General features: G+C 70.1%; 121 protein-coding genes, 5 tRNA genes and 1 pseudogene. 87 read left to right on the forward strand and 40 right to left on the reverse strand.

What is annotated here, in order from left to right:
- Nucleotides 1-355 precede the first annotated feature (355 nt).
- The 3 genes from ACFIF2_RS08670 to ACFIF2_RS08680 all read right to left on the reverse strand — a co-directional run bounded on the left by ACFIF2_RS08670 (nt 356) and on the right by ACFIF2_RS08680 (nt 4074).
- The gene (locus ACFIF2_RS08670) at nt 356-1027 is read right to left on the reverse strand and encodes a response regulator transcription factor (RefSeq protein ID WP_121748685.1); all 672 of its coding nucleotides are present in this window, start codon (nt 1025-1027) and stop codon (nt 356-358) included.
- Between the two features lie 331 nt (nt 1028-1358).
- Nucleotides 1359-2708, reverse strand: a complete 1350-nt coding sequence (locus ACFIF2_RS08675) for a sensor histidine kinase (protein ID WP_395571959.1) — start codon at nt 2706-2708, stop codon at nt 1359-1361.
- 133 nt (nt 2709-2841) lie between these two features.
- The gene (locus tag ACFIF2_RS08680) at nt 2842-4074 is read right to left on the reverse strand and encodes a sensor histidine kinase (RefSeq protein WP_395571960.1); all 1233 of its coding nucleotides are present in this window, start codon (nt 4072-4074) and stop codon (nt 2842-2844) included.
- A 242-nt stretch (nt 4075-4316) separates the two neighbouring features.
- Here ACFIF2_RS08680 and ACFIF2_RS08685 point away from each other — a divergent pair, with 242 nt between their 5' ends.
- From ACFIF2_RS08685 to ACFIF2_RS08740, 12 genes are all read left to right on the forward strand, one after another.
- Nucleotides 4317-4766: an NADH-quinone oxidoreductase subunit A gene (locus ACFIF2_RS08685; RefSeq protein WP_395571961.1), complete on the forward strand. Its 450-nt coding sequence runs from the start codon at nt 4317-4319 to the stop codon at nt 4764-4766.
- Nucleotides 4757-5398, forward strand: coding sequence for an NADH-quinone oxidoreductase subunit B (locus ACFIF2_RS08690; protein ID WP_395571962.1), 642 nt, complete (start codon nt 4757-4759; stop codon nt 5396-5398). The genes ACFIF2_RS08685 and ACFIF2_RS08690 overlap by 10 nt, the downstream gene beginning before the upstream one ends.
- Entirely contained in the window at nt 5395-6654 is a 1260-nt protein-coding gene (locus ACFIF2_RS08695) for an NADH-quinone oxidoreductase subunit C (protein ID WP_395571963.1), read from the forward strand. Before ACFIF2_RS08690 ends, ACFIF2_RS08695 begins: the two co-directional genes overlap by 4 nt.
- Nucleotides 6651-7619: an NADH-quinone oxidoreductase subunit H gene (locus ACFIF2_RS08700; RefSeq protein ID WP_395571964.1), complete on the forward strand. Its 969-nt coding sequence runs from the start codon at nt 6651-6653 to the stop codon at nt 7617-7619. The genes ACFIF2_RS08695 and ACFIF2_RS08700 overlap by 4 nt, the downstream gene beginning before the upstream one ends.
- 2 nt (nt 7620-7621) lie before the next feature.
- Nucleotides 7622-8329 (forward strand): 4Fe-4S binding protein, encoded by a 708-nt coding sequence (locus ACFIF2_RS08705; protein ID WP_395571965.1) that lies wholly within the window; start codon nt 7622-7624, stop codon nt 8327-8329.
- Complete coding sequence (locus ACFIF2_RS08710; protein WP_395571966.1) at nt 8326-8961, forward strand: NADH-quinone oxidoreductase subunit J; 636 nt, start codon at nt 8326-8328, stop codon at nt 8959-8961. Before ACFIF2_RS08705 ends, ACFIF2_RS08710 begins: the two co-directional genes overlap by 4 nt.
- On the forward strand, nt 8961-9392 hold the full coding sequence (gene nuoK / locus ACFIF2_RS08715; RefSeq protein WP_395571967.1) for an NADH-quinone oxidoreductase subunit NuoK: 432 nt from the start codon (nt 8961-8963) through the stop codon (nt 9390-9392). Before ACFIF2_RS08710 ends, nuoK begins: the two co-directional genes overlap by 1 nt.
- Entirely contained in the window at nt 9389-11383 is a 1995-nt protein-coding gene (locus ACFIF2_RS08720; protein WP_395571968.1) for an NADH-quinone oxidoreductase subunit L, read from the forward strand. Before nuoK ends, ACFIF2_RS08720 begins: the two co-directional genes overlap by 4 nt.
- 6 nt (nt 11384-11389) lie before the next feature.
- Nucleotides 11390-12964, forward strand: coding sequence for a NuoM family protein (locus tag ACFIF2_RS08725; RefSeq protein ID WP_395571969.1), 1575 nt, complete (start codon nt 11390-11392; stop codon nt 12962-12964).
- Nucleotides 12961-14511, forward strand: coding sequence for an NADH-quinone oxidoreductase subunit N (locus ACFIF2_RS08730; RefSeq protein ID WP_395571970.1), 1551 nt, complete (start codon nt 12961-12963; stop codon nt 14509-14511). Before ACFIF2_RS08725 ends, ACFIF2_RS08730 begins: the two co-directional genes overlap by 4 nt.
- A gap of 261 nt (nt 14512-14772) precedes the next feature.
- A complete protein-coding gene (htpX, locus tag ACFIF2_RS08735; protein ID WP_395571971.1) occupies nt 14773-15636 on the forward strand; it encodes a zinc metalloprotease HtpX in 864 nt (287 codons plus the stop codon).
- Nucleotides 15633-16049 carry a YccF domain-containing protein gene (locus ACFIF2_RS08740; RefSeq protein ID WP_395571972.1) on the forward strand — a complete coding sequence of 139 codons (417 nt, stop codon included), beginning with the start codon at nt 15633-15635 and terminating at the stop codon, nt 16047-16049. The genes htpX and ACFIF2_RS08740 overlap by 4 nt, the downstream gene beginning before the upstream one ends.
- A 101-nt stretch (nt 16050-16150) precedes the next feature.
- Here the strand turns inward: ACFIF2_RS08740 and ACFIF2_RS08745 are convergent, their stop codons facing one another.
- Nucleotides 16151-16639: a YajQ family cyclic di-GMP-binding protein gene (locus ACFIF2_RS08745; RefSeq protein WP_395571973.1), complete on the reverse strand. Its 489-nt coding sequence runs from the start codon at nt 16637-16639 to the stop codon at nt 16151-16153.
- A gap of 236 nt (nt 16640-16875) precedes the next feature.
- Between ACFIF2_RS08745 and ACFIF2_RS08750 the strand changes: the two genes are divergently transcribed.
- Nucleotides 16876-16957 (forward strand) — tRNA-Tyr (locus ACFIF2_RS08750).
- Nucleotides 16958-17121: 164 nt separating this feature from the next.
- Here the strand turns inward: ACFIF2_RS08750 and ACFIF2_RS08755 are convergent.
- From ACFIF2_RS08755 to ACFIF2_RS08830, 16 genes are all read right to left on the reverse strand, one after another.
- Nucleotides 17122-18489 (reverse strand): tyrosine-type recombinase/integrase, encoded by a 1368-nt coding sequence (locus ACFIF2_RS08755; protein ID WP_395571974.1) that lies wholly within the window; start codon nt 18487-18489, stop codon nt 17122-17124.
- 60 nt (nt 18490-18549) lie between these two features.
- The gene (locus ACFIF2_RS08760; RefSeq protein ID WP_308884014.1) at nt 18550-18735 is read right to left on the reverse strand and encodes a helix-turn-helix domain-containing protein; all 186 of its coding nucleotides are present in this window, start codon (nt 18733-18735) and stop codon (nt 18550-18552) included.
- Between the two features lie 436 nt (nt 18736-19171).
- Nucleotides 19172-20647: an ATP-binding protein gene (locus ACFIF2_RS08765; RefSeq protein WP_395571975.1), complete on the reverse strand. Its 1476-nt coding sequence runs from the start codon at nt 20645-20647 to the stop codon at nt 19172-19174.
- 1 nt (nt 20648) lies between these two features.
- Nucleotides 20649-21497 (reverse strand): bifunctional DNA primase/polymerase, encoded by an 849-nt coding sequence (locus ACFIF2_RS08770; protein WP_395571976.1) that lies wholly within the window; start codon nt 21495-21497, stop codon nt 20649-20651.
- A complete protein-coding gene (locus ACFIF2_RS08775; RefSeq protein WP_395571977.1) occupies nt 21494-22222 on the reverse strand; it encodes a DNA methylase in 729 nt (242 codons plus the stop codon). The genes ACFIF2_RS08770 and ACFIF2_RS08775 overlap by 4 nt, the downstream gene beginning before the upstream one ends.
- Nucleotides 22223-22241: 19 nt before the next feature.
- Nucleotides 22242-22688, reverse strand: coding sequence for a hypothetical protein (locus ACFIF2_RS08780; protein WP_395571978.1), 447 nt, complete (start codon nt 22686-22688; stop codon nt 22242-22244).
- Nucleotides 22689-22703: 15 nt separating this feature from the next.
- Nucleotides 22704-23174, reverse strand: a complete 471-nt coding sequence (locus ACFIF2_RS08785) for a hypothetical protein (RefSeq protein WP_395571979.1) — start codon at nt 23172-23174, stop codon at nt 22704-22706.
- 207 nt (nt 23175-23381) lie between these two features.
- A complete protein-coding gene (locus ACFIF2_RS08790; protein WP_395571980.1) occupies nt 23382-25496 on the reverse strand; it encodes an FtsK/SpoIIIE domain-containing protein in 2115 nt (704 codons plus the stop codon).
- Between the two features lie 131 nt (nt 25497-25627).
- Nucleotides 25628-25810 carry a pRL2-8 gene (locus tag ACFIF2_RS08795; protein ID WP_395571981.1) on the reverse strand — a complete coding sequence of 61 codons (183 nt, stop codon included), beginning with the start codon at nt 25808-25810 and terminating at the stop codon, nt 25628-25630.
- Nucleotides 25801-26118: a hypothetical protein gene (locus ACFIF2_RS08800; RefSeq protein WP_395571982.1), complete on the reverse strand. Its 318-nt coding sequence runs from the start codon at nt 26116-26118 to the stop codon at nt 25801-25803. Before ACFIF2_RS08800 ends, ACFIF2_RS08795 begins: the two co-directional genes overlap by 10 nt.
- A gap of 2 nt (nt 26119-26120) precedes the next feature.
- Nucleotides 26121-26513, reverse strand: coding sequence for an RRQRL motif-containing zinc-binding protein (locus tag ACFIF2_RS08805; RefSeq protein WP_395571983.1), 393 nt, complete (start codon nt 26511-26513; stop codon nt 26121-26123).
- Nucleotides 26513-27637 carry a conjugal transfer protein gene (locus ACFIF2_RS08810; protein ID WP_395571984.1) on the reverse strand — a complete coding sequence of 375 codons (1125 nt, stop codon included), beginning with the start codon at nt 27635-27637 and terminating at the stop codon, nt 26513-26515. Before ACFIF2_RS08810 ends, ACFIF2_RS08805 begins: the two co-directional genes overlap by 1 nt.
- A complete protein-coding gene (locus ACFIF2_RS08815) occupies nt 27634-27906 on the reverse strand; it encodes a DUF6303 family protein (protein WP_395571985.1) in 273 nt (90 codons plus the stop codon). Before ACFIF2_RS08815 ends, ACFIF2_RS08810 begins: the two co-directional genes overlap by 4 nt.
- The gene (locus tag ACFIF2_RS08820; RefSeq protein WP_395571986.1) at nt 27903-28166 is read right to left on the reverse strand and encodes a DUF6284 family protein; all 264 of its coding nucleotides are present in this window, start codon (nt 28164-28166) and stop codon (nt 27903-27905) included. Before ACFIF2_RS08820 ends, ACFIF2_RS08815 begins: the two co-directional genes overlap by 4 nt.
- Nucleotides 28167-28314: 148 nt before the next feature.
- The gene (locus ACFIF2_RS08825; protein ID WP_395571987.1) at nt 28315-28695 is read right to left on the reverse strand and encodes an ATPase; all 381 of its coding nucleotides are present in this window, start codon (nt 28693-28695) and stop codon (nt 28315-28317) included.
- 84 nt (nt 28696-28779) lie between these two features.
- Nucleotides 28780-28956 carry a hypothetical protein gene (locus ACFIF2_RS08830; protein WP_395571988.1) on the reverse strand — a complete coding sequence of 59 codons (177 nt, stop codon included), beginning with the start codon at nt 28954-28956 and terminating at the stop codon, nt 28780-28782.
- A gap of 890 nt (nt 28957-29846) precedes the next feature.
- On the opposite strand from ACFIF2_RS08830, the gene ACFIF2_RS08835 reads away from it, so the two are divergent.
- Nucleotides 29847-30854 (forward strand): XRE family transcriptional regulator, encoded by a 1008-nt coding sequence (locus tag ACFIF2_RS08835; RefSeq protein WP_395572206.1) that lies wholly within the window; start codon nt 29847-29849, stop codon nt 30852-30854.
- On the opposite strand, the gene ACFIF2_RS08840 is transcribed toward ACFIF2_RS08835, so the two are convergent.
- Entirely contained in the window at nt 30841-31626 is a 786-nt protein-coding gene (locus ACFIF2_RS08840) for an NUDIX domain-containing protein (protein WP_395571989.1), read from the reverse strand. The two genes, ACFIF2_RS08835 and ACFIF2_RS08840, sit on opposite strands and share 14 nt — an antisense overlap.
- A gap of 92 nt (nt 31627-31718) precedes the next feature.
- A complete protein-coding gene (locus tag ACFIF2_RS08845; RefSeq protein WP_395571990.1) occupies nt 31719-32672 on the reverse strand; it encodes a hypothetical protein in 954 nt (317 codons plus the stop codon).
- Between the two features lie 832 nt (nt 32673-33504).
- Here ACFIF2_RS08845 and ACFIF2_RS08850 point away from each other — a divergent pair.
- Together ACFIF2_RS08850 and ACFIF2_RS08855 are read left to right on the forward strand one after the other, a co-directional pair.
- Nucleotides 33505-33575 (forward strand) — tRNA-Tyr (locus tag ACFIF2_RS08850).
- Nucleotides 33576-33675: 100 nt separating this feature from the next.
- A complete protein-coding gene (locus ACFIF2_RS08855) occupies nt 33676-33894 on the forward strand; it encodes a hypothetical protein (protein ID WP_395571991.1) in 219 nt (72 codons plus the stop codon).
- A gap of 30 nt (nt 33895-33924) precedes the next feature.
- Here ACFIF2_RS08855 and ACFIF2_RS08860 read toward each other — a convergent pair whose 3' ends face one another.
- Both ACFIF2_RS08860 and ACFIF2_RS08865 read right to left on the reverse strand, forming a co-directional pair.
- Complete coding sequence (locus ACFIF2_RS08860) at nt 33925-34581, reverse strand: SDR family oxidoreductase (protein WP_395571992.1); 657 nt, start codon at nt 34579-34581, stop codon at nt 33925-33927.
- Nucleotides 34582-34682: 101 nt separating this feature from the next.
- Nucleotides 34683-35990 (reverse strand): hydrolase, encoded by a 1308-nt coding sequence (locus ACFIF2_RS08865; protein WP_395571993.1) that lies wholly within the window; start codon nt 35988-35990, stop codon nt 34683-34685.
- A 212-nt stretch (nt 35991-36202) separates the two neighbouring features.
- Here ACFIF2_RS08865 and ACFIF2_RS08870 point away from each other — a divergent pair.
- From ACFIF2_RS08870 to ACFIF2_RS08910, 9 genes are all read left to right on the forward strand, one after another.
- Nucleotides 36203-36275, forward strand: a tRNA-Thr gene (locus ACFIF2_RS08870).
- Between the two features lie 46 nt (nt 36276-36321).
- Nucleotides 36322-36394 (forward strand) — tRNA-Met (locus tag ACFIF2_RS08875).
- 91 nt (nt 36395-36485) lie between these two features.
- Nucleotides 36486-36650, forward strand: a complete 165-nt coding sequence (gene rpmG, locus ACFIF2_RS08880) for a 50S ribosomal protein L33 (RefSeq protein ID WP_003948671.1) — start codon at nt 36486-36488, stop codon at nt 36648-36650.
- Nucleotides 36651-36740: 90 nt separating this feature from the next.
- Entirely contained in the window at nt 36741-37193 is a 453-nt protein-coding gene (locus ACFIF2_RS08885) for a MaoC family dehydratase N-terminal domain-containing protein (RefSeq protein ID WP_395571994.1), read from the forward strand.
- 7 nt (nt 37194-37200) lie between these two features.
- Nucleotides 37201-37653, forward strand: coding sequence for a MaoC family dehydratase (locus tag ACFIF2_RS08890; RefSeq protein WP_395571995.1), 453 nt, complete (start codon nt 37201-37203; stop codon nt 37651-37653).
- 124 nt (nt 37654-37777) lie between these two features.
- The gene (locus ACFIF2_RS08895; protein WP_395571996.1) at nt 37778-38350 is read left to right on the forward strand and encodes a TetR/AcrR family transcriptional regulator; all 573 of its coding nucleotides are present in this window, start codon (nt 37778-37780) and stop codon (nt 38348-38350) included.
- Between the two features lie 145 nt (nt 38351-38495).
- Nucleotides 38496-39956, forward strand: coding sequence for an MFS transporter (locus ACFIF2_RS08900; protein WP_395571997.1), 1461 nt, complete (start codon nt 38496-38498; stop codon nt 39954-39956).
- A 29-nt stretch (nt 39957-39985) separates the two neighbouring features.
- Entirely contained in the window at nt 39986-40366 is a 381-nt protein-coding gene (locus ACFIF2_RS08905) for a DUF3291 domain-containing protein (protein WP_395571998.1), read from the forward strand.
- A gap of 92 nt (nt 40367-40458) precedes the next feature.
- Nucleotides 40459-41514 carry a UDP-N-acetylmuramate dehydrogenase gene (locus ACFIF2_RS08910; protein WP_395571999.1) on the forward strand — a complete coding sequence of 352 codons (1056 nt, stop codon included), beginning with the start codon at nt 40459-40461 and terminating at the stop codon, nt 41512-41514.
- A gap of 12 nt (nt 41515-41526) precedes the next feature.
- Here ACFIF2_RS08910 and ACFIF2_RS08915 read toward each other — a convergent pair whose 3' ends face one another.
- Entirely contained in the window at nt 41527-42564 is a 1038-nt protein-coding gene (locus tag ACFIF2_RS08915) for an adenosine deaminase (RefSeq protein ID WP_395572000.1), read from the reverse strand.
- Nucleotides 42565-42684: 120 nt separating this feature from the next.
- Nucleotides 42685-43911 (reverse strand): pyridoxal phosphate-dependent aminotransferase, encoded by a 1227-nt coding sequence (locus tag ACFIF2_RS08920; RefSeq protein WP_395572001.1) that lies wholly within the window; start codon nt 43909-43911, stop codon nt 42685-42687.
- 225 nt (nt 43912-44136) lie between these two features.
- On the opposite strand from ACFIF2_RS08920, the gene ACFIF2_RS08925 reads away from it, so the two are divergent.
- The 10 genes from ACFIF2_RS08925 to ACFIF2_RS08970 all read left to right on the forward strand — a co-directional run bounded on the left by ACFIF2_RS08925 (nt 44137) and on the right by ACFIF2_RS08970 (nt 57388).
- Nucleotides 44137-44209, forward strand: a tRNA-Trp gene (locus ACFIF2_RS08925).
- A gap of 108 nt (nt 44210-44317) precedes the next feature.
- Entirely contained in the window at nt 44318-44605 is a 288-nt protein-coding gene (secE, locus tag ACFIF2_RS08930; RefSeq protein WP_395572002.1) for a preprotein translocase subunit SecE, read from the forward strand.
- Between the two features lie 80 nt (nt 44606-44685).
- Nucleotides 44686-45570, forward strand: coding sequence for a transcription termination/antitermination protein NusG (nusG, locus tag ACFIF2_RS08935; protein ID WP_395572003.1), 885 nt, complete (start codon nt 44686-44688; stop codon nt 45568-45570).
- 183 nt (nt 45571-45753) lie between these two features.
- The gene (gene rplK / locus ACFIF2_RS08940) at nt 45754-46188 is read left to right on the forward strand and encodes a 50S ribosomal protein L11 (RefSeq protein ID WP_395572004.1); all 435 of its coding nucleotides are present in this window, start codon (nt 45754-45756) and stop codon (nt 46186-46188) included.
- Between the two features lie 85 nt (nt 46189-46273).
- Nucleotides 46274-46999 carry a 50S ribosomal protein L1 gene (rplA, locus tag ACFIF2_RS08945; protein ID WP_395572005.1) on the forward strand — a complete coding sequence of 242 codons (726 nt, stop codon included), beginning with the start codon at nt 46274-46276 and terminating at the stop codon, nt 46997-46999.
- 163 nt (nt 47000-47162) lie between these two features.
- Nucleotides 47163-47957 (forward strand): hypothetical protein, encoded by a 795-nt coding sequence (locus ACFIF2_RS08950; protein WP_395572006.1) that lies wholly within the window; start codon nt 47163-47165, stop codon nt 47955-47957.
- A 325-nt stretch (nt 47958-48282) separates the two neighbouring features.
- A complete protein-coding gene (rplJ, locus tag ACFIF2_RS08955; protein WP_073725156.1) occupies nt 48283-48813 on the forward strand; it encodes a 50S ribosomal protein L10 in 531 nt (176 codons plus the stop codon).
- A gap of 115 nt (nt 48814-48928) precedes the next feature.
- Entirely contained in the window at nt 48929-49318 is a 390-nt protein-coding gene (gene rplL / locus ACFIF2_RS08960; RefSeq protein WP_063482831.1) for a 50S ribosomal protein L7/L12, read from the forward strand.
- A 587-nt stretch (nt 49319-49905) separates the two neighbouring features.
- Nucleotides 49906-53391 carry a DNA-directed RNA polymerase subunit beta gene (rpoB, locus tag ACFIF2_RS08965; RefSeq protein WP_395572007.1) on the forward strand — a complete coding sequence of 1162 codons (3486 nt, stop codon included), beginning with the start codon at nt 49906-49908 and terminating at the stop codon, nt 53389-53391.
- A 97-nt stretch (nt 53392-53488) separates the two neighbouring features.
- Nucleotides 53489-57388 (forward strand): DNA-directed RNA polymerase subunit beta', encoded by a 3900-nt coding sequence (locus ACFIF2_RS08970; RefSeq protein ID WP_395572008.1) that lies wholly within the window; start codon nt 53489-53491, stop codon nt 57386-57388.
- 79 nt (nt 57389-57467) lie between these two features.
- Here ACFIF2_RS08970 and ACFIF2_RS08975 read toward each other — a convergent pair whose 3' ends face one another.
- Entirely contained in the window at nt 57468-58763 is a 1296-nt protein-coding gene (locus ACFIF2_RS08975; RefSeq protein ID WP_395572009.1) for a hypothetical protein, read from the reverse strand.
- 101 nt (nt 58764-58864) lie between these two features.
- Here ACFIF2_RS08975 and ACFIF2_RS08980 point away from each other — a divergent pair, with 101 nt between their 5' ends.
- From ACFIF2_RS08980 to ACFIF2_RS09015, 8 genes and pseudogenes are all read left to right on the forward strand, one after another.
- Nucleotides 58865-59893 carry a glycosyltransferase family 2 protein gene (locus ACFIF2_RS08980; RefSeq protein WP_395572010.1) on the forward strand — a complete coding sequence of 343 codons (1029 nt, stop codon included), beginning with the start codon at nt 58865-58867 and terminating at the stop codon, nt 59891-59893.
- A gap of 289 nt (nt 59894-60182) precedes the next feature.
- Nucleotides 60183-60554, forward strand: coding sequence for a 30S ribosomal protein S12 (gene rpsL / locus ACFIF2_RS08985; protein WP_003948652.1), 372 nt, complete (start codon nt 60183-60185; stop codon nt 60552-60554).
- A gap of 2 nt (nt 60555-60556) precedes the next feature.
- Nucleotides 60557-61027 carry a 30S ribosomal protein S7 gene (gene rpsG, locus ACFIF2_RS08990; RefSeq protein WP_003974303.1) on the forward strand — a complete coding sequence of 157 codons (471 nt, stop codon included), beginning with the start codon at nt 60557-60559 and terminating at the stop codon, nt 61025-61027.
- Between the two features lie 39 nt (nt 61028-61066).
- Complete coding sequence (gene fusA, locus ACFIF2_RS08995; protein ID WP_395572011.1) at nt 61067-63193, forward strand: elongation factor G; 2127 nt, start codon at nt 61067-61069, stop codon at nt 63191-63193.
- A gap of 171 nt (nt 63194-63364) precedes the next feature.
- A complete protein-coding gene (tuf, locus tag ACFIF2_RS09000; protein ID WP_053135585.1) occupies nt 63365-64558 on the forward strand; it encodes an elongation factor Tu in 1194 nt (397 codons plus the stop codon).
- A gap of 218 nt (nt 64559-64776) precedes the next feature.
- Nucleotides 64777-65673 (forward strand): hypothetical protein, encoded by an 897-nt coding sequence (locus ACFIF2_RS09005; RefSeq protein ID WP_395572012.1) that lies wholly within the window; start codon nt 64777-64779, stop codon nt 65671-65673.
- The gene (locus ACFIF2_RS09010) at nt 65670-65915 is read left to right on the forward strand and encodes a hypothetical protein (protein ID WP_395572013.1); all 246 of its coding nucleotides are present in this window, start codon (nt 65670-65672) and stop codon (nt 65913-65915) included. The genes ACFIF2_RS09005 and ACFIF2_RS09010 overlap by 4 nt, the downstream gene beginning before the upstream one ends.
- A 39-nt stretch (nt 65916-65954) precedes the next feature.
- A pseudogene (locus ACFIF2_RS09015) lies at nt 65955-66062 on the forward strand (DNA-binding response regulator); the annotation flags it as partial.
- Between the two features lie 108 nt (nt 66063-66170).
- Here the strand turns inward: ACFIF2_RS09015 and ACFIF2_RS09020 are convergent.
- The 7 genes from ACFIF2_RS09020 to ACFIF2_RS09050 form a co-directional block, all read right to left on the reverse strand.
- Complete coding sequence (locus ACFIF2_RS09020; RefSeq protein ID WP_395572014.1) at nt 66171-67544, reverse strand: carbohydrate-binding protein; 1374 nt, start codon at nt 67542-67544, stop codon at nt 66171-66173.
- Nucleotides 67545-67655: 111 nt separating this feature from the next.
- The gene (locus ACFIF2_RS09025; RefSeq protein ID WP_395572207.1) at nt 67656-68141 is read right to left on the reverse strand and encodes a DinB family protein; all 486 of its coding nucleotides are present in this window, start codon (nt 68139-68141) and stop codon (nt 67656-67658) included.
- 222 nt (nt 68142-68363) lie between these two features.
- Entirely contained in the window at nt 68364-69329 is a 966-nt protein-coding gene (locus tag ACFIF2_RS09030) for a LysR family transcriptional regulator (protein ID WP_395572015.1), read from the reverse strand.
- A 76-nt stretch (nt 69330-69405) separates the two neighbouring features.
- Nucleotides 69406-69663, reverse strand: a complete 258-nt coding sequence (locus ACFIF2_RS09035; RefSeq protein ID WP_395572016.1) for a hypothetical protein — start codon at nt 69661-69663, stop codon at nt 69406-69408.
- Complete coding sequence (locus ACFIF2_RS09040; protein ID WP_395572017.1) at nt 69660-70007, reverse strand: hypothetical protein; 348 nt, start codon at nt 70005-70007, stop codon at nt 69660-69662. The genes ACFIF2_RS09035 and ACFIF2_RS09040 overlap by 4 nt, the downstream gene beginning before the upstream one ends.
- Before the next feature lie 65 nt (nt 70008-70072).
- Complete coding sequence (locus ACFIF2_RS09045) at nt 70073-70993, reverse strand: helix-turn-helix domain-containing protein (RefSeq protein WP_395572018.1); 921 nt, start codon at nt 70991-70993, stop codon at nt 70073-70075.
- Nucleotides 70994-71237: 244 nt separating this feature from the next.
- Nucleotides 71238-71669 (reverse strand): ATP-binding protein, encoded by a 432-nt coding sequence (locus ACFIF2_RS09050; RefSeq protein ID WP_395572019.1) that lies wholly within the window; start codon nt 71667-71669, stop codon nt 71238-71240.
- 155 nt (nt 71670-71824) lie between these two features.
- On the opposite strand from ACFIF2_RS09050, the gene ACFIF2_RS09055 reads away from it, so the two are divergent.
- Together ACFIF2_RS09055 and ACFIF2_RS09060 are read left to right on the forward strand one after the other, a co-directional pair.
- The gene (locus tag ACFIF2_RS09055) at nt 71825-72673 is read left to right on the forward strand and encodes a helix-turn-helix domain-containing protein (RefSeq protein ID WP_395572020.1); all 849 of its coding nucleotides are present in this window, start codon (nt 71825-71827) and stop codon (nt 72671-72673) included.
- Nucleotides 72670-72882, forward strand: coding sequence for a DUF397 domain-containing protein (locus ACFIF2_RS09060; protein WP_395572021.1), 213 nt, complete (start codon nt 72670-72672; stop codon nt 72880-72882). Before ACFIF2_RS09055 ends, ACFIF2_RS09060 begins: the two co-directional genes overlap by 4 nt.
- On the opposite strand, the gene ACFIF2_RS09065 is transcribed toward ACFIF2_RS09060, so the two are convergent.
- Nucleotides 72833-73735: a helix-turn-helix transcriptional regulator gene (locus ACFIF2_RS09065; RefSeq protein WP_395572022.1), complete on the reverse strand. Its 903-nt coding sequence runs from the start codon at nt 73733-73735 to the stop codon at nt 72833-72835. The two genes, ACFIF2_RS09060 and ACFIF2_RS09065, sit on opposite strands and share 50 nt — an antisense overlap.
- Before the next feature lie 77 nt (nt 73736-73812).
- Between ACFIF2_RS09065 and ACFIF2_RS09070 the strand changes: the two genes are divergently transcribed.
- The 34 genes from ACFIF2_RS09070 to truA all read left to right on the forward strand — a co-directional run bounded on the left by ACFIF2_RS09070 (nt 73813) and on the right by truA (nt 94244).
- Nucleotides 73813-74574 carry an SDR family oxidoreductase gene (locus ACFIF2_RS09070; protein WP_395572023.1) on the forward strand — a complete coding sequence of 254 codons (762 nt, stop codon included), beginning with the start codon at nt 73813-73815 and terminating at the stop codon, nt 74572-74574.
- A gap of 1 nt (nt 74575) precedes the next feature.
- Entirely contained in the window at nt 74576-74785 is a 210-nt protein-coding gene (locus tag ACFIF2_RS09075) for a 4-oxalocrotonate tautomerase family protein (RefSeq protein ID WP_395572024.1), read from the forward strand.
- A 219-nt stretch (nt 74786-75004) separates the two neighbouring features.
- Nucleotides 75005-76363 carry an NADP-specific glutamate dehydrogenase gene (gdhA, locus tag ACFIF2_RS09080; protein WP_395572025.1) on the forward strand — a complete coding sequence of 453 codons (1359 nt, stop codon included), beginning with the start codon at nt 75005-75007 and terminating at the stop codon, nt 76361-76363.
- A 472-nt stretch (nt 76364-76835) separates the two neighbouring features.
- Nucleotides 76836-77144 (forward strand): 30S ribosomal protein S10, encoded by a 309-nt coding sequence (gene rpsJ / locus ACFIF2_RS09085; protein ID WP_003948644.1) that lies wholly within the window; start codon nt 76836-76838, stop codon nt 77142-77144.
- 16 nt (nt 77145-77160) lie between these two features.
- Nucleotides 77161-77805, forward strand: coding sequence for a 50S ribosomal protein L3 (rplC, locus tag ACFIF2_RS09090; RefSeq protein ID WP_395572026.1), 645 nt, complete (start codon nt 77161-77163; stop codon nt 77803-77805).
- 8 nt (nt 77806-77813) lie between these two features.
- Nucleotides 77814-78470, forward strand: a complete 657-nt coding sequence (gene rplD, locus ACFIF2_RS09095) for a 50S ribosomal protein L4 (protein WP_395572027.1) — start codon at nt 77814-77816, stop codon at nt 78468-78470.
- Nucleotides 78470-78889, forward strand: a complete 420-nt coding sequence (rplW, locus tag ACFIF2_RS09100) for a 50S ribosomal protein L23 (RefSeq protein WP_073725079.1) — start codon at nt 78470-78472, stop codon at nt 78887-78889. The genes rplD and rplW overlap by 1 nt, the downstream gene beginning before the upstream one ends.
- Before the next feature lie 40 nt (nt 78890-78929).
- Complete coding sequence (gene rplB / locus ACFIF2_RS09105; protein WP_395572028.1) at nt 78930-79766, forward strand: 50S ribosomal protein L2; 837 nt, start codon at nt 78930-78932, stop codon at nt 79764-79766.
- A 12-nt stretch (nt 79767-79778) separates the two neighbouring features.
- Nucleotides 79779-80060 carry a 30S ribosomal protein S19 gene (gene rpsS, locus ACFIF2_RS09110; RefSeq protein WP_003974263.1) on the forward strand — a complete coding sequence of 94 codons (282 nt, stop codon included), beginning with the start codon at nt 79779-79781 and terminating at the stop codon, nt 80058-80060.
- A 44-nt stretch (nt 80061-80104) separates the two neighbouring features.
- Complete coding sequence (rplV, locus tag ACFIF2_RS09115) at nt 80105-80452, forward strand: 50S ribosomal protein L22 (RefSeq protein WP_019329637.1); 348 nt, start codon at nt 80105-80107, stop codon at nt 80450-80452.
- The gene (gene rpsC, locus ACFIF2_RS09120; protein WP_395572029.1) at nt 80452-81285 is read left to right on the forward strand and encodes a 30S ribosomal protein S3; all 834 of its coding nucleotides are present in this window, start codon (nt 80452-80454) and stop codon (nt 81283-81285) included. Before rplV ends, rpsC begins: the two co-directional genes overlap by 1 nt.
- Nucleotides 81286-81290: 5 nt before the next feature.
- Nucleotides 81291-81710: a 50S ribosomal protein L16 gene (gene rplP, locus ACFIF2_RS09125; protein ID WP_003974260.1), complete on the forward strand. Its 420-nt coding sequence runs from the start codon at nt 81291-81293 to the stop codon at nt 81708-81710.
- Nucleotides 81710-81934 (forward strand): 50S ribosomal protein L29, encoded by a 225-nt coding sequence (rpmC, locus tag ACFIF2_RS09130; protein ID WP_005481220.1) that lies wholly within the window; start codon nt 81710-81712, stop codon nt 81932-81934. The genes rplP and rpmC overlap by 1 nt, the downstream gene beginning before the upstream one ends.
- Complete coding sequence (gene rpsQ / locus ACFIF2_RS09135; protein ID WP_395572030.1) at nt 81934-82221, forward strand: 30S ribosomal protein S17; 288 nt, start codon at nt 81934-81936, stop codon at nt 82219-82221. Before rpmC ends, rpsQ begins: the two co-directional genes overlap by 1 nt.
- 96 nt (nt 82222-82317) lie before the next feature.
- Nucleotides 82318-82686, forward strand: a complete 369-nt coding sequence (gene rplN / locus ACFIF2_RS09140; protein ID WP_030831680.1) for a 50S ribosomal protein L14 — start codon at nt 82318-82320, stop codon at nt 82684-82686.
- A 2-nt stretch (nt 82687-82688) separates the two neighbouring features.
- Nucleotides 82689-83012 carry a 50S ribosomal protein L24 gene (gene rplX, locus ACFIF2_RS09145; protein ID WP_003992365.1) on the forward strand — a complete coding sequence of 108 codons (324 nt, stop codon included), beginning with the start codon at nt 82689-82691 and terminating at the stop codon, nt 83010-83012.
- Nucleotides 83012-83569 carry a 50S ribosomal protein L5 gene (rplE, locus tag ACFIF2_RS09150; RefSeq protein ID WP_073725077.1) on the forward strand — a complete coding sequence of 186 codons (558 nt, stop codon included), beginning with the start codon at nt 83012-83014 and terminating at the stop codon, nt 83567-83569. Before rplX ends, rplE begins: the two co-directional genes overlap by 1 nt.
- A 5-nt stretch (nt 83570-83574) precedes the next feature.
- On the forward strand, nt 83575-83760 hold the full coding sequence (locus ACFIF2_RS09155) for a type Z 30S ribosomal protein S14 (protein ID WP_003948630.1): 186 nt from the start codon (nt 83575-83577) through the stop codon (nt 83758-83760).
- 209 nt (nt 83761-83969) lie between these two features.
- Nucleotides 83970-84368 carry a 30S ribosomal protein S8 gene (gene rpsH / locus ACFIF2_RS09160; RefSeq protein ID WP_007384075.1) on the forward strand — a complete coding sequence of 133 codons (399 nt, stop codon included), beginning with the start codon at nt 83970-83972 and terminating at the stop codon, nt 84366-84368.
- A gap of 24 nt (nt 84369-84392) precedes the next feature.
- Entirely contained in the window at nt 84393-84932 is a 540-nt protein-coding gene (gene rplF, locus ACFIF2_RS09165) for a 50S ribosomal protein L6 (RefSeq protein ID WP_395572031.1), read from the forward strand.
- A gap of 3 nt (nt 84933-84935) precedes the next feature.
- Complete coding sequence (gene rplR / locus ACFIF2_RS09170; RefSeq protein WP_003974252.1) at nt 84936-85319, forward strand: 50S ribosomal protein L18; 384 nt, start codon at nt 84936-84938, stop codon at nt 85317-85319.
- A gap of 41 nt (nt 85320-85360) precedes the next feature.
- The gene (gene rpsE, locus ACFIF2_RS09175; protein WP_004927232.1) at nt 85361-85966 is read left to right on the forward strand and encodes a 30S ribosomal protein S5; all 606 of its coding nucleotides are present in this window, start codon (nt 85361-85363) and stop codon (nt 85964-85966) included.
- 2 nt (nt 85967-85968) lie between these two features.
- Complete coding sequence (gene rpmD, locus ACFIF2_RS09180; protein ID WP_003974250.1) at nt 85969-86151, forward strand: 50S ribosomal protein L30; 183 nt, start codon at nt 85969-85971, stop codon at nt 86149-86151.
- Between the two features lie 2 nt (nt 86152-86153).
- On the forward strand, nt 86154-86609 hold the full coding sequence (rplO, locus tag ACFIF2_RS09185) for a 50S ribosomal protein L15 (RefSeq protein ID WP_043381011.1): 456 nt from the start codon (nt 86154-86156) through the stop codon (nt 86607-86609).
- Between the two features lie 242 nt (nt 86610-86851).
- On the forward strand, nt 86852-88165 hold the full coding sequence (gene secY, locus ACFIF2_RS09190; protein WP_395572032.1) for a preprotein translocase subunit SecY: 1314 nt from the start codon (nt 86852-86854) through the stop codon (nt 88163-88165).
- Nucleotides 88165-88818, forward strand: a complete 654-nt coding sequence (locus tag ACFIF2_RS09195) for an adenylate kinase (RefSeq protein WP_395572033.1) — start codon at nt 88165-88167, stop codon at nt 88816-88818. Before secY ends, ACFIF2_RS09195 begins: the two co-directional genes overlap by 1 nt.
- A 131-nt stretch (nt 88819-88949) precedes the next feature.
- A complete protein-coding gene (map, locus tag ACFIF2_RS09200; protein ID WP_395572034.1) occupies nt 88950-89786 on the forward strand; it encodes a type I methionyl aminopeptidase in 837 nt (278 codons plus the stop codon).
- Between the two features lie 160 nt (nt 89787-89946).
- On the forward strand, nt 89947-90168 hold the full coding sequence (gene infA, locus ACFIF2_RS09205) for a translation initiation factor IF-1 (protein WP_003948620.1): 222 nt from the start codon (nt 89947-89949) through the stop codon (nt 90166-90168).
- Between the two features lie 69 nt (nt 90169-90237).
- Nucleotides 90238-90351 carry a 50S ribosomal protein L36 gene (gene rpmJ, locus ACFIF2_RS09210; RefSeq protein ID WP_003974245.1) on the forward strand — a complete coding sequence of 38 codons (114 nt, stop codon included), beginning with the start codon at nt 90238-90240 and terminating at the stop codon, nt 90349-90351.
- Between the two features lie 188 nt (nt 90352-90539).
- Complete coding sequence (gene rpsM, locus ACFIF2_RS09215) at nt 90540-90920, forward strand: 30S ribosomal protein S13 (RefSeq protein ID WP_004984507.1); 381 nt, start codon at nt 90540-90542, stop codon at nt 90918-90920.
- 66 nt (nt 90921-90986) lie between these two features.
- Nucleotides 90987-91391: a 30S ribosomal protein S11 gene (gene rpsK / locus ACFIF2_RS09220; protein WP_003948617.1), complete on the forward strand. Its 405-nt coding sequence runs from the start codon at nt 90987-90989 to the stop codon at nt 91389-91391.
- A 144-nt stretch (nt 91392-91535) separates the two neighbouring features.
- Nucleotides 91536-92558, forward strand: coding sequence for a DNA-directed RNA polymerase subunit alpha (locus ACFIF2_RS09225; RefSeq protein ID WP_003966937.1), 1023 nt, complete (start codon nt 91536-91538; stop codon nt 92556-92558).
- A gap of 183 nt (nt 92559-92741) precedes the next feature.
- On the forward strand, nt 92742-93245 hold the full coding sequence (gene rplQ / locus ACFIF2_RS09230) for a 50S ribosomal protein L17 (protein WP_395572035.1): 504 nt from the start codon (nt 92742-92744) through the stop codon (nt 93243-93245).
- A gap of 141 nt (nt 93246-93386) precedes the next feature.
- Nucleotides 93387-94244, forward strand: coding sequence for a tRNA pseudouridine(38-40) synthase TruA (gene truA, locus ACFIF2_RS09235; protein WP_395572036.1), 858 nt, complete (start codon nt 93387-93389; stop codon nt 94242-94244).
- 6 nt (nt 94245-94250) lie between these two features.
- On the opposite strand, the gene ACFIF2_RS09240 is transcribed toward truA, so the two are convergent.
- On the reverse strand, nt 94251-95135 hold the full coding sequence (locus tag ACFIF2_RS09240) for a hypothetical protein (RefSeq protein WP_395572037.1): 885 nt from the start codon (nt 95133-95135) through the stop codon (nt 94251-94253).
- A 74-nt stretch (nt 95136-95209) separates the two neighbouring features.
- Between ACFIF2_RS09240 and ACFIF2_RS09245 the strand changes: the two genes are divergently transcribed.
- The 4 genes from ACFIF2_RS09245 to glmM all read left to right on the forward strand — a co-directional run bounded on the left by ACFIF2_RS09245 (nt 95210) and on the right by glmM (nt 99286).
- Nucleotides 95210-96451 (forward strand): glycosyltransferase 87 family protein, encoded by a 1242-nt coding sequence (locus ACFIF2_RS09245; RefSeq protein WP_395572038.1) that lies wholly within the window; start codon nt 95210-95212, stop codon nt 96449-96451.
- Between the two features lie 207 nt (nt 96452-96658).
- Entirely contained in the window at nt 96659-97102 is a 444-nt protein-coding gene (gene rplM / locus ACFIF2_RS09250) for a 50S ribosomal protein L13 (RefSeq protein ID WP_031041507.1), read from the forward strand.
- A gap of 42 nt (nt 97103-97144) precedes the next feature.
- Complete coding sequence (rpsI, locus tag ACFIF2_RS09255) at nt 97145-97657, forward strand: 30S ribosomal protein S9 (RefSeq protein ID WP_019329617.1); 513 nt, start codon at nt 97145-97147, stop codon at nt 97655-97657.
- A 270-nt stretch (nt 97658-97927) separates the two neighbouring features.
- Nucleotides 97928-99286 (forward strand): phosphoglucosamine mutase, encoded by a 1359-nt coding sequence (gene glmM / locus ACFIF2_RS09260; protein WP_395572039.1) that lies wholly within the window; start codon nt 97928-97930, stop codon nt 99284-99286.
- A 78-nt stretch (nt 99287-99364) separates the two neighbouring features.
- Here glmM and ACFIF2_RS09265 read toward each other — a convergent pair whose 3' ends face one another.
- On the reverse strand, nt 99365-100306 hold the full coding sequence (locus ACFIF2_RS09265) for a DUF389 domain-containing protein (protein WP_395572040.1): 942 nt from the start codon (nt 100304-100306) through the stop codon (nt 99365-99367).
- A gap of 31 nt (nt 100307-100337) precedes the next feature.
- Complete coding sequence (coaA, locus tag ACFIF2_RS09270) at nt 100338-101306, reverse strand: type I pantothenate kinase (protein WP_395572208.1); 969 nt, start codon at nt 101304-101306, stop codon at nt 100338-100340.
- A gap of 217 nt (nt 101307-101523) precedes the next feature.
- Between coaA and ACFIF2_RS09275 the strand changes: the two genes are divergently transcribed.
- Both ACFIF2_RS09275 and glmS read left to right on the forward strand, forming a co-directional pair.
- The gene (locus tag ACFIF2_RS09275; protein WP_395572041.1) at nt 101524-102303 is read left to right on the forward strand and encodes a hypothetical protein; all 780 of its coding nucleotides are present in this window, start codon (nt 101524-101526) and stop codon (nt 102301-102303) included.
- 179 nt (nt 102304-102482) lie between these two features.
- The gene (gene glmS / locus ACFIF2_RS09280; protein ID WP_395572042.1) at nt 102483-104330 is read left to right on the forward strand and encodes a glutamine--fructose-6-phosphate transaminase (isomerizing); all 1848 of its coding nucleotides are present in this window, start codon (nt 102483-102485) and stop codon (nt 104328-104330) included.
- Between the two features lie 94 nt (nt 104331-104424).
- On the opposite strand, the gene ACFIF2_RS09285 is transcribed toward glmS, so the two are convergent.
- Nucleotides 104425-105873 (reverse strand): NAD(P)H-hydrate dehydratase, encoded by a 1449-nt coding sequence (locus ACFIF2_RS09285; protein WP_395572043.1) that lies wholly within the window; start codon nt 105871-105873, stop codon nt 104425-104427.
- Between the two features lie 70 nt (nt 105874-105943).
- Between ACFIF2_RS09285 and ACFIF2_RS09290 the strand changes: the two genes are divergently transcribed.
- A complete protein-coding gene (locus ACFIF2_RS09290) occupies nt 105944-106546 on the forward strand; it encodes a helix-turn-helix domain-containing protein (protein WP_395572044.1) in 603 nt (200 codons plus the stop codon).
- Nucleotides 106547-106651: 105 nt separating this feature from the next.
- Here ACFIF2_RS09290 and ACFIF2_RS09295 read toward each other — a convergent pair whose 3' ends face one another.
- The gene (locus ACFIF2_RS09295; protein ID WP_395572045.1) at nt 106652-107023 is read right to left on the reverse strand and encodes a holo-ACP synthase; all 372 of its coding nucleotides are present in this window, start codon (nt 107021-107023) and stop codon (nt 106652-106654) included.
- A gap of 108 nt (nt 107024-107131) precedes the next feature.
- Between ACFIF2_RS09295 and alr the strand changes: the two genes are divergently transcribed.
- Nucleotides 107132-108298, forward strand: a complete 1167-nt coding sequence (gene alr, locus ACFIF2_RS09300; RefSeq protein ID WP_395572046.1) for an alanine racemase — start codon at nt 107132-107134, stop codon at nt 108296-108298.
- Nucleotides 108299-108367: the final 69 nt, after the last annotated feature.

Here is a 108367-nt window from a genome sequence, read left to right on the forward strand (position 1 = left end):
ATCCTTCGCCCCGACCGGTTTGCGCTGCTCTCCTACGACGGTTCCGTCGGCCTGCTCCGCTGGGCTGCTGACCTGGCTGGTCACTGAAGTGGACCTCCCTCGAGGCGGCTGTCCGGGGAGTGGTCTCCCACCGACCATCCCAGGATCAACCCTACGTCCGCAGGGGTTGACTTCCGGTGGACATTCGCATGATGGACACGACCTCGAGAGGGCCCGCCGACCCGGCGTTCCACGGTTTCCCCGCCCCTGGGCACTCGTGTGGGCGCACCCTGTCCGCGCTTCGGCCTCTCATTCGTTCGGATGACCGGCCGGCTCACGGGCCCGTCCCTCGCTTCCTCGGGACGGGCCGCCCGGGTCAGGAATTGAGATACGTGAGGACGGCGAGAACCCGCCGGTGGTCGCCGTCGCTCGGGGACAGCCCCAGCTTCATGAAGATGTTGCTCACGTGCTTCTCGACGGCCCCGTCGCTCACGACGAGCTGCCGCGCGATCGCGGAGTTCGTCCGCCCCTCGGCCATGAGCCCCAGCACCTCCCGCTCCCGCGGGGTGAGCCCGGCGAGCACGTCCTGCTTGCGGCTGCGCCCGAGCAACTGCGCGACCACTTCGGGGTCCAGCGCCGTCCCGCCCTCCGCGACCCGCACCACCGCGTCCACGAACTCCCGCACTTCGGCCACCCGGTCCTTGAGCAGATAGCCGACGCCGCGACTGGAACCGGCCAGCAGTTCCGTGGCGTAGCGCTCCTCCACGTACTGGGACAGCACCAGGACGCCGAGCCCCGGGTGCGCCTTGCGCAACTGCACCGAGGCCCGCACGCCCTCGTCGGTGTGCGTCGGCGGCATCCGTACGTCCGCCACCACCACGTCCGGCAGCTCGCCCTGCGCGTCCAGCTCGGTGATGGTCTTGATCAAGGCCTCGCCGTCGCCGACACCGGCCACGACCTCGTGCCCGCGGTCGGTCAGCAACCGGGTCAGCCCCTCTCTGAGCAGTACTGAATCCTCGGCGATGACCACCCGCACCCTGTCCTCCACGTTCCTCGGCCCCCCACAGCCCGTCCACCCCACGGCCCGCGCGGCCCACGCCGCGTCCACGAACCGTCCGTGCGACGTGGTCCAGCATTCCAGCATCGGCGGCCGGATGCCGAGGGGCGACGGGAAGAGAGCGGGAAGAGAGCGGGAAGAGCGGGGCGTCAGTCCGGGTCCGGCCACTCGATGGCCGGTTTTCGCGCACGTCGACGGGCCGGGGGGAAGGTGACCGGGCGACGGCTTCGGTGCAGCCGGCGTTCCGCGGCGGCGGGCGCGGCGGGTGTGGCGGGCGCAGCCGGTGCGGCGGGCGCGGTGGGGCGCGGCGGCCCCGTCCGGCTCACCTGGTCGTCGGCTCGCTCCGCCACGGCAGCTCCGCCGTCACCCGCGTCGGGCCTCCGGCCGGCGAGTCCACCACGAGGATCCCGTCCACCGCGTCGAGCCGCTCCGCCAGCCCGGCCAGGCCCGACCCGGCCGACACGTCCGCTCCGCCCACGCCGTTGTCCACGACCTGGAGCATCAGCCGGTTCTCCACCCGCCAGACCTCCACGGCGGCCGACGTGGCCCGGGCGTGCTTGCTGATGTTCTGGAGCAGCTCCGACACCGTGAAGTACGCGATGCCCTCGATCGCCGACGCCGGCCGTTCGGACAGGTCGACCTCCACCCGCACCGGCACGGTGCAGCGGGAGGCGACCGAGGAGAGCGCCGCGTCCAGGCCGCGGTCGGTCAGGACGGCGGGGTGGATGCCCCGGGCCAGGTCCCGCAGCTCCTGGAGGGCCGTCTTCACCTCGCCGTGGGCCTCGTCGACCATGACCGCCGCGGCCCGCGGGTCCTCCTTCAGCTTCTCCTTGGCCAGCCCGAGGTCCATGGCCAGGTTGACCAGGCGGGCCTGCGCCCCGTCGTGCAGGTCGCGCTCGATGCGCCGCAGGTCGGCCGCGGCGGTGTCGACCACGACCCCCCGGTCCGACTCCAGCTCCACCACCCGCGTGGCCAGCCGCGACGGCCCGAGCAGCCCGTGCACCATCACCCGGTCCACCGTCGTCAGCGCCCGGACGATCCACGGCGTCGCCAGCGTGAACAGCAGGCCGACCAGCGCGGTGACGGTGATCTCGAAGGGGTTGTCCAGGTAGATCCGGTGCGTCTCGTCGCCGTACAGCTGCAGCCCGTCCTGGCCGGCGTACATCGGGAACACCCAGAACCACAGCGGGTACGTCAGCATCGCCCATCCGACCACCCAGAAGTTCACGGCGACGACGAACGAGAACACCGCCCACGGGAACTGCAGCACCGAGTACAGCAGGCTCCGCCAGGAGGTGCCGCTCTTGAGGACGGCTCCCATCCAGCCCATCGCGCCCCGCTTCCGCAGCCGCAGCGGCTCGGGGTCGGCCACCCGCAGCCCCAGCAGGCCACGGGCCCGCGCCCGCTCCATCGCGCCGAAGCCCCGGCACCCGGCGAGGGCCGCCGCCAGCACCGGAACGCCGAGGAACGTCACCAGCAGGCCCGCCCCCAGCGACACCATCGTGACGGCGTACGTGAAGAGCAGGATGCCGATCGGCAGACCCAGCAGGACGTAGCCGAACTCCCGCCAGCTGCGCCCCTCGAACGGTGCCCGCAGCCCCGCCGGCAGCCGGTGGCGTCGCGCGGCGGTGTCGCCCCCGAACCCGTAAGTCTGTCCGTAATCCGTGGCCATCGGTGCCGTCCTTCTCCTCGTCCTACGGCTGTGCTGTCGTAACTCCACCCTCCTCGGCCGCGCCGGTACGGGCCATGCGGCCCGTCGGCGTCTCGGAAGGGGGGTTTTCCCCACCCCTCCGGCCGCTCCGTGGCTACCTCGTGCCACCGGACGCGTGGGAGGGGGCGTCGGCGGCCGTGCGGTCCCGCCACGGCAGCTCGGCCGTGACCGCCGTCGGGCCGCCTTCCGGCGAGTCGACGACGAAGAGACCGTCGACCGCGTTCAGCCGGTCGGCGAGCCCTTTCATCCCCGTACCGCCGTCGAGGCGCGCGCCCCCGCGGCCGTCGTCCTCGACCTGTATGAGCAGCCGGTCGGACGACCGCCACACCTCCACGGAGGCGGACCTCGCCCGGCTGTGCTTGCTGATGTTCTGGAGCAGCTCCGAGACGGTGAAGTACGCGATGCCCTCGATGGCCGCCGCGGGACGCTCCGTCAGGTCGACGGTCACCTTGACCGGCACGGTGCAGCGGGAGGCGACCGAGGAGAGCGCCGCGTCCAGGCCGCGGTCGGTCAGGACGGCGGGATGGATGCCCCGGGCCAGGTCCCGCAGCTCCTGGAGCGCCAGCTTCACCTCGCCGTGCGCCTCGTCGACCATGGCCGCCGCGGCGTCCGGGTCCTCCAGCAGCTTCTCCTTGGCCAGCCCCAGCCCCATCGCCAGGTTGACCAGGCGCGCCTGCGCCCCGTCGTGCAGGTCGCGCTCGATGCGCCGCAGGTCGGCCGCCGCGGTGTCGACCACGACCCCCCGGTCCGACTCCAGTTCGGCGATCCGCCGCTCCAGCTCGTCGGACGGGGACAGCAGCGCCCGCACCATCGCCCGGTCGGCGTTGGCCAGCCCGCGCGCGATGAACGGCAGCACCGGCCACAGCACGAACAACGACACCAGCGTGAGGACGAAGGTGAGGATGCCCCAGGGGAGCCGGATGAAGTCGTACAGGACCGTGCGCCAGCCCACCGGGTCCTTCAGCGCCATCCACAACTGCGCGAAGAATCCGCCACCGCCCCGCAACGGCAGCCGGCTCGGCTCGTCCACCCGCACCCCGAGCAGGGCCCGGGCCCGCGCCCGCTCCAGCTTGCCCAGTTGCCGCGCGCCCATGAGCCCGGCCGCGAGCAGCGGGAAACCGATCACCGTGACCGTCAACATGGCACCGGTGAACAGCATCGTCAGGACGTAGACGAATCCGAGCAGCGACGCCGGGAGATTCGCCAGCAGGTGGGCGATCTCCTTCCAGGTGTGCCGGTCGTAGGCGAACCGGGCCGGCGGCGGGCGGTCACCGGGCACGGTGCCGGTGGTCCCGCCGGGGAGCGGTGTCGAGAGGCGTTCGGTCATACGAGTCAGCGTGCCGTGCCGCGCCGCACCGCGCCATGAGGTGGGCCGCCGGGACGCACTGAGGAAAACCCCACCCCGCGTCCCAAGGTGCGACGGGCTGCTTACCGTCTCTTTATCAGGCCCTAGACTCCCGTGCGTACCGTGCGTACAGATCGTCGAACAGCGGCGCTCGGGACAGTGGCAGTGGCAGTGGCAGTGCGCAGTGCAGTGGCACTTGTAGTGACAGGGAGCGAGGGACGGACGTGCCGGAACCGACCGTCGGCGACGTGACCGCCGGCGATGTGCCCGTTGTCTCCGCCGCCGACGCGACCGTCGGCCTCGCGGCGGACTACTTCCAGTCCTACTCCGTCGTCGGGCTGCTCGCCGTCGTCGGCGTGCTCTTCGTCGCCGTCGCCTTCGGCGCCGGCCGCCTGCTGCGGCCCGTGGTCCCGACGCCGGAGAAACTCCTGACGTACGAGTGCGGTGTCGACCCCGTCGGCGAGGGCTGGGCCCACACCCAGGTCCGCTACTACGTCTACGCGTTCCTCTACGTCATCTTCGCGGTCGACTCGATCTTCCTCTTCCCCTGGGCGACGGTCTTCGCCGATCCTGGTTACGGAGCGACGACCCTCGTGGAGATGTTCATCTTCCTCGGCTTCCTCGCCGTGGGCCTGCTCTACGCATACAAGAAGGGCGTCCTGTCATGGACGTGAACCCTGCCGAAAGCCCCGCGGAGCCCGTGCTGCTCCCCGAGCCCAAGCGGCTCGGCGCCCTCGCACGCCTCGCCCCCGAGCCGATGAAGGTCGTCCTGAACTGGGGCCGCCGGTACTCCCTGTGGGTCTTCAACTTCGGCCTCGCCTGCTGCGCGATCGAGTTCATCGCCGCGTCGATGGCCCGCCACGACTTCATCCGGCTCGGCGTCATCCCGTTCGCGCCCGGCCCCCGCCAGGCCGACCTGATGGTCGTCTCCGGCACGGTGACCGACAAGATGGCCCCGGCCGTCAAGCGCCTGTACGAGCAGATGCCCGAGCCGAAGTACGTCATCTCCTTCGGCGCCTGCTCCAACTGCGGCGGGCCCTACTGGGACTCCTACTCCGTGACGAAGGGCGTCGACCAGATCATCCCCGTCGACGTCTACGTCCCCGGCTGCCCGCCGCGCCCCGAGGCGCTGCTCCAGGGCATCCTCAAGCTCCAGGAGAAGATCGCCCGGGAGTCGCTGGGGGAGCGGTACGGCACGTCGCCCCGGCCGTCGACGGCCGCGCTGCGGAGCGGCCTGGTGCGGCCGCCGGCCCCCGACGCGGCGCCGGACTCCGCCGGGGCCTCGGACCCGGGGGAGGCCCGATGACCGCGGTCGGCTGGCTGCCCGCCGGCGCCGGGGAACTCTTCGGTACGGACGCCACGGCCGAGGAGTCGTACGACGTCCTGACCGTGGACGTCCCGCCGGGGTCCTGGATCTCCGCCCTGGAGACCGCCCGCGACCGGCTGGGCTGCACGTACTTCGACTGGCTGAGCGCGGTCGACGAACCCGGCACGGGCTTCCGCGTCGCGGCGCACGTCGTGGCCCTCGGCCCCGTACGCCGGCTGCTGCTGCGTACGACCGTCCCGCACGAGGCCCCGGCCCTGCCCACCGCCGTCGCGGTGTACGCGGGCGCCGCCTGGCACGAGCGCGAGACCCACGAGATGTTCGGCGTCGACTTCCAGGACCACCCCGCGCTGGACCACCTGCTCCTGCCGGAAGGCTTCGAGGGCCACCCCCTGCGCAAGGACTTCGTCCTCGCCGCCCGCGTGGCCAAGGCCTGGCCCGGGGCCAAGGAGCCGGGCGAGTCCGACCACGGCGGCCCCCGGCGCCGCCAGATGCTGCCGCCGGGCGTCCCCGACCCCAACGAATGGGGCCCGCTGAAGGGCCAGCTCCCGCCCGCTCCGGCCCGCCCGGCACGCGGAGCGGGCCGCCCGGCGGGCGAACGCCCGGCCCGCCGGACCCGCACCGCGGCGGAGGGCTCCGCCGGCCAGACCCCACCCGGCGGCGACGCTCCGGTCGCTCCTCGCCGTTCGCGTACGGCGGCGGAGGGCTCGGCCAGTCAAGGGGCCCCGGCCGGTCAAGGGCCCCAGGCCGGGGAGCCTTCGGCCGCTCCGCCGGCCCGGCGTGCGCGCAGCGCGGGTGAGGGTTCGGCGTCGCAGCGGGCAGCGGAGTCCGGCAGCGCGGAACCGAGGCCCGCCCGACGTACCCGGAGCGCGTCCGAGGGCTCGGCGAGCCAGCGGCCCGCCTCCGCGCCGGACACGCCGACCGCCGCCCCCGGCACGCCCGCCGGTGGCGACGCGGGCCGGTCAGGGCGCGCCACGGAACCGGAGCCGAAACCGGCCCCCTCCGCACCGCGCAGCCCGGACGCCCCATGGCACCACGCCCGGCCTGCCTTCGACACCCCCGAGCCCGAGCCCGAACCCGACTCCGAGCCCGAGTCCCGCCGCGACACGGAACCGCGACCGGAACCGACCCCGGACGCCGAGCCGCAGCCGCGGTCTGAGCCGCAGCCGCAGCCGGAACCCGGAGACCACACCGACGACGCGGCGCCCGATACCGACACCCCAGGAGGCCGGCAGTGAACGACGCGCTCGACGTCACCCTGCGCCTCCTGATCGTCTTCGTCGTCTTCCTCACCCTCCCCCTGATCGTCGGTCAGACCGAGCACAAGGTGATGGCCCACATGCAGGGCCGCCTCGGCCCCATGTACGCCGGCGGCTTCCACGGCTGGGCCCAGCTCGTCGCGGACGGCGTGAAGTTCGCGCAGAAGGAGGACGTGGTCCCCGCCGAGGCGGACCGCCGCGTCTTCCAGCTCGCTCCCGCCGTCGCCCTGCTGCCGTACCTCCTGGTCCTGCTGGCCATCCCCATCGGCCCCGGAGAGGGCGCGGTCGGCCAGGTCGTCGACGCGGGCATCTTCTTCGTGCTCGCGGTGATGGGCGTGGGCGTCCTCGGTTCACTCATGGCCGGCTGGTCCTCCGCCAACAAGTTCTCCCTCCTCGGCGGCCTGCGTACCGCCGCCCAACTCCTCGCCTACGAACTCCCGATGCTGCTCACGGCGGCCTCGGTGGCCATGGCGGCCGGCACCGTCTCGCTCGTCGGCATCCTCGACGCCTTCGAGTGGTGGTGGCTGCCCTGGCAGATCGTGGGCGCGATCGTCTTCTTCGTGGCCGGACTGGCCGAACTGCAGCGCCCCCCGTTCGACATGCCGGTCGCCGACTCGGAGATCATCTTCGGCGCCTACACCGAGTACACCGGCCTGCGCTTCGCCCTGTTCCTCCTCGCCGAGTACGCCGGGATCGTCGTCCTGTGCGGCCTGACCACCGTCCTCTTCCTCGGCGGCTGGCACGGTCCCTGGGGCGCCGACGGGCTCGGCTGGGTGTGGACGCTGCTGAAGACGGCCGTCCTCGCCTTCGTCGTGATCTGGCTGCGCGTGACCTACCCCCGTCTGCGCGAGGACCAGCTCCAGAAGCTCTCCTGGACCCTCCTCGTCCCCCTCTCCCTCGCCCAGATCGCCCTCACCGGCGTCGTCAAGGTGGTGATCGCGTAACCATGGCCCCCATCCCCGGCAGCGGCCTGGCCAAGGGCCTGGCCGTCACCCTCCGCACGATGACGAAGAAGACGGTCACCGAGCAGTACCCGGACGCCCAGCCCGAACTCCCTCCCCGCACCCGCGGCGTGATCGGCCTGTTCGAGGAGAACTGCACGGTCTGCATGCTGTGCGCCCGCGAGTGCCCGGACTGGTGCATCTACATCGACTCCCACAAGGAGACGGTCCCGGCGGCGACCCCCGGCGGGCGCGACCGCAGCCGCAACGTCCTCGACCGCTTCGCCATCGACTTCTCCCTGTGCATGTACTGCGGTATCTGCATCGAGGTGTGTCCTTTCGACGCCCTGTTCTGGTCCCCGGAGTTCGAGTACTCCGAGACCGACATCCGCGACCTCACCCACGAACGCGACAAGCTCCGTGAGTGGATGTGGACCGTGCCGGCCCCGCCCGCCCTCGACCCCGGCGCGGAGGAACCGAAGGAACTCGCCGCCGCCCGCAAGACCGCCGACAAGCTGGCCGCCCGGCAGGAGCCGGCCCCGCCCACCGAGCCGCACGCCGACGAACAGGCCCGAGCCGCCGAACGGCCCACCCGCCCGACGGGCGCCTCCGCCCAACAGACGGACCAGCCGAGGCCGGACCGACCGAAGCCGGACCGACCGGGATCCAGCCGGCCGAAGCCGGACCAGCCGGAACAGGAGGGCCGGGAATGACCCTCGCAGCGACCGTCGCGACCGTCGGCCACCTCGCCGCGGGCACCACGACCACCGCCGCCGAATCCCACGGCTTCCTCTCCCCGACCGGCGTCGAGATCGCCTTCCTCCTAGTCGGCCTGGTCACCTTCGGCGCCGCGATCGTCACCGTCACCACCCGGCAGCTCGTCCACGCCGCCCTGTGGCTGGTGGTGGCCCTCGGCGGCCTCGCCGTCGAGTACCTCCTGCTCACCGCCGAGTTCATCGCCTGGGTGCAGGTCCTCATCTACGTGGGTGCCGTCGTCGTCCTCATCCTGTTCGGCCTGATGCTCACCAGGGCGCCGATCGGCAGGTCCGCCGACGCCGACTCCGGCAATCGCTGGGCCGCCCTCGCCGTCGCCGTGGCCTCCGCCGCGACCTTGGTCTGGGTCGTCGTCGACGCCTTCCGCACCACCTGGATCGACCTGGACGGCCCGGCCGCCGGCTCCACCGCCGTGACCGGAGCGAGCCTGTTCCAGAACTGGGTCCTCCCCTTCGAGGCCCTCTCCGTCCTCCTCCTCGCCGCCCTCGTCGGCGCCATCGTCCTGTCCCGCAAGTCCAAGCCGACCCATCCGGCCGGCGCCGACGGTCCCGGCAAGGACGGTGTCCGCTGATGCACCTCGCCTATCCCGCCGTCCTCTCCGTCCTCCTGTTCTGCACCGGCCTGTACGGCGTCCTCGCCCGCCGCAACGCGATCCTGGTCCTGATGTCGGTCGAGCTGATGCTCAACGCCGTCAACCTCAACCTGGTCGCCTTCGACGTCTGGCTCAGCAAGGCCGCCGAGGAGACGCTGCACTCCGGTCAGGCCCTCACCCTGTTCACGATCGCCATCGCGGCCGCCGAGATCGGCATCGGCCTGGCGATCGTGCTCGCCGTCCACCGCAACCGCGGCACCTCGGACATCGACAAGCTCCGCGACACCGCCGAGGGCCCCGACGACGACGGCCCCGACGACCAGGGCCCCGACGACGAGGGTGCCGACGGCCCCGACACCGATGCCCCCGCGACCGGGACGGCCGCCGAGAAGGCTGAGGCCACCGCGTGACCACGACCACCCTCGCCGTACTCGTCCCCCTCCTCCCGTTCCTCGGGGCGGCCGCCGGCCTCCTGCTGGGCCGCGGGGCGCCCGGGTTCGTCCGTCCGCTCGCCGTCCTCCCGACGCTGGCGGCACTCGTCCTCGCCGTCCTGGTCGCCGCCCGCCAGGGCGGCGGACGCGCGGTGGACGCCGTCACGGAGCTGACCCCGACCGGGTCGGTCCCCGTCGAACTGGCCCTGCACATCGACGGCTTCGCCGCCCTCGTCGCCGTCCTGGTCGGCTGCGTCGCCACCTGCGTGCAGATCTACTCGACGGGCTACCTGCGCGACGACCCGCGCTACCCCTCGTACGCCGCTCTCGTCTCCCTGTTCACCTCCGCCATGTTCCTCGTCGTCTACTCCGGCGACCTGATGGTGCTGCTGGTCGGCTGGGAGATCATGGGCATCTGCTCGTACTTCCTGGTCGGCCACTACTGGGAGACCCCTGAGGCCCGCGCGGCCTCCCTCAAGGCCTTCCTGGTGACCAAGCTCGGCGACGTCCCCTTCCTGATCGGCCTGCTCGCGCTGGCCACCGAGGCCGGCTCCTTCCGCATCACCAAGATCCTCGGCGCGGTGGCGAACGGCTCGCTCGACCACCCGACACTGATCGCCCTGCTGCTCCTGGCCGGTGTGGCCGGCAAGTCGGCGCAGTTCCCCCTGCACACCTGGCTTCCCGACGCGATGGCGGGCCCGACGCCCGTCTCCGCGCTGATCCACGCCGCGACGATGGTCGCCGCCGGTGTCTACTTCGTCGCCCGGCTCCTCCCGCTCTTCCAGGCCTCGCGCGCCGCGATGGTCGTCCTCGCCGTCATGGCCGCGATCACGATGGTCGGCTCGGCGCTCGCCGCGCTCGCCCAGGACGACATCAAGCGCGTCCTCGCCTACTCGACCATCGGACAGCTCGGCTACATGACCGGCGCCCTGGCCGCCGGCGACCGCGGTGCCGCCGTCTTCCACCTCCTCACCCACGGCGCCTTCAAGGCGCTGCTGTTCCTCGCTGCCGGCGTGATCATCCACGCGGCCGGCACCAACTCGCTGGCCGCCATGTCCCGCATGCGGGGCCTGCGCGACCGCGTGCCCGACGCGTACTGGACGATGACCGTGGCCCTGCTCGCCCTTGCCGCGATCCCTCCCTTCAGCGGTTTCTTCTCCAAGGAGTCCGTCCTCGTCGTCGCGGAGCACGTGGCCACCGGCCACACCGAGCACGCTCCCGGTGCCGCGGGCTGGACCGTCCTCGTCGCCGGGCTGGTCGCGGCCCTGCTCACCGCCGCGTACGCGACGCGCCTGTGGCTGCTCGCCTTCCGCGGACGGGGTGCCGAGGCCCCCGACCACGGCAGGCAGCCGCTGGCCATGAACGCCGTGCTCTGGGTGCTGGCGATCCCGTCACTGGCCCTCGGCGGGCTCGCCTTCCGGCTGCTGCCCGACTGGTTCGACGGCCACGACCTCACCCCGACGCTCACCACCTCCGTGCTCGGCACGGGCGTGGCCCTGGTCGGCGGCATCGTCACCTATGCGGCCTGGCGCCACACCACGGCGCTCGCGCCCCGCACCCCGCTGGGCGCGGTCGCGGCCCACCCGGAGGGCGACGCCGCCCTGGTGGAGGCCGAGGCCATCGCCAGCCACACGCCCGCCTACGGAGACATCGCGTACGCCCCCGACCCGTCGGATCCCGGACGGCTCCTGCTGGGCCCGCTGCACCGGCACGCGGCCGTCGGCTTCCACCTGGACGCGGTGTACACGACGCTCCTCGTCCGGCCGGTCCAGGCCGGCGCGAGCCTCGTCCGGTTCCTCGACCGCGAGGTCGTCGACACCTACGTACGCGCGGCGGGCACCCTGCCCCGATGGCTCGGGACCGCCGTACGCCGGGCCCAGACCGGCAATGTGCAGACCTATGTGAGCGCGCTGCTCGCCGGCACCGTCGTCCTCGCGGTCGCCGCCGTCCTCGTCGCCTCGGGAGCGTGAGCAGGCGTGATCGATATCAACGAGTCCGTGATGCAGTTCCTTCTGGCGTTCCTCGTCGTCGGCCCGCTTCTCGGCGCCGCCGCCGCTCTCCTGCCGGCCCCGCCCGGGCTGAAGGGGAAGTCACCCGACCAGGCCGTCCTGCGGCACGGCGTCACCGTCACCGGCGCCGTCCTCATCGCCGCGATCGTCCTCGTGCTCGGCTTCGACCACGACCGTCCGTCGAAGATGCAGGCCAGCACGGACATCAGCTGGATCCCCGCACTCGACGTGCGCATCCACCTCGGCATCGACGGCATCTCCCTCCCCCTGCTGGTCCTGACCGCGCTGCTGACGTTCCTCTGCGCGCTCTACTCGTACCGCAAGATGCCGACGGGCCCGAGCCCGAAGGCATTCGTCGCACTGCTGCTCGTCCTGGAGTCCGGCACCCTCGCGACCTTCGCCGTCCTCGACCTGATCCTGTTCTTCCTCGCCTTCGAGATGGTCCTCATCCCGATGTACTTCCTCATCGCCCGCTGGGGCGGCGAGGGACGGGCCGGGGCGGCCTGGAAGTTCATCCTCTACACCCTCCTCGGCTCCGTCGTCATGCTGCTCGGCCTGCTCCTGGTCGGGCTCGGCGCGGGCACATTCGACATGGTGGCACTCGCCACTGACAACGGCCGGTCGCTGACCACATCCGTGCAGGTCATCGCCGTTCTGGCGATCGGGATCGGGCTCGCGGTCAAGACCCCGATGTGGCCGCTGCACAGCTGGCTGCCCGACGCCCACACCGCCGCGCCGACCGTCGGCTCGGTCCTGCTGGCGGGTGTCCTGCTGAAGATGGGCACGTACGGCTTCGTCCGGATCCTCCTCCCGGTCGCACCGGAGGGTTTCCAGACCTTCGCGCCCTACCTCGCCGCGCTCGCCGTCGTCGGCATCGTCTACGGCTCCCTGGCCTGCCTGGCCCTCGCCAGGAAGGGCGCCAAGGGCGACCTCAAGCGCCTCATCGCCTACTCCTCCGTCGGCCACATGGGCTTCGTCCTGCTCGGCATCGCCACCATGACCCCGACCGGCGTCAACGGCGCGCTGTTCGCCAACATCGCCCACGGCCTCATCACCGGCCTGCTCTTCTTCGTCGTCGGCGCGCTCAAGGACCGCACCGGCACCACCGACCTCGACACCCTCGCCGAGGAGACCGGAGCCGCCCTGTACGGCAAGGCACCGCGCCTCGGCGGCCTGCTGGCCTTCGCCGCGGTCGCCTCGCTCGGCCTGCCGGGGCTGGCCGGGTTCTGGGGCGAGATGCTGGCCCTGTTCGGCGCCTTCGACCCCCACGAGGACCTCAGCCGTCCCGCCTTCCTCACCTTCATGGCCGTCGCCGCGTTCGGCACCCTGCTGACCGCCGCGTACATGCTGATCGTGGTCCGCCGCGTGTGCATGGGCGCCGTCCCGCGGGAAGCCCCGAAGCTCACCGACGTGCGCACGTACGAGTTCGCCGCCTGGACGCCGCTCGTCGTCCTCACCGTCGTCGCCGGACTGTGGCCCAGGACCCTCCTGGGGCTGACCGACCCGGCCGTGCAGCAGCTCCTCTCAGGAGGCACCCGATGAGCGCCCCGGCCGCCCAGTCGCTCGCCGGGTCCGCGGCGCAGCCGCTGGCCCAGAACCTCGTCCAGTCCGTCGACTGGCTCGCCATCGCGCCGCCCACCATCGCGGCGGTCGTCGGACTCGTCGTCCTCGTCGCCGACCTGTTCGTCAAGGACACCCGCAAGGCCCTGCTCGGCTGGGTGGCGGTCGCCGGACTCGCCGCCTCCGCGCTCATGCTGCTGCCCCTGGTGGGGGACGACCGCTCGACCTTCTGCCTGACCGGCGACGCCGACGTCTGCAGCTACACCGCGGACACCTTCACCCTCGCCGTCCAGTTCCTGGTCCTCGGCGGAGCCCTGCTGACCGCCCTGCTGTCGGTCACCGCGGTGAAGGACGCGAACCGCGGCCTCCCCGAGGGCGAGTTCTGGTTCCTGCTGCTCTCCTCCGCCGCCGGCGCCGCCCTCCTGCCCGCCTCCCGCGACCTCGCCACCCTCGTCGTCGCCCTGGAGGTCGCCTCCCTGCCCGCCTTCGCCCTCGTGGGCCTGCGGCAGGGCGACCGACGGTCCTCCGAGGCGGCCCTGAAGTTCTTCCTGTCCTCGGTCACCGCGACCGCGGTCAGCCTCATGGGCATCAGCTTCGTGTACGCCTCCACAGGCACCCTCTACCTCACCCAGGTGGCCGAACGCGTCCCGGACGTCGACGGGCAGCTCACCACGCTCGCCCATACCGGCGTCGTCCTCACCCTCGTCGGCTTCGCCTTCAAGACGGCCGCCGTGCCCTTCCACTTCTGGGTGCCCGACACCTACGTGGGCGCGCCGCTGCCGATCGCCGCCTACCTGTCGGTCGTCGGCAAGGCCGTCGGCTTCACGGGCCTGATCCTCGTCACGGTCATCGCCCTCCCGTCCTACGCCGACGTCTGGGGCCCCGCCCTCGCCGTCCTCGCCGCGCTCACCATGACCGTCGGCAACGTCGGCGCCCTCCGCCAGCGGCCCACGCGCGCGTACAGCGCGGTACGCCTGCTCGCCTGGTCGTCCGTGGGCCAGGCCGGTTACCTCCTGGTGCCGATCGCCGCCGCCGCGTACTCCGACGACCCCGAACGCTCCATCGGCTCCACCGTCGCCTACGCCCTGATGTACGCGGCGGTGAACCTCGGCGCCTTCGCGGTGGCCGCCCTGGTGGGCCGTACGAGGTCCCGCAACCGCGTCGCCGACTACCGGGGCCTGTACGCGTCCAACCCCCTGACGGCGCTCCTCCTGGCCTTCTTCCTGCTCTGCCTGGCCGGACTGCCGCCCGGCATCATCGGCCTGTTCGCCAAGGTCACCGTCTTCTCCGCGGCCGTCGACGCGGGACTCGGCTGGCTGGCCGTCGTCATGGCGGTCAACGTCGTCATCGCGCTGTTCTACTACCTCCAATGGACGGCCCTGCTCTTCCGGACGCCCGCGGAGGCGGCGGAGAAGCACCGCGTGCCCGCGCCCCTCACCGCCGCGATCACCGTGGCCGCGGTCCTCGCCGTGGCGCTCTCGGGAGCACCCCAGCTCATCCTGCGCTTCGCCGACACCGGACTCTTCTGAGCAGCGGCCGCCCGCGCACGCGCGCGGGCGGCGGACGACCGCCACGCGCGCGTGCCGCTCCCCCCGCCCTCACCCGTACGGAGCAGGCGCGCCGCCGAGGGCGCCGGGGAACTGGCGGCCCTCGCCTGGCGTTGACCAGTACAGAAGGGTCCACTGGACGTGACGCCACGCCACCGGTGGCGTCGGAGACCAGGAAGCAACCACAGCGAGCGACACCAGCAAGCAAAGGGTTCCCCTGCTGCACCACTTGGAGGGCGTACCGTGCACCGCCGGCACAACGGGCTCAGGACCGCAGTACTCCTCGGGGGACTGTCCGCGCTCATCATCGTCATCGGCAGCTTCTTCGGCCGAGCGGGGCTCGTCGTCGCCGTCCTCGTCGCCCTGGGCACCAACGCGTACGCGTACTGGAACAGCGACAGGCTGGCCCTGCGCGCGATGCGGGCCCGCCCGGTCAGCGAGTTCGAGGCCCCGGCGCTGTACCGCATGGTCCGCGACCTCTCCACGCAGGCCCGCCAGCCCATGCCCCGCCTGTACATCTCGCCGACGGAGGCGCCGAACGCCTTCGCGACCGGCCGCAACCCGCGCAACGCGGCCGTGTGCTGCACCGAGGGCATCCTGCGCCTGCTCGACGAGCGCGAGCTGCGCGGTGTCATCGGACACGAGCTGAGCCACGTCTACAACCGCGACATCCTCATCTCGTCCGTCGCCGGCGCCCTCGCCTCGGTGATCATGTTCCTGGTCAACTTCGCCTGGCTGATCCCCATCGGACGCTCCAACGACGATGACGGACCCGGTTTGCTGGGCATGCTCCTCATCATGATCCTCGGTCCGCTCGCCGCCACCGTCATCCAGCTGGCGATCAGCCGCTCCAGGGAGTACGAGGCGGACGCCTCCGGCGCCCAGCTCACCGGCGACCCGATCGCCCTCGCCGGCGCCCTGCGCAAGCTCGACATGGGGACGAAGCAGCTGCCGTTGCCCCCGGAGCCCCGGATCGAGACCGCCAGTCACATGATGATCGCGAACCCTTTCCGCCCCGGACAGGGTCTGTCGAAGATGTTCTCCACCCATCCGCCGATGGCGGAGCGAATCGCCCGACTCGAAAAGATGGCAGGTCATCAGCAGTGAAGACCATCCTCAACGTCATATGGCTCGTGCTCAGCGGCTTCTGGCTGTTCCTCGGCTACCTGCTCGCGGGCGTACTGCTCTGCGTCACGATCATCGGAATCCCGTTCGGCATCGCGGCCTTCCGCATCGGCGTCTACGCGCTGTGGCCCTTCGGGTACACGGCGGTCGAGCGCCGCGACGCGGGAGCGCCCTCGTGCGTCGGCAACGTGCTCTGGCTGATCCTCGCGGGCTGGTGGCTCGCCATCGGCCACATCGTCACCGGCGTCGTGCTGTGCGTCACGATCATCGGCATCCCGCTGGGCATCGCCAACTTCAAGCTGATCCCGGTCTCGCTGCTGCCGATGGGACGCGAGATCGTACGGACGGACCAGCCGTTCACCGCGACCGCCGGCACCCAGCGGACCGGCTGGTAGACCGTCTTCTCCACAGCCGCGAGGTTGCCCACAGCCGAGGGAGCCTAGGGAGGGCGGACACCGCCGGTGCCCGCCCTCCCTAGGCCCTGCCGCTCAGCGGCTCACCGGTAGTTGACGAACTGCAGGGCGAAGTCGAAGTCCTGGCCCTTCAGCAGGGAGATCACGGTCTGCAGGTCGTCCCGGCTCTTGGAGCTGACCCGCAGTTCCTCGCCCTGCACCTGCGCCTTCACGCCCTTGGGGCCCTCGTCGCGGATCAGCTTGGCCACCTTCTTCGCGTTCTCCTGGGAGATGCCCTCCTGGATCGACGCGAAGATCTTGTACTCCTTGCCGGAGAGCTGGGGCTCGCCCGCGTCCAGGGCCTTCAGCGAGATGCCACGCTTGACCAGCTTGGACTGGAAGACGTCGAGGACGGCGTTCACCCGGTCCTCGGAGTTGGCCTCCATGAGGATCTTCTCCCCGGACCAGGAGATCGAGGCACCCACGCCCTTGAAGTCGTAGCGCTGCGAGATCTCCTTGGCGGCCTGGTTGAGGGCGTTGTCGACCTCCTGCCGCTCGACCTTCGAGACGATGTCGAAACTGGAGTCGGCCATGTCCTGTGGCTCCTTGTATCTGGGTGCGTGTCGGGCCGCGTGTCGGCTCCGTACCGGCGTACAACGGCGGCCGCCGGGCCCGGCAGGGGTCCTCGGCCGCATCCGGACAAGCCTAGCCACCCGCCGCCCCCCGAGTGGCGATCAATCGGGTGGCGAAGCACCCCTCCCCATCGGGTATTGTTTACGTCGTTGCCACGGAGCACCGCCGAAAGGCGGTTCGACAGGCAGCGAACCCCGGCGGTGTGCCCGAGCGGCCAAAGGGAGCAGACTGTAAATCTGCCGGCTCAGCCTTCCCAGGTTCGAATCCTGGCGCCGCCACACGACCGAAAGGGTCTGTGACCAGCAGCAATGCTGATCGCAGACCCTTTCGTCGTTGACGGGCCCGACCTGATCGTTATGGGTGCTTTTTCCCAGTGTGTCTCACCCTGATTCGGGTGCTGACCAGTCGGTGTGGGGCAGGCGTGGGGCAGCTTCCGCTTCTCCTAGCTGCCGTTCTTCAGCGCCCGCTCGATCCGGGCGTTCGCTGTGGCGGCGCCGCCGTCCAGGCACTTGGCGTAGACCCGGAACAGCACGGCCACGCTGTGACCGGCGCGCGCGGCGACCTCCTGCGGCTCCACCCCGGAACTGAGCCACGTGGATACCGCGGCGTGGCGAAGATCATATGGACGCTTCGCCAGCAGCGACGCGCACTGAGCGGGCGTGAGAGCACGCGCACGGGCTTCCGCCCACACTTCGCCGTATCCGGTGTCCTGGATGAGCCCGCCGCGTTGCGTCCGGAACAGCCTCCCGTCGGGGGCGACGCCGTACGCGGTGACGTGCCACCGGAGCAGGTTCACGAGATCGGGCGGGATCGGAACGGTGCGGACGGCCTTCCGGGGGCGGTGCTTCAGCCCACGCCGGTCGTGAGCCTCGCCGCTGTCCGTCCAGGCCGAACCCGAGCGTGGGCGAGTCTCCCGGAGTCGCAGAGTGCCCCACCCCCGGCGGGGCAGGTCACAGTCCTGGAGGCGCAGGCCGATGACTTCCGCCGGCCGTGCCGCCGCGTAGTACATGCAGCCGAAGAACGCGACCAGGCGCCGCCCACGAGGGCTCTGCGTGCGCACAGCGTCGAGTAGCGCGAGAGCCTGCCGGGGGTCCGGCACTGAAGCGGGGTCCAGTTCCTCCGCTACCTGCTCCGGAGACTTCCACTGCACCTGTGGCAAGGGGTTTTCCGTCAAGCGTCCAGCGTCAACGGCGTAGCCGAGAGCGTTGTGAAAGATGGCCCGCTTCCGGCGGATGGTCGACGCTGCCGCCGTGGTGCCGTCCAGCTTCTTGGTCAAGGCGTTCAGGGCGGCGCGTACTTTCATCCGGTCGGCCAGCGCGGACGTGGGCAGGGACTTCCGCTCGAACCATGCCAGCACGGCGGCCACGTCGTCCGGCGGTTCCTGGTCACGGCGGCTCACGTTGAATGCCCAGCTATAGAGGGCCGTCCGTACCGTCTGAGCATCCGCCATGCCCTTGGTGTCCCTGACGAGAGCGGGTGCAATGGTGGCCATGGCTTCCGCGAGCGTCCGACGTGTGGAGCCGGGGGAGTGCTGCCACTTCATCTCGATGTACTCGCGGGCGTGCCGGTACCAACTGACGTCGTTGCGCTGCCGCAACTCGGAGAGCGGCGCCCCGGTGGTCTCATCGAAGGGCTCGCCGGCGTGAGCCGCCCGCAGCAGTTCGGCGCGGCGGCCCTGTGCCAGTGTCTTGGTGCGGAAAGTCTGAGAGTGCGGAATGTCGCCCGTCTTCCAGCGCAATTCCGCAGAGGTCTGTCCACGGTCCTTCCGTTGTCGGATGGACCAGATTCGAACGTCGTACGTCTTGCCCATCGGGGGCCTTCCTGCGAAAGGGCCCCGCCATGGCGGAGCCCTGCCGTTGCGGTCAGGGGATCAGGCTGCGATCTCGTGCGTGGCCCACCACGCGTCAAGGTCGCTGCGGCGGCACCGAATATGCCCGTTGGGGAGTTTGATGAGCTTGGGGGCCTTGCCACGGGCGCGCATGCGGTAGAAGGCGGCGCGGCTCATCTCGATCTCTTCGAGGACTTCGGGGAGCTTGAGCATTTTGGGGCGGGCCATCGTTGCTACTCCTCGGTCTGGTTGATCTCGGGGTGGTGGTGTGTCCGAGGTGCGGATTTCTGCGTCACTGCGTCAAACGCGTCATGCGAGTCTGTGACCTGGGGGTTTGTGTGACTCGGCGGCGTCGGGTGTCTGTCACGGCCGGGTGCGTGTGTCACGGGCTGTGACGCGGGTGACGTGGTGTGACGCGGGTTCGGGGTGTCTGTGTCACGCTCGTTCGAGCAGGTCAGGGGCCGTCCTCGTGGTGATGGATGACGTGGTGACGCAGGGGCTCTCTCTTAGGACAAGAGAGGGGGGTGGTCCTGTTTGTAGTGCGCTGCGGTGTTAAAGAAGGAGCCGCTTCGCGGCGCGTCCTTGGGGCGGCTGTCGCCGAACAGCAAGAGGAGCACCAGGGCGCCGGGTGCTCCTCTTGCTTGTCGTGCAGCCGAGCGTGCTGTCAGTGCAGGGCGCCCTGCTGGTGCAAGGGCTCGGGTACGGGGCGGGTCATGGAGATGTAGCGGGCGGTGCGGGTGCGTCCCCAGTCGATGACGACGCCTCGGGCGGCGAAGGTGGGCTGGAGTCGCTTGAGCCGGTCGGAGAGGACTTTGCCGGTGGTGGGCCAGCCCTTGGGCAGGGGACGGCAGTCCTCGCCGCTGTGGAGGCGGCTGAGGCAGTCCAGCCATTCGGAGGAGGTCATGCGCTGCTCTGTGCCCGGTTCGAGTCCGGCGGCGTGGTGCAGGACGGTCTGTGCGAGGAGGTCGCCCTCGATCACGTCGTCGTTCAGTTCGTCGAGGCTGGCCCGGTAGGCGGGCAGTGAGGCGAGGCCGGTGGCCGTGTCGAACTGCGCGCACAGGTGGGCGAAGTCGGCCATGCGCAGGTCGGTGGGGGTGGGGGCGGTTGCGGCGCGGACCTTGACGGTGAGGTCGAGGAGCGAGCCGAGGATGACGGGCAGGGCGATTGTGAAGTCGGCCCACAGTTCCGCTTCGGTGCGCCGCACCGTCGGGCGTTCCAGGCGCAGCGGCAGGAGGCGTTCGGCCAGGTCGGGGCGGATGACGCCGACGTCGATGCCGGTCAGGAGCAGGGGGCGGCGGTAGCGGGAGCGGTACACGTCGCCGTCGCTGAACAGGGCGCGCTTGATGGACTCGGCTCCGGTGACGATGCAGCACATGAGGTCGGACAGGTCGGGGGCCAGGTGGGAGAGGTTGTCCAGAGCGGTGATCCAGCCCGCCGCCACGGCGGTGATCAGGCTCTCCTCATCCTTGGGCGCGCGGCGCAGGTCGCCGCTCATGCCCTCGATAATGCGCACGAGCATGCGGCCCGCGGTGGACTTGCCGGCGCCCTGGGGGCCGGTGAGGAACGGCGCCGGCACGGGGACGCCCGGCTCCAGGCAGCCGACGAGCCAGGCCAGCGCCAAGCATTCGGTGTCGGGGGTGGCGAAGTTGGTCAGCCTCAGCAGAGCGTCGATGCCCTGCCCGGCGGTGTCCTTGGCGGGCAGGGGCAGTTCGCCGGTGAGCTGGGTGCGCCTCCAGCAGACCTCGGCGGGGTCGGGAATGGCGATGGTCCAGCCGGTGGGGTGGATGCGCACGGACTGGCCGTCGTCGCGGCCGAGGTCGAGCCAGGTGGCCCCGTCCGAGCCGGGTGCCACACGGATGTGGGTGGCCTGCACGTCCTGGGAGAGGGCGAGTGCTTCGATCAAGTCCAGTGCCTCCTTCAAGGCGGTGCCGTTGAATACGCCGACCCCGTCCTGGAACAGGCCCACCATGAGTTCCTGCCGGTGGCTTCCGGTGGTGCCCTGGGAGCGGATCGGGCGGGCCACGGGGTGGCCGTTGCGCTGGGCGTAGACGGTGCCGTCGACGGTGCGGAAGTAGCGGAAATGGGCCTGCGCGTACTCGGTGATGACCTCGCGGCCCGGCGTCTTCTCGTCCTCGGACATGTCACAGTCCCAACGTGGTGCGGGCGTTGGTCCACGCGTCCGCGCAGTGCCGGGCCGTCTCGCCCTTGGCCTGCGCGGCGGTGAACAGCCGGGCGACGTGGGCGTCGGTGAGGCAGCCGCACCGACCGTGCCGGGACAGCACCGCGAGGAACGCCCGGTACACGGTCGCGTGGACCGCACTAGACGCCTCCGTGATGCGCTGCTCCGCCATGGCGACGCCCCGTTCCAGGAACGCGGGCGTGCGGTGCGGGCACTCCCCCTGACCGCCGCCCACGAGCCCTGAGAGCGCCTGTGCCGCCCTGGGGGCGGGGGGCGGCTCCTTTACTGCCAGGGCGCGTACAGCGTCCGGCAGAGCGGCCATGACGCCGACACCGGGTCCGAGCCAACGGGCGTAAGCCATGGACGACTTGATGTCGACCCCGGGCCGCACCGCATTGCGGGACGCCATGGCGCCCCGGTAGATCCAGTGCTCACCGCGCGTCGTCGGCACGATCCGCGTGGCGGGCAGCGCGGTGCGGGCCCACCGGATGGCATCCGCGTCGTCCAGGTCGACCACGGTCAGGTCGGCGCCGCCGGGGTGGTAGGCGACGCACACCGCCTGCCGCCACGCCGCCGCCCACGCGGGTGAGACGATGACGGCCGGGTCGGTGGTGGCGGCGGCCCACGCGTGGCAGGGGGCCGGGCACCGGCACGGGCCCGGGACCCTCATGTTCGGCCGGCCGCCGCACGCGTTGTCCGCGCACGCCGTGCAGTTGCCGAACGGGACCTTGCCCCGGCGTAGGGGCAGTACAGGCACGCCGGATGCGGCGAGGCTCAGCGCCGCGTGCTGGGGGTGCAGCGTCGCGCTCATGCCGCCACCTCCAGCGTGGTGGTGGCGAGGAACGCGGCGCCGATGTGTTCGGTGTAGGCGGGCGGGATGGCCTCGGTCAGTTCCTCGCGGACGTCGGTCCAGTCGATGCCCATCGCCGCTTGCAGCTCGGGGATGCTGGGCTTTCCGCCGCCGTTGCCGTAGGCGGCCACGTAGGGGCCGTCGTAGAAGCGGCCGTGCCGGTAGCCGCGCACCCGGCCCCGGTGCGGCCGGTGGGCGGGCTGCGGGGCGGTCCAGCCGCCGGCCTCGAAGTTGCGGTGCCGGATCACTCCGAGACCGAACATCTCCCCGCACAGGGTGAGGTCTTTGCGGATCTTCGCGCGGCCGTTGGGCTGCTCGATCACGTACGGCAGGCCCGTGGCGTCCAGCAGCTTGCGGGTGGGGGCGACGAGGTCGACGTGCGTGCGGCCCCAGCCCTGCGAGGCGTTCGTGCCCACGGTGAGGGCGCAGCCGTGCTGGCAGGGCGGGGAGGCGTGCACGAACGCGTACCGGCGGATCTCGCCGGTGGCGATGAGGTGGGCGAGGTAGGCGAGGGCGTCGCCGTGGTGGCGGGGGAAGGGGTAGTTGGGTCGGTCGGCGTTGTCGCAGCCGTCGACCGCGAATCCGGCGCGGGCGTAGCCCACGGCGGCGCCGCCGGCGCAGCAGAACAGATCCAGTAGGCGCGGCCGTGGGGCGCGCACTCGCCGGATGGTGGTGGGTTGCGTCATGCTGGAGACCTCCAACAGGTCAGTTGATTGGCAGTTGGGCAAGGGCGGCCCCGCGACTTTGGCGAGACGGAGGGGCCGCCCTTGGTGTGTCCGTGCTGTGGGGACAGGGGATGCCGGTGCGGGGGCAGGTGATCAGGGCTCGTGCGATGTAGAGCCCGGTGGCCGACCAGTAGCCCCACACCACATCCGTGGCCCGATCGAGACAGCCACGGGCGTAGGCGAGTTGGACGCTCGCGGGCAGGTCCCGGGGGTTGCGGGGGAAGGCATCGAGTTCGGCCCGCAGCCACCCGTAGGCGTCCTGGCCGGTGTCGGGGGCGGGGTAGGTGGCGCGCAGGAGCCTGGCGGGTTTGAGCAGCCAGTGCCCGACGTGCATCGGGGGGAGGGGAAGGGCGGGCTTGCGGCGGTCGTTGTCCGGCGGCCGTTCCCTGCCGTTCCACGCGTAGGCGTGCCAGTGGAGCCCGGACATGCGTCCTGCCTCCGGTCAGTGGCGGAAGTGGTTGCGCTTGATCACGGCCTTGCGGATGTTCACCGTGGTCCCGCCCCGGTGGCCGCTCGCGCTGAAGATCTGTACGGCGATCCATCCGCCGAAGATCACGGCGGCGAGGGTGATCAGTTGGGTGATGAACGCGGTGAGTGCGGCGATGAACGAGGTGAGCAGGATCAGTCCGCCGCACACCGCGAGGAACCCGACGCCTCCCAGGGCGACGTTCACCGCCGCGCGGGAGACGGCCGGCTTGGCCGCGAGCGGCTCGGGGTGGGCGGGGCTGATGGCGTATCCGGTGACGACGCGGCCGTCCGGCAGGACGATGCTCGCCACCGCCGGACCCGTGCCCGGTTGGGCCGGTACGACCGGCGCCGACGCCGACGCCGGCACGGCGGGCGGGAGCGGGGTCGGGTGGTGGACTTCCACGGCCCGCTCGGCAGGCGGGTGCGGGGTGTGGTCGGGGTACATGTGGAATCCCTTCCGGCGCGTGGCCAGGGAGGCAGCGGCACCCCCTTCGGGGTGCCGTGTGGAGGGGTGTTTTGCGGGTCTGACCTGCGTGCCTCCCTGACTCCCTGAACGATCATTCGTGCAGGTCAGGGCCAGGGAGGTGGGGCAGGGAGGGGGTCAGGGAGTTCTCCCTGCCTCCCTGCCCTGCCGGGGGTCGGCTCCCTGCCGTCATTCGGCGGAAGCGGAACCCTCGTTGTCGCGGTCGGCGAGGGCGCCCAGGACGCGGCCACGGGCGACGCACATGACGCCGTCGGACTTGTACGGGCCGGCGCCGGCGTCGTCGAGGACGCGCTTGAGGTCGAGGAACGACCAGCCGCCGTAGGCGTCCGGGTTCCGCGCCGCGAGCCGCGCCAGCACGTCCTTCGTGCGCACCCGGAGCGCGTCGCCGACAACGGCGGCGATGTCGGCGAGCGGGTCGTGGTCCGTGCCCCGGTCGATGGCGTGCAGGGTGGTGACCCCGTCGCGCAGGGCCTTGGCCCGGTCGGTGATGGCCACGGCCGCGTCGTCGTCGATGTAGTGCGTGCGCACCGTGATGGACGACTGCCCCGCCGGGATCGTGATCCCGTCGGAGGCAACGACCAGGGTTCCCCGGTCCAGCCCGGGACGGAGCAGGTTCGGTGCCGCACCACCGTCGACGGCCTTGTCCCCGAGCGCCATGCGGGCCTGGGACTCGGTGCCGAGGGCGAGGGAGGCGCGGGTGTGAGCGCCCTCGCGCACCAGCTTGGGCAGGTTCTCGTTGGTCGGGTCCTGCGTGCCCTGCCACATCAGGACGTTGACCGCACGGCCCTGGTTGTGGATCTTCCGGACGGCCATGAAGTACCGGGAGTTGGCCTTCGAGCCGCCGTAGGGGCGCTTGTCGGCGTCCTTGGCCGGGCACATGAAGGCGACCTGCGCTTCGTCGACCAGCACGATCAGCGGCGGGAACACCGTGCCGGGCGGGGCCTGGATCCGGCGGTTCATCTCGTCGACCGCGCTCTCGACCATCTCGGTCACCTGGATCACGTGCTCATCCGTCGGACCCTGGATCAGCGTGTCGGCGAGGCCGTCGAACATGGCCCAGTCCCCGACGCCCTTGAGGTCGCCCATGAGGAACCGCACCGACTTGTCCAGCGCCAGCCACAGAGCCAGGGAGCGCAGGGCCACGGTCTTGCCCTGGTTCGACAGGCCCGTGATGAGCAGGTGGCGCTGGTAGAGGGACAGGGCGGCGGCGTCCCCGCGCAGGTCCTGACCCCACGGCGCCTTGCCCTTGGTGTAGTCGGCGGTCATCGTCTCGTCGGTGACCAGCGGGGACGGGCCGATCGGCTCATCCAGCGCGCCCGAGTCGGCGATCCACAGCCGCACCGTCCGCGCCGCCTGGGGGATGGTGATGAACACCTCGTGCTCGTGCCGGGTCAGGTTTTCGGCGAGCTTCCTGCGCTTGTTCTGGACCTCGTTCGTGGCCACCCCGGAGGGAAGCGTCACGTCGACTTCCACGCCGCATCCGGCGATGGTGATCGGCCCGAGCATCGAGGCGCCGGCGTCGCCCATCTCCTTGATGGCCCGGGCCAGGGCGGGCACTCCGAGGTCGCGCAGGGCCTTGACCACGATGGACGGGGTGATCGGCTCACCCTCACCCGACCGGACGTTCGCCGGGAGGGCCCAGGCGGGGGCGGCGTGCTGCTTGCGCCCGACCGACCACAGCGCCAGCAGCGCCAGGAACGGGCCGATCGTCAGCGCCGGTCCCCATACGATCTGCACGATCCGGATCAGCAGGGCGATGAAGTCGACCGTTGCCGCGAGCGGGGTGATGACGTCCCCGGCCTGGCCGGTGCTGATCGCCATCACGACCCCCAGGGCGACCAGGACACCGATGCTCATCCCGGCGCCGACGGCCACGCCCTTGGCCGCGTCGACCGGGGAGTGGAGCAGGTCCATGCGGCGGTGGTGGCGGGCGGCGCGGAAGCGCTGCAACCGCTCTTCCCACTCCTCGGCCGCTTCGAGGTTCCCCGCGGCTTCCGCCGCCCGGATCATCCGCTCGTACCGTGAGCCGGTACGGCCGTCCCACGCCCGGCGGGCCACGATCCGGCCCCCGTTGAGGGTGTAGAGGCCGTGCCGGGCCGTCGCACGGACAACCGTCTTCGTCCGCTCGTGCGTCACGGCCGTCTTCACCGCGCGTCCGGAGCGCACCCAGAGCGGCACGGGCCGCGCGGGCGGCGCGTCGGGCACGACCGTGAGCACGGTGGGGGCCGTGTCCGGGGTCGGGGGGTCGGTGGGCTTGTGGAGGTGGACGACGTTCTCAGACATGCTGGAAGTTCTCCTGACTGCCCCCAGCGGGGGCGGGAGTGAGGGAGAGAGCCGGGGTGGCCGGGTCCGTGGCAGGGACGGCCACCCCGGGGCAGCGCAGACGTGCGGGGAGCGTCACGCGGCGGGCGTGGTCACCACCAACGCGACTTCTTGGGCACGAGGTAGGGGTGGCCGTTGACCATGTGGTCAACGCACTGCGGGCAGTCCTCGCGCGGCTTGAGCTTGCGGTGAATGCTGCGGTCGTGGGCGTGCTGCCAGCACTGCGGGCACTCACCGGGCGGCGTCTCCAGCGGCTTGGCCACGCTCACCACCACCCCGACGACTTCTTGGCCGCCCTCGCGCGGGCCCCCTCGGTCATGAGCCTTTGCCGTTCGGCGTGCAGGGCGGTCAGTTCCGCGTTCAGCCGCGTCTCGGCCGCGTTGCCGGTGACGTCCATCCGGCGTTCCTCACGGCCGGCGCTGCGGCCCCGGGCGACCTTGTAGCCGCCGACGGCCAGTGCCCGGGCCATCGCCCGGCGCTCACTGCCGGTCAGCGGCCACCACTCACCCCGGCGGACCGCTTCCAACTTCTTCTCCGTCGACTGGATCGCGCGATCCAATCGGCGGATATCGGCGTTGCGCATGGTCAGACGCTCCTTTCCGGTCCGTACTGGTCGGGGAAGGCGCAGACGATGCACATGCCAAGGGAGGTCGGCAGGCAGTAGCCGTAGGTGACACCGCACTCCCGGCACGTGCGGCGGGCGAGCATCGCCAGCGCCAGCGCGCCCCACTTGCGCGACGTCATCGGCCGCACGGGCTTGGCCCGGTCCACGCGGTAGAGGTAGGCCACCCGGTCGGTACCGGCCCGGCGGTTGGACCGGATGACCTGTGCCACCACCTCCTGACCACCGGGCCGCAAGCCCTTGGCCCGGAGTTGCCGGCGCGTGGCCAAGCCGTCGGGGGCGTAGCGCCACGGGTAGGTCGGGATGCCGTACCGGGCGCCGTTCGGGTCGAAGCACTTGCCGAACGCGGTAGGCATCAGGCCACCGCCTCAGCCGCCGTAGCGGCGCGCTCGGCGAGCAGGGTGTCCCGCAGCGTCCGGGCGTTCGCCGGCGACGTGCGCACCGCGCGGCGGATGCCCTCGGCGGTCACCTTCGCGTCTGGCCAATCGGCCGTCACCTTGCGCGCTTCGGCGAGCAACTGATCCGGCGTGCGCTTGGGTCGAGTCGGCTTGGCCGCGTCCGGCACACGGCCGGTGGCGCGGCGCGGCCGGGTCGACTCCGCCGGCACGGTGCGCGCTTCGATCGAGGCGACCGGAGCGGGGTCGACCGGCGGGAGCGGCTTGAGGAGTGGAGTCGACTTGCCCAGGTCGACCGCGACCGGATCGGGCACGGTCAGCCGGGTCAGCGTCACCACCGGGTCCGGCGTCGATTCCGGCAGGTCAGCCATAGACCGTTTCGTATCGGTCTTGGTGGATTCCTCCGCATTCGCGACCGGGGTGGGATCGAGTCGGGTGCCGCCGAACATTGAGGCGAGGGCGGCGTCGGCGCCGGCGGTGACGCGGTCGCGCTGCACGTCCAGCAACCTCGATCCGAGCGCGGTGTCGCCGACGCCGACCTTGCGGGCCAGGCGCCACGACTTCCGCTCGGACCACTTCTTCACGCGGTCGCTGGGGTGTTGAGTGGCCCGGGCGCGGTGGTAGGCGAGGGCTTGCACCAGATCGGCGGTGCGGCGTTCGTTCTCCGCGTCGCGGCCGTCGGTGTGCACCACGATCCTGCGGGCCAGGAACGCCATGCCCTCGGCCGAGACGGACATGCCCATCGGGGTCAGGGCGTAGATCACGGTGCGGCCCGGATCGGGGGCGGCCATCGCGCCCATCACGGCGGCGGCGGCCGGCAGCGCCCACAGCCCGAGCCGGACGATGCGCGGGGACGACTGCCCGAGCATGGTCAGCCCGAGCAGGACCAGGGCGAGCACAGCGGTTGCACCCTCACCGGCGGCGAGCGCACCGAGCGCGGTGCCCTTGCCGTAGGCGTGGCCGATGTTGCTGTACGTGCCGATCCCGCCGAACACGCCCGTGGCCAGCATCGGCACGAACGCGGCGGCCAACACCCCGATCTGTACACGGGTCAGCTTCGCGCCGGTCGTCTCGGTGGCGCTCATGCCGCACCGTCCTTGCGCTGGACGTCCACGGACGCCAGCAGTTCAACGCGGTCCATGACCCCGGTGGAGCACTCCTGCCACTCCCACACGGCGCCGTCCGCGAGGACGTAACCGAGCTGAGCCAGAGCATCCACCCGTTCCTGCACGGTGGGGACCGGCCCGGTCCGCCCGAACGAGTGCTCGGGCCAGTCCAGGCTCAACCGGTCGGTGACGACGTACAGCTCCCACTCACCGTCGAAGCTGTTGGACAACCGCGCGCCGTACGTCATGCCGCACCCCCCGCCCGGCCAGCCGCGCGGTTGACCAGCGCGACGCGGGCGGCAAGGGCGCGGCGGCGGGCCCGGCGAATGCGGCGCTCGTCCAGCTCCGTCGGCGTGCGGTCGAGGGTGACGATGTGCGCGTCCAGCAGGTCGACGTCCGCGAGGATCACGGGCATCTCCTGCTCGATCGCGTCCAGCTCGGCGTTCGTCGGCTCCATGAAGTCGGCGAACGCGGTAACAGCGTCCTGAACGGTGACGATGTGGTTCATGGGTCGTGGTCTCCCTAGCAGGTGGAACGGCCCGAACAGAGCCCCCGGTGTTCGAGCACCGGGGGCTCACGCCGTTGAGAGGGGAAGGGGCCGCGCGCGGGAGCGGCGCGGCGGCGGGCCGCGTGAGTGCGGCCGGGGCGGGCAGTCGTCAGCGCTGGACGACGTCCTTGTCGATGTCGCGGTGGTGCACCTGCACGAGGTGCCCGGCGGCGCTCAGCCGCTCCGCCAGGACGCGGGCGAAGGTGGGGGCGCGGTGCCGTCCGCCAGCGCATCCGTCGGCGACGGTCACGGTTCCGGCGGACGGTCCGCAGGCGAACGCGGCGACGGCCGTCGCGGTCGCGTCCACCAGGGCCGTGATCCCGGGGGTGTTCAGCACCGCCGCCCGGACCGGGGCGTCGTCTGCGGTCATGTACCGCAGTTCCGGGGCCACGTGCGGGTCCCGGAAGTGGTGACGCAGGTCGATGGTCAGATGCGCGGTCGGCGGCGCGTCGTGCAGGTAGCCGAAGCTGACGATCTCGACAACAGCCATGAGGACTCCAGACGAAGTGACCGGTGATGCGCGCCCCGGCCGGGAGTCGAACCCGGCCTGCGACCATCGGGGCTGTGGAGCGGGTCAGCGGTTCCGGCGTTCCAGTTCACGAGCGATGTCGTTCTGCGCGTTGATCGCGCTGAGTGCGTTGTGGCCCCCGTTGCGCTCGCGAGTGATCAGGTCGTACTCACGCTGCAAGTCGTCGCTGCTGCGGTCCTGCATCTTGGACGCGGCAGGGGAAGGGCTCGTACGGAAACGCATATCGATCTCCCTTTGAGAGGTGAGTGACCCGCTGATCAGCGGGAGTGCCCCGGCCTGCTTTCGAGGCATAGGCCCGAGATCGGCCGGGCCGGGGCTGTAGCGGCTAGGCCGCTGAAGTCGGGTGCGTCATCGTCACTGCTCTGACGCCAGCAGGGCGGCCCACACCGGGCGGAACCCCAGATCAGGGGGTTTTCTCCGGAGCCGGTGGGTTTGACATTGCCGCCGACGACATCACCCGGTCGTCGCGGGGGCGGTCTCACTCTTGCCGCCACGTGCGTTGGGGCCCCGCTGTACTTCCCCACCACCCGGGACCGGGTGGCGCCTGCCAGGCGCGTAGGGGGAGAGCTTCGTCCATCGCGGTGGTTTGCCCCCGGACCCTCGCCCTAGGCACCTACCACAACCGCCGCTCTCGCGTCAGCCCCGCACGATCACTGTTCAGTTCTCAACCAATGCGCGCTCACTTCGTACTCACCCCCGCGAGAGCGGGTGCTTTCCTCCGGGCGCTGTCTTGCGCACCGTCATTCCAGGACCAGCCTGGAATCTGGTGCGCACCAACAGAGTGCATCTGGTGCGCACCAGTGTCAAGGTGGTTCGCTGAAGCGAGTGGCGATCCGGCCGCCTTGGTGCATCTCCAGAAGACCTCTAGAGGCAGGGGGTCCGGTAGCCAACAGGGCTTAACATGCGGCCTGTTAACCCCTGTTGACCTGCGGCAATGTGCGCCATGCTGGCAAGGTGGTGCGAGGGGAATCAACGCTGGGAGGTGGCCCGTGAGTACGGGACTTCGAAGCGCGCGGTCGGCGCGCGGGTGGTCGCAGGAACGCCTGATTCGCGAGATCGAGCAGTTCGCCCGGCGGAACCTCACGGATGTTGCGTCGACCGCAAGTCTCCGGGTGTACGTGTCCGAGTGGGAGAACGGCAAGCGCACCATCTCTGATCGGTACGCACGGATCCTGCGGCAGCTCCTCGGAGTCACGGACGCGGAGCTGAGGGACGCCGCGCCAGTGCCGGCGGCACCGTTTGCCGACGGTTACGACGACCTACTGAGCCGGATCGACTCGGCCAGCAGCGTCAGTGAGTCCATGGTCAAGACCTTCAACGACCAAACCGAGCTACTCCGTACCATGGACCGGCAGAGGGGCGCTGCGGCGCTGGTCGACCAGATGAGCGGTCACCTTGCCGCCCTGGAAGACGCGCTCAATTTCGCAGTACTACCCGCCACGCGTCGTCCCATCGCGCTCGCACTCGCCGGTGCGTCAACCCTCGCGGCGTGGCAGGCAATCGACTCGGGAGCCGTTGATCGGGCGTGGCGGCACTACGAACTCGCCAAGCGAGCAGCACGCGACGCTGAAGAGCCCATGTACCTAGCACACGCGATGGGCGAGCAAGCCTACGTGCTCTGTGAGGCGGGGCGGCCGGCGCTCGCTGTCGACCTCGTGCGAGACGCTCAGCGCACCGTCGGGCAATCCGGTTCCGCCCGGTTGCGGGCATGGCTCCACGCCGCCGAAGCGGAGATGTGCGCCCATGCTGGTATGCCGGACGACTGCCGGAGCGCGCTGGATGCTGCCATGGCCGTGATCCCGCCGGGCCCCGAGGACCGAGACCCGGACATGCTGAGCATCTTCCTGAATGGCGCTCATCTCACCCGGTGGCAGGGCAACGTGCTCGCCCTCCTCGGTGAAGAGTCGGCGGTCACCAGCCTCTACAGCGCGTTGGAGGTGATGGACCCCACCTTTGTGCGCGCCCGGAGCGGCCTGCATGCTGACCTGGCCCATGCGCACCTCACACGAGCTGAGTACGACGACGCCGGCAAGCACCTGCGGCAGGCGCGACTGTTGGCGAGCCGGACCGGTTCGGTCCGGCAGCGCCGCCGCGTCGACCTGCTCACTAAGCGGTTGTGAGTCCCTGAGTGCGTCGAGCCGCCAGGATGTGGAGCAGGGCGACCAGGGTTCCTGAGCCCAGCAGCTCACCGCGCGCCATGAGCCCGGGAATGTCCGTCAGCGGTACCCACTCGATGTGGCCAGCCTCTTCCAGGTCGGTCGGCTCACCAACCTTCTCAGCGCCGTTACCCACGAAGATTTCGTGAGGCGAGTCGACCATCCCGACCATGGGCTGATAGCTCACGACGTGTTTCAGAGACTTGGGACGCCACCCCGTCTCTTCGATGGTTTCCCGCAGCGCCGTGTCCGCCGGGTCCTCCCCCTGGTCGACAATGCCGCCAGGCAGCTCCCAGCCGAACTGTTTCGGGACGAAGCGGTACCGCCACATCATCAGAACCCGGTCCTGATCATCGATGACGGCCGTGACCGCCACGTGGTGGAGCCTCACGACGTGGTGTTCGAACCGCTTTACCCCCGGGGGCTCCACGTCCCAGAGCTGGAGTCTGACCCATCGGTTGTCGTACAAGTCCCGCTCGCCGTGAATACGCCAGGGTTCCAGCCCTTCCGGAGGCTGAACGCTCACCGTGCCCGGCACCCGATACGAACTCCGTCCACGCACCTCCAAGCGCCCTTCGGAGACGAGGCGGGCGAGCACCTGCCGTAGAGCTGTCCGGCCGATGCCAAGTTCTTCTACGAGCGTGCGTTCCGAGGGGAGCTTGTCCCCGGGGGCGTACCGGCCTGACGCGAGTCGCGTGCGGAGCGTCTCGTAAACCTTTGTCGTCTTCGGTCCCATCCGCGCAGCACTCTCCGTTCCGACGTGGTGCGTACCAGCGTAGCTGGGGAGGTCGCTGGGCCCACAGTCAACGTAGTCACTCAATCCCTCGGCTACCCTTCCGTAGATTTACGCTGACCGCTGATGGTGGATCCTGTAATGGAATGCTTCACGATGTCGTGCCAGACTTCTTGGATCCGAGCGGGCATCGCCTGAAGGAGAGTGCGCGTCCGTTCGACCTCTTGGCCTGACTGCAAGTCGAACGCCCGAGTCAGGATGGCGCGCATATCGTCGGGACTCACTTTGGCGGCGGCGTCGACTCTACGTAGTACCTGATCAGGTCCATATCCCAATCGGACGGCGAGGCTGCGTGAGTCGTTACTGCCTCCTCGCTCTTCAGGTGAGGTGGCCATGAGGTGATCTCGAAGAGAAGCCGCCGATTCCTGATGAAGTCGATCGCGTCTCACTTCGTCTAGTTCGCTTTGGAGAGCGGCGATTTTTGCTTGGGCTTCTGTCATCTGCTCTCGTGCAGCGGCGTGCTCCTGAGCTGCACGCTTGCGCGCCTCTTCGGCTGGGTGTGTCTCCTTCGTTGTGCTGATGTGTATTTCAGCCTTGGCTGTAGGTTCTTCCTTCTCTTCGGCGCTCTCAATCTGCCGTTCTAGCTGATCGCATCGCTCTTCTGCAAGAATGCGGGCACTCGTCGCTTCTTTTAGTTGCTTTTTGAGGACGTCTATTTCTGCCTGTAGCTGATCTCTCTCTCTGCGTAGATCTTCTGCTTCGGAGGTGAAAAGTTCGATCTCCGCCTTCGCTGCCTGTCGGTCGGCTGCCCTCACCGCGCGCAGCGCCTTTAGTTCCACATTTAGGTGGTCTACTTGCTGTTGTGACTCGTGCAGCGCCGCTCGCAATAGACGTTCCAGGGAGGCTGCTTCGCGCGCCTGTTCGTCTGCTTCTTCGAGTAGCCGTTGCAGATCTGTTGCCCTTCGGCTTCCCCCGCTGCTTCCAGCGGCACGCACATACAGTTGACGTAGAAGCGCCACTGTCTCATCGCTGGTCTGGCTCTCGCGCACCTCAGCTACGTGAGCCAGCAAGTTGACGATGAAGTTCCACGGCGGAACGCGTGTTCCTTTGAAGTACCGAGAAAGCGTTCCCGGATCCGTGTAGCAGCGAGCTGCATACCTCCGCATTGAAAGGCCCAGCGAATCGAAGAGCGTCCGCAATGCTTCAGCTAGCGCACGGTTCTCCTCGCTTGCCGACTCGCCGATCGGCTCTAGTGCCCCCACACTGCCCCTCCCCTGGTCGTTGCGTCGCTAGCAACACCCCCGTTGACGCTGGCGCAACACCGCATCCTACCTGTTCAGAGGCTCTAAAGCTCGTCTCTGCAAGTTGCTAGAACTGTGCAGTAAGGATGCCCGTTGCTGCAACGGCAACACCTGTGGACGTGTTGCCAACCGAGAGCAACACCGCTGTTGCGGCTTCTGCAACGCGCACCCCCCTAGGCAAGCTTGGGGTCGAACCTAACTCGGGTCCATGCCCGCTGAGGAAAGGCGAAAAGAGTGACTCCCCGAACGGATTCCTCGTACTCGAACATTGCTCGTCTCTTTGATTTTCTTGTATTCCTGGGGATTCTCTCCGTCATTCTCACCCTCGCCCACTGGGGAGTGGGAGTCGCCTCCATAGCTGCGATCGCTGCGCTCGCCGGTGTGTGTGGCCGCATCTGGGTGGCCATCAGCCGCCCCTCGGGAGCGTTCCGTAAGGACAAGGCACAACTTGCATGGGCTCCGGGGAAGTGGCAGGGCAGGGTTGAGACTGAGCGTCGCATGGAAGGCGATGCGGGAGAGTAGCTACCACGGTGGGGCATCTGAGGGGCAGGGAGCATGCCCTACATCGGAACCGCAGTTGAGCGCCCCGATAGCGCGCAGACTGTAAATCTGCCGGCTCAGCCTTCCCAGGTTCGAATCCTGGCGCCGCCACACGGGAACGAAAGCCCCGTGACCTGCCCGAACAGCAGGTCGCGGGGCTTTCGTCATGTCTGGCGTCCGGGGTGGTCCCGCCGCGGGGCAGACTGGTGGCATGGTCTCGTCCTCCCGCCGCAGGAACTGCCCCGAGTGCCGTCGCGAGATCGCCGTCGTAGCGGGGCGGTACGCCCGTCACGACCCGCCCGGCGCGCGGGAGAGCGGCGATCTCGTCTCCTGCCCGGGCTCACGCCGGTCGGCGCAACTGGGCGCGGCACAGCCGTCACTGGACGGCTATGTCGTCCCCGACTTCCCCGGGCAACTGCCCCTGTTCTGACCGCTCACCCCTGGCGTGCCCGCGCCGGTCTCAGTTCCCGGCCACCGACTTCACCGCCACCGACACGGGTGTCGAGCCGCCGATGAGTTCCAGGGTCAGGCCGTTCGTGGCCGGGGTGTCGACCAGTTCCGCCAGGACGGCGGCCACGTCGTCGCGCGGGACCGGGCCGCGCCCGGTGTGGGCCTCCAGGCGGACGAGGCCGGTGCCGGCGTCGTCCGTCAGCTGTCCGGGGCGCAGGATCGTCCAGTCCAGCCCGTCCAGCGTGCGCACGTAGGCGTCCGCCTCGCCCTTGGCGCGCAGGTAGACGTCGAAGATCTCGTCCCCCTGGTGTTTCGGGTCGGCTCCCATGGAGGACACGATCACGAAGCGACGCACGCCCGCCCGGACCGCCGCGTCGGCGAAGAGGGCCGCCGCCGCCTTGTCCACCGTGTCCTTGCGGGCCGCCCCGCTCCCGGGACCCGCGCCCGCCGCGAAGACCGCGGCGTCCGCGCCCCGCAGCCGCTCCGCGACCTCCTCGACGGAGGCCGACTCCAGGTCGAGCACGACCGGTTCGGCGCCGGCCGCGCGCAGATCGTCGGCCTGCTCGGCCTTGCGGATGATGCCCGCCACCTCGTCACCGCGCGCGGCGAGCAACCGCTCCAGCCGCAGCGCGATCTGACCATGACCACCAGCGATGACAATGCGCATGCTCTCGACCGTACGCCCCGACGGCCGCCCGCGCCGCACGACTTCGGCCGCGCTCCACCGGACGTCCGTACCGCCCCCCTCGGGTACGTCCTCAGCCCTGTTCAGGCATCGCCGCCGCCCCGGACACCAGCACCTCCGGCCTCCCCACGCCCCCCGGACCCGCCACGCCCCTGCCGAGGCAGCCCCAGGTCCGTCGTGGTCGTCGAGTCGCCGTACTCCCGTACCGCGCTGGTCCGCGCCACCACGCGCCCCCGGTGCACCACGATCCGGCTGTACGCCAGGGACAGCGCCCCCGCCAGCCGGTCCCCGCGCACCGCGAGCAGCTCGGCGGGAAAGCCCGCCTCCACCCGCACCCCGGGCAGACCCAGCGCCGCCCGTGCCGCCGTGCTCACCGTGTCGTACGCGTCCTCGGGACGCAGCCCGTGGCGTGAGGCGAGGAGGTACGCCGCCTCCAACGGGTCACCGCGCCCGACCGGGTTGGACACGTCCCGCAGCGCACCGCTCCCGGCGGCGACGCGTACGCCGGCCGCCCGCAGCAGTCGTACCGGAGCCGTGCCGTCGCGGTGGTCCAGGGCGCCGCAGGCGCCCTGCGGCAGGCACACCACCGTCACCCCGGCCGCCGCGAGCTGGTCCGCGGCCCGGGAGGCCACCTCGGCGGGCAGCCGGCCCAGGCCGTCACAGGGGCCGAGGGTCACCCCTGGGCGCAGCCCGCCCGCCATCGCCGCCAGCCGCGCGAGCCGCGCCGGGTCGGCCGCGTCCGTGTGCAGGTCGACCGGGCAGCCGTGCTCGGCGGCGACCTCCAGGACCGCCTCCACGTACCCCGCCGGGTCGGGGTCCAGGTCGGGGCAGCCGCCCACCACGTCCGCGCCCATCTTCACCGCGTCCCGCAGCATCGCCAGCCCGTCGGCCCCGGCCGCCCCGGTCAGCACCCTCGGCATCGCCACGGTGGTCAGCTCGGCCAGCCCGCGCAGCGAACGCCGGGCCCGGAGCACGCCGGTCAGCGCGCCCAGCCCCGGGACGTCGCCCACGCGTACGTGCGCCCGTACCGCGGTCGCCCCGTGTCCCAGCTGGAGCAGGGCGGCCTCCGTGACACGGCGCTGGACGTCGCGGGCGTCGAGGGAGACGGGACCGGGGGCGTCGGCCGTCAGCGCCGTGTCGCCGTGGACGTGGGGCTCGGCGGGGGCGGGCAGGAGGAGGTAGCCGCCGAGGTCCACGCGGGTGCCGGGGCCGGTCGTGCGGGCCGAGGCCAGGCTGCCGGCCGTGCCGACGGCCTCGATGCGCCCGCCGTGCAGCCGTACGTCCACGGTCCGGCCGTCGGTGAGGCGGGCCCCGGAGAGCAGGAGCGAGCCGCCGTCGGCGGGGCCCGAGGGGGAGGGCGAGTGGGGCGGCTGCGGCTGGCTGTCGGGCATCGCGCTCCTCTGGGCTCGGGACTGCGCAGTGGGGGACGCAAGATCACGCAGAGTGAGTCGAGCCTAGGACGGTGATCAACGCCTGGCGCGGAGGAGCGCAATAGTCGTACCGGTGCGGTCCGCCGCTCACGGCGTGGACGGACGGGCCTGGGCAGGGGCGACGAAACGGATTTGGGCGAACGGCGGGCGACCGTGTAATGTCTTCATCGCTCGCCCCAATAGCTCAGTCGGCAGAGCGTCTCCATGGTAAGGAGAAGGTCTACGGTTCGATTCCGTATTGGGGCTCTGGTGTGAGAGGTTCCCGCCGCGAGGCGGGGTCCGATCGCATCACAGCGGTGTAGCTCAGTCGGTAGAGCAAGCGGCTCATAATCGCTGTGTCACCGGTTCAAGTCCGGTCACCGCTACTTTCAGTAGCCGATTGCGGGGTCGGTCCTTCAATCGGCTACTCTTTTCTGCGTTAACACCATCAATCCGTTCGTCAAGGAGTGCACTCACGTGGCTGCCACCGACGTCCGCCCGAAGATCACGCTGGCCTGCGTGGAGTGCAAGGAGCGGAACTACATCACCAAGAAGAACCGGCGTAACAACCCGGACCGACTGGAGATGAAGAAGCACTGCCCGCGTTGCAACGCGCACACCGCGCACCGCGAAACGCGATAAACAAGGCTCGTACACGAGGCCGTCCCCGAAGTCTGGGGGCGGCCTCGTGTCGTTGTCGTCACCAGAAGAGCAGCAGGAGGTTGCCAGCCCATGGCGCTCGACCAGTCGTTCGTGGGGCGGACCTATCCGCCCACCGAGCCCTACGAGGTGGGCCGCGAGAAGATCCGCGAGTTCGCGGAAGCGGTGGGGGACGCCAACCCGGCGTACACGGACGCCGAGGCGGCGAAGGCGCTCGGTCACCCGGACGTGATCGCTCCGCCGACCTTCGTCTTCTCGATCACCTTCAAGGCGGCCGGACAGGTCGTCGCGGACCCGCAGCTCGGGCTGGACTACAGCCGGGTGGTGCACGGGGACCAGAAGTTCGCGTACGTCCGTCCGGTGCGGGCCGGGGACCGGCTCACGGTCACCTCGACCATCGAGGCGGTCAAGTCGATGGCGGGCAACGACATCCTGGACATTCGCGGTGAGGTCCACGACGAGGCCGGCGAGCACGTCGTGACCGCCTGGACCAAGCTCGTGGCCCGCGCGGCCGAGGAGGCGTGAGCATCCCATGACGGATTCCGTGACCCGCCCCACGGCGGCGAAGATCGCGTACGACGACGTCGAGGTCGGCACCGAGCTGCCCGCGCAGACCTTCCCCGTGAACCGCGCCACGCTGGTGCGGTACGCGGGTGCCTCGGGCGACTTCAACCCGATCCACTGGAACGAGAAGTTCGCCAAGGAGGTGGGCCTGCCGGACGTCATCGCGCACGGCATGTTCACCATGGCCGAGGCGATCCGCGTGGTCACCGACTGGACCGGCGACCCCGGCTCGGTCGTGGAGTACGGCGTCCGCTTCACCCGGCCCGTCGTCGTCCCGAACGACGACCAGGGCGCGGTGATCGAGGTCAGCGGCAAGGTCGCGGCCAAGCTCGACGACCACACCGTCCGCGTCGACCTCACGGCCACCAGTGGCGGACAGAAGGTGCTGGGGATGTCCCGGGCGGTCGTCCGTCTCGGCTGAGCGAACGCGATGTGGGTGAAGCACGTGTGTAAGGGGCGCCTCCACTGCGAGGCGCCCCTTACACATGTCGCCCTGCCTCGCGACCCCCTTGACCAAGTTAGTGATTGAGTACTAACTTTCTCGTATGGTCAGGATGAGCGCGGAGGAGCGACGCGAGAGCGTCATCCGGGCGGCGACGAGCGAGTTCGCCCGGGGTGGCTACTACGGCACCTCCACCGAGGCCATCGCCAAGCGGGTGGGGGTCTCCCAGCCGTACCTCTTCCGGCTCTTCCCGGGCAAGAAGGCGATCTTCCTCGCCGTGGCGGAACGCTGTCTGCGGGACATGCGCAAGGTCTTCGAGGCGGCATCCGAGGGTCTGCACGGCGAAGAGGCCCTGCAGGCCATGGCCGAGGCCTACACGCGGCTGATCTCCGAGCAGCCCGAGAAGCTCCAGATGCAGTTGCAGGTGTACGTCACGGTCGCGGCGGCGGAGGCCGCGGGGGAGCACGAGTTCGGCGAGATGGTCCGCAAGGGCTGGCTGGAGCTCTGGGACGCCGTTCACCTGCCCCTCGGCGGCGACGTCAACGAGACGACGACCTTCATGGCGTACGGCATGCTCATCAACACCCTGGCCGGGATGGGCTTCCCGCCCGAGCACCGGATCTGGGACGGGCTCCACCTCTCGGCGCGGGTCAAGCGCGCCGAGGGCGACAGCTAGACAGCGGACACCACCCAGCACACGGCACACAGCACGACGACCGGACACGGGCGGGCGCCTGTCGTGAGGTGCCGCATGCCCGCTGAAGTTAGTAATTGATCACTAACCCGTTGATCGCGACACGCGCACACCCTCTGGGGGAGAGATGTCACAGCAGATCGCACGACGCGGGGGAGCAGGCTGGGCCCTCGTCATCACCAGCGTCGCCGGATTCATGGCGGCCCTCGACAACCTCGTCGTCACCACCGCGCTGCCCTCGATCCGGGCGGACCTGGGCGGCGGACTGCACGACCTGGAATGGACGGTGAGCGCCTACACGCTCACCTTCGCCGTCCTCCTGATGTTCGGTGCCGCCCTCGGCGACCGCTTCGGCCGCCGCAGGCTCTTCCTCGTCGGCCTCACCGTCTTCACCGGCGCCTCGGCCGCCGCGGCCATGGCGCCCGGCATCGACTCGCTCATCGCCGCCCGCGCGGTGCAGGGCGTCGGCGCGGCGATCATGATGCCGTTGACGCTGACCCTGCTGACGGCCGCCGTGCCCGCCGAACGGCGCGGGATGGCGTACGGCATCTGGGGCGCCGTCAACGGGCTCGCCGTGGCGTCCGGCCCTCTGGTCGGCGGCAGCCTCACCGAGCACGTGTCCTGGCAGTGGATCTTCTGGCTGAACGTTCCGCTGGGCCTCGCCCTGCTGCCGCTCGCCCGTCTCCGCCTGCGCGAGTCGCACGGCACCGGCGCCCCGCTCGACGTACCCGGCACGCTGCTCGCCAGCGGCGGGCTCTTCGGCATCGTCTACGGCCTGGTCCGCGGGCCCGTCGACGGCTGGACCGGCGCCGTGGTGCTGACCGCCCTGTTCGCCGGGGCCGCGCTGCTGGCCGGCTTCGTCCTCTACAGCACCCGCGCCGCGAACCCCATGCTCCCCATGCGCCTGTTCCGGTCCCGCGCCTTCGCCGGCATCAACGCGGCGAGCCTGCTGATGTTCCTCGGGATGTTCGGCTCGATCTTCCTGCTCAGCCAGTACATGCAGGGCGTGCTCGGCTACTCGCCCACCGAGGCGGGCCTGCGCATGCTGCCCTGGACCGGCATGCCGATGCTGGTCGCGCCGATCGCCGGCATCCTCTCGGACCGGATCGGAGGGCGCCCGGTCGTCGCCGCCGGACTCTTCCTCCAGGCCGCCGGCCTCGGCTACCTCGCCTCCGTGATCACCGCCGACGCCACCTACGCCGTCCAGCTGCCCGGCCTGATCCTCAGCGGAATCGGCATGGCCCTGTTCTTCGCCCCCGCCTCCGCCCTGGTGATGTCCAGCGTCATCGCGAAGGAGCAGGGCATCGCCTCGGGCGCCAACAACGCGCTGCGCGAGGTGGGCGGCGCGCTCGGCATCGCGGTCATGGGGTCGATCTTCGCCGCCCAGGGCGGCTACGAGTCCGGACAGGCCTTCGTCGACGGCCTGCGGCCCGCGGTGGCGGTGGGCGCCGGGATCGTGGCCCTCGGAGGCGTCGCGACCCTGCTGATACCGCGCCGCCGCCGGGACGACCGGACGCCCCCGGACGGCCGGGCGGCGGATCGGAAGGCCGGACCCGCGCTCGCCGCCCCCGCGGCGACCCCCCGCTGAACGCCGACGAGCCCGGAAAGGAGCGCGACATGCCCACCCTCCCCTGGACCACGGCCGGGCGGCCGCCTCGCACCACCGAGGTCCACGTCTTCGCCTCCCGGTTCGAGACCCGCACCCTGTGGGGAGCGCTTGCGTTCCTGGCCCGCACGCCGGGCGTGTGGCGGCAGGTCAGGGGCGCGCCCGGAGCGTACGGGGCGTCCCTGAAGGCGGAGCCCTTCAAGCGGACCTTCTGGACGCTGTCCGCCTGGGAGTCGCCCGAGGCCCTCAGGGCCTTCGCCCGCTCCGGCGCCCACGCGCCGGCCTCCCGCAAGCTGTCCGCGCAGATGCGGGACGCGAAGTTCACCACCTGGACCGTGACGAGCGAGGAACTGCCGGTGAGCTGGGCGGAGGTACGGCGGCGCCTGGCCTGAGGACCCGCCCGAGGAAAGGAACGCCCCGGCCGACCGGCTGGGGCGTTTCCCGTCGCGCGGCACTGTCGGTGCCGTCTCGTAGTCTTGAGCCCGTGCAGGAACTCCACGACGCTCCCCTCGCCCCGCTGACCACCTTCCGACTGGGCGGACCGGCGACCCGCCTGATCACGGCCACCACCGACGCCGAGGTGATCGCCGCCGTCCGCGAGGCCGACGACAGTGGCACCCCGCTGCTGCTCATCGGCGGCGGTTCCAACCTCGTCATCGGCGACAAGGGCTTCGACGGCACCGCCCTGCACATCGCCACCCGCGGCCTCTCCCTCGATGGGACGACGCTGGAGCTGGCGGCCGGCGAGATCTGGACCGACGCCGTCGCCCGCACCGTCGAGGCCGGACTCGCCGGCGTCGAGTGCCTGGCCGGCATCCCCGGCTCGGCGGGCGCCACCCCCATCCAGAACGTGGGCGCGTACGGCCAGGAGGTCTCCGCCACGATCACCGAGGTCGTCGCGTACGACCGCAGGGCCGGCGGGACGGTGACCCTCACCAACGCCGACTGCGCGTTCTCCTACCGCCACAGCCGCTTCAAGGCCGAGCCCGAGCGCTACGTCGTCCTGCGCGTCCGCTTCGCGCTGGAGGACGCCGGCGGACTCTCCGCGCCCCTGCGCTACGCCGAGACGGCCCGCGCCCTCGGTGTGGCGGCGGGGGAGCGGGTGCCGCTGGCCCACGCCCGCGACACCGTGCTCGCGCTGCGGGCGGGCAAGGGCATGGTCCTGGACCCCGAGGACCACGACACCTGGTCGGCCGGGTCGTTCTTCACCAACCCGATCCTCACCGACGAGGAGTTCACCGCGTTCCGCGCGCGGGTGTCCGAGCGCCTGGGCGACGCCGTGGAGCCGCCCGCCTTCCCCGCCGGAGAGGGCCGTATCAAGACCTCCGCCGCCTGGCTGATCGACAAGGCGGGCTTCACCAAGGGCTACGGCACGGGACCCGCCCGCATCTCCACCAAGCACACCCTCGCCCTCACCAACCGCGGCGAGGCGACCACGGAGGACCTGCTCGCCCTCGCCCGCGAGGTCGTCGCCGGCGTCCACGAGGCCTTCGGCGTGACGCTGGTCAACGAACCGGTGACGGTGGGCGTCAGCCTCTGACAGGAGCGGGAGCTAGACGGCTGTCGTCAGCCAGTCGTCGACGCCCGTCAGCAGTCGCGCCTTCACGTCCTCCGGCGCGGCCGACCCCCGTACCGACTGGCGGGCCAGTTCCGCCAGCTCCGCGTCCGTGAACCTGTGGTGGTCCCGGGCGATCTCGTACTGAGCGGCCAGCCGCGAACCGAAGAGCAACGGGTCGTCCGCGCCCAGCGCCATCGGCACCCCCGCCTCGAACAGCGTCCGCAACGGCACGTCCTCGGGCTTCTCGTACACCCCCAGGGCGACGTTCGACGCCGGGCACACCTCGCACGTCACCTGCCGGTCGGCGAGCCGCTTCAGCAGCCGCGGATCCTCCGCCGCCCGCACCCCGTGCCCGATCCGGTCCGCGTCCAGGTCGTCCAGGCAGTCCCGCACCGACGCCGGCCCGGTCAGCTCACCCCCGTGCGGAGCCGACAGCAGCCCGCCCTCCCGCGCGATCGCGAACGCCCGGTCGAAGTCCCGCGCCATGCCCCGCCGCTCGTCGTTCGACAACCCGAACCCGACGACCCCCCGGTCCGCGTACCGCACCGCCAGCCGCGCCAGCGTCCGCGCGTCCAGCGGGTGCTTCATCCGGTTCGCGGCCACCAGTACCCGCATCCCGATCCCGGTGTCCCGCACGGTCGTCTCCACCGCGTCCAGGATGACCTCCAGTGCCGGGATCAGCCCGCCCAGCCGCGGCGCGTACGACGTCGGGTCCACCTGGATCTCCAGCCACCCCGACCCGTCCCGCACATCCTCCTCCGCGGCCTCCCGCACCAGCCGCTGGATGTCCTCCGGCTCCTGGAGGCACGACCGCGCCGCGTCGTACAGCCGCTGGAAGCGGAACCAGCCCCGCTCGTCCGTCGCCCGCAGCTTCGGCGACTCCCCGCGCTCCAGCGCCTCGGTCAGCGAATCGGGCAGCCGCACACCGTGCTTGTCGGCCAGTTCCAGCAGGGTCGCGGGCCGCATCGACCCGGTGAAGTGCAGGTGGAGATGGGCCTTCGGCAGCTCAGAGAGATCACGTACACGCTCCATTCCGTGATCCTGCCGCACGACACACCCGGCGGGACAGCACTTTCCCCGTACGTGGTCTTGCTCGCACAAACAAACAGGGCTCCCCGGAACGTTCCGGGGAGCCCTGCCGGGGAAGCGCGGTCAGCCCCGCGCCTCCGCCAGCAGCTTCTGGATCCGGCTCACGCCCTCGACGAGGTCCTCGTCCCCGAGCGCGTACGACAGCCGCAGGTAGCCGGGCGTGCCGAACGCCTCACCCGGCACCACCGCGACCTCGGCCTCCTCCAGGATCAGCGCGGCCAGCTCGACCGTGTCCTGGGGACGCTTGCCCCGGATCTCCTTGCCGAGCAGCCCCTTCACCGACGGGTAGGCGTAGAACGCGCCCTCCGGCTCCGGGCACAGCACGCCGTCGATCTCGTTGAGCATCCGCACGATCGTCCTGCGGCGCCGGTCGAACGCCTCCCGCATCTTCGCCACGGCGTCCAGGTCGCCGGAGACCGCGGCCAGCGCCGCCGCCTGGGCCACGTTGGACACGTTGGACGTGGCGTGAGACTGGAGGTTCGTCGCGGCCTTGACGACGTCCTTCGGGCCGATGACCCACCCGACCCGCCAGCCGGTCATCGCGTACGTCTTGGCGACACCGTTGACCACGATGCACTTGTCGCGCAGCTCGGGCAGCAGCGCCGGCAGCGACACCGAGAAGGCGTCGCCGTACACGAGGTGCTCGTAGATCTCGTCGGTCAGCACCCACAGGCCGTGCTCGACGGCCCACTGGCCGATCGCCTCGGTCTGGGCCTCGCTGTACACGGCGCCGGTCGGGTTCGACGGCGACACGAACAGGACGACCTTGGTCTTCTCGGTGCGCGCGGCCTCCAGCTGCTCCACGCTCACCCGGTAGCCGGTCGTCTCGTCGGCGACGACCTCGACCGGGACACCGCCGGCCAGCCGGATCGACTCGGGGTACGTCGTCCAGTACGGCGCCGGGACGATGACCTCATCGCCCGGGTCGAGGATCGCGGCGAACGCCTCGTAGATGGCCTGCTTGCCGCCGTTGGTGACCAGGATCTGCGACGGGTCGACCTCGTAGCCGGAGTCGCGCAGCGTCTTGGCGGCGATCGCGGCCTTCAGCTCCGGCAGCCCGCCGGCCGGGGTGTAGCGGTGGAACTTGGGGTTCTTGCACGCCTCGACGGCGGCCTCGACGATGTAGTCCGGCGTCGGGAAGTCGGGCTCACCGGCGCCGAAGCCGATCACCGGACGTCCGGCGGCCTTGAGGGCCTTGGCCTTGGCGTCCACGGCGAGGGTGGCGGACTCGGAGATCGCACCGATCCGGGCGGAGACCCGGCGCTCGGTGGGAGGGGTTGCAGCGCTCATGCGCCCATCGTTCCAGACCGGAAACTTCCCGGGCACAGGGGTTTCACGGACTGAACAGGACCGGCACCGGACCGGGCGCGGGCCTGAACACCAGTCCGGACGTCCTTTCTGTTCGACGCCCGGCCGTTGAGCACGTACACTCTCACCTCGTTGGCCTTCACCGGCCCGCAGTCACCCGGTGCACACCGAGCATCCGGGCGGATGCGGTACGTTGGGGACACACAAAGGGTCGTAGCTCAATTGGTAGAGCACTGGTCTCCAAAACCAGCGGTTGGGGGTTCAAGTCCCTCCGGCCCTGCTACACACACCTTCGCCAGGATGTGTGCGCATGTACGTACAGCAATGCACCGCCGTGCGGCTCAGACCGGGCGCGGCACGGCCACGACCCGGAATCAGGTGAGGACGAGTGACGGACGCCGTGGGCTCCATCGACATGCCTGATGCCGAGGACGAGGCTCCGGACTCCAAGAAGAAGTCCCGCAAGGGCGGCAAGCGCGCCAAGAAGGGCCCGCTGAAGCGCCTCGCGCTCTTCTACCGCCAGATCGTCGCGGAACTCCGCAAGGTCGTCTGGCCGAGCCGGAACCAGCTGTCGACGTACACCACCGTGGTGATCATCTTCGTGGTCATCATGATCGGCCTGGTGACTCTGATTGACTATGGCTTCTCTCACGCCGCCAAGTACGTCTTCGGCTGAGTCGAGAGCGAAGGGCGCCGAGGTACCCGGCGCCCCTTTCGCGTGTTCCACCCCTATGTATCCAGGAAGAAGCAGCCACCGTGTCTGACCCGAACGTGAACGACGCCATCGAGCCGGTCGAGTCCGTCGAGGACGAGCTCGGCACCGTCGAGGGCGCCGACAACGAGGACACCCAGGCCTCCGCCGAGGCCGAGGCTGCCGACGACGCCGTCGCCGAGGACGAGACCGTCGAAGACGAGTCCACCGAGGACGAGGTCCAGGACGACGAGTCCGCCGAGGACGGGACGGCCGAGGACGAGACCGCCGAGCAGGCGGACGAGGCCGAGGAGTCCGAGCCCGAGCCCGAGCTGGACCCGATCGAGAAGCTCCGCCAGGAGCTGCGCGTCCTCCCCGGCGAGTGGTACGTCATCCACACCTACGCCGGTTACGAGAACCGCGTGAAGACCAACCTGGAGCAGCGCGCCGTCTCGCTCAACGTCGAGGACTACATCTTCCAGGCCGAGGTGCCGCAGGAAGAGGTCGTCCAGATCAAGAACGGCGACCGCAAGACGATCCGCCAGAACAAGCTGCCGGGTTACGTGCTGGTCCGCATGGACCTGACCAACGAGTCCTGGGGCGTCGTCCGCAACACCCCCGGCGTCACCGGCTTCGTCGGCAACGCCTACGACCCGTACCCGCTGACGCTGGACGAGATCGTCAAGATGCTCGCCCCGGAGGCCGAGGAGAAGGCCGCCCGCGAGGCCGCCGAGGCCGAGGGCAAGCCGGCTCCGCAGCGCAAGGTCGAGGTCCAGGTGCTGGACTTCGAGGTCGGCGACTCGGTCACCGTCACCGACGGCCCGTTCGCCACGCTCCAGGCCACGATCAACGAGATCAACGCCGACTCGAAGAAGGTCAAGGGCCTCGTCGAGATCTTCGGCCGCGAGACCCCGGTCGAGCTGAGCTTCGACCAGATCCAGAAGAACTAGCCCCCTCAGGGCCGGTTCCCTCTGGGCCGACGCTTCCGGACAGGTCAGACAGGCGCTACGGCAGCCGGTCTGACCTGCTCGGTTTTTGGCCGCGCATCTATACCCGTTATCGTTGTGCGGTATGCCTGTGTCCGGGTCGTCCCGTGTGCAGGCAGGACCCGAATCGAAAGGACCCGGAGAGCTATGCCTCCCAAGAAGAAGAAGGTCACGGGGCTCATCAAGCTCCAGATCCAGGCCGGTGCCGCGAACCCGGCCCCGCCGGTCGGCCCCGCGCTGGGTCAGCACGGCGTGAACATCATGGAGTTCTGCAAGGCCTACAACGCCGCGACCGAGTCGCAGCGTGGCTGGGTCATCCCGGTGGAGATCACGGTCTACGAGGACCGCTCCTTCACCTTCATCACCAAGACCCCGCCGGCCGCGAAGATGATCCTCAAGGCCGCGGGCGTGGAGAAGGGCTCCGGCGAGCCGCACAAGACCAAGGTCGCCAAGATCACCCAGGCGCAGGTCCGCGAGATCGCCGAGACCAAGATGCCCGACCTCAACGCCAACGACCTGGACGCCGCGTCGAAGATCATCGCCGGCACCGCCCGTTCCATGGGCGTCACGGTCGAGGGCTGACCTCCACCCCCGTAAGCCAGCAGCAGTAGTGGCAGGGCCTGCTCGGCCCGCACCACGACTCCTCAGAAGCCAAACAGGAGCAGTAGTGAGCAAGCGCAGCAAGTCTCTCCGCGCTGCGGACGCCAAGATCGACCGGGACAAGCTCTACGCCCCGCTCGAGGCCGTCCGTCTCGCCAAGGAGACCTCCACGACCAAGTTCGACGGCACCGTCGAGGTCGCCTTCCGCCTGGGTGTCGACCCGCGCAAGGCCGACCAGATGGTCCGTGGCACCGTGAACCTCCCGCACGGCACCGGTAAGACCGCCCGGGTCCTGGTCTTCGCGACCGGTGACCGTGCCGAGGCCGCGCGTGCCGCGGGCGCCGACATCGTCGGCGCCGACGAGCTGATCGACGAGGTGGCGAAGGGCCGTCTGGACTTCGACGCCGTCGTCGCCACCCCGGACCTCATGGGCAAGGTCGGCCGCCTCGGCCGCGTGCTCGGTCCGCGTGGTCTGATGCCGAACCCGAAGACCGGCACCGTCACCCCCGATGTCACCAAGGCTGTCAACGACATCAAGGGCGGCAAGATCGAGTTCCGCGTCGACAAGCACTCGAACCTGCACTTCATCATCGGCAAGACGTCGTTCGACGACACCAAGCTGGTGGAGAACTACGGCGCGGCGCTGGAGGAGATCCTCCGTCTGAAGCCGTCCGCCGCCAAGGGCCGGTACATCCGGAAGGCCGCCATCAGCACCACGATGGGCCCCGGCATCCCGATCGACTCCAACCGCACCCGCAACCTCCTCGTCGAGGAGGACCCGGCGGCGGTCTGAGCCCACGGCTCGCCCAACCGGTTCACGGGCCCCGCACCTTCCGAGGTGCGGGGCCCGTTCCCGTTTCCCGCGGGACGTTCCCCGTACAGCTGTCCGTACCCTGCGTTAACGTGCGGGCAGGGCGGGCTCGCGGGGCGGGCACAGGGGCACAGGGGGTGGGCGGATGAGGAGCACGACGGCACGCCGTACGGTCGTCTCGGTCGCGGTGACGGTCGCGCTGGCGTGCGTCACGGCCTGCACCCCGTCCAGCGGATCCCCCGGCTCCGCGGACTCCGCCGACCCGTCCGCGGCGCCCCTGCGCTCCGTGGAACGGGCCACCGGACGGGCCGGCTCGGCACGGGTCGAGTCCACGACCGTCATGGGCACCGAACTCTCCCTGGGCGCCGTCGGCGCCCTCGGCTGGCGCGACGGCATCACCGGCACCCTGACGATCACGTACACGGGCGGCACGACCGCCGAGACCATGCGCGGGCTCGGCACCACCGCCATGGAGGCCCGGTACCTGCCCGACGCCTACTACGCCCGGATGGGCGACGCGTTCGCCGACCGGGCCGGCGGCAGGCACTGGATCAGGTACGTCTACGCCGACCTGGAGGGCCTCGGGAGCGGCGCGGCCGGCCTCGCGGAAGGGATGCGCGACACCGCGCCCCACCAGGTGGTGAAGCGGCTCCTGGCCTCCGGCGACGTGCGCAGGGTGGGGGACGAGGAGACCCGCGGCCGGCGCACCACGCACTGGAGGGGCACGCTGGACGGCGCCGCCCGGCAGACCGTCGACATCTGGGTGGACGACCGGGACCTGCTGGTCAAGAAGGTCGAGCGGGGGCGGACGGAGACCGGGGAGCTGACCCAGACCGCGTACTACAGCGACTACGGCGTCGCGGTGTCCGCGAAGCGCCCGCCGGCCGCCGACACCGCGGACTTCACCGAGCTGCTGGGGCAGGCGCGCGGCGACGGCTGACCCGCTGGAGGTCCCGGGGTCACCGCCCGGTCCGGTCGCCGTACGGGTGGATTTGCTTGACACTGCCCCGTTCACGTACGCTCTCCCAGAAGCCAAAGACCGCTGGTCGTTGCCGTGTGCTCGCGAGAGTCACGGTGGCCGAAGGATCCGCTGAACTGCGGACGACCCGCGCAGGTGACTGTGGATGAACTCCCGGAGTGCCCGCCCCGTGCGGATGCCGTCCGGTCGAGTCACGCCCCGTGCGCCTGCGCCGGGGCGTTTCGTTTTCCCCAGTCCTCCTTCGGGTCCGCGCGGTCCGAATCACCCGGAAGGAGGCCGAGGCTCTATGGCGACGCCCGAAAAGGCTGCCGCGGTTGCCGAGCTGACGGACAAGTTCCGCAGCTCCAACGCCGCCGTGCTGACCGAGTACCGCGGTCTCACCGTGGCGCAGCTCAAGACGCTGCGCCGGTCGCTCGGTGAGAACGCCCAGTACGCCGTGGTGAAGAACACGCTGACCAAGATTGCGGCCAACGAGGCCGGGATCACGCTCGACGACCAGCTCTTCGCTGGTCCGACGGCCGTCGCCTTCGTCACCGGTGACCCGGTGGAGTCGGCGAAGGGTCTGCGCGACTTCGCCAAGGACAACCCGAACCTCGTCATCAAGGGCGGTGTCCTTGACGGCAAGGCGCTGTCCGCCGACGAGATCAAGAAGCTTGCGGACCTCGAGTCCCGCGAGGTTCTGCTCTCCAAGCTGGCCGGTGCCATGAAGGGCAAGCAGTCGCAGGCTGCCTCTGTCTTCCAGGCGCTGCCGTCGAAGCTCGTCCGCACCGTGGACGCGCTCCGTGCCAAGCAGGACGAGCAGGGCGGTGCCGAGTAATTCGGCTCGCTTTCTGACCCACGCCGCCTAGCGGCAACGGTCGCAGCGGGCCCGACGTACGCCCGCCTCACCCCGTACATCCGGCACCTGCCGAATTAGTGGAAGGACCGCCATCATGGCGAAGCTCAGCCAGGACGACCTGCTCGCCCAGTTCGAGGAGATGACCCTCATCGAGCTCTCCGAGTTCGTGAAGGCCTTCGAGGAGAAGTTCGACGTCACCGCCGCCGCCGCCGCGCCGGTCGTCGTCGCGGGTGGTGCCGCTGGTGGCGCCGCCGCCGAGGCCGCCGAGGAGAAGGACGAGTTCGACGTCATCCTCACCGGCGCCGGCGACAAGAAGATCCAGGTCATCAAGGTCGTGCGTGAGCTGACCTCCCTGGGTCTGAAGGAGGCCAAGGACCTCGTGGACGGCGCCCCGAAGCCCGTCCTCGAGAAGGTCGCCAAGGACGCCGCCGAGAAGGCCGCCGAGTCCCTCAAGGGCGCCGGCGCCTCCGTCGAGGTCAAGTAAGACCGCACCGGCTCCAACGGATCCGACAGGGTCTGTAACGCCGTAGCACCGAAGAGCGATCATCCATCCGGGTGGTCGCTCTTCGGCGTTGAGGGGGTCCGGTGGCGGCTGCCTTGCACGCGTCGCGGCGAAGAGTATGGTGATCTTCGTCGTGCCGTCTCCAGGGCCCTGAGAGCCGCTGGAGACAACCGGTTCGGGCCAAGGGGGGCCTTGACGAACCGCACGCAGCGCGCAATTCTCAGGGCGTCGTCAAAGGATCCGTATCCGAGGCATGGATCGACGACGAAGAGGGCAGTATCAACGTGCGTTGAGGGCGAGGCCTTGCCGCAGGTGGTGAGAACAACGAGGAGCGAACACGGTCCCCGAGAACCGCACTGGACATCAGTGGGCCAAGTGGCTACACTGACCCTTTGCGCTGCCTGTTAGTTGCCCCCTGCCCGTCACCAGGGGTCTGCCCTCGCCCGAGCACCGACGACCAGAGCATGCCTGACCTGGCTTTTCAGCCATAAAAGGCACCCCCTGTCTTCGTGCACGGAAGAGGGGCCGGTACGCGCGTAGTGAGTCCGAGCCCTCGGAAGGACCCCCTCTTGGCCGCCTCGCGCAATGCCTCGACCGCGAATACGAACAACGCTGCCAGCACCGCCCCGCTGCGCATCTCCTTTGCAAAGATCAAGGAGCCCCTCGAGGTTCCGAACCTTCTCGCGCTGCAAACCGAGAGCTTCGACTGGCTGCTCGGCAACGACGCGTGGAAGGCTCGCGTCGAGTCGGCTCTGGAGTCCGGTCAGGACGTCCCCACCAAGTCCGGTCTGGAAGAGATCTTCGAGGAGATCTCGCCGATCGAGGACTTCTCCGGGTCGATGTCGCTGACGTTCCGCGACCACCGCTTCGAGCCCCCCAAGAACAGCATCGACGAGTGCAAGGACCGCGACTTCACGTACGCGGCCCCGCTCTTCGTCACCGCCGAGTTCACCAACAACGAGACCGGCGAGATCAAGTCCCAGACGGTCTTCATGGGCGACTTCCCGCTCATGACCAACAAGGGCACCTTCGTCATCAACGGCACCGAGCGTGTCGTCGTGTCGCAGCTGGTCCGTTCGCCGGGCGTCTACTTCGACTCCTCGATCGACAAGACGTCCGACAAGGACATCTTCTCCGCCAAGATCATCCCGTCCCGGGGTGCCTGGCTGGAGATGGAGATCGACAAGCGCGACATGGTCGGTGTCCGCATCGACCGCAAGCGCAAGCAGTCCGTGACCGTCCTGCTCAAGGCTCTCGGTTGGACCACCGAGCAGATCCTCGAGGAGTTCGGCGAGTACGAGTCCATGCGCGCCACCCTGGAGAAGGACCACACCCAGGGCCAGGACGACGCGCTGCTCGACATCTACCGCAAGCTGCGTCCGGGCGAGCCCCCCACGCGTGAGGCCGCGCAGACGCTGCTCGAGAACCTCTACTTCAACCCGAAGCGCTACGACCTCGCCAAGGTCGGCCGCTACAAGGTGAACAAGAAGCTCGGCGCCGACGAGCCGCTGGACGCCGGCGTCCTCACCACCGACGACGTCATCGCCACCATCAAGTACCTGGTGAAGCTGCACGCCGGTGAGACCGAGACGGTCGGCGAGTCGGGCCGGGAGATCGTCGTCGAGACCGACGACATCGACCACTTCGGCAACCGCCGCATCCGCAACGTCGGCGAGCTGATCCAGAACCAGGTCCGTACGGGTCTCGCCCGTATGGAGCGTGTCGTGCGCGAGCGCATGACGACCCAGGACGTCGAGGCGATCACGCCGCAGACCCTGATCAACATCCGGCCGGTCGTCGCCTCCATCAAGGAGTTCTTCGGCACCAGCCAGCTGTCCCAGTTCATGGACCAGAACAACCCGCTGTCGGGGCTGACGCACAAGCGTCGTCTGAACGCCCTCGGCCCGGGTGGTCTCTCCCGTGAGCGGGCCGGCTTCGAGGTCCGTGACGTTCACCCGTCGCACTACGGCCGCATGTGCCCGATCGAGACGCCCGAAGGCCCGAACATCGGTCTGATCGGCTCGCTCGCCTCGTACGGCCGGATCAACCCGTTCGGTTTCATCGAGACCCCGTACCGCAAGGTCGTCGAGGGCCAGGTCACCGACGAGGTCGACTACCTGACCGCCGACGAGGAGGACCGCTTCGTCATCGCGCAGGCCAACGCCACGCTCAACGACGACATGCGCTTCTCCGAGGCCCGCGTCCTGGTCCGCCGCCGTGGCGGAGAGGTCGACTACGTCCCCGGTGACGACGTCGACTACATGGACGTCTCGCCGCGCCAGATGGTGTCGGTCGCGACCGCCATGATCCCGTTCCTCGAGCACGACGACGCCAACCGTGCCCTCATGGGCGCGAACATGATGCGTCAGGCGGTGCCGCTCATCAAGAGCGAGTCCCCGCTGGTCGGCACCGGCATGGAGTACCGCTCCGCCGCCGACGCCGGCGACGTGGTCAAGGCCGAGAAGGCGGGTGTGGTCCAGGAGGTCTCCGCGGACTACATCACCACGACCAACGACGACGGCACGTACATCACGTACCGCCTGGCCAAGTTCGCCCGCTCCAACCAGGGCACCTCGGTCAACCAGAAGGTCATCGTCAACGAGGGCGACCGGGTCATCGAGGGCCAGGTCCTCGCCGACGGTCCGGCCACCGAGAACGGCGAGATGGCGCTCGGCAAGAACCTGCTGGTCGCGTTCATGCCGTGGGAGGGTCACAACTACGAGGACGCGATCATCCTGTCGCAGCGCCTCGTGCAGGACGACGTCCTCTCCTCGATCCACATCGAGGAGCACGAGGTCGACGCCCGTGACACCAAGCTCGGCCCCGAGGAGATCACCCGGGACATCCCGAACGTCTCCGAGGAGGTCCTCGCCGACCTCGACGAGCGCGGCATCATCCGCATCGGTGCCGAGGTCGTCGCCGGCGACATCCTCGTCGGCAAGGTCACGCCCAAGGGTGAGACCGAGCTGACCCCCGAGGAGCGCCTGCTCCGCGCGATCTTCGGTGAGAAGGCGCGCGAGGTGCGCGACACCTCCCTGAAGGTGCCGCACGGCGAGATCGGCAAGGTCATCGGCGTCCGCGTCTTCGACCGCGAAGAGGGCGACGAGTTGCCGCCGGGCGTGAACCAGCTGGTCCGCGTCTACGTCGCGCAGAAGCGCAAGATCACCGACGGTGACAAGCTCGCCGGCCGTCACGGCAACAAGGGCGTCATCTCCAAGATCAACCCGATCGAGGACATGCCGTTCCTGGAGGACGGCACCCCGGTCGACATCATCCTGAACCCGCTGGGTGTCCCGTCCCGAATGAACCCGGGACAGGTCCTGGAGATCCACCTCGGCTGGCTCGCCAGCCGCGGCTGGGACGTCTCCGGCCTCGCGGAGGAGTGGGCGCAGCGCCTCCAGGCCATCGGCGCCGACAAGGTCGAGCCCGGCACCAACGTCGCCACCCCGGTCTTCGACGGTGCGCGCGAGGACGAGCTGGCCGGTCTGCTCCAGCACACCATCCCGAACCGCGACGGCGAGCGCATGGTGCTCCCGTCCGGCAAGGCGCGGCTGTTCGACGGCCGCAGCGGTGAGCCGTTCCCCGAGCCGATCTCGGTCGGCTACATGTACATCCTCAAGCTCCACCACCTGGTCGACGACAAGCTGCACGCCCGGTCGACCGGCCCGTACTCGATGATCACCCAGCAGCCGCTGGGTGGTAAGGCCCAGTTCGGTGGCCAGCGCTTCGGTGAGATGGAGGTGTGGGCGCTGGAGGCTTACGGCGCCGCGTACGCCCTCCAGGAGCTGCTGACCATCAAGTCCGACGACGTGACCGGCCGCGTGAAGGTCTACGAGGCCATCGTCAAGGGCGAGAACATCCCTGAGCCCGGCATCCCCGAGTCCTTCAAGGTGCTCATCAAGGAGATGCAGTCCCTGTGCCTCAACGTGGAGGTGCTGTCCAGTGACGGTATGTCCATCGAGATGCGTGACACCGACGAGGACGTCTTCCGCGCTGCGGAGGAGCTCGGCATCGACCTGTCCCGGCGCGAGCCGAGCAGCGTCGAAGAGGTCTGACGGGAGTCCGGCGGGCCTTGAGCGATCAAGGCCCGCCGGCCCCAGGACCCCCGTATCAGACCCCAAGACTTACAACCCTGAGAGGGATTGACGCATAGTGCTCGACGTCAACTTCTTCGACGAGCTCCGGATCGGTCTGGCCACCGCTGACGACATCCGTCAGTGGAGCCACGGCGAGGTCAAGAAGCCCGAGACGATCAACTACCGCACGCTCAAGCCCGAGAAGGACGGACTCTTCTGCGAGAAGATCTTCGGTCCGACCCGGGACTGGGAGTGCTACTGCGGCAAGTACAAGCGTGTCCGCTTCAAGGGCATCATCTGTGAGCGCTGTGGCGTCGAGGTCACGCGTGCCAAGGTGCGCCGTGAGCGGATGGGCCACATCGAGCTCGCCGCTCCCGTCACCCACATCTGGTACTTCAAGGGCGTCCCGTCGCGCCTCGGCTACCTGCTCGACCTCGCCCCGAAGGACCTCGAGAAGGTCATCTACTTCGCGGCGTACATGATCACGTTCGTGGACGAGGAGCGTCGTACCCGCGACCTGCCGTCCCTGGAGGCGCACGTCTCCGTCGAGCGTCAGCAGATCGAGAACCGTCGCGACTCCGACCTGGAGGCCCGCGCCAAGAAGCTCGAGACGGACCTCGCCGAGCTGGAGGCCGAGGGCGCCAAGGCCGACGTGCGCCGCAAGGTGCGCGAGGGTGCCGAGCGTGAGATGAAGCAGCTGCGCGACCGTGCGCAGCGCGAGATCGACCGCCTCGACGAGGTGTGGAACCGGTTCAAGAACCTCAAGGTCCAGGACCTCGAGGGCGACGAGCTGCTCTACCGCGAGCTGCGTGACCGCTTCGGCACGTACTTCGACGGCTCGATGGGTGCCGCGGCGCTGCAGAAGCGCCTGGAGTCCTTCGACCTCGACGAGGAGGCCGAGCGCCTCCGCGAGATCATCCGCACCGGCAAGGGCCAGAAGAAGACCCGTGCGCTCAAGCGCCTCAAGGTCGTCTCCGCGTTCCTGCAGACCAGCAACAGCCCCAAGGGCATGGTGCTGGACTGCGTGCCGGTCATCCCGCCGGACCTGCGTCCGATGGTGCAGCTGGACGGTGGCCGCTTCGCGACCTCCGACCTGAACGACCTGTACCGCCGCGTGATCAACCGCAACAACCGCCTGAAGCGGCTTCTCGACCTCGGCGCGCCCGAGATCATCGTGAACAACGAGAAGCGCATGCTCCAGGAGGCCGTGGACGCCCTCTTCGACAACGGTCGTCGCGGTCGCCCGGTCACCGGTCCCGGCAACCGCCCGCTGAAGTCCCTGAGCGACATGCTCAAGGGCAAGCAGGGTCGTTTCCGTCAGAACCTGCTCGGCAAGCGAGTCGACTACTCGGCGCGTTCCGTCATCGTCGTCGGCCCGCAGCTGAAGCTGCACCAGTGCGGTCTGCCCAAGGCCATGGCGCTGGAGCTCTTCAAGCCGTTCGTGATGAAGCGCCTGGTCGACCTGAACCACGCGCAGAACATCAAGAGCGCCAAGCGCATGGTCGAGCGCGGCCGCACGGTCGTGTACGACGTGCTGGAAGAGGTCATCGCGGAGCACCCGGTTCTGCTGAACCGTGCGCCCACGCTGCACCGCCTCGGCATCCAGGCCTTCGAGCCGCAGCTGGTCGAGGGCAAGGCCATCCAGATCCACCCGCTCGTCTGCACCGCGTTCAACGCGGACTTCGACGGTGACCAGATGGCCGTCCACCTGCCGCTCTCCGCGGAGGCGCAGGCCGAGGCCCGCATCCTGATGCTGTCCTCGAACAACATCCTCAAGCCGGCCGACGGCCGTCCGGTGACGATGCCGACCCAGGACATGGTCCTCGGTCTGTTCTTCCTCACCACCGACGGCGAGGGCCGGGACCTCAAGGGCGAGGGCCGTGCCTTCGGGTCCGCCGCCGAGGCGATCATGGCGTTCGACGCGGGCGACCTGTCGCTCCAGTCGAAGGTCGACATCCGCTTCCCGGTGGGCACCATCCCGCCCCGCGGCTGGGAGCCCCCGGCGCGCGAGGAGGGTGAGCCGGAGTGGCAGCAGGGTGACACCTTCACCCTGAAGACCACGCTGGGCCGCGCGCTCTTCAACGAGCTGCTGCCCGAGGACTACCCCTTCGTCGACTACGAGGTCGGCAAGAAGCAGCTCTCCGAGATCGTCAACGACCTCGCCGAGCGCTACCCGAAGGTCATCGTGGCGGCGACGCTCGACAACCTGAAGGCGGCCGGCTTCTTCTGGGCGACCCGTTCCGGCGTCACCGTGGCCATCTCCGACGTCGTCGTTCCCGAGGCGAAGAAGGAGATCGTCAAGGGCTACGAGGCGCAGGACGAGAAGGTCCAGAAGCAGTACGAGCGCGGTCTGATCACCAAGGACGAGCGCACGCAGGAGCTCATCGCGATCTGGACCAAGGCGACCAACGAGGTCGCCGAGGCGATGAACGACAACTTCCCGAAGACCAACCCGATCTTCATGATGGTGAACTCGGGCGCACGAGGCAACATGATGCAGATGCGTCAGATCGCCGGTATGCGTGGTCTGGTGTCGAACGCGAAGAACGAGACGATCCCGCGTCCGATCAAGGCGTCGTTCCGTGAGGGCCTGTCCGTGCTGGAGTACTTCATCTCCACGCACGGTGCCCGTAAGGGTCTGGCGGACACCGCTCTGCGTACCGCCGACTCGGGTTACCTCACGCGTCGTCTGGTCGACGTCTCCCAGGACGTCATCATTCGCGAGGAGGACTGCGGCACCGAGCGCGGTCTGCGGCTGCGGATCGCCGAGCGCGGCGCCGACGGCGTCCTGCGCAAGACGGACGACGTCGAGACCAGCGTCTACGCCCGCATGCTCGCCGAGGACGTCGTCATCGACGGCAAGGTGATCGCGCCGGCCAACGTCGACCTCGGTGACGTGCTCATCGACCAGCTCGTGCACCACGGTGTCGAGGAGGTCAAGACCCGTTCGATCCTGACCTGCGAGTCCCAGGTCGGCACCTGCGCCATGTGCTACGGCCGCTCCCTGGCCACCGGCAAGCTGGTCGACATCGGTGAGGCGGTCGGCATCATCGCCGCCCAGTCCATCGGTGAGCCCGGTACCCAGCTGACGATGCGTACCTTCCACACCGGTGGTGTGGCCGGTGACGACATCACCCAGGGTCTGCCGCGTGTCGTCGAGCTCTTCGAGGCCCGTACCCCGAAGGGTGTCGCCCCGATCTCCGAGGCCTCCGGCCGCGTGCGGATCGAGGAGACCGAGAAGACGAAGAAGATCGTCGTCACCCCCGACGACGGCAGCGACGAGACGGCGTTCCCGATCTCGAAGCGTGCCCGTCTGCTGGTGGGCGAGGGCGACCACGTCGAGGTGGGCCAGAAGCTCACCGTGGGTGCCACCAACCCGCACGACGTGCTGCGCATCCTGGGTCAGCGTGCCGTCCAGGTCCACCTGGTCGGCGAGGTCCAGAAGGTCTACAACTCGCAGGGCGTGTCGATCCACGACAAGCACATCGAGATCATCATCCGGCAGATGCTGCGCCGCGTGACGATCATCGAGTCCGGCGACGCCGAGCTGCTGCCCGGCGAGCTGGTCGAGCGGTCGAAGTTCGAGACCGAGAACCGTCGTGTGGTCCAGGAGGGCGGTCACCCGGCCTCCGGTCGTCCGCAGCTGATGGGTATCACCAAGGCCTCGCTGGCGACGGAATCCTGGCTGTCGGCCGCCTCCTTCCAGGAGACGACCCGAGTCCTGACGGACGCGGCGATCAACGCCAAGTCCGACAGCCTCATCGGCCTCAAGGAGAACGTCATCATCGGTAAGCTCATCCCGGCCGGTACGGGCCTGTCCCGCTACCGCAACATCCGGGTCGAGCCGACCGAGGAGGCCAAGGCCGCGATGTACTCGGCCGTCGGCTACGACGACATCGACTACTCGCCGTTCGGCACGGGCTCCGGCCAGGCCGTTCCGCTGGAGGACTACGACTACGGTCCGTACAACCAGTAGGCGGGCAGCCGCTTGAACGCCTGAAGGGCGGTCACCCCCACGGGGTGGCCGCCCTTCGGCGTGGGTGCGGGACGGGTGCCTACGGCACGCCCAGCTCGAAGATGACGTAGTGCGCGTACCAGCCGGAGGCGAGGGCGGCCGTGGTGAAGAAGACCGCCAGGCTCGGGAGCTTCAGGCGGGCCAGGGCCGCGGCCGGGGCGAGGAGCAGGGGGAAGGCCGGCAGCAGGTAGCGCATGGTGTTGCCGAACATCTGCTGGGTGCCGAGGACCGTGATGATCGTCGCCAGCGTGTACGCGACGAGGACCAGCGGGGGCTTCTTGCGCAGCATCAGGGCGATGAGGAAGGGCAGCGCCAGCACCAGCTGGAGGGAGAGCAGGTCGGGCGTGGAGAAGGCGAAGACGTAGTCGCCCTTGCCGACCGCGAGGTTGCGCAGCACGTCCAGGGTGTAGGCGCCGTAGTCGAAGAAGTGCGCCCAGCCGTCGCGCTGGAGGGTGAAGTACGCCGTCGCCTCGCCGGTGCTGTAGCCGACCCAGGCGATGTAGCCGAGCAGGCCCAGGGGCGCCACGACCATGGCGTAGACGGGGCCTCGTACGCCGTGCTCGCGGCGGGACGCCGGGCGGGCCAGGGTCACCAGCGCGGCGAGGCCCACGGCGCCTATGAGGACGGCGGAGGTCGGGCGGTTCAGGCCCGCGGTGAAGGCGAGCAGGCCGGCCGCGACCCAGCGCTTGGTCATCACGGCGTAGCAGGCCCAGGCGGCGATGGCGACGAAGAGGGACTCGGAGTACACCGCCCACTCGACGCCCGCGCCGGGGGCGACGGCCCACAGCCCGGCGGCGACGGTGCCCGCGCGGGCACCGGCGAGGAGGCGGACCACGGCGAAGACGCCGGCCGCCGCGACGAAGGAGGAGACGACGGAGACGAGGATGCCGGAGCCGTACAGGCCGAGGCCCGTGGTCTCCGAGACCATGCGGATCAGGGCCGGGTAGAGCGGGAAGAAGGCGACCGAGTTCTGCTGGACCGTGAACAGGCCGTCGCCGCCGAGCCGCACCAGGGACGGGCTGTAGCCGTGCTCGGCGACCTGGAGGTACCACCAGCCGTCCCAGGTGCCGAGGACGTCCCACCAGTGGGCGCCGCCACCGAAGCGCGGGTTCTTCCCCTTGTAGTCCCCGGCGTACTCCAGCAGGGAGGCGAAGACCGCGAGACCGACGAGCTTCGTGACGCCGTAGAGGAGGAGCGGCGCCAGGTAGGGGCGCGCGGCGGGCGGGAGGGACGGGGGCCACGACCGCCAGGAGTGCTCCCGGCGGTCGTCGGACAGCCTCTTCTCCTGTGCGCCGGGCGACGCGTCGTTCACCGTGTCGTCGGCAGCCGTGTCCATGGCTGTCATCCCCCTCGGGCCATCCTCAACCGTCAATTGCTGCCATAAGATCGCACAAGAGTCGCACACCTGTGCTCGATGTTCGGGGGAGGGGAGGCGCGGTGCCCGAGGAACGGGACGCGGAACGGCACGAAGCGATCGTGCTGTCGGTCGTCATCCCGATGTACAACGAGGAAGAGGTCCTGCCCGCGCTGGTCAGCAGGCTCCGGCCGGTCCTGACGGAGCTGGGCGTCCCCCACGAGGTCGTCGCGGTGGACGACGGCAGCGGTGACCGCACGGCGGAGCTGCTGGCCGCCTTCCGGCTGGGCTGGCCGGAGCTGCGGGTGGTCGCGCTGCGCCGCAATTCCGGCCACCAGGCGGCTCTCACCGCCGGGCTCGACCGGGCGGCGGGCGCCTACGTCGTCAGCCTCGACGCCGACCTCCAGGACCCGCCGGAGAAGATCCCCGACATGCTGGCGCTGGCTCGCGCACAGGGCCTCGACATCGTGTACGGGGTCCGCGCGGACCGCAGCAGCGACAGCGGGTTCAAGCGGTGGACGGCGGGCTTCTACTACCGGCTCATGCGGCGCCTGGCCGGTCCCTCGGTCCCCGCGCAGGCCGGCGACTTCCGGCTGCTGAGCCGGGCCGCCGTGGAGGCGCTGAAGGCCCTGCCGGACCAGCAGCGGGTCTACCGGCTCCTGGTGCCGTGGCTGGGCTTCCCGAGCGGGCAGGTGACGTACGAGCGGGCGCCGCGCACCGCGGGCCGCACCAAGTACCCGCTGGGCCGGATGATCCGGCTCGCGGTCGACAGCGTCACCGGGTTCTCCGCGGCCCCGCTGCGGATCGCCACCTGGCTGGGCGCCGGTTCCTTCGTGGTCTGCCTCGCGCTGCTGGTCTACACGCTGACCGCCTTCGCCCTGGGCCGCACGGTGCCGGGGTGGACGTCGCTGTTCACCGGCATCGTCTTCATCGGGGGCGTCCAGCTGGTCTGCGTCGGCCTGCTCGGCGAATACGTGGGGCGCATCTACACGGCCGTGCAGAACCGGCCGACGTACTTCGTCCGCCACGACACGGCGGCCGCGCCCGGCGAGGAGCCGGGCGCCGCCGCCGACGAGGCAAGCGAGCCGCGGGTGCCGTTGCCCCGGGCCTGAGGCACCCGGCGCCGACGGGGACACGGTCGGACGAATCGGGTGCCGCTGGCGGTCACGCCCATTTGTTTTGACCGCAGCGAATGCGATAGGTACGCTCAGACCTTGTGCCTGGGGTGTGCCCTGGCCCTCGCGCGTGCCTTCAACCGCAGCGAGGGTCGTGACCGGCCACCGCGATCCGCGTTTCCCCCTGCCTGGCGGCAGGGGTTGCCGGGTCCGACACACCCGACCGCGTGGGTCGGAGGCGTTCCAGGTTAGCTTCACCATTCGGCACACAGAAACCGGAGAAGTAGTGCCTACGATCCAGCAGCTGGTCCGGAAGGGCCGGCAGGACAAGGTCGAGAAGAACAAGACGCCCGCACTCGAGGGTTCGCCCCAGCGTCGCGGCGTCTGCACGCGTGTGTTCACGACCACCCCGAAGAAGCCGAACTCGGCCCTGCGTAAGGTCGCGCGTGTGCGTCTGACCAGCGGGATCGAGGTCACCGCTTACATTCCGGGTGAGGGGCACAACCTGCAGGAGCACTCCATCGTGCTCGTGCGCGGCGGCCGTGTGAAGGACCTGCCTGGTGTTCGTTACAAGATCATCCGCGGTTCCCTCGACACCCAGGGTGTCAAGAACCGCAAGCAGGCCCGCAGCCGCTACGGCGCCAAGAAGGAGAAGTAAGAATGCCTCGTAAGGGCCCCGCCCCGAAGCGCCCGGTCATCATCGACCCGGTCTACGGTTCTCCTCTGGTGACCTCCCTGATCAACAAGGTGCTGCTGAACGGCAAGCGCTCCACCGCCGAGCGCATCGTCTACGGCGCCATGGAGGGCCTGCGCGAGAAGACCGGCAACGACCCGGTCATCACGCTCAAGCGCGCTCTCGAGAACATCAAGCCGACCCTCGAGGTCAAGTCCCGCCGCGTCGGTGGTGCGACGTACCAGGTGCCGATCGAGGTCAAGCCCGGTCGCGCCAACACCCTCGCGCTGCGCTGGCTCGTCGGTTACTCCCGCGCCCGTCGCGAGAAGACCATGACCGAGCGTCTGCTCAACGAGCTTCTCGACGCTTCGAACGGCCTCGGTGCGGCCGTCAAGAAGCGCGAGGACACGCACAAGATGGCCGAGTCCAACAAGGCCTTCGCGCACTACCGCTGGTAGTCGCTACCCACATCGAGACCGAGAGAAGACTGAAGCCTTATGGCTACCACTTCACTTGACCTGGCCAAGGTCCGCAACATCGGGATCATGGCCCACATCGACGCGGGCAAGACGACCACCACCGAGCGGATCCTGTTCTACACGGGTGTGTCGTACAAGATCGGTGAGGTCCACGACGGCGCCGCCACGATGGACTGGATGGAGCAGGAGCAGGAGCGTGGCATCACGATCACGTCCGCTGCCACCACCTGCCACTGGCCGCTCGAGAACGACGACTACACGATCAACATCATCGACACCCCCGGGCACGTCGACTTCACCGTCGAGGTGGAGCGTTCCCTGCGTGTGCTCGACGGTGCCGTGACCGTGTTCGACGGTGTCGCCGGTGTCGAGCCGCAGTCCGAGACGGTGTGGCGTCAGGCCGACCGTTACGGCGTGCCGCGCATCTGCTTCGTCAACAAGCTGGACCGTACCGGCGCCGAGTTCCACCGCTGCGTGGAGATGATCTCGGACCGCCTGGGCGCCCAGCCGCTCGTCATGCAGCTCCCGATCGGTGCCGAGGCCGACTTCAAGGGCGTCGTGGACCTGGTCCGCATGAAGGCGCTCGTGTGGTCCGCCGAGGCCGCCAAGGGCGAGATGTACGACACCGTCGACATCCCGGCCACGCACACCGAGGCCGCCGAGGAGTGGCGCGGCAAGCTGGTCGAGGCCGTCGCGGAGAACGACGAAGAGATCATGGAGCTGTTCCTGGAGGGCCAGGAGCCCACCGAGGAGCAGCTGTACGCCGCGATCCGTCGTATCACCATCGCGTCCGGCAAGTCCGACGACACCACGGTCACCCCGGTGTTCTGCGGCACCGCGTTCAAGAACAAGGGCGTCCAGCCCCTGCTCGACGCGGTCGTGCGCTACCTGCCGACCCCGCTCGACGTCGAGGCCATCGAGGGCCACGACGTCAAGGACCCCGAGGTCGTCGTCAAGCGCAAGCCGTCCGAGGACGAGCCGCTGGCCGCGCTCGCGTTCAAGATCATGAGCGACCCGCACCTCGGCAAGCTCACCTTCGTCCGGGTCTACTCGGGCCGCCTGGAGTCCGGCACCGCCGTGCTGAACTCCGTCAAGGGCAAGAAGGAGCGCATCGGCAAGATCTACCGCATGCACGCCAACAAGCGTGAGGAGATCGAGTCGGTGGGCGCCGGCGACATCGTCGCCGTCATGGGCCTGAAGCAGACCACCACCGGTGAGACGCTGTCCGACGACAAGAACCCGGTGATCCTGGAGTCCATGGACTTCCCGGCGCCGGTCATCCAGGTCGCCATCGAGCCCAAGTCGAAGGGCGACCAGGAGAAGCTGGGCGTCGCGATCCAGCGCCTCGCCGAGGAGGACCCGTCGTTCCAGGTCCACTCGGACGAGGAGACGGGCCAGACCATCATCGGTGGTATGGGCGAGCTGCACCTCGAGGTGCTGGTCGACCGTATGCGCCGTGAGTTCAAGGTCGAGGCCAACGTCGGCAAGCCGCAGGTCGCCTACCGTGAGACGATCCGCAAGACCGTCGAGCGCGTGGACTACACCCACAAGAAGCAGACCGGTGGTACCGGTCAGTTCGCCAAGGTGCAGATCGCGATCGAGCCGATCGAGGGCGGCGACGCCTCGTACGAGTTCGTGAACAAGGTGACCGGTGGCCGCATCCCGAAGGAGTACATCCCTTCGGTGGACGCCGGCGCCCAGGAGGCCATGCAGTTCGGCATCCTGGCCGGCTACGAGATGACGGGCGTCCGCGTCACGCTCATCGACGGTGGCTACCACGAGGTCGACTCCTCCGAGCTCGCGTTCAAGATCGCCGGTTCGCAGGCCTTCAAGGAGGCCGCGCGCAAGGCTTCGCCCGTGCTCCTGGAGCCGATGATGGCCGTCGAGGTCACCACGCCCGAGGACTACATGGGTGAGGTCATCGGCGACATCAACTCCCGCCGTGGCCAGATCCAGGCCATGGAGGAGCGGGCGGGTGCCCGCGTCGTGAAGGGCCTCGTGCCCCTGTCGGAGATGTTCGGCTACGTCGGAGACCTCCGCAGCAAGACGTCGGGTCGCGCAAGCTACTCGATGCAGTTCGACTCCTACGCCGAGGTTCCCCGGAACGTCGCCGAGGAGATCATCGCGAAGGCCAAGGGCGAGTAACGGGCTACTCCGTTTAACGGACCCCGTTCACACGCTTTAGGCTTGACCCCGGAGCCTGCAAGGGTCATTCCGTCGCCAACCCGACGGAATGACCCGGGTCCGGGTTTCCCAGCAAAGATCACCTGGCGCCGATGAGTAAGGCGTACCAGAACCACTCTCAGGAGGACCCCCGTGGCGAAGGCGAAGTTCGAGCGGACTAAGCCGCACGTCAACATCGGCACCATCGGTCACATCGACCACGGTAAGACGACCCTCACGGCCGCCATTACCAAGGTGCTGCACGACGCGTACCCGGACCTGAACGAGGCCTCGGCCTTCGACCAGATCGACAAGGCTCCCGAGGAGCGCCAGCGCGGTATCACCATCTCGATCGCGCACGTCGAGTACCAGACGGAGACCCGTCACTACGCCCACGTCGACTGCCCCGGTCACGCGGACTACATCAAGAACATGATCACGGGTGCGGCGCAGATGGACGGCGCCATCCTCGTGGTCGCCGCCACCGACGGCCCGATGCCGCAGACCAAGGAGCACGTGCTCCTGGCCCGCCAGGTCGGCGTTCCGTACATCGTCGTCGCCCTGAACAAGGCCGACATGGTGGACGACGAGGAGATCCTGGAGCTCGTCGAGCTCGAGGTGCGCGAGCTCCTCTCCGAGTACGAGTTCCCGGGCGACGAGCTTCCGGTCGTCAAGGTCTCCGCTCTGAAGGCCCTCGAGGGCGACAAGGAGTGGGGCAACTCGGTCCTCGAGCTCATGAAGGCCGTGGACGAGTCCATCCCGGAGCCCGAGCGCGACGTCGACAAGCCGTTCCTGATGCCGATCGAGGACGTCTTCACCATCACCGGTCGCGGTACGGTCGTCACCGGCCGCATCGAGCGTGGTGTCCTCAAGGTCAACGAGACCGTCGACATCATCGGCATCAAGACCGAGAAGACCACCACCACGGTCACCGGCATCGAGATGTTCCGCAAGCTCCTCGACGAGGGCCAGGCCGGTGAGAACGTCGGTCTGCTCCTCCGTGGCATCAAGCGCGAGGACGTCGAGCGCGGCCAGGTCATCATCAAGCCCGGTTCGGTCACGCCGCACACCGAGTTCGAGGCCCAGGCCTACATCCTGTCGAAGGACGAGGGTGGCCGTCACACCCCCTTCTTCAACAACTACCGTCCGCAGTTCTACTTCCGTACGACGGACGTGACCGGCGTCGTGACCCTCCCCGAGGGCACCGAGATGGTCATGCCGGGTGACAACACCGAGATGAAGGTGGAGCTCATCCAGCCCGTCGCCATGGAAGAGGGCCTGAAGTTCGCCATCCGCGAGGGTGGCCGGACCGTGGGCGCCGGCCAGGTCACCAAGATCAACAAGTAAGCTCCGCTTGCTTGTCGGTCCACCGACCTGACATGGGCTGATGCCTGAGAAGGGGCCCGTACGACTTCGGTCGTACGGGCCCCTTCCGCGTTGCCGGGAGTGAGGGGGGCCGGCCGCGGTGCCCGACGCGTCAACGACGCGTCGGGCGGGTTCACTCGATCGCGGGGCGGGGTGGCATATCTGCCTGGCAATGTCCCCCACTCTTCTAGATTCGCCGCATGGTCAGTTCATCCCACGAGGCGCTGCACCGGATCTTCCAGGAGGATCCGGCGCTCTTCGCCCGTGCCGTCAGAACGCTGGGCGTCTCGTTCGCCGAACCGGTCTCCGCGGTTCCCCTCACCACCGACCTCACCGAGAACCGTCCGGTGGAGCGGCGCGTGGACACGCTGCTGCGCATGGAGACCGGCGACGGCGGCAGCTTCCTGCTCGCCGTCGAGTCGCAGGGCAAGCGCGACCACGACAAGCCGGCGAGCTGGGCGTACTACGTGTCGCACCTGCACGCCAAGTACCGGTTGCCGCCGGTCCTGCTGGTCGTCTGCGCCGACCGGCGTACGGCGGCCTGGGCGGCCCGGCAGGTCGACATCGGCCCACCGCAGTGGCCCTCGCTCACCGTGCGTCCCCTGGTCCTCGGGCCGGACCAGCTGCCCGTGATCGACAGTCCCGACGAGGCGGCGCGAGACATCCCGCTGACCGTCCTGTCCGCGGCGCTGCACCGCCGGGACCCGGACGCCGATGCCATACTGAAAGCGCTGGCATCGGCGCTGAAGGGCCTGTCGGCCGACGACGAGAACACGGCAAGCATCTTCATCGAGCTCACGGAACAAGGCCTCGGCAAGACGCCGGCCGCGGACCTCTGGAGGCAGATCATGGCCGCCGACCTTTCCTTCTTCCAGTCGGAGACTGCGCAGAGCCTCAGGGCGGAGGGGCGCAACGAGGGGCGTGCCGAGGGGCGTGCCGGGGCGCTTCTTCTGTTGTTGGACCGTCGGGGTGTGGGGGTTTCGGAGGAGGAGCGGGCGCGGATCTCCGGGTGTACCGACATGGAGGTGCTGGACGTCTGGTTGACGCGGGCGATCACGGCTTCGTCGGCGGCGGAGGTGTTCGGGGAAGGGGAGTGAGCCGCGAGGCCGCCGACCTTTCCTTCTTCCAGTCGGAGACTGCGCAGAGCCTCAGGGCGGAGGGGCGTGCCGAGGGGCGTGCCGGGGCGCTTCTTCTGTTGTTGGATCGTCGGGGTGTGGGGGTTTCGGAGGAGGAGCGGGCGCGGATCTCCGGGTGTACCGACATGGAGGTGCTGGACGTCTGGTTGACGCGGGCGATCACGGCTTCGTCGGCGGCGGAGGTGTTCGGGGAGGGGGAGTGAGGCGTCGTAGGTGGCGGTGACTGCGGTGAGGGCCGTTAGGCGGCGGTGGGCAAGCACGTGGGTGGCATCCTCGCCAAGCTCGACCTGCCCCCGGCGGACGGCACGCACCGCAGGGTGCTGGCGGTGCTGGCGTACTTGCGGGCCTGACGGCAAGGGCCTGACGCGGGGACGGGGCCGGGCCCGGGTGCTCTCCCTGCGCACCCGGGCCCGGCCCCGACGCCCCCGTGGGGCGGTCCCCCGTCGGTCTCGGTCAGCTCACACGCGCTGCCACAGCGCCGGCACGTTCGGCGGTTCCCAGCCCTGGTGGGCCTGGTGGCCCTGGAGGCAGCGGTAGGTGGCGCCGGCGTACGTGACGGTGTCGCCCGCCTGGTAGACGGTGCCGGCCGCCCAGGTGCCGCCGCCGGGGGGCGGCTCCTCGGGACCGCCGCCGCCGGTCGTCTTCAGGGTGAGGCCGTAGTTCTGGAGCAGCGGGTTGATCGGCTGGAAGAACGTCGTACCGCCGCTGCGGCAGTCGCCCGAGCCGCCCGAGGTGACGCCCTGCGCCTGGCTGCCGGAGATGTACGAGCCGCCGGAGTCGCCGGGCTCGGCGCACACCGTGGTGCGGGTGACGCCGCTGATGGTGCCCTCGGGGTAGGTCACGCTGGTGTTGTGCTGCTGGACGGTGCCGCAGTGCCAGCCGGTGGTGGAGCCGGAGCGGCACACGGACGCGCCGACCGGGGCCTGCGTGGACCCGGTGACCTGGACGTTCTGGCCGCCGGCGCCGCTGACGTACGGGGTCGCCGTCCAGCTGGAGTTGACGGCCACCCACGCCATGTCGCGGCCCGGGAAGACCGACCCCTGGAAGGTGCCCTGGGCCACCCGGTTGGCGCCGCTGGTGCTCGCGCCGGTCCGGCCGCAGTGGCCGGCGGTGGCGAAGCCCTGCTGCGTGCCCTTGGTGACGGGGAAGCCGATCGAGCAGCGCCCGCTGTTGTTGATGTAGTACGCCTCGCCGCCCCGCAGGTCGTACAGCGGGCGGGGCCGCTCGGACGTCCGCTCCACGCGCGCGAGTCCGGCGCCGACGCCGGCCGCGTCGAGGAGGGCGCGGGCGGCGGACGGGCGCAGGGCCCGCACGGTGACCGTGTTCGTCCGTACGTCGACGTACCGCACGGGCGCGTCGGCGGCGGCCTCGCCCCGCGCCGCTGCGGCCCGGTCGAGGCGGGCCTTGGCCGCGTCCAGGTCGGCGAGGGAGTGCCGGACGACCTTCGCCACCGCGCCCTCGGCCTCGATCATCGCGACGTCGGCCGCGTCGATCGTCGCCACGGTCAGCGTGCCGGACTCGGCACCCCGCACCCACGCGCCCGCGAAGTCGCCGCCGAGCGCGGCGCGCAGCCGGCCCGCCGTGGCGCCCGCCTCGGCCTCGTTGGCGAGACGGCGTTCGGCCTGCCGCCGGTCGAGACCGAGGTCGCGTTCCATCGCCCGGAGCAGGGCGGGCGGGGCGGCGTCGGTACGGAGGGACTCGGCGGCGGTGGGGGCGGTGTCGGAGGGGGCCGTCCCGGCGCTCGCGGAGCCGCTGAGCCCGGCCACGAGCAGGGCGGCCGTCGCCGCGAGCGCGGCGCCCGCGGCTCTGACTCCGGTCTGTCGGTGGGGCATGGGGGATCTCCTCGGTCTCGGTGGGGAGGTGCCGAAACCGTAGGGAAAGCCGGCCGGTCGCCATAAGACGTCGGCCGGCCCTCTCCCCGGTGTTATGGAAGGTGCCGTCCGTCAGCGGCCGGTGGTGCCGTCGGCGAGTTCCCGGAGGATGTCCGCGTGGCCCGCGTGGCGGCCGGTCTCCTCGATCATGTGGGTGAGGGCCCAGCGGACGCTCGGCCCGGGGCGCCCCGGCCGGGGGAGCGGTGCGCCGAGGTCGTCGCAGGCGTCGAGGACCTCGTCGGCGCGTTCCACGGCCGCGCGGTAGCGGGCGACGACGTCGGCGACGGTGTCGCGCGGGTCGGGCCGGAAGGTCGCCTGCCAGTCGGTGACCCGCTCGCCGAGGAAGGTGGCGCTCTCGACGGCGGTGAGGTGGGTGAGCAGCCCGAGCAGGTTCGTGCCCGAGGGCACCGCCGGGGTGCGGACCTGCGGCTCCGGGGCGCCCTCGACCTTCGCGGCGATCGAGGTGCGCAGGTAGCCGAGGAACCCGCGCAGGACGTCGGCTTCGCTGTTCGCGGTGCGGGGCGGAGGGGTGTCGGTGCGGCGGCGGGCGGTGGGCACGGCGGTCTCCTCGGGGGTGCGGTGGGCCTGCGCGGGGGCGCGGTGGCCTGCGCGGGGCGCGGCCGGACGGGGGACCGTCACGTTCCTCCCCGCCCCCGGTGTGCCCCTGTGGTCCCGGCCAGTCTCGGCCGACGTGCCGCCCAGGGGCGGGAAACCTTGCGGTTTCGGCAAGTCGACCCCCTTGGACCGGCCCTCAGTGACCGAGGGCTCCGGCCCCCTCCCTCAGGTCACCGCCTCGCGCGTTACGTCACGGTGCGCGGCGAGCCACTCGGTGTAGGTGCCGCTGCCCGCCGCGACGCCCGCGTGCGCGATACGGGCCTGCGCCAGCACCGTCGCGGCGGTCTCCTGCGGCTGCGTCGCCGCGTGCCAGCCCAACAGGTGCCGCCAGGCGAGCGGCGTCCCGGTGAGCGGCCGGGTGACGATGCCGGGCGTGGTCGGGAAGGTCGCCCGGCACAACCCGACCGCCCGTCCCACCTGCACCAGATGCACCAGCGACGCGGTGTCCGTCTCGTACATGCGGCGCGGCGTGAAACCGGCGCGGGCGCACGCGGCGGTGAAGCAGTCGCCGAAGCAGCCGTCGCCGGGTACGCAGGCCCACTCCTCGCCCGCCAGCTCGGTCAGCCCGACCTCGGTCCGGCGGGCGAGGGGATGCCCCTCGGGCACCATCACGAACACCGGGTCGACGGCGACCTCCCGCCAGTGCAGTCCCTCGGCGCCGGGCGGCGCGGCCGACCCGCAGGCACCGACCAGGGCGAAGTCCAGGCGCCCTTCGGCCAGTTGCTCGGCCAGTTCCCGCTCCGACCACGAGGTGCACGTCGTCATCCGCGCGTCCGGCGCCACGTCCGCCAGCCGGTCCACGAGGGCGCCCAGCAGGGGCCCGTGCGTGCCGCCCAGCCTCAAGCACGCCGTCGCGCGCGGGGTGCGGGCGAACCGCGCCGCCTCCTGCTGCAACTCGGTCACCGCGGGCAGCACGATCCGGCTCCGCTCCAGCACCAGTTCCCCCAGCGCGGTGGCCCGCACCCCGTGCCGCCCCCGCTCGAACAGCGCGCCGCCCAGCGCCCGCTCGATCCGCTTGAGCTGTGCGCTCAACGCGGGCTGCGCGAGCCCGAGCGCCGTCGCCGCCCTGGTGAGGCTGCCGGCGTCGGCGATGGCCCGGACCGTCCTGAGATGCCGCAACTCCAGCTCCATGAGGGGAGCTTGCGACGACGGAGGGACGGGGGCAAGGGCTTGGTCCGGACCTGTGACGGCGGGATCGCGCGGGGTTTCAGAAGCCCAGGTGGGTGATCTGCAAGACGTAGACGCGTTCAGCTCGCACGACGATCTGGTAGGTGAACATGCCACCGGGGACCGTGATGTCTCCGCCCTTCGGGTCGTCCCCGTCGTGCGCGCGGCCGTGCACGTACTGCGCTTCTGCCGCCCTGACCAGCTCGGCGGCCTTGCGTTCCACCTCGGTGAGGAAGGCGGTCGGCGCCGTGACGGCCGCTTCTTCGGCGCCGAAGGCGTACTCCCAGGCCCAGCTCAAGCGTGAACAGCCTTCATCGCCTCGTCCAGGACGGCACTCAACTCTCGCAGCGCCTGCCTGGCCACGTCCGCGTCCTCGTGTTCCAGGTTGCTCTTGGCGTGGGCGTGACGGGCGGCGAGATCGGGGCGCCGGGCGATCTCGATGTCACGGGCCCAGGTCAGGACCCAGCTCCGCACGGGGCTGAGCGACTGCCATTCCACGGCCTTGGCGAAGGCCTCGTCCTTGGTCCGCTGCATCTCCGGAAGTCGGCCCGGATCCACGGCGGCGAGCGCGGCCCGCAGGGCGTCCGGTGTCTGCTCGGGGCGGGGAACCAACCCGTGTCCGTGATCGGCCTGCGTGCTCATGGAGACCTCCCGGGAGTGCACTGGCCAGGGTAGCCGTCCGGGACGGTTGGGGGTGAGGTGGGCGATCAGGCCGGGTCGTTCCCGGCCGGGCCCGCCGGCGTACGGCAGTCGCGGCACAGGCCCGGCTCCGGGGCGCGGAAGCCGCGGTCGCAGCCGTCGCAGTTGTGGAGCGGGAGCAGGACCGGTGGTGGCGCGGCCGGGGCGCGGAAGGGCGGCGGGGACGGCAGCCGGTCGGTGAGGCGGTGGGCCAGGAGGGCGGCCGGGCGGCGCAGCGGCTCGTCCGGCAGGTCGGCGGTCAGGGCACGGCGTACGGCGGTGGGGCCGACGTCCCGCTCCAGCCAGGCGGCGACGCCGGGCGCCAGGTGGGCGGTGTCGGCGGCGGAGAGCAGCAGGCGGGAGTCGTGTCGGCGCAGGCCGGTGAGGAGGTCGACGGCGACCTGGAGGATCGCGGGGTTGGCGTGGCCGGGCCGCGGTACGGCGGGCAGCGCCTTGCGGGGGCGGGCTTCCCGGGGCCGGGCTTCCCGGGGCCGGGAGGGCCGTTCCACCGCCGGTCGCGCGGGCCGGTCGGGGTCGGGGCACGCGGTGTCGGCCGCCTCGCGCCGGTGCCGCTGCGGCTGGTTGCAGGAGACCGTACGGGTGATGATGCGGCCCGTGGACGTGCGGACGCGCTCCCGGCGCAGGTAGCCGTGGGTCTCCAGCTCGCGCAGGGCGGCGGCGATGCGGGTGGGGCCCTCGGGGAAGCGGGCGGCGAGCGACTTGATGTCGGCGCCCGCGCCCGAGGGCAGCGACTGGAGGTGGCAGCTCAGGCCGATCGCGAGCAGCGACAGCTCTTTGTGCTGGACCAGGTGGTTGCCGATCACCACGAAGCGGGTGGTGTGGCGGGTGTTCTCGTGGACGATGCCGCCGCCGTGATGACGCGTACGGGGTGCGTCGTCGGCAGGGGCTGACTGGGCGCGCGAGGGCGCGCTAGGGTTCTGGGTATCCATCGGGAAGTCCTTGCTTCTTCCTTGGTGGTCAGGCCCTCGCAGTGGGATGGCAGTCCCGGCGGGGGCCGACGTATGTCGGCTGCTGTTGGCGCTGAGCGTAGGGGAGTTGGGACCCCGGAAAGCCAGCCCAAGCGCCGATGTTCACCCGCGTGAGTGATCGCCCGCCTCGGGCGGAGGGGTGGGGCTTGGTGGGGTGCTTTCTCCCCGGGTTCTTGCTTGGTAGGGCGCTGGGAGCACCGGAACCTCAGGACGTGGGTTCCGGTGGCGTACAGCGCAGTTCCGCCCACACCGTCTTGCGCGGGAAGCGGCCCTCGGTCACTCCCCAGCGGTCCGCCAGTGCCTCGACCAGCAGCAGGCCGCGGCCGGACTCCGCGTCGGGCGCGGGCGTCCGGACGTCGGGGAGCCGCTCGCCCCGGGTGTCGGCGACCTCGATACGGAGGGTGTCGCCGACGACGTACAACGTGAGCCGGAAGTCGCGGCCGGGGACGCGTCCGTGGGCCGCCGCGTTGCTCGCCAGCTCGGCGATGAGCTGGCGGGCCGGGTCCAGGGGGAGGCCCCACGTGCGGAGCTGTTCGGTGGCCAGCAGGCGGGCGAGGCGGGCACCGCGAGGCGTGGGGCTGAGCTGCACGCTGAAGTTGCGGACGGACGTCGGGAGTTCGGCTGATTTCTGGTTCACGTCACTCAGCGTGGCGGTGACTGCGTACCGTGAGAAGTGACTCAGCGGGTACGTAGGGTGACTGTCCGGTCGTTGTCCGGTGGTGTCGGTGCTGTCGGGAGGGGCGCGCGGGTAGGGCGCTGGGGCATCGGTGGGAGTACGACGAAGGGGTGCGGATGACGGTCGAGGTGGACGAGCCGGGGTGGGAGGTCGACCCGGACGACGAGTGGGGCATCGCGGTCATCACCACGGTGGGACGGCAGTTGAGGCTCCGTCGCGAGGCGGTGGGGATGCGGGCCGCCGACTTCGGGGTGGCGGTCGGGTACGGGGAGGACCTCGTCTACAAGGTCGAGGGCGGCAAGCGGATTCCCCGGCAGGAGTACCTGGACAGGGCCGACGAGGTGCTGGGCGCGGGCGGGCTCATCGCGGCGGCGTGGGAGGACGTGAAGAAGGTCCGGTATCCGAAGCGGGTGCGGGAGCTGGGGAAGCTGGAGGCGAAGGCCGTAGAGATCGCCCTCTACGAGTGCCACATCGTCCCCGGGCTTCTGCAGACCCGGGACCACGCGCGCACCGTGATCGGGGCGGCGCAGCCTCCGTATGCGCCGGAGGACGTCGAACGCATGGTGGCCGCCCGGCTGGCCCGCCAGTCGGTCTTCGAACGATCTCCTGCTCCGGCGCTGAGCTTCGTCCTGGAAGAGGGGCCCCTGCGGCGGCCCATTGGCGGCACAATGGTCTGGCGTGAGCAGCTCGAACGCCTGCTGGAGGTGGGTCGGTTGCACAATGTCGTGCTTCAGGTGATGCCGACGAACTGTGACACCCATTCCGGACTGGACGGTCGGATCGAGTTGCTGAAGTTCCCGGACGGTACAGCAGTCGGGCGGTCCGACGGCGCGTTCAACGGGCGGCCGATCACCGAGCCCAAAGACCTGCGCATCCTTGAGTTGCGGTATGGCACCATCCGGGCTCAGGCCCTCTCGCCGGGGGAGTCGCTGGCCTTCATCGAGCAACTGCTGGGAGAAACATGATCCGCAAGACCACCGCCGGGGACGGCTCCGAGCTGGCGTGGTTCAAGAGCACCTACAGCGGCGGAAACGACGGCAACTCCTGCGTCGAAATCGCGATAGCCCCCCGCACCGTCCACGTCCGCGACTCCAAGCACGCGGCAGGCGGCCCCAGCCTCGCCCTCACCCCGGCCGCCTGGGCGGACTTCCTCCCGTACGCGTCGCAGGGCTGACGACCTCCTGCGTCCCCACCACCGCCAGCAGATCCAGCAGCCCCGCGTTGTCCGTCCCCACGGCCGGTGTGAACCAGAGCAGCCGCTGCCGTCCGTCCTCGCTGAAGAGGTTGAGGCAGTTGACCTCGATGACGCCGATCGTGGGGTGGACGATCCGTTTGCGGTCGTCCCGCCGGAAGGCCACGTCGTGGTCGGCCCACAGCGCGGCGAACTCGGGTGAGACGCCGAGCAGCGTGCGGATCAGGGAGCCCGCCTCCGGGTCCTTGGCGTCCCGCCGCGCCGCCGCGGCCCGCAGGTCGGCGACGAAGGCGCGGGACTGGCTCTCGTGGTCGGCCTCGGGATACAGGCGCCGGGCGTCGGGCTCGGTGAACCACCGGTGCACGAAGCTGGCCCGGGGCCCCTGGAACCCGGACTGGTCCCCGACCAGCGCCACCGCGAGCGGATTCTGTACGAGAGTCACGTGCAGGTCGGTGATCACCTGCGCCGGGGTCGAGGTCATGCGGCCGAGCAGGTCGAGCATGCCGGGGTGCACGTGCGAGGCGGCCCCGCCCTGCACGGGCACCGGGCGGTCGGCGAGCCGGTAGAGGTAGTCCCGCTCGTCGGCGGACAGCCGCAACGCCCGCGCCAGCGCGGCGATCATCTGCTCGGACGGCTGCGACCCGGCGCCGCGCTCCAGCTCGTTGTAGTAGTCCACCGACGCCCCCGCGAGCTGGGCGACCTCCTCACGGCGCAACCCCGGCACCCGGCGCCGGGGACCGGTCGGAAGACCCACGTCGGCCGGGCGGATGCGCTCCCGCCGCGACCGCAGGAACGCTCCCAGCTCGGCGTACTTCACAGCGCTCATGCCCCTCATTCTGCGCCGGGCCGGGCCGCCGACCCAGGGGATGACGTCCCCTGGTTGCGCATGCCGGTCGGGCGCATCGTGGACGCATGACCACGAACACGAACACCAGCACAGCCGCGGAGACCCGCGTGGCGATCGTCACCGGCGGATCACGCGGCATCGGCCGTGCGGTCTCGCTCCAGCTCGCCCGGGACGGCCTGGCCGTCGTCGTGAACTACTCCCGCGACGCGGCGTCCGCGGCGGAGACGGTGGCCGCGATCACCGAGGCGGGCGGCCGGGCGATCGCCGTACCGGCGGACGTGGCGGAGGAGAAGGAGGTCGCCGCCCTGTTCGACCGGACGGAGGAGGAGTACGGCGGCGTCGACGTGGTGGTGAACTCGGCCGGCCGGATGGCCCTGTCGACCATCGCCGACCTGGACCTGGAGGCGCTGGACGCCGTGCACCGCACCAACATCCGCGGCACCTTCGTCGTCGCCCGGGAGGCGGCCCGCCGGCTGCGGGCGGGCGGCTCCTTCGTCGGGTTCTCGACCTCCGTGGTCGGCACGCAGTTCCCCACCTACGGGGCGTACGCGGCCAGCAAGGGCGCGGTCGAGGCGATGACGCTGATCATGGCGCGTGAGCTGCGCGGCCGGGACATCACCGTGAACACCGTCGCGCCCGGCCCCACGGCCACGGACCTGTTCCTGGACGGGAAGACGCCCGAGCAGATCGAGCAGTTGGCGAAGACCCCGCCGCTGGAGCGGCTGGGCACCCCGGAGGACATCGCGGGTGTGGTCGCCTTCCTCACCGGCCCCGCCGGTCACTGGGTGAACGGCCAGATCCTGCGCGCCAACGGGGGGATGATCTGACATGCCGTTCGCCCACTTCAAGGTCCCCGAGGGCACCCTCACCCCCGAGGACAAGCGGAAGATCGTCGAGCGCACCACCGACCTCTACGCGGAGATCTACGGAGAGCGCGCCCGCCCCACCACCGTCGTCCTCGTCGACGAGGTCGCGGACGGAGGCTGGGGCGTCGCCGGGAACGTCCTGACCGCCGAGATGCTCAACGGCGGCGCGTGACGGCGACGTGGTGACGCGGCGGGGGAGACCTTCGTCTCATACGTGACAAGAACACCCGATATGCGAAATCCTGGTCTCACATAGTGGTCGCGCCCGGCACGGAGTGCTGGCCAGGACGTTTACCTGCGCGTAACACTGAAGCGTCCCGCGCGCGGCAACGGCGCCGAGCGCCCACCACCGGACAGGATCTCCGGTGCTGCCGTGCCAGAAAGGGCCCCTGTGACGACGCGAAGCGAGACCAGGACCACGCTCGACGACCTCCTCACCGAGATCGAGCACCGCAATCCGGCCCAGCCCGAGTTCCACCAGGCGGCCCACGAGGTCCTGGAGACGCTCGCGCCGGTGCTCGCGGCCCGCCCCGAGTACGCCGAGCCGGGCCTGATCGAGCGGTTGGTCGAGCCGGAGCGGCAGGTCGTCTTCCGGGTGCCGTGGCAGGACGACCGGGGCCGCGTCCACGTCAACCGGGGCTTCCGCGTCGAGTTCAACAGCGCGCTGGGCCCGTACAAGGGCGGCCTGCGCTTCCACCCCTCCGTCAACCTGGGCGTCATCAAGTTCCTGGGCTTCGAGCAGATCTTCAAGAACGCCCTGACCGGCCTCGGTATCGGCGGCGGCAAGGGCGGCAGCGACTTCGACCCGCACGGGCGCAGCGACGCGGAGGTCATGCGGTTCTGCCAGTCGTTCATGACGGAGCTGTACCGGCACATCGGCGAGCACACCGACGTCCCGGCCGGTGACATCGGCGTCGGCGGCCGGGAGATCGGCTACCTCTTCGGCCAGTACCGCCGCATCACCAACCGCTGGGAGGCCGGCGTCCTCACCGGTAAGGGCGCGGGCTGGGGCGGCTCGCTGATCCGCCCGGAGGCGACGGGCTACGGCAACGTCCTGTTCGCGGCGGCGATGCTGCGCGAGCGTGGCGAGGACCTGGAGGGCCAGACGGCGGTCGTGTCCGGCTCGGGCAACGTCGCGATCTACACGATCGAGAAGCTGACCGCCCTCGGCGCGAACCCCGTCACCTGCTCGGACTCCTCCGGCTACGTCGTCGACGAGAAGGGCATCGACCTCGGCCTGCTCAAGCAGATCAAGGAGGTCGAGCGCGGCCGGGTCGACGCCTACGCCGAGCGCCGGGGCTCCTCGGCCCGCTTCGTGCCGGGCGGCCGCGTCTGGGAGGTCCCGGCCGACCTCGCCCTCCCGTCGGCCACGCAGAACGAACTCGACGAGAACGACGCCGCCACCCTCGTCCGCAACGGCGTCAAGGCCGTCTCCGAGGGCGCCAACATGCCCACGACCCCCGAGGCCGTCCACCTCCTCCAGCAGGCCGGCGTCGCCTTCGGCCCCGGCAAGGCCGCCAACGCGGGCGGCGTCGCGGTCAGCGCCCTGGAGATGGCCCAGAACCACGCCCGCACGTCCTGGACGGCGGGGCGCGTCGAGGACGAGCTGACGGCCATCATGAACGACATCCACACCACCTGCCACGAAACCGCCGCCCGCTACGACGCCCCCGGCGACTACGTCACCGGCGCGAACATCGCGGGCTTCGAACGCGTGGCCGACGCGATGCTGGCGCAGGGCGTCATCTGAGGCCCTTGGTGGTGTGACTCCGAGGCCCCCGGTGGCGTGACGCGGGGCCGCGGCGGCGCCGTAGGTGTACCCCGCGATCACGTGGGGTACAGTCATCCGCTTCGATTGGCCAGCGGCACGCCCCGTATGGCAGACTAGCGGGGTTGCTCGGTCGAGTGCCGATGCTGCGCGCCTCCCGCCGGGAGGACCGGAAGCGAGTCCCACAGTACTCGTCGTCCCTGCTCAGGGGCGGACGTACGGGAATCTTCCGGGAAGTGTCAGCGGGGTACCGGCCAGGCACCCGGTGGGCCTCTCGCCCCCGGTCCGCGGTTCCGGAAGGGCCCGCACCTCCCAGTGCAGGGATGTTCGAACAAGGGGCATCTGTGTCAGCGAGAGTGCGACACGCCCGACCGCGTGGGTCGGAGGACGGGAAGAAAGAACAGGGAACCGCCGGGTTCCAGAGCGTTACGAGAGACAGGACTACGAAGTAGCCATGGCGGGACAGAAGATCCGCATCCGGCTCAAGGCCTACGACCACGAGGTCATCGACAGCTCGGCGAAGAAGATCGTCGAGACGGTGACGCGTACTGGTGCGTCGGTCGCGGGCCCGGTGCCGCTGCCCACTGAGAAGAACGTGTACTGCGTCATCAAGTCGCCGCACAAGTACAAGGACTCGCGCGAGCACTTCGAGATGCGCACGCACAAGCGCCTGATCGACATCCTCGACCCGACCCCCAAGACCGTTGACTCTCTGATGCGACTCGACCTCCCGGCCGGTGTCGACATCGAGATCAAGCTCTGAGGGCGGTGATCTGAAGATGACCAAGCAGATCAAGGGCATCCTGGGCGAGAAGCTCGGCATGACGCAGGTGTGGGACGAGAACAACCGTGTTGTTCCGGTCACCGTCGTCAAGGCCGGCCCCAACGTCGTCACCCAGGTCCGCACGAACGACGTCGACGGCTACGAGTCCGTCCAGATCGCGTTCGGCGAGATCGACCCGCGCAAGGTGAACAAGCCCCTCAAGGGCCACTTCGCCAAGGCCGACGTCACCCCCCGCCGCCACCTCGTCGAGATCCGCACGGCCGACGCCTCCGAGTACACGCTCGGCCAGGAAGTCACCGCCGAGGTCTTCGAGTCCGGCGTGAAGGTCGACGTCACCGGCAAGAGCAAGGGCAAGGGCTTCGCCGGTGTCATGAAGCGTCACAACTTCCGTGGCGGCAAGGCCTCGCACGGTGCCCACCGCGTGCACCGCAAGCCCGGCTCCATCGGCGGCTGTGCCACCCCCGGCCGTGTGTTCAAGGGCCTCCGCATGGCGGGCCGTATGGGCAACGAGCGGGTCACCACCCAGAACCTGACCGTCCACGCCGTTGACGCGGAGAAGGGTCTGCTGCTCATCAAGGGCGCGGTTCCCGGTCCGAACGGCGGCCTCGTCCTGGTCCGCACCGCGGCCAAGGGGGCCTGAGGTAACCGATGAGCACTGTTGACATCCTTTCGCCGGCAGGCGACAAGGCCGGTACCGTCGAGCTCCCCGCGGAGATCTTCGACGTTGAGAAGGTCAGCATCCCGCTGATCCACCAGGTCGTCGTCGCGCAGCTGGCCGCTGCCCGCCAGGGCACGCACAAGACCAAGACCCGCGGTGAAGTCCGTGGTGGCGGCAAGAAGCCGTACCGCCAGAAGGGCACCGGCCGCGCCCGCCAGGGTTCGACCCGTGCGCCGCAGTTCGCCGGCGGTGGCGTCGTCCACGGCCCGCAGCCGCGTGACTACTCGCAGCGGACCCCGAAGAAGATGAAGGCCGCGGCCCTGCGCCACGCCCTCACCGACCGGGCCCGCCACAACCGCATCCACGTCGTCTCCGGCGTCGTCGAGGGCGACAGCCCGTCGACGAAGGCCGCCCGGACGCTGTTCGGCAAGATCTCGGAGCGCAAGAACCTGCTCCTGGTCGTCGACCGCGCCGACGAGGCCGCGTGGCTGTCCGCCCGCAACCTGCCCCAGATCCACATTCTGGAGCCGGGCCAGCTGAACACGTACGACGTTCTCGTCTCGGACGACGTGGTCTTCACCAAGGCCGCCTTCGAGTCCTTCGTGTCCGGCCCGAAGGCCAACGACACCGAAGGGAGCGAGGCCTGATGGCCATCCGTCACCCCGCCATCGCCTCCAAGGCCGCCAAGAAGGCCAAGGAAGCGCGCGTCAAGAAGGCCCGCCGGCACGCCGCCGAGGGCAAGAACACCGTCGTCACCCCGGTCAGCAAGTCGTTCACGGACCCCCGTGACGTGCTGCTGAAGCCGGTCGTGTCCGAGAAGAGCTACGCGCTCCTCGACGAGAACAAGTACACGTTCATCGTCGCGCCGGGCTCCAACAAGACCGAGATCAAGGAGGCCGTCCAGGCGGTCTTCTCGGTCAAGGTCACCGGGGTCAACACGATCAACCGCCAGGGCAAGCGCAAGCGGACCCGCACCGGCTTCGGCAAGCGTGCCGACAGCAAGCGCGCGATCGTGACCCTTGCCGAGGGCGACCGTATCGACATCTTCGGCGGTCCGACCTCCTGACGGAGGTCCGGATCGTCCGGAATCGGACGAGGACTGAGAAATGGGAATCCGCAAGTACAAGCCGACGACGCCGGGCCGCCGTGGCTCCTCCGTCGCCGACTTCGTCGAGGTCACGCGGTCCACGCCGGAGAAGTCGCTGGTCCGCCCGCTGCACAGCAAGGGCGGCCGTAACAACGCCGGTCGTGTGACCGTTCGCCACCAGGGTGGCGGACACAAGCGCGCCTACCGCGTGATCGACTTCCGTCGTCACGACAAGGACGGCGTGCCGGCGAAGGTCGCGCACATCGAGTACGACCCCAACCGCACCGCGCGCATCGCGCTGCTGCACTACGCGGACGGCGAGAAGCGCTACATCCTCGCCCCGCGCAACCTGCAGCAGGGCGACCGCGTCGAGAACGGTCCCGGGGCCGACATCAAGCCGGGCAACAACCTGGCCCTCCGCAACATCCCGGTCGGTACCACGATCCACGCGATCGAGCTCCGTCCCGGTGGCGGTGCCAAGTTCGCCCGCTCCGCCGGTGCCTCCGTGCAGCTGCTCGCGAAGGAGGGCTCGATGGCCCACCTCCGCATGCCGTCCGGAGAGATCCGCCTGGTCGACGTGCGCTGCCGCGCCACGATCGGCGAGGTCGGCAACGCCGAGCAGAGCAACATCAACTGGGGCAAGGCGGGCCGCAAGCGGTGGCTGGGCGTTCGCCCGACCGTCCGTGGTGTGGTCATGAACCCGGTGGACCACCCGCACGGTGGTGGTGAGGGCCGGACCTCCGGTGGCCGCCACCCCGTGTCCCCGTGGGGCAAGAAGGAAGGCCGTACTCGTTCGCCCAAGAAGGCGTCGAACAAGTACATCGTCCGCCGCCGCAAGACGAACAAGAAGCGCTAAGGACGGGTTGAGATGCCTCGTAGCTTGAAGAAGGGACCCTTCGTCGACGACCACCTGATCAAGAAGGTGGACACGCAGAACGAAGCCGGTACCAAGAACGTCATCAAGACCTGGTCCCGTCGCTCGATGATCGTCCCGGCGATGCTCGGCCACACGATCGCGGTGCACAACGGCAAGACCCACATCCCGGTGTTTGTCACCGAGTCCATGGTCGGCCACAAGCTCGGCGAGTTCTCGCCGACGCGCACCTTCCGGGGTCACGTCAAGGACGACCGGAAGTCGAAGCGCCGCTAGTCAGCGGGGTGTGAAAGACCATGACAAACACTGAAGGGACAACCATGGAAGCCAGGGCCCAGGCGCGGTACATCCGCGTCACGCCCATGAAGGCCCGCCGCGTGGTGGACCTCATCCGTGGCATGGATGCCACGGAGGCTCAGGCGGTCCTGCGTTTCGCCCCGCAGGCCGCGAGCGTGCCGGTCGGCAAGGTGCTGGACAGCGCCATCGCCAACGCCGCGCACAACTACGACCACACCGACGCCGACAGCCTCTACATCTCCGAGGCGTACGTCGACGAGGGTCCGACCCTGAAGCGGTTCCGGCCGCGCGCGCAGGGCCGTGCCTACCGGATCCGCAAGCGGACCAGCCACATCACCGTGGTCGTCAGCAGCAAGGAAGGAACCCGGTAATGGGCCAGAAGGTAAACCCGCACGGGTTCCGGCTCGGCATCACCACCGACTTCAAGTCGCGCTGGTACGCCGACAAGCTGTACAAGGACTACGTCAAGGAAGACGTCGCCATCCGTCGGATGATGACGTCCGGCATGGAGCGCGCCGGCATCTCCAAGGTCGAGATCGAGCGCACCCGTGACCGCGTGCGTGTGGACATCCACACCGCTCGTCCGGGCATCGTCATCGGCCGCCGCGGCGCCGAGGCCGACCGCATCCGCGGTGACCTCGAGAAGCTCACGGGCAAGCAGGTCCAGCTGAACATCCTCGAGGTCAAGAACCCCGAGACGGACGCTCAGCTGGTCGCCCAGGCCGTCGCCGAGCAGCTCTCCTCCCGCGTCTCCTTCCGCCGTGCCATGCGCAAGAGCATGCAGTCGGCGATGAAGGCCGGCGCCAAGGGCATCAAGATCCAGTGCGGTGGCCGCCTCGGTGGCGCCGAGATGTCCCGCTCGGAGTTCTACCGCGAGGGCCGTGTGCCCCTGCACACGCTCCGCGCGAACGTGGACTACGGCTTCTTCGAGGCCAAGACGACCTTCGGCCGCATCGGTGTGAAGGTCTGGATCTACAAGGGCGACGTCAAGAACATCGCCGAGGTCCGCGCCGAGAACGCCGCCGCCCGTGCGGGCAACCGCCCGGCCCGTGGTGGCGGCAACGAGCGCCCGGCCCGTGGCGGCCGTGGTGGCGAGCGTCGTGGGCGCAAGCCGCAGCAGCAGTCGGCTCCGGCCGCCGAGGCCCCCAAGGCCGACGCGCCCGCCGCTGCCGCTCCGGCTGAGAGCACCGGAACGGAGGCCTGACCGTCATGCTGATCCCCCGTAGGGTCAAGCACCGCAAGCAGCACCACCCCAAGCGCCGCGGCATGGCCAAGGGCGGTACGCAGGTTGCGTTCGGCGAGTACGGCATCCAGGCCCTCACGCCGGCGTACGTGACCAACCGCCAGATCGAGGCGGCCCGTATCGCGATGACCCGCCACATCAAGCGTGGCGGCAAGGTCTGGATCAACATCTACCCGGACCGCCCCCTCACGAAGAAGCCGGCCGAGACCCGCATGGGTTCCGGTAAGGGTTCTCCGGAGTGGTGGATCGCGAACGTGCACCCGGGTCGGGTCATGTTCGAGCTGTCCTACCCCAACGAGAAGATCGCCCGTGAGGCGCTGACTCGTGCGGCCCACAAGCTGCCGATGAAGTGCCGGATCGTCAAGCGCGAGGCAGGTGAAGCGTGATGTCGGCCGGTACCAAGGCGTCCGAGCTGCGCGAACTGGGTGACGAGGAGCTGCTGAACAAGCTCCGCGAAGCCAAGGAAGAGCTGTTCAACCTCCGCTTCCAGGCGGCGACGGGTCAGCTCGAGAACCACGGTCGGCTCAAGGCCGTCCGTAAGGACATCGCGCGGATCTACACCCTGATGCGTGAGCGCGAGCTGGGCATCGAGACGGTGGAGAGCGCCTGATGAGCGAGAGCAACGTGACTGAGAACAACACCGAAGCACGCGGCTTCCGCAAGACCCGCGAGGGTCTTGTCGTCAGCGACAAGATGGACAAGACCGTCGTCGTCGCCGTCGAGGACCGCGTCAAGCACGCGCTGTACGGCAAGGTCATCCGTCGTACGAACAAGCTCAAGGCTCACGACGAGCAGAACGCCGCGGGCGTCGGCGACCGTGTCCTCCTCATGGAGACCCGGCCGCTGTCCGCGACGAAGCGCTGGCGCGTCGTCGAGGTCCTCGAGAAGGCCAAGTAATTCCTGCGGCATTACCCCGCAGGTCAGTTCCGCCAGGCTCCGGGAGCCGCTCGCTGAGCGGCTCCCGGGGAACCGGCAGACAATCAGGAGATAGACGTGATCCAGCAGGAGTCGCGGCTGCGTGTCGCCGACAACACGGGTGCGAAGGAAGTCCTCTGCATCCGTGTGCTCGGTGGCTCGGGCCGCCGCTACGCGGGTATCGGTGACGTCATCGTCGCCACCGTCAAGGACGCGATCCCCGGTGGCAACGTGAAGAAGGGTGACGTCGTCAAGGCGGTCATCGTTCGCACCGTCAAGGAGCGCCGCCGTCCGGACGGCTCGTACATCCGCTTCGACGAGAACGCCGCCGTCATTCTGAAGAACGACGGCGACCCTCGCGGCACCCGTATCTTCGGCCCGGTGGGCCGTGAGCTGCGCGAGAAGAAGTTCATGAAGATCATCTCCCTCGCGCCGGAGGTGCTGTGAGCATGAAGATCAAGAAGGGCGACCTGGTCCAGGTCATCACCGGTAAGGACAAGGGCAAGCAGGGCAAGGTCATCGCGGCCTTCCCCCGCGAGGACCGCGTCCTGGTCGAGGGTGTCAACCGGGTCAAGAAGCACACCAAGGCCGGGCCGACCGCTCGCGGTTCGCAGGCCGGCGGCATCGTCACCACCGAGGCCCCGATCCACGTCTCCAACGTCCAGCTGGTCGTGGAGAAGGACGGCAACAAGGTCGTGACCCGCGTCGGTTACCGCTTCGACGACGAAGGCAACAAGATCCGCGTTGCCAAGCGGACGGGTGAGGACATCTGATGACGACCACCACCACTCCGCGTCTGAAGACGAAGTACCGCGAGGAGATCGCGGGCAAGCTGCGTGAGGAGTTCTCCTACGAGAACGTCATGCAGGTTCCCGGCCTCGTCAAGATCGTGGTCAACATGGGTGTGGGCGACGCCGCCCGCGACTCCAAGCTGATCGAGGGTGCCATCAAGGACCTCACCACGATCACCGGTCAGAAGCCGGCCGTCACCAAGGCCCGCAAGTCCATCGCGCAGTTCAAGCTGCGTGAGGGCCAGCCGATCGGTGCCCACGTCACGCTCCGTGGCGACCGCATGTGGGAGTTCCTGGACCGCACCCTGTCGCTCGCGCTGCCGCGCATCCGCGACTTCCGCGGTCTGTCCCCCAAGCAGTTCGACGGCCGTGGCAACTACACCTTCGGTCTCACGGAGCAGGTCATGTTCCACGAGATCGACCAGGACAAGATCGACCGCGTCCGGGGTATGGACATCACCGTGGTCACCACGGCGACCAACGACGCTGAGGGCCGCGCGCTCCTTCGTCACCTCGGCTTCCCGTTCAAGGAGGCGTGAGCGAGATGGCGAAGAAGGCTCTGATCGCTAAGGCTGCTCGCAAGCCCAAGTTCGGTGTGCGTGGCTACACCCGCTGCCAGCGCTGCGGCCGCCCGCACTCCGTCTACCGCAAGTTCGGCCTGTGCCGCGTGTGCCTTCGTGAGATGGCTCACCGTGGCGAGCTGCCGGGCGTGACCAAGAGCTCCTGGTAATCCGGTAATTCCGGGTTATTCAGACTCTCGGTAAGCATCTGGGTCGGCAGGGGCCCGGCTCCGCATGCCTTAGGCTTGTGGGGTTGGGCGTCTGCCGCCCGTACGACTTACTACGCCGTAGGTCCACCGCGCCGCACCCGTCCCGTCTCGGATCGGGGAGAGGGATGGCGCACCAGGAAACCCCGGCGAGAGAGGCCGAAGGCCAATTCATGACCATGACTGATCCGATCGCAGACATGCTTACGCGTCTGCGGAACGCGAACTCGGCGTACCACGACTCTGTGACGATGCCGGCGTCCAAGATCAAGTCTCACATCGCGGAGATCCTCCAGCAGGAGGGCTTCATCACGGGCTGGAAGGTCGAGGACGCCGAGGTCGGCAAGAACCTCGTCCTCGAGCTGAAGTTCGGCCCGAACCGTGAGCGCTCCATCGCGGGCATCAAGCGGATCTCCAAGCCCGGTCTCCGGGTGTACGCGAAGTCCACCAACCTGCCCAAGGTGCTGGGTGGCCTCGGCGTGGCGATCATCTCCACGTCGCACGGGCTCCTCACCGACAAGCAGGCCGGCAAGAAGGGCGTAGGCGGAGAAGTCCTCGCCTACGTCTGGTAGCGGAAGGGAACGGAGGAAACAGCTATGTCGCGCATCGGCAAGCTCCCCATCGCGGTTCCCGCCGGCGTGGACGTCACCATCGACGGCCGTACGGTCTCGGTCAAGGGCCCGAAGGGCTCGCTGACTCACACCGTCGTGGCACCGATCGACATCGCCAAGGGTGAGGACGGCGTTCTGAACGTCACCCGCCCCAACGACGAGCGTCAGAGCAAGGCCCTGCACGGCCTGTCCCGCACGCTGGTGGCGAACATGATCACCGGCGTGACCCAGGGTTACGTGAAGAAGCTCGAGATCAGCGGTGTCGGTTACCGCGTGCTCGCCAAGGGTTCGAACCTGGAGTTCTCCCTCGGTTACAGCCACCCGATCCTGGTCGAGGCCCCCGAGGGCATCACCTTCAAGGTGGAGTCCCCGACCCGTTTCTCGGTCGAGGGCATCGACAAGCAGAAGGTCGGCGAGGTTGCGGCCAACATCCGCAAGCTGCGCAAGCCCGACCCGTACAAGGCCAAGGGCGTCAAGTACGAGGGCGAAGTCATCCGCCGCAAGGTCGGAAAGGCGGGTAAGTAAGCCATGGCATACGGACAGAAGATCCTCAAGGGCGACGCCTACAAGCGCGCCGCGATCAAGCGCCGCCACATCCGGATTCGCAAGAATCTCTCGGGTACGGCGGAGCGTCCCCGTCTGGTCGTTACCCGCTCGAACCGCCACATCGTGGCCCAGGTGATCGACGACATCAAGGGTCACACCCTTGCGTCGGCGTCCACCCTGGACACCTCGATCCGTGGCGGCGAGGCGGACAAGTCGGCTCAGGCCAAGCAGGTCGGCGCCCTGGTCGCCGAGCGTGCCAAGGCCGCGGGTGTCGAGGCCGTGGTCTTCGACCGCGGTGGCAACCAGTACGCGGGGCGCATCGCCGCCCTGGCGGACGCCGCCCGCGAAGCCGGTCTGAAGTTCTGACCCGGTTCCGTAGCTAGCGGAAACAGAGAGAGGTAATTCCAATGGCTGGACCCCAGCGCCGCGGTGGCGGTGCCGGTGGCGGCGAGCGGCGGGACCGGAAGGGCCGTGACGGCGGCGCAGCTGCCGCCGAGAAGACCGCTTACGTTGAGCGCGTCGTCGCGATCAACCGTGTCGCCAAGGTTGTGAAGGGTGGTCGTCGCTTCAGCTTCACCGCGCTGGTCGTGGTGGGCGACGGTGACGGCACCGTGGGTGTCGGATACGGCAAGGCCAAGGAGGTGCCGGCCGCCATCGCCAAGGGTGTTGAGGAGGCCAAGAAGCACTTCTTCAAGGTCCCCCGCATCCAGGGCACCATCCCGCACCCCATCCAGGGTGAGAAGGCTGCCGGCGTCGTGCTGCTCAAGCCCGCGTCCCCGGGTACCGGCGTTATCGCCGGTGGTCCGGTGCGCGCCGTGCTCGAGTGCGCCGGTATCCACGACGTGCTGTCGAAGTCGCTCGGCTCCGACAACCAGATCAACATCGTGCACGCGACCGTGGAGGCCCTCAAGGGCCTGCAGCGTCCCGAGGAGATCGCGGCCCGCCGTGGTCTGCCGCTCGAGGACGTCGCCCCCGCGGCTCTTCTCCGTGCGCGTGCCGGGGCGGGTGCGTAATCATGGCGCAGCTCAAGATTACGCAGGTCAAGTCCTACATCGGCAGCAAGCAGAACCACCGTGACACCCTGCGTTCCCTTGGTCTCAAGGGGATCAACACGCAGGTCGTCAAGGAGGACCGCCCCGAGTTCCGCGGCATGGTGCACACCGTCCGCCACCTCGTGACGGTCGAGGAGGTCGACTGATCATGGGTGAGCAGAACCCGCTCAAGATCCACAACCTCCGTCCCGCCCCGGGCGCCAAGACCGCGAAGACCCGTGTCGGTCGTGGTGAGGCGTCGAAGGGTAAGACGGCCGGTCGTGGTACCAAGGGTACGAAGGCCCGTTACCAGGTTCCGGAGCGCTTCGAGGGTGGCCAGATGCCCCTCCACATGCGTCTTCCGAAGCTGAAGGGCTTCAAGAACCCGTTCAAGACCGAGTTCCAGGTCGTGAACCTCGACAAGCTGGCCGCGCTGTACCCCGAGGGTGGCGAAGTCACCGTCGAGGGTCTGGTGGCCAAGGGTGCCGTTCGCAAGAACAGCCTCGTCAAGGTCCTCGGCCAGGGCGAGATCTCCGTGGCGCTGCAGGTGACGGTCGACGCCGTCTCCGGCTCCGCCAAGGAGAAGATCACCGCCGCCGGCGGTACCGTCACCGAGCTCGTCTGAACCTTTCAGGCGTCTCGATGACATGAGCGATCCCGACCGGGGATGCCCCACAAAAGGGGTATCCCCGGTTGGTCGTTCCAAGGGAAGTACTCCCGCCGGTAAGGTGGCCTGCGCTGCCCTCTTTCACGGGTGCGTCACATGGGGCACCCTGGGCGGCAGTTGACCGTTACTTACTTAGTCGTCAGTCGAATCCTCAAGACCGTCACCCTTGACGCAGTAGCGCGGGGGTCGCAGGAGGCACCGTGCTCACCGCGTTCGCCCGGGCGTTCAAGACGCCCGACCTGCGCAAGAAGCTGCTCTTCACGCTCGGCATCATCGTGGTGTACCGGCTCGGTACCCACATCCCCATTCCAGGCGTCGACTACAAGAACGTCCAGGAGTGCGTGGACCAGGCGTCCGGCAACCAGGGCATTTTCGGCCTGGTGAACATGTTCAGCGGTGGCGCCCTGCTGCAGATCACGGTCTTCGCGCTCGGCATCATGCCGTACATCACGGCGAGCATCATTCTGCAGCTGCTGACCGTGGTGATCCCGCGCCTGGAGGCCCTGAAGAAGGAGGGCCAGGCGGGCACGGCGAAGATCACGCAGTACACCCGCTACCTGACCATCGCGCTCGCCATCCTGCAGGGCACCGGCCTGGTGGCCACCGCCCGCAGCGGCGCCCTCTTCTCCGGCTGCACCGTCGCGGGCCAGATCGTCCCCGACCAGGCGATCTTCACCACCATCGTCATGGTCATCACCATGACCGCCGGCACGGCCACCGTCATGTGGCTCGGCGAGCTGATCACCGACCGCGGTGTCGGCAACGGCATGTCGATCCTGATGTTCATCTCGATCGCCGCGACCTTCCCCTCCGCTCTGTGGGCCATCAAGCAGGAGGGCACCCTGGCCGACGGCTGGATCGAGTTCGGCATCGTCATGCTCGTCGGCTTCGTCATGGTCGGCCTGGTCGTCTTCGTCGAGCAGGCGCAGCGCCGCATCCCGGTGCAGTACGCGAAGCGCATGATCGGCCGCCGCTCCTACGGTGGTACGTCGACGTACATCCCGCTCAAGGTGAACCAGGCGGGCATCATCCCCGTCATCTTCGCCTCGTCGCTGCTCTACATCCCGGCGCTGATCGTCCAGTTCTCCGGTTCGCAGGCGGGCTGGGCCGTCTGGATCCAGAAGAACCTGGCCGACCCCGAGGCCGCGCCGCACGTGGCTCTGTACTTCCTGCTGATCGTCTTCTTCGCCTTCTTCTACGTGGCCATCTCGTTCAACCCCGAGGAAGTCGCGGACAACATGAAGAAGTATGGTGGGTTCATCCCGGGCATCCGGGCTGGCCGACCGACCGCTGAGTATCTGAGCTACGTACTCAACCGGATCACCTGGCCGGGTTCGCTGTATCTGGGCCTGATCTCTCTCGTACCGACAATGGCGTTGGCCGGTTTCGGGGCAAACCAGAACTTCCCGTTCGGCGGGACCAGCATCCTCATCATCGTGGGTGTGGGTCTTGAGACGGTGAAGCAGATCGAGAGCCAGCTCCAGCAGCGCAATTACGAAGGGTTCCTCCGCTGATGCGAATCGTCCTCGTCGGGCCGCCGGGTGCTGGGAAGGGTACGCAGGCCACCCGCCTTGCCGAGACGCTGCACATCCCGCACATCTCCACGGGCGACCTGTTCCGCGCGAACATCAGCCAGCAGACCGAACTGGGCAAGCTCGCCAAGTCCTACATGGACGCCGGGAACCTCGTGCCGGACGAGGTCACCATCGCCATGGCCAAGGACCGCATGGAGCAGCCCGACGCCGAGGGCGGTTTCCTGCTGGACGGTTTCCCGCGCAACGTCTCCCAGGCCGAGGCGCTGGACGAGCTGCTCGAGACCGAGGACATGAACCTCGACGCGGTGCTGGACCTGGAGGCCCCGGAGGACGAGGTCGTCAAGCGGATCGCCGGCCGGCGCGTCTGCCGCAACAACTCGGCGCACGTCTTCCACGTGACGTACACGCCGCCGAAGCAGGAGGGCGTCTGCGACGTCTGCGGCGGCGAGCTGTACCAGCGGGACGACGACTCCGAGGAGACGGTCCGCAAGCGGCTCGAGGTCTACCACACGCAGACCGAGCCGATCATCGACTACTACAAGGCGCAGGGCCTGGTCGTCACCATCTCGGCGATGGGCCCGGTCAACGAGGTCACCGGCCGTGCGCTGGAGGCGCTCAAGCGCGACCAGTAGTCCTTCCCGTACGGCTGCAGCCGCGGTCCCTCGCCCGAGGGCCGCGGCTGTGCTGTGGGGTGGGGCCGGCCCCGCCCCGTATCGTTGGAAGCGTTCCCCGTACTCTCCGGTCCAGAAAGGCCGCAGTCCCCATGGTGCAGATCAAGAGCCCCGAGCAGATCGCCAAGATGCGTGAGGCGGGGCTGGTCGTCGCCGCCATCCACGCGGCCACGCGGGAGGCCGCCGTGCCCGGCGCCACGACCAAGGACCTGGACCAGGTCGCCCGCAAGGTGCTCACCGAGCACGACGCCAAGCCGAACTTCCTCGGGTACGGCGGCTTCCCGGCCACCATCTGCACGTCCGTGAACGAGGTCGTCGTCCACGGCATCCCGTCCGACGACGTGGTCCTCAAGGACGGCGACGTCATCTCCATCGACTGCGGCGCGATCATCGACGGCTGGCACGGCGACGCCGCGTACACGGCCTTCGTCGGCTCCGGTCACTCCCCGGAGCTGATCGAGCTGTCCCGCGTGACCGAGGAGTCGATGTGGGCGGGCATCGCGGCCATGAAGCAGGGCAACCGGCTGGTGGACATCTCCCGGGCCGTCGAGACGTACATCCGCCGCCAGCCGAAGCCCGGCGGCGGCAAGTACGGGATCATCGAGGACTACGGCGGCCACGGCATCGGCACCGAGATGCACATGGACCCGCACCTGCTGAACTACGTCGACCGCCGGCGCGGCAAGGGCCCCAAGCTGGTCCCCGGCTTCTGCCTGGCCATCGAGCCCATGGTGTCCCTCGGCACGCCCCGCACGGAGGTCCTGGAGGACGAGTGGACCGTCGTCACCACCGACGGCACCTGGTCCTCCCACTGGGAGCACTCCGTCGCCCTCACGGACCAGGGCCCGCTGGTCCTGACGGCTCCCGACGGGGGCAAGGCGAAGCTCGCGGAGCTGGGCGTGACGGCGGCGCCGGACCCGCTGGCGTGATCGGGGCATGACGATCAGCCCGGCGGGGCAGACTTTCTCGTTTCGCCTTTCCGGGTGTGCTGACGTAGACTGACTCGTCGGCTCCAGTGCACCCGCATGCCTGCATGCGCTCGTACGGCGTACGGGAGTCGATCAAGGTAGTCGATTCGAAGGGCGAAGCGTGGCCAAGAAGCAAGGTGCCATCGAGATCGAAGGCACTGTCGTCGAGTCTCTTCCGAACGCCATGTTCAAGGTGGAGCTCCAGAACGGCCACCAGGTCCTGGCTCACATCAGCGGCAAGATGCGTATGCACTACATCCGCATCCTCCCTGACGACCGGGTCGTGGTGGAGCTGTCTCCGTACGACCTGACGCGTGGCCGGATCGTCTACCGGTACAAGTAGATCTTGCCCACGTCCTGTGACGTCCGCGTCGCGGGACCGCCGGCAACTGACCCGGAGAACCTCACACCCATGAAGGTCAAGCCGAGCGTCAAGAAGATCTGCGACAAGTGCAGGGTGATCCGCCGTCACGGTCGGGTCATGGTCATCTGCGACAACCCGCGCCACAAGCAGCGCCAGGGCTGACGCACGACCGTTCCCTCCGCGATTCGCAAGACTTCGCGCGACGCGAGCTGAATTGTTCATACGCAGGACCCGGGCGCCCAGGCGTCCGACACCCCCGGTTCGGAGGCCGGGGACCTTGTCCGTACCTCGTACGGCGGACGGGGAGCCGGTTCTGTGGAAGACCTCCGAAGATCACCAGGAGCCATTGAATGGCACGCGTTTCCGGTGTTGACATCCCGCGCGAAAAGCGCGTGGAGATCGCCCTCACCTACGTGTTCGGCATCGGCCGGACGCTCTCGCAGCAGACGCTCGCCGCCACCGGCGTGGACCCGAACACCCGTGTTCGGGACCTCTCCGAGGAGCAGCTCGTCGCGATCCGCGAGTACGTCGACAACAACATCAAGACCGAGGGTGACCTCCGTCGCGAGATCCAGGCCGACATCCGCCGCAAGGTCGAGATCGGTACCTACCAGGGTCTCCGCCACCGTCGCGGTCTGCCTGTCCGCGGTCAGCGCACCAGCACCAACGCGCGTACCCGCAAGGGCCCGCGTCGCGCCATCGCCGGCAAGAAGAAGCCGGGCAAGAAGTAGTCCGCAGCGGACTCGCCGTCCAGCGGTCTTCGCTGTAGGACCGACCACCTCCCGTAGGAGTTATAGATGCCCCCCAAGGGTCGTCAGGGCGCTGCCAAGAAGGTGCGCCGCAAGGAAAAGAAGAACGTCGCTCACGGCCACGCGCACATCAAGAGCACGTTCAACAACACGATCGTGTCCATCACGGACCCGACCGGCAACGTGATCTCCTGGGCCTCCGCCGGCCACGTCGGCTTCAAGGGCTCCCGGAAGTCCACGCCGTTCGCCGCGCAGATGGCCGCCGAGTCGGCTGCCCGCCGCGCTCAGGAGCACGGCATGCGCAAGGTCGACGTCTTCGTCAAGGGCCCGGGTTCCGGTCGTGAGACCGCCATCCGCTCGCTCCAGGCGACCGGCCTCGAGGTCGGCTCGATCCAGGACGTCACCCCGACGCCGCACAACGGCTGCCGTCCGCCGAAGCGTCGCCGCGTCTGATCCGCCGCGTCGTACGCGACGCGTCTGATCTTGCTCCACCAGGGTTTCCACGGGCGGTACGGCTCTTTCGGGTCGTATCGCCCGTACCCTTGCAGTACTGGTCGGGCGTCAAATAGCGGGCGCCCCTGACTGAAGGACCACCACATGCTGATCGCTCAGCGTCCCTCGTTGACCGAAGAGGTCGTCGACGAGTTCCGCTCCCGGTTCGTCATCGAGCCGCTGGAGCCGGGCTTCGGCTACACCCTCGGCAACTCCCTGCGTCGTACGCTCCTCTCCTCGATCCCGGGTGCGGCGGTCACGTCCATCCGCATCGACGGTGTCCTGCACGAGTTCACCACCGTGCCGGGCGTCAAGGAGGACGTCACCGACCTGATCCTCAACATCAAGCAGCTGGTCGTCTCCTCGGAGCACGACGAGCCGGTCGTGATGTACCTGCGCAAGCAGGGCCCGGGTCTGGTCACCGCCGCCGACATCGCGCCCCCGGCCGGTGTCGAGGTGCACAACCCCGACCTCGTCCTCGCCACGCTCAACGGCAAGGGCAAGCTGGAGATGGAGCTGACCGTCGAGCGCGGTCGCGGCTACGTCTCCGCCGTGCAGAACAAGCAGGTCGGCCAGGAGATCGGCCGTATCCCGGTCGACTCGATCTACTCGCCGGTCCTCAAGGTCACGTACAAGGTCGAGGCCACGCGTGTCGAGCAGCGCACCGACTTCGACAAGCTGATCGTCGACGTCGAGACCAAGCAGGCGATGCGTCCGCGTGACGCCATGGCCTCCGCCGGTAAGACGCTGGTCGAGCTGTTCGGTCTCGCCCGCGAGCTGAACATCGACGCCGAGGGCATCGACATGGGTCCGTCCCCGACGGACGCCGCGCTCGCCGCCGACCTGGCGCTGCCGATCGAGGAGCTGGAGCTCACCGTTCGGTCGTACAACTGCCTCAAGCGCGAGGGCATCCACTCCGTGGGTGAGCTCGTCGCCCGCTCCGAGGCGGACCTGCTCGACATCCGCAACTTCGGTGCGAAGTCGATCGACGAGGTCAAGGCCAAGCTCGCGGGCATGGGCCTGGCGCTGAAGGACTCGCCTCCCGGGTTCGACCCGACCGCCGCGGCGGACGCGTTCGGCGCGGACGACGACGCAGACGCCGGTTTCGTGGAGACCGAGCAGTACTAAGAGCTCGGGCCGTTCGGTCCGTACTCGGGTGCGGGTGCGCTGTGGCTGGTCGCGCAGTTCCCCGCGCCCCTTCCGAGCACGGCCCCTACGGGGCCTGTGCTCGGATCTCCGACAGGCGACCGCCTGCTCGGATACTGACCTCGGTACCTGATACGGCCGGGGCAGACACCTAGGAGAAACACCATGCCGAAGCCCACCAAGGGTGCCCGTCTGGGCGGCAGCGCGTCGCACGAGAAGCTGCTCCTCGCGAACCTCGCGAAGTCGCTTTTCGAGCACGGCCGCATCACCACCACCGAGGCGAAGGCGCGCAAGCTGCGCCCGTACGCCGAGCGTCTGGTCACCAAGGCGAAGAAGGGCGACCTTCACAACCGCCGTCAGGTGCTCCAGGTGATCACGGACAAGAGCATCGTCCACACGCTCTTCACCGAGATCGGCCCGCGCTACGAGAACCGTCCCGGTGGCTACACCCGGATCACCAAGATCGGTAACCGCCGTGGCGACAACGCGCCCATGGCCGTCATCGAGCTGGTCGAGGCGCTGACCGTGGCGCAGGAGGCGACCGGCGAGGCCGAGGCCGCCACCAAGCGTGCCGCGAAGGACGCCGAGGGCTCCGCCGAGGTTTCCGAGGCCAAGGTCGACACGGCCAAGGCCGACGAGGCGCCGGCCGAGGAGTCCAAGGACGCGTAAGCGTTCTGCCGGGGGCTGTGTGATGGCGGCTGCGGCGTCGTCGTGGCTGGTCGCGCAGTTCCCCGCGCCCCTTTGCGGCGTTTGCGGGTCCGTCCTTTCCGAGGGCGGGCCCGCTTTCGTGTGTGCTGAGAGGATCTCTGGGTGAGTGACGAAGTAGAGCCGGGTTTCGTGCGGGTGCGGCTGGACCTGTCGTACGACGGGGCCGAGTTCTCCGGGTGGGCCAAGCAGGCCGGGGGGCGGCGGACCGTGCAGGGGGAGATCGAGGACGCGCTGCGGACGGTCACGCGGTCGCGGGAGACGTACGAGCTGACCGTGGCGGGGCGGACCGACGCCGGGGTGCACGCCCGGGGCCAGGTCGCGCACGTCGACCTGCCGCGCGAGGTGTGGGCCGAGCACCATGTGAAGCTGCTCAAGCGGCTCGCCGGGCGGCTGCCCAGGGACGTGCGGGTGTGGGCCCTGCGTGAGGCGCCCGACGGCTTCAACGCCCGGTTCTCCGCGATCTGGCGGCGCTACGCCTACCGGGTCACCGACAACCCCGGCGGCGTCGACCCGCTGCTGCGCGGCCACGTGCTGTGGCACGACTGGCCCCTCGACGTGGACGCCATGAACGAGGCGGCCCGCGGACTGCTGGGCGAGCACGACTTCGCCGCCTACTGCAAGAAGCGGGAGGGGGCCACCACGATCCGCACGCTTCAGGAGCTGAGCCTGGTGCGGGGCGCGGACGACGGGATCGTCACCGCCACCGTGCGGGCCGACGCCTTCTGCCACAACATGGTGCGCTCGCTCATCGGGGCGCTGCTGTTCGTCGGCGACGGCCACCGGCCGCCCGACTGGCCCGCCAAGGTGCTCGCCGCCCGCGTACGGGACTCGGCCGTGCACGTCGTACGGCCGCACGGGCTGACGCTGGAGGAGGTCGGCTACCCGGCCGACGAGCTGCTGGCGGCCCGCAACAAGGAGGCGCGGAACAAGCGGTCCCTGCCGGGGGCCGGCTGCTGCTGACGGGGGTTACCGCTCCGCGGCCGCCGACGCCTGGGCCTCGCCGCGTTGGCGGATCTGCCGGAAGGCGAACTCGGCGAGGTCGTCGCCGGCCCGGAACACCCCGGTGGACTTCTCCGTCACGTCCTTGCCGGTGGTGAAGCCGGAGACGGTGAAGTAGGCGTAGCGGCCGTAGGAGTTGGTGGTGGAGCGGCACACGGCGCCGGTGCAGAAGGACGCGACGCCGCCGCCGGACAGGGAGCGGATGATGCTCTTCTTGTCGGCCTGCCGCTTGGCCTTCGCCGCCTGCGCCTCGGTGTCGAAGACGGCCACGCCGACCGTCACGGCGGTGTCGCCCTGGGTGTAGGTGACCCGCATCAGCCGCGTGCAGTCATGCGCCGCGAGGACCTTCGGCAGGGTGCCCTGGGCGGCGGAGCCGCAGGTGCGGGTGTCGGCCGTGGGGCCCTTCTTGTAGACGGTCTCGCTCATGGTCAGCTGGGTGCCCGGGAAGAGCAGGTCCGGGCTGAGCGGGGCCTTGTCCTTCTGGACGCTGGAGACGAAGTCCTTGGGGTCCAGCGGCGGCGGCGCGCTGGTCGGGGCGAAGGACGGGGTCGTGGCCGTCGAGCTGGGTATGTCGGCCGTCGCCGGGAGCTGCGAGGAGGGGCCGTCGGAGGCCTGTCCCGAGCCGTTCGCGGAGACCACGGCCACGGCCACGGCACTGGCGATCGCCACGGTGGCCAGCGCTCCACCCCCGATGAAGAGCAGCCGGCGTCGCTTGGCGCGGGCCTCGGACGCCTCGGCGAGGGCGGCCCAGTCCGGGGTGCCGTCGTCGTGGCCACCGGTCCAGGGCTGCTGCTGCGATTGCGGTTTCCAGGGATCCCACTGCGACTGAGGTCCCCCCTGCCCAAAGCTCATGGGCCGCATCTTAGACGGGCCGAGCGGCGTGCTGGTGCGCCTCCGGGAGCCGCGCAGCGCCTAGCGTTCCCCTCATGCGGACGGGCAAAAGCGACATCTCCGGGTGGTTGGTGCGACCGGCGAACGGGCACCTGTGGGCGGTGCTCGTGGTGGTGCTGGCGGCGATCGTGACGCACGCGGCGCGGGTGACCTCGGACGGCGGAATGGACAACGCGATCGTCGTGCGGGCCGCCCGGACCTGGCTGGCCGGTGGCTCTCCATACGACGATCCGCACTTCCTCTACTTCCCGAGCGCGGTCCTGGCCGCGGCACCGCAGGCGCTGCTGCCCGCGGGGGTGCTGCGGGTGGTGGCGCCGTGCGCGGTGACGGTCCTGCTGGCGCTGGGCTGGGCCTGTGCGCTGCGGCTGCACCGCGTGCCGCTCGGCAGCCGGCTTGCGGTGCTCGGGCTGACCGGGCTGGCGCTGGGCTTCGCGCCGTTCGGACACCTGGTGCGCCTCGGGAACTGGACGGTGACGGCGGCCGTGGCCCTGCCGCTGTCCCTGCTGCTGGCGAGTCGGGGCCGGTGGACGGCGGCGGGCCTGGTCGTCGGCGCGGCGGTGGCCCTCAAGCCGCTGCTCGCGCCCGTCCTGCTGCTCTTCCTGTTCGCCGGGCGGTGGCGGGCGCTGGCGGCGGCCGTCCTGGTGCCCGCGCTGGCCTCCGGCGCGGCGGCCCTGGCGATGCCCGACCCGGCCGGCTTCGTCACCCGCACCCTGCCCTTCCTGCTCCACGGCGACGACGGCTTCGTACGGCTCTACGAGGCGTCCCCGGCGGCCGTGCTGCCCCGGCTCGGGGTCCCGGGGGCCCTCGCCCAGGGGCTGGCGGTGGCCGCGGCCGGGGCCGGGGTGGTGTGCGCGTACGTCCGCTGGCGCCGTGCCGGCCCCGGGCCGCTGCGGCTCGCGGAGACCGGCGCGGGCCTGATGCTGTCGGCGTTCCTCGTCTCCCGGCCCTCCTACGACCACTACCTCCTGGTCGTCCTGCCGCTGCTGCTCGCCGGGCTGTCGTACGCCGGCGCGGTGGCCCGGGGGCCCTGGTTCTGGATCGCCCTGGTGCCCCAGGCGCCGGGGCTGACCTGGCCCTGGCTGGAGTCGGGGCGGCGGCGGGCCTTCAAGGACGCCTTCACGCTGTGCGTACTGGCGGTGACGGTCGCGCGGCGGGCCCGGGACGGTACGGAGGGCGAGGTGGGGGTCGGCGTGGAGGCCGGTGCGGACGCCGGTGTGGATCACGGGGGTGCCGGGCGGGCGGTGGGGGCGGGGCGTGCCCCGGCGGCTCCGTTTTGACCCGGCTGGGGAACCCCGGGTACTCTGCACAGTCGTATGTGTATTGGCTTGCTCATTCTCACGTGAGGGGCCCTTACACCGGTCCACCGGGACCGATGACCAGCGACCAGCACGCGGTTTGCGTCACCGCGGTGCGGTCAGGGCTGTCGTGATCGTCTTCGGTGACCTTGTCAGGACCATTCACTGAAGAAGCGAAGGCTACGAACCGTGCGTACGTACAGCCCCAAGCCCGGCGATGTGACGCGCCAGTGGCACGTCATCGACGCTCAGGACGTTGTCCTGGGTCGTCTGGCCTCCACTACGGCCTCCATCCTCCGCGGCAAGCACAAGCCGATCTACGCGCCCCACGTCGACACCGGTGACTTCGTCATCATCATCAACGCCGACAAGGTGCACCTCTCCGGCAACAAGCGGACCCAGAAGATGGCGTACCGCCACTCCGGCTACCCGGGCGGTCTGCGCTCCGTGCGCTACGACGAGCTGCTCGACAAGAACCCGGAGAAGGCCATCGAGAAGGCCGTCAAGGGCATGCTCCCGAAGAACTCCCTGGGCCGTCAGATGCTCTCGAAGCTGAAGGTCTACAAGGGTGACCAGCACCCGCACGGCGCGCAGCAGCCGCAGCCGTTCGAGATCACCCAGGTCGCGCAGTAGTTCCGGCCACCCCCTAAGACTGAACAGAATCTGAGGAGCATCGTGGCCGAGACCACTGCCGAGCAGCCGCTCGAAGAGATCGACATCGACAGCTACACCACCGAGTCCGAGGTCCCCGTCGAGGGCGAGTACACCTCGGAGTCCATGGCGTCCGCCTTCGGCGAGCCCCAGCCGGCCGCCGGCCTGGGCCGTCGCAAGAACGCCATCGCCCGTGTCCGGATCGTCCCGGGCACCGGCAAGTGGAAGATCAACGGCCGCACCCTCGAGGACTACTTCCCGAACAAGGTGCACCAGCAGGAAGTCAACGAGCCCTTCAAGGTGCTCGAGCTGGAAGGCCGTTACGACGTCATCGCCCGCATCGCCGGTGGCGGTGTCTCCGGTCAGGCCGGTGCGCTCCGTCTCGGTGTCGCCCGCGCCCTGAACGAGGCCGACGTCGACAACAACCGCGGCCCGCTGAAGAAGGCCGGCTTCCTCAAGCGCGACGACCGTGCGGTCGAGCGCAAGAAGGCCGGTCTGAAGAAGGCCCGCAAGGCGCCGCAGTACAGCAAGCGCTAAGTCGCGCCGGCTGTACTCCGAACGCCCCGGCGGCACGCCACTGTGCTGCCGGGGCGTTTCGTTTATCCCCGTCGTTGGGCGTATAACGACACAAGACGTTCAGACGCTCAGACGTTCTTATGCCGAGAATTTCTGACGCTGAGAAGTTCAGGCGCTCAAAGGCTTGTGTGATCGGATGACCGGTCAGCGCATGCCCCGGACCACGGGAGCCGGCTGCGTGGGCCGCAACCGGCGGCCGCTTCCGGAATTGACGTTTCCTCAGGAGGACAAGTGGGACGACTCTTCGGCACGGACGGCGTGCGCGGTGTCGCCAACGCGGATCTGACGGCCGAGCTGGCGCTCGGTCTCTCCGTCGCCGCGGCGCACGTACTGGCCGAGGCGGGCACCTTCGCCGGGCACCGGGCGACCGCCGTGGTCGGACGGGACCCGCGCGCCTCCGGGGAGTTCCTGGAGGCCGCCGTGGTCGCGGGCCTGGCCAGCGCCGGCGTGGACGTGCTGCGGGTCGGCGTGCTGCCGACGCCCGCGGTCGCCCACCTCACCGGCGCGCTCGGCGCGGACCTCGGCGTGATGCTCTCCGCGAGCCACAACGCCATGCCCGACAACGGCATCAAGTTCTTCGCCCGCGGCGGCCACAAGCTCGCCGACGAGCTGGAGGACCGCATCGAGTCCGTCTACGCCGAGCACCGCACCGGCGCCCCCTGGGACCGCCCGACCGGCGCCGGCGTCGGCCGCGTCCGCGACTACGACGAGGGGCTCGACCAGTACGTCGCCCACCTCGTCGGCGTGCTCCCGAACCGCCTCGACGGACTGAAGATCGTCCTCGACGAGGCGCACGGCGCGGCCTCCCGGGTCTCCCCGGAGGCGTTCGCGCGGGCCGGTGCCGAACTGGTGACCATCGGCGCGGTGCCGGACGGCCTCAACATCAACGACGGCTGCGGCTCCACCCACCTCGACCTGCTCAAGGCCGCCGTCGTCGAGCACGGCGCCGACCTGGGCATCGCCCACGACGGCGACGCCGACCGCTGCCTGGCCGTGGACCACACCGGCGCGGAGGTGGACGGCGACCAGATCCTCGCCGTGCTCGCGCTGGCGATGCGGGAGCGGGACGCGCTGCGCTCGGACACGGTCGTCGCGACCGTCATGTCCAACCTGGGCTTCAAGCTCGCCATGGAGCGCGAGGGCATCCGGTTCGTGCAGACCGGCGTCGGCGACCGGTACGTGCTGGAGGAGATGAAGGAGCACGGCTACGCCCTCGGCGGCGAGCAGTCCGGGCACGTCATCATCCTCGACCACGCCACCACCGGCGACGGCACGCTGACCGGCCTGATGCTGGCGGCGCGGGTCGCGCAGACCGGCCGTACGCTGCGGGACCTCGCGTCCGTCATGGAGCGGCTGCCGCAGGTGCTGATCAACGTGCCGGACGTGGACCGGTCGCGGGTCGCCAGCTCCGCCGAGCTGGCCACGGCGGTCTCCGAGGCGGAGCGTGAGCTGGGCAGCACCGGGCGGGTGCTGCTGCGGCCCTCCGGGACCGAGCCTCTGGTGCGGGTGATGGTCGAGGCGGCGGACATCGAGCAGGCTCGGGCCGTCGCGGGACGGCTGGCCGATTCGGTGAAGTCGGCGCTGGGGTAGTCCCCGGCGCCGGGTTCGGGGTTCTGTGGGTCGCGGGCCGCGGGTTCGTCGTGGCTGGGCGCGCAGTTCCCCGCGCCCCTAGGTGGACTTGGTCATCCGGCCTCGTTGGGTTGCCCACAGGGCCTTCTGGGCCAGCAGGGTCAGGGTGCCGGCCATGACGATGCCGGCCAGGTTGAGCAGGAGCTGCTCGCTGGAGCCCACCATCTGGCCGGTGTCGCCGTAGCTCAGGGCGACGGCCGCGTTCGCGGCGGCCGGGACCGTGGTGACGGAGATGGCGACGCCCACCAGTGCGCCGGACTTCGACGAGGTCAGCGACAGGGTGCCCGCGATGCCGGCGAGGACCGCCACCACGAAGGAGAACCAGTCGGGGGCGTAGACGAAGCCGGTGTTGGGCCGGTCGGCGTCGAGTTTCTCCTCGCTGAACAGGCCGGCCCCGTCCATCACCCAGCTGAAGCCCACCGTCACCGCCATCGCCACCGCGAAGCCCACCAGCAGGGCGATCAGGGAGCGCAGGGCGAGGCGTGGCGCGCGCTGCACGATCGCCGTGCAGACGCCGGCCAGCGGGCCGAACTCCGGTCCGACGGCCATCGCGCCCACGATCAGGATCGCGTTGTCGAGCACCACACCGCAGGCCGCGATCATCGTGGCGAGCGTGATGAAGGCGACGTAGGTGATGGAGAGCGTCGACTCCTCGTGCGTCGCCTCCTCCAGCTGTTCCCACAGCACCGCGTCGGCGGGCTCGCCGGGCGCGTCCTTCTCCGCCTTCTCCGCGTGGGCGGACAGCGACAGGTCGATGCTCCCGGCGGTGATGGCGCCGCTGCTGTCGATGCCCAGCTCCCGCAGCCGGCCGATGAGTTGGTCGCCGGCCTCGCGGGCCACGTCGCACATGACGACGTCGCCCTCGGGATCGCGGGCGCAGCCCTTCAGGACGACCAGGTGGGTGGTGCCGACCGTCCGGTCGATCAGGTCGACCACTTCATCGGTCCGGTCGGCCGGGGTGATCAGGCGCAGATGCAGCATCCGGTATTTGTACCGGCTGCGGGGGCCGCCGTCACAGTTTTCGCAGGCGCAGCCGCTGCACCTTGTGGTCGGGGCCCTTGCGCACGATGAGGGTGGCCCGGCCGCGGGTGGGGGCCACGTTCTCCACCAGGTTCGGCTTGTTGATGGTGCGCCAGGTGGTGCGGGCGTAGTCGAGGGCCTCCTCCTCGGAGACCTGGGTGTACTTGCGGAAGTACGACGACGGGTTCTGGAAGGCCGTCGCGCGCAGCTTGCTGAAGCGGCTCAGGTACCAGCGCTCGATGTCCTCGGTGCGGGCGTCGACGTACACGCTGAAGTCGAAGTAGTCGGCGAGGCCGACCCTGGTGCGGCCGTCCTTGCCGGGCAGGGCGGGCTGGAGCACGTTGAGGCCCTCGACGATCAGGATGTCGGGGCGGCGGACGACGAGCCGCTGGTCCGGGACGATGTCGTAGATGAGGTGGGAGTAGACCGGCGCGGTCACCTCGGCCTTGCCCGCCTTGATGTCGGCGACGAAGCGGGTGAGCGCCCGGCGGTCGTAGGACTCGGGGAAACCTTTCCGCGACATCAGGCCGCGCTCCTCCAGCTCCCGGGTGGGCAGCAGGAAGCCGTCGGTCGTGACCAGTTCGACGCGCGGGTGCTCGGGCCAGCGGGACAGCAGCGCCTGGAGCAGGCGGGCGACGGTGGACTTGCCGACCGCGACCGAGCCGGCCACCCCTATGACGAACGGGGTGCCGGACTGGGAGCCCTGTTCGCCGAGGAAGGTGTTGAGCGCGCCGCGCAGGCCGTCGGTGGCGCCGACGTAGAGGTTGAGCAGCCGGGAGAGCGGGAGGTAGATGTCCCGCACCTCGTCGAGGTCGATGACGTCGCCCAGGCCGCGCAGCTTCTCCACCTCCTCGGCGGTCAGCGGCAGCGGCGTCTTGTCGCGCAGCGCGCTCCACTCGGGGCGGGTGAGGTCGACGTAGGGAGTCGCCTCCGGCCGCTGCCGGTGGGCGCTCCGGGGCATCGAGGGGACCGGAGAGATCACAGTCCATTGTTAACGGAGTACGAACGGGGCGGCAGGTGGGGTGTGTCACGCCGCTCGGGCCTTGCGGAGGGGGAGATCACGCCGGCGTCACGGTCGGGTACCGGGTGGCGCAACGGTGATCATCTGTCAGCCAGCTGTGAATACAGTGCTCGCACATACGTGCGGACCCTCCGCCGTCTGGAAGAAAGAGCCCACCGTGAGACTGACCGCCGTCCGCCGTACCGCCCTCGCGGCCTCCGCCGCCGCCCTGGCCCTGCTCGTCACCGCCTGCGGTTCCTCCGACGACGGTGGCGACAAGGCGTCCGACGGCGCCGAGGGCAAGGGCGACAAGACCGCCTCGGCGGCCCCGGCGCTCACCGCGGCCGAGCTGGAGAAGGCGGCCCTGGCGCAGGCGGACGTCAAGAACGGCAAGGTCACCGAGGTCTCGGCGGCGGACGACGTCGCGAAGGACAAGGTCAAGTCCGAGGGCGGGGACTGCGAGCCGCTGACGTACGCCGAGGTCGGCGTGCCGCTGGGCGAGCCGGTGGCGTCGGTGAAGCGGTCCTGGACGGAGGGGCCGAAGAAGCCGTCCGGCGACCAGACCACCGAGGAGGCCGTCGGTGCCGCGTTCGACCTGGACAAGGTCCTGCTCACGCTGGCCTCCTACGACGACGGGGGCGCGGAAACGGTCCTGAAGGACGTGAAGGCGGCGGCCGGCAAGTGCGCCGGAGGCTTCTCCTTCACCGCGATGGGCGAGCCGGCCAAGATCGCCAAGGTGGCCGAGGACAAGGCGCCGGGCGGTGCCGACGAGGCCGTCGCGATGACGATGACCATGGTCGGCGACGAGGGCGACGAGTTCCCGGTCAAGGTCGTCGTCACCCGTAAGGGCTCCACCGTCGCCACCTTCACCGTCCTCAACCTCGCCGCCGCCGGCTCCGGCAAGGACTTCCCGTTCCCGACGGAGATCAGCGACGCGCAGCTCGCCAAGCTCGGCTAGTCCGCGCTGGTCCGTGCGGGTCTGTGCGGGTTCGTGCAGGTCCGTGCGGGTCCGCGTTCGCGCCGCCCTCGGCGGGGCGTCGAAAGTTCCCACCGGGGCGTTCGCACCCCGGTGGGAATTTCCGATTCCGGGCACGGGAAGGCAGGTTCGGGACCGAGTCTGATCGTAGGCTGCCGTTCATGTGCGGAATCGTGGGATACGTGGGGTCTCAGTCGGCGCTCGACGTCGTGATGGCCGGACTGAAGCGACTCGAGTACCGGGGGTACGACTCGGCGGGCGTCGCCGTGCTCGCGGACGGCGGCCTCGCGACCGCCAAGCGGGCCGGGAAGCTCGTCAACCTCGACAAGGAACTGGCCGAGCGGCCACTGCCGGCCGCCCAGACCGGCATCGGCCACACCCGCTGGGCCACGCACGGCGGACCGACCGACGCCAACGCCCACCCGCACCTCGACAACGCGGGCCGGGTGGCCGTGGTCCACAACGGCATCATCGAGAACTTCGCGGCCCTGCGGGCGGAGCTGGCGGAGCGCGGCCACGAACTGGCCTCCGAGACCGACACCGAGGTCGTCGCCCACCTCCTCGCCGAGGAGTTCTCCGGCTGCGCCGACCTCGCCGAGGCGATGCGGCTGGTGTGCCGGCGCCTGGAGGGCGCGTTCACGCTGGTCGCGGTGCACGCGGACGCGCCGGACGTGGTCGTGGGCGCGCGCCGCAACTCGCCGCTCGTGGTGGGCGTGGGGGAGGGCGAGTCCTTCCTCGCCTCGGACGTGGCGGCCTTCATCGCGCACACCCGGGACGCCATCGAGCTGGGCCAGGACCAGGTCGTGGAGCTGCGCCGGGACGGTGTGACGGTCACCGGCTTCGACGGCGGCCCGGCCGACGTCCGCTCCTACCACGTCGACTGGGACGCCTCGGCGGCCGAGAAGGCCGGGTACGCCTCCTTCATGCTCAAGGAGATCGCCGAGCAGCCGAAGGCGGTCGCCGACACCCTGCTGGGCCGCGTCGACGGCTCCGGCATGCTGAGCCTGGACGAGGTCCGCATCCCCGCCGGCGTGCTCCGGGAGGTCGACAAGGTCGTCATCGTCGCGTGCGGCACGGCCTACCACGCGGGGCTGATCGCCAAGTACGCCATCGAGCACTGGACCCGCGTCCCCTGCGAGGTGGAGCTGGCCAGCGAGTTCCGCTACCGCGACCCGATCCTCGACCAGCAGACCCTGGTCGTCGCGATCTCCCAGTCCGGCGAGACCATGGACACCCTCATGGCCCTGCGCCACGCCCGCGAACAGGGCTCCAAGGTGCTCGCGATCTGCAACACCAACGGCTCCACCATCCCGCGCGAGTCCGACGCGGTGCTCTACACGCACGCCGGCCCCGAGGTCGCCGTCGCCTCCACCAAGGCGTTCCTCACCCAGCTGGTCGCCTGCTACCTGGTCGCCCTGTACCTCGGGCAGGTGCGCGGCACGAAGTTCGGGGACGAGATCCGCGACGTCGTGCGCGACCTGTCCCGGGTCGCCGGCGCCGTCGAGCAGGTCCTCGGGACCATGGAGCCGGTACGGGAGCTGGCGCGCTCCCTCGCCCACAAGAACACGGTGCTGTTCCTGGGCCGGCACGTCGGCCACCCCGTCGCCCTCGAAGGCGCGCTCAAGCTCAAGGAGCTGGCGTACATGCACGCCGAGGGCTTCGCGGCGGGCGAGCTGAAGCACGGGCCGATCGCGCTGATCGAGGAGGACCTGCCGGTCGTCGTGGTCGTGCCGTCCCCGCGCGGGCGGTCGGTGCTGCACGACAAGATCGTGTCCAACATCCAGGAGATCCGGGCCAGGGGCGCCCGCACCATCGTCATCGCCGAGGAGGGCGACGAGGCGGTCGTCCCGTACGCCGACCACCTCGTCCGCATCCCGGCGACGCCGACGCTGCTCCAGCCGCTGGTGGCCACGGTCCCGCTCCAGGTCTTCGCCTGCGAGCTGGCGACGGCCCGGGGCAACGAGGTGGACCAGCCGCGCAACCTGGCGAAGTCGGTGACGGTGGAGTAGGTCCCCCGGCGGTCGCCCGGTGGTCGTCGGCGGCAGGCGGCCGGTCAGCGGCCCTCCGGGGCGGGCGGGGCGGCGGCGGGCCAGGGGCCTCCGGTCACCCCCGGGCGACGTCCCGCCACGCCCGGGGGATCGCCCCGGCGACGTCCTCGGCCGCGACCGGCGCCCCCTCCGCCGCCAGGCGGCCCGCCAGCCCGTGCAGGTACGCCCCCGCGCTCCCCGCGTCCCGTGCCGACAGCCCGGCCGCCAGCAGCGAACCGGCCAGCCCGGAGAGCACGTCGCCGCTGCCCGCCGTCGCGAGCCACGACGTCCCCGTCGCGTTGACCCGCACCGGCCCGCCCCGCGCCCCGGCCACCACCGTCGTCGAGCCCTTCAGCAGCACCGTCGCCCCGTACCGCCCCGCCAGCTCCCGTGCCGAGGCCAGCCGCGCGCCCTCGACCTCCTCGCGGCCCACCCCGAGCAGCGCCGCCGCCTCCCCGGCGTGCGGGGTCATCAGCGTCGGCGCCGACCGCCCCCGCACCGCGGCCGCGTCCGCCAGACGCAGTCCGTCCGCGTCGATCAGCACCGGCACCTCGGCCGCCAGCACCTCCGCCACGGTCCCGGCGTCGTCACCGGCGCCCGGTCCGACCACCCACGCCTGCACCCGCCCCGCCCGCTTCGGGCCCCGGTCCGACACGAGCGTCTCGGGGTGGCGCGCGAGCACCGCGTCCCCGGCCGGACCGACGTACCGCACCGCCCCGGCCCCGCCCCGCAGCGCCCCGGCGACGGCCAGCACGGCGGCGCCCGGATAGCGTGCCGACCCGGCGGCGACGCCCACGACGCCCCGCCGGTACTTGTCGCTCTCCACCCCCGGCACCGGCAGCAGCCGCGCCACGTCCGCGTGCTGCAACGCCTCCAGCCCGGCCGCGTCCTCCGGCAGCGCCAGTCCGATGCCGACCAGCCGCACCGACCCCGCGTACTCCCGCGCCGGATCGACCAGCAGCCCCGGCTTGAGCGCCCCGAACGCCACCGTCAGGTCGGCCCGTACGGCCCTGCCGTGCACCTGCCCGGTGTCCGCGTCGACCCCGCTCGGCAGGTCCACGGCGACGACCGCCGCCCGGGACCGCGCGGCCGCGTCGGCGAGCGGCACCGCCTCCTCGCGCAGCCCGCCCTTGCCGCCGATCCCGACGATGCCGTCGACGACCAGGTCGGCGCGCGCGATCGCCTCCCCGGCGCACGCGGTGTCCGTGATCCGCCCGCCCGCCCGGCGCAGGGCCGTCACCCCACCGCCGTGCGCGCGGTCCGGCGTGACCAGTACGGCCGTCACGCCCGCCCCCCGCCGGGCGAGCCGCGCCCCCGCGTACAGGGCGTCGCCGCCGTTGTCCCCGCTGCCGACCAGCAGCACCACCCGGCTGCCGTAGACCCGGCCGGCCACCCGCCCGAGCACCTCGGCGCAGGCGGCGGCGAGCCCGGCCGCCGCCCGTCGCATCAACGTCCCTTCCGGCAGTCGCGCCATCAGCTCCCGCTCGGCCGTCCTCACCATGTCCACGCTGTACGCAGTCCGCATGCCGTCGAGTCTTCCCCGTACACCGTGACCACGCACGGACCGGCCTCCCGCGATGGGGGACAGTGGTGCCATGGGCGACGACGAGACGGCACAGGTGATGACCTCCCTGGGCGCCCGCCTGCGCGCGATCCGGCGGGCCCGCGGCCTCACCCTGGCGCAGCTCGGCGACGCCACCGGCATCTCCGTGAGCACGCTCTCCCGGCTGGAGTCGGGACAGCGCGAGCCGGGGCTGCGGCACCTGCTGCCGCTGGCCCGGGCGCACCGCCTGCCCCTGGACGAACTGGTCGGCTCCAGCACCGGCGACCCCCGCGTCCACCCGCGCCCGTTCACCCGGCACGGCCAGACCTGGATCCCGCTCACCCGCAACCCCAACGACGGGCTGCACGCGTACAAGCAGATCCTTCCCGCCCCGGCGGTGCCCCGGACCGCCGGGAGCCCGCGGCCCGGCCAGGGCTCCCACGAGGGGCACGAATGGATCTACGTCCTCTCCGGCCGGCTGCTCCTCGCCCTGGGCGACCACGACCTCGTCCTGACGGCCGGGGAGACGGCGGAGTTCGACACCCGCGTCCCGCACGGCATCGCCAACGCGGGGGACCGGCCCGTCGAGTGGCTCGCCCTGTACGGGTCCCAGGGCGAGCGCATGCACATCAGGGTCCAGCCGACGGGCACCTGACCGGGCGGGGCGGCGGCCCGGCGACGCCGGGGTTCCCGTAACCGCCCCCGCGCGAGAGGCGGCCGGCCGGGGAGCGGCCCCGGCTGGGGAGAGGCGGCCGTGCGGTCACCCCTCCGCGATCACCACCGCCGACGCCACCCCCGCGTCGTGGCTCAGCGACACGTGCCACGACGTCACCCCCAGCGCCGCCGCCCGCGCCGCCACCGTCCCCGTCACCCGCAGCCGCGGCCGGCCGCTGTCCTCGACGTACACCTCGGCGTCCGTCCAGAGCAGCCCCGCCGGCGCGCCCAGCGCCTTGGCCAGCGCCTCCTTCGCCGCGAACCGGGCCGCGAGCGAGGCGACGCCCCGGCGTTCCCCGCTCGGCAGCAGCAGCTCGCTGTCCCGGAAGAGCCGCCGCGCCATGGCCGGCGTGCGCTCCAGCGACGCCCCGAACCGCTCGATCTCGGCCACGTCGATCCCGACCCCGATGATGCTCATGCCGGGCACCTTAACGACGTGGCGGTCCCTCGGGGAAAGGGCGGGCCCGGCCCGCCGGGTCGCCGTCGCGGCAGCGGGGCACCGGGGCTCTGAGAGACTGTGGGGACGATGAGTGAGACAGCTGCTCGGCCGGACGCGACCCTGCGGGCCCGTGCCGAGATCGACCTGGCCGCCCTGCGGGCCAACGTCCGCGCCCTGCGCGAACGGGCCCCCGGGGCCGCCCTCATGGCCGTCGTCAAGGCCGACGCCTACGGCCACGGCGCCGTTCCGTGCGCCCGCGCGGCCGTCGAGGCCGGCGCGACCTGGCTGGGCACGGCCACGCCGCAGGAGGCCCTCGCGCTGCGCGCGGAGGCGGGGCTGCCGGACGACGTGCGGATCATGTGCTGGCTGTGGACGCCGGGCGGCCCCTGGCGGGAGGCCGTCGAGGCCCGCCTCGACGTGTCCGTCAGCGGCATGTGGGCCCTGGACGAGGTCACCGGGGCGGCCCGGGCGGCGGGCCTGCCCGCCCGCGTGCAGCTCAAGGCCGACACCGGCCTCGGCCGGGGCGGCTGCCAGCCGGGCGAGGACTGGGAGGAGCTGGTGCGGGCGGCGCTGCGGGCCGAGCACGAGGGGCTGCTCCGCGTCACCGGCCTCTGGTCCCACTTCGCCTGCGCCGACGAGCCCGGCCACCCCTCCATCGCCGCGCAGCTCACCCGCTTCCGGGAGATGACGGCGTACGCCGAGGCACAGGGCCTGCGTCCCGAGGTGCGGCACATCGCCAACTCGCCGGCCACGCTCACCCTGCCCGACAGCCACTTCGACCTCGTACGCCCCGGCATCGCGATGTACGGCGTCTCGCCCAGCCCCGAGATCGGCGCCCCCGCCGACTTCGGACTGCGCCCCGTGATGACGCTGTCCGCCTCGTTGGCCCTGGTCAAGCGGGTCCCCGGCGGTCACGGCGTCAGCTACGGCCACCACTACACCACCGCCGGCGAGACCACCCTCGGCCTCGTCCCCCTCGGCTACGCGGACGGCGTCCCGCGCCACGCCTCCTCCGCCGGCCCGGTCCTGGTCGCCGGCAAGTGGCGCACGGTCGCGGGGCGGATCGCGATGGACCAGTTCGTCGTCGACCTCGGCGGGGACCTGCCGGAACCGGGCGCCGAGGTGGTGCTGTTCGGCCCCGGCGACGGCGGTGAGCCCACCGCCGAGGACTGGGCGCGGGCGGCGGGCACCATCGGGTACGAGATCGTCACGCGCATCGGAACCCGCGTCCCGCGCGTCTACGTGAACGAGTGAGGCGCCCTGCCGCGGTGTGACGCGCACGACGTACCCGCCTGTCGTGCATGACCCGCGCGTTCGGGTGAA

The sequence above is a fragment of the Streptomyces sp. BK79 genome, from assembly GCF_044142145.1.
Lineage (GTDB): Bacteria > Actinomycetota > Actinomycetes > Streptomycetales > Streptomycetaceae > Streptomyces.

Bases quoted from the DNA above. Each gene is read 5' to 3' on its own strand.
- ACFIF2_RS08830 (WP_395571988.1), bottom strand. From the start codon at position 28,956: ATGCGTTTCCGTACGAGCCCTTCCCCTGCCGCGTCCAAGATGCAGGAC.
- rplC (WP_395572026.1), top strand. From the start codon at position 77,161: ATGACCAAGCAGATCAAGGGCATCCTGGGCGAGAAGCTCGGCATGACG.
- ACFIF2_RS09245 (WP_395572038.1), top strand. From the start codon at position 95,210: ATGCGGACGGGCAAAAGCGACATCTCCGGGTGGTTGGTGCGACCGGCG.
- ACFIF2_RS08710 (WP_395571966.1), top strand. From the start codon at position 8,326: ATGACCCTCGCAGCGACCGTCGCGACCGTCGGCCACCTCGCCGCGGGC.
- ACFIF2_RS08820 (WP_395571986.1), bottom strand. From the start codon at position 28,166: ATGAACCACATCGTCACCGTTCAGGACGCTGTTACCGCGTTCGCCGAC.
- ACFIF2_RS08780 (WP_395571978.1), bottom strand. From the start codon at position 22,688: ATGTCCGGGCTCCACTGGCACGCCTACGCGTGGAACGGCAGGGAACGG.
- ACFIF2_RS08895 (WP_395571996.1), top strand. From the start codon at position 37,778: ATGGTCAGGATGAGCGCGGAGGAGCGACGCGAGAGCGTCATCCGGGCG.
- ACFIF2_RS08800 (WP_395571982.1), bottom strand. From the start codon at position 26,118: ATGCGCAACGCCGATATCCGCCGATTGGATCGCGCGATCCAGTCGACG.
- ACFIF2_RS08855 (WP_395571991.1), top strand. From the start codon at position 33,676: ATGGTCTCGTCCTCCCGCCGCAGGAACTGCCCCGAGTGCCGTCGCGAG.
- ACFIF2_RS08815 (WP_395571985.1), bottom strand. From the start codon at position 27,906: ATGACGTACGGCGCGCGGTTGTCCAACAGCTTCGACGGTGAGTGGGAG.
- rplP (WP_003974260.1), top strand. From the start codon at position 81,291: ATGCTGATCCCCCGTAGGGTCAAGCACCGCAAGCAGCACCACCCCAAG.
- ACFIF2_RS09075 (WP_395572024.1), top strand. From the start codon at position 74,576: ATGCCGTTCGCCCACTTCAAGGTCCCCGAGGGCACCCTCACCCCCGAG.
- ACFIF2_RS08695 (WP_395571963.1), top strand. From the start codon at position 5,395: ATGACCGCGGTCGGCTGGCTGCCCGCCGGCGCCGGGGAACTCTTCGGT.
- ACFIF2_RS08730 (WP_395571970.1), top strand. From the start codon at position 12,961: ATGAGCGCCCCGGCCGCCCAGTCGCTCGCCGGGTCCGCGGCGCAGCCG.
- rplD (WP_395572027.1), top strand. From the start codon at position 77,814: ATGAGCACTGTTGACATCCTTTCGCCGGCAGGCGACAAGGCCGGTACC.
- ACFIF2_RS09155 (WP_003948630.1), top strand. From the start codon at position 83,575: ATGGCGAAGAAGGCTCTGATCGCTAAGGCTGCTCGCAAGCCCAAGTTC.
- rpsK (WP_003948617.1), top strand. From the start codon at position 90,987: ATGCCCCCCAAGGGTCGTCAGGGCGCTGCCAAGAAGGTGCGCCGCAAG.
- ACFIF2_RS08840 (WP_395571989.1), bottom strand. From the start codon at position 31,626: ATGGGACCGAAGACGACAAAGGTTTACGAGACGCTCCGCACGCGACTC.
- rpmJ (WP_003974245.1), top strand. From the start codon at position 90,238: ATGAAGGTCAAGCCGAGCGTCAAGAAGATCTGCGACAAGTGCAGGGTG.
- rpsE (WP_004927232.1), top strand. From the start codon at position 85,361: ATGGCTGGACCCCAGCGCCGCGGTGGCGGTGCCGGTGGCGGCGAGCGG.
- ACFIF2_RS08785 (WP_395571979.1), bottom strand. From the start codon at position 23,174: ATGTACCCCGACCACACCCCGCACCCGCCTGCCGAGCGGGCCGTGGAA.
- rpsG (WP_003974303.1), top strand. From the start codon at position 60,557: ATGCCTCGTAAGGGCCCCGCCCCGAAGCGCCCGGTCATCATCGACCCG.
- coaA (WP_395572208.1), bottom strand. From the start codon at position 101,306: ATGCCCCGGAGCGCCCACCGGCAGCGGCCGGAGGCGACTCCCTACGTC.
- glmS (WP_395572042.1), top strand. From the start codon at position 102,483: ATGTGCGGAATCGTGGGATACGTGGGGTCTCAGTCGGCGCTCGACGTC.
- rpsJ (WP_003948644.1), top strand. From the start codon at position 76,836: ATGGCGGGACAGAAGATCCGCATCCGGCTCAAGGCCTACGACCACGAG.
- rpsM (WP_004984507.1), top strand. From the start codon at position 90,540: ATGGCACGCGTTTCCGGTGTTGACATCCCGCGCGAAAAGCGCGTGGAG.
- ACFIF2_RS08680 (WP_395571960.1), bottom strand. From the start codon at position 4,074: ATGACCGAACGCCTCTCGACACCGCTCCCCGGCGGGACCACCGGCACC.
- ACFIF2_RS08775 (WP_395571977.1), bottom strand. From the start codon at position 22,222: ATGACGCAACCCACCACCATCCGGCGAGTGCGCGCCCCACGGCCGCGC.
- ACFIF2_RS08760 (WP_308884014.1), bottom strand. From the start codon at position 18,735: ATGGCCCGCCCCAAAATGCTCAAGCTCCCCGAAGTCCTCGAAGAGATC.
- rpsS (WP_003974263.1), top strand. From the start codon at position 79,779: ATGCCTCGTAGCTTGAAGAAGGGACCCTTCGTCGACGACCACCTGATC.
- ACFIF2_RS08675 (WP_395571959.1), bottom strand. From the start codon at position 2,708: ATGGCCACGGATTACGGACAGACTTACGGGTTCGGGGGCGACACCGCC.
- map (WP_395572034.1), top strand. From the start codon at position 88,950: ATGGTGCAGATCAAGAGCCCCGAGCAGATCGCCAAGATGCGTGAGGCG.
- rpsQ (WP_395572030.1), top strand. From the start codon at position 81,934: ATGAGCGAGAGCAACGTGACTGAGAACAACACCGAAGCACGCGGCTTC.
- ACFIF2_RS09020 (WP_395572014.1), bottom strand. From the start codon at position 67,544: ATGCCCCACCGACAGACCGGAGTCAGAGCCGCGGGCGCCGCGCTCGCG.
- rplO (WP_043381011.1), top strand. From the start codon at position 86,154: ATGGGTGAGCAGAACCCGCTCAAGATCCACAACCTCCGTCCCGCCCCG.
- ACFIF2_RS08825 (WP_395571987.1), bottom strand. From the start codon at position 28,695: ATGGCTGTTGTCGAGATCGTCAGCTTCGGCTACCTGCACGACGCGCCG.
- ACFIF2_RS09045 (WP_395572018.1), bottom strand. From the start codon at position 70,993: ATGGATACCCAGAACCCTAGCGCGCCCTCGCGCGCCCAGTCAGCCCCT.
- rplR (WP_003974252.1), top strand. From the start codon at position 84,936: ATGGCATACGGACAGAAGATCCTCAAGGGCGACGCCTACAAGCGCGCC.
- ACFIF2_RS08805 (WP_395571983.1), bottom strand. From the start codon at position 26,513: ATGCCTACCGCGTTCGGCAAGTGCTTCGACCCGAACGGCGCCCGGTAC.
- ACFIF2_RS09240 (WP_395572037.1), bottom strand. From the start codon at position 95,135: ATGAGCTTTGGGCAGGGGGGACCTCAGTCGCAGTGGGATCCCTGGAAA.
- rplJ (WP_073725156.1), top strand. From the start codon at position 48,283: ATGGCGACGCCCGAAAAGGCTGCCGCGGTTGCCGAGCTGACGGACAAG.
- ACFIF2_RS08745 (WP_395571973.1), bottom strand. From the start codon at position 16,639: ATGGCCGACTCCAGTTTCGACATCGTCTCGAAGGTCGAGCGGCAGGAG.
- rpsH (WP_007384075.1), top strand. From the start codon at position 83,970: ATGACCATGACTGATCCGATCGCAGACATGCTTACGCGTCTGCGGAAC.
- ACFIF2_RS08915 (WP_395572000.1), bottom strand. From the start codon at position 42,564: ATGGAGCGTGTACGTGATCTCTCTGAGCTGCCGAAGGCCCATCTCCAC.
- rplF (WP_395572031.1), top strand. From the start codon at position 84,393: ATGTCGCGCATCGGCAAGCTCCCCATCGCGGTTCCCGCCGGCGTGGAC.
- ACFIF2_RS08905 (WP_395571998.1), top strand. From the start codon at position 39,986: ATGCCCACCCTCCCCTGGACCACGGCCGGGCGGCCGCCTCGCACCACC.
- rplX (WP_003992365.1), top strand. From the start codon at position 82,689: ATGAAGATCAAGAAGGGCGACCTGGTCCAGGTCATCACCGGTAAGGAC.
- ACFIF2_RS09285 (WP_395572043.1), bottom strand. From the start codon at position 105,873: ATGCGGACTGCGTACAGCGTGGACATGGTGAGGACGGCCGAGCGGGAG.
- ACFIF2_RS08865 (WP_395571993.1), bottom strand. From the start codon at position 35,990: ATGCCCGACAGCCAGCCGCAGCCGCCCCACTCGCCCTCCCCCTCGGGC.
- ACFIF2_RS09225 (WP_003966937.1), top strand. From the start codon at position 91,536: ATGCTGATCGCTCAGCGTCCCTCGTTGACCGAAGAGGTCGTCGACGAG.
- ACFIF2_RS08765 (WP_395571975.1), bottom strand. From the start codon at position 20,647: ATGTCCGAGGACGAGAAGACGCCGGGCCGCGAGGTCATCACCGAGTAC.
- ACFIF2_RS08790 (WP_395571980.1), bottom strand. From the start codon at position 25,496: ATGTCTGAGAACGTCGTCCACCTCCACAAGCCCACCGACCCCCCGACC.
- ACFIF2_RS08890 (WP_395571995.1), top strand. From the start codon at position 37,201: ATGACGGATTCCGTGACCCGCCCCACGGCGGCGAAGATCGCGTACGAC.
- ACFIF2_RS08770 (WP_395571976.1), bottom strand. From the start codon at position 21,497: ATGAGCGCGACGCTGCACCCCCAGCACGCGGCGCTGAGCCTCGCCGCA.
- rpmD (WP_003974250.1), top strand. From the start codon at position 85,969: ATGGCGCAGCTCAAGATTACGCAGGTCAAGTCCTACATCGGCAGCAAG.
- ACFIF2_RS09040 (WP_395572017.1), bottom strand. From the start codon at position 70,007: ATGAGCACGCAGGCCGATCACGGACACGGGTTGGTTCCCCGCCCCGAG.
- rplV (WP_019329637.1), top strand. From the start codon at position 80,105: ATGGAAGCCAGGGCCCAGGCGCGGTACATCCGCGTCACGCCCATGAAG.
- ACFIF2_RS08705 (WP_395571965.1), top strand. From the start codon at position 7,622: ATGGCCCCCATCCCCGGCAGCGGCCTGGCCAAGGGCCTGGCCGTCACC.
- ACFIF2_RS08810 (WP_395571984.1), bottom strand. From the start codon at position 27,637: ATGAGCGCCACCGAGACGACCGGCGCGAAGCTGACCCGTGTACAGATC.
- ACFIF2_RS09295 (WP_395572045.1), bottom strand. From the start codon at position 107,023: ATGAGCATCATCGGGGTCGGGATCGACGTGGCCGAGATCGAGCGGTTC.
- ACFIF2_RS09065 (WP_395572022.1), bottom strand. From the start codon at position 73,735: ATGAGGGGCATGAGCGCTGTGAAGTACGCCGAGCTGGGAGCGTTCCTG.
- ACFIF2_RS09030 (WP_395572015.1), bottom strand. From the start codon at position 69,329: ATGGAGCTGGAGTTGCGGCATCTCAGGACGGTCCGGGCCATCGCCGAC.
- ACFIF2_RS09290 (WP_395572044.1), top strand. From the start codon at position 105,944: ATGGGCGACGACGAGACGGCACAGGTGATGACCTCCCTGGGCGCCCGC.
- rplB (WP_395572028.1), top strand. From the start codon at position 78,930: ATGGGAATCCGCAAGTACAAGCCGACGACGCCGGGCCGCCGTGGCTCC.
- ACFIF2_RS08690 (WP_395571962.1), top strand. From the start codon at position 4,757: ATGGACGTGAACCCTGCCGAAAGCCCCGCGGAGCCCGTGCTGCTCCCC.
- rplW (WP_073725079.1), top strand. From the start codon at position 78,470: ATGGCCATCCGTCACCCCGCCATCGCCTCCAAGGCCGCCAAGAAGGCC.
- ACFIF2_RS09070 (WP_395572023.1), top strand. From the start codon at position 73,813: ATGACCACGAACACGAACACCAGCACAGCCGCGGAGACCCGCGTGGCG.
- ACFIF2_RS08885 (WP_395571994.1), top strand. From the start codon at position 36,741: ATGGCGCTCGACCAGTCGTTCGTGGGGCGGACCTATCCGCCCACCGAG.
- ACFIF2_RS08755 (WP_395571974.1), bottom strand. From the start codon at position 18,489: ATGGGCAAGACGTACGACGTTCGAATCTGGTCCATCCGACAACGGAAG.
- ACFIF2_RS09195 (WP_395572033.1), top strand. From the start codon at position 88,165: ATGCGAATCGTCCTCGTCGGGCCGCCGGGTGCTGGGAAGGGTACGCAG.
- rpsC (WP_395572029.1), top strand. From the start codon at position 80,452: ATGGGCCAGAAGGTAAACCCGCACGGGTTCCGGCTCGGCATCACCACC.
- rpmC (WP_005481220.1), top strand. From the start codon at position 81,710: ATGTCGGCCGGTACCAAGGCGTCCGAGCTGCGCGAACTGGGTGACGAG.
- rplQ (WP_395572035.1), top strand. From the start codon at position 92,742: ATGCCGAAGCCCACCAAGGGTGCCCGTCTGGGCGGCAGCGCGTCGCAC.
- rplE (WP_073725077.1), top strand. From the start codon at position 83,012: ATGACGACCACCACCACTCCGCGTCTGAAGACGAAGTACCGCGAGGAG.
- ACFIF2_RS08900 (WP_395571997.1), top strand. From the start codon at position 38,496: ATGTCACAGCAGATCGCACGACGCGGGGGAGCAGGCTGGGCCCTCGTC.
- ACFIF2_RS09265 (WP_395572040.1), bottom strand. From the start codon at position 100,306: ATGCTGCATCTGCGCCTGATCACCCCGGCCGACCGGACCGATGAAGTG.
- fusA (WP_395572011.1), top strand. From the start codon at position 61,067: ATGGCTACCACTTCACTTGACCTGGCCAAGGTCCGCAACATCGGGATC.
- ACFIF2_RS08950 (WP_395572006.1), top strand. From the start codon at position 47,163: ATGAGGAGCACGACGGCACGCCGTACGGTCGTCTCGGTCGCGGTGACG.
- ACFIF2_RS09005 (WP_395572012.1), top strand. From the start codon at position 64,777: ATGGTCAGTTCATCCCACGAGGCGCTGCACCGGATCTTCCAGGAGGAT.
- alr (WP_395572046.1), top strand. From the start codon at position 107,132: ATGAGTGAGACAGCTGCTCGGCCGGACGCGACCCTGCGGGCCCGTGCC.
- ACFIF2_RS08920 (WP_395572001.1), bottom strand. From the start codon at position 43,911: ATGAGCGCTGCAACCCCTCCCACCGAGCGCCGGGTCTCCGCCCGGATC.
- rplL (WP_063482831.1), top strand. From the start codon at position 48,929: ATGGCGAAGCTCAGCCAGGACGACCTGCTCGCCCAGTTCGAGGAGATG.
- ACFIF2_RS08860 (WP_395571992.1), bottom strand. From the start codon at position 34,581: ATGCGCATTGTCATCGCTGGTGGTCATGGTCAGATCGCGCTGCGGCTG.
- ACFIF2_RS09055 (WP_395572020.1), top strand. From the start codon at position 71,825: ATGACGGTCGAGGTGGACGAGCCGGGGTGGGAGGTCGACCCGGACGAC.
- ACFIF2_RS08975 (WP_395572009.1), bottom strand. From the start codon at position 58,763: ATGGACACGGCTGCCGACGACACGGTGAACGACGCGTCGCCCGGCGCA.
- nuoK (WP_395571967.1), top strand. From the start codon at position 8,961: ATGCACCTCGCCTATCCCGCCGTCCTCTCCGTCCTCCTGTTCTGCACC.
- ACFIF2_RS09060 (WP_395572021.1), top strand. From the start codon at position 72,670: ATGATCCGCAAGACCACCGCCGGGGACGGCTCCGAGCTGGCGTGGTTC.
- rplK (WP_395572004.1), top strand. From the start codon at position 45,754: ATGCCTCCCAAGAAGAAGAAGGTCACGGGGCTCATCAAGCTCCAGATC.